Consider the following 101,370-nt stretch of genomic DNA (forward strand, 5'->3'; position numbering starts at 1 on the left):
CTTCATCGTCATCCCCGCAAAGGGGGCGACATCATCTCGGAATCAGGGGGCGAGTAATTCTCGGAACAGGGGGGCGGCATCATTTCGGAATGAGGGGGCGGCTTCCCTCGGAATCAGCAGCGTCGACTACGTCCTGCATGCGATCCTGCATCGGATTGTCGATCAGTACCTGCCGATCTTCGAGATGATCGAAGACGACGTTTTGGCTATGGAACGTCGATCACTGGACGACTTCCTGGGCCGCGAAGAGATCGCTCGCATCTTCGGCCTGAGGTGTGAACTGACCAGGTTTCAGCGCATGCTGGGAGCGATGGCCGAGCTTGTGCGCAAGCTCGTGAGGGGACACTTCCCCTGCATCAGTGCCGAGGTTCGACCGTACTTTAACGATGTCGCAGACCACGTTTCGCGTGTGCAGGCAATGGTAGACGGCCTCCTGCAGGTTCTGTCCACCGTCTTTGAATTCAGTAGCCTGCTTGAAGCGCAGCGGATCGGGGTGATCACCCGGCAACTCGCCGCGTGGGCCGCGATACTCGCCGTACCCACGGCCATCGCCGGCATATACGGGATGAACTTCAAGCACATGCCGGAACTCGAGACAGCTTATGGCTACTTCGTCGTTCTCGGGGTGATGACGTTGTTCTGCCTCTTCCTGTTCGTCCGCTTCAAGAAGTCAAAGTGGCTGTGAGGATCGCGTCTGGCGCCTTCCGTGATCGCGGCCAAAGCGCAGTTCTCGCTAGGACTGCTCCAATCAAACGTGAGCTAAAGGTGCATTGATGAAGAGTCAGGTGACAGACGTCCTACAGGAGGTGCAGTCATTCGTCGCGAAGGGCTATGATCGCGAATATCGCATCAAAGACGGGCGCCTGTTCGATCTTGAGCTTGGATCAACGCTGGATGCCTGCACGATACAAGTGGATGCAGCCTTGCGCTTGGAAAGTGGCGACAATGCGGGAGATGCATCGAACATCTATGCGATCACCGATCCCGCAACCCAGCACAGAGGGCTGCTGATCGATGCCTTCGATGTTTTCGACGAGATCTGCCACCGTGACTTGGCAGAGCGTCTGCTCGAGCGCCGCGAGACGACGCCAACAGGCGATGAAGATGTTCCGAGTAAGCATGGTCTCCGCAAGGTTTACAAAGCTGAGTTCGAGAGCGATCCCGAGCGTTACGTCCTGCGCGAAGGCTTTCCGGATTTTCCTGCCTGTCCATTCGGCGGCGCCTTCAGCATCCTCGGCTTCGACACGGCAGAGCAAACCTACGTTTGGCTGGTCACAAGTATCATTCGCGACCCGCGGCTAATCCGCATTCCGTATCAGGGTGAAGACGTGATCACAGACGAATGATGTGAACGGCGAGCAGGGCACCGTCGAGCCGGTCACTGCGCTGTCAGAATGTAAGTTAACGAACCTAACGAGGTGATGATGGACTGGAACAAGGATCACGTCCGGGAAACGATGCTCTCGCTCGAAACGGCTGCCTTACACGGTGCTCGCGAGAATTACCTGGACTACGTTTCCACTGCTCGTCTCGATCGGAGCGAGCCGATCGAGAACGATGAACAGGCGCAAGCTGAAGTCGCGAGCGATCTTGCAGAGGCGCTCGACGACACGCTCCATGATTATGCCGACAAGCTCGACAAGCTTAGGACGATCGACTTCGGACCGAAGTCTGCCGTCGCAGAAGGTGCCCTGGTCAAGCTATCGGGGCGCTACTTCGTGATCGCCGTTTCAACGAGCAAATTCGTGTGCCACGGACAGGAGCTCATGGGGATCTCCACGATGGCGCCGATCTATGAAGCCATCGAAGGGGCTCGACCCGGAGAGACGGTGAAATTCAAGGGCCGGAACCTTTTGGTCGAGGAGGTCGCGTAGGATGTTGTCCGGGCATTCCTAGCTCATACCGCGCTCATCCCTGTCGTTCGCTTGTACCATCGCGTCAAGCGAACCCGTGATCATCGGTGTGCTCGGGCAGCGCGTGGCCTTCGCTGCCGCGGTGCGGACGGGGCATCCACGGACGATTGCCAGCACTGACAGGATGGTCAGAAGCGCTGCAGCGTACAGGAAGAGACCGCCAGGACCCGCGAGGCTGATCGCGGCTCCTCCGATCAAAGGTCCCACCGCAGTCCCCACACCGTTGATGAGCAGAAGACCACGCGCGGTGCCTAGCAGCTGTCCAGCCGGAAGATTGTCGTTCGCGATCGCCACGCACAACGAGTAAATCGGAATGCCGAACCCGCCGAAGAGCGCGCCTGCGACGAGAAGCAGGGGCAGGGGGGCTTCGGTCGCCAGCGCCACGCCGGCTGCCGCCACTGCAGACGCCAAGGCGGCGCCGGCGATGATCAGATTGCGAGGCACCCGGTCAGAAAGCCAGCCGAGTGGCCATTGCAATGCAAGGGTTCCCCCAAGGACACTGGCCATGAACGCGGAGATGCCGCCGATGTCGAGTCCGATACTTTGCGCGAAACTCGGACCCAACCCCCAGAATCCGCCGATGGCCAGGCCGGCCAGGAACACTCCGAATGTAGCTAAAGGGGAGACTGACAAGAGATCCCGAAACGCGACTGGTTCCAGTGTCACCTCGGCTGGCGAGTGGCTTGGCAGAAGCGTAATAGGGACGACAGCCGCCGAGATCAGGACGGAGACGATAAGGAACAAGGCCATCCCTGCTGGGGGAGCTACGTTGAGGAGCGCTTGTCCAAGGGCCCATGAGCCCATGGATACAACGCCGAAGATCGACAGGAGCTGCCCGCGCGTCGAGGGCACCGCGTGCGCGTTAAGCCAGCTCTCGGTCGACAGGATCATGCCGGCGTAAGCGAAGCCGGTGACCATGCGCAGGGGCATCCATGCCCACGGTTCCACCAGCACGGCGTGGAGAAGGGCAGTGATCGATGCGACGGCCGCAAAGCCGGCGAACGTCCTTACGTGGCCAACGGATACGATGATGCGCGGCAGCACTAGTGCACCGATAGTGAAGCCTGAGAAGTAGGCGGACATCATCGCGCCGATGCTGCCGCTGGAAAACTCCTCCTGCCCAGCCCGGACGATCAGCAGCGTGCCCAGCAGGCCGTTGCCCAGCATGAGGAAGGCGACGCTCATAAGCAGAGCCGCCACTGGCGCAAGAACGAGACCGCGCGTGCAAGCCACCCTGAGCGATTTCATCGTGGAGGGCATGAGCTACCCTGACCCTCTTTTCTCTTCTCCGCACTGCACCGCAGGGTGCTAAAGATCACCGCAGCGAGCTTGCGACGTTGGTATCCTTCGAGCCTCATGAGCCTGTTGCGGGTCGTTGATATTCAGCGGCGCTGATGAAGCGGTCGAAAGACTCGCACCAAATCACGACGGTGGTGAATGCGGCGACGTCGATGTCGGGCGCGACGGAGATGATGAAGCCATCGAAGGTTTTTACGTCACCGACACGGCGGGACATGTGCTTGATCGCGAGAAACTCGTCTTTGGTGCGCACGAAGTGCGGGGCGAGGTAGAGCTTGTAATCGGGGCCAGGGGATAGGCGGCCGATATGCGCTATCTGGTCGCGCGACACCCTCACGGTGCCGTCGCCCCGATGAACGAAATCGCTGCCCTTCAGACTACGCTTAAATTGCCCAGTGTAGAGCGCCTGTGTCACGGCCGATGCTAAGGCAGCTGCATCTGGCGCAGGCGGTGCCGTCAGGATCGGCAGAGCGTAAATACCGGCAGCAAACCCCAGTGCCAGCATCGCGACGTGGGTAGTGGCAAGGATGAGCCAGCGACGCATCGATCAAGCTCGATCCAGATGTGCCACCAGCTTGTCCGCGTCCAAATGAAAGTCCGAGAATACTACCGTCCCGCGGGCATCGATCACGCTGAACCAGGGCGTGCCACGAGTGTGGTAATCCTCCATGAACGTCGGGAGCCGCGCGCCCTCCATCAGCGGATCATGGCCGAATGGCACCGGAAGCCCATACTGCGACTGGTTTGGTCGCAGCTTTTCGAAGGTGTTCTCCTGCTCTCCCTCAAACACTGTTTGAATCACCGCGAAACCGACGCCTCGCTTCGCCAAGCCGGCATGGAGCCGCTGTAGCGTGGGAAAGCCGTGCACATGACAGCCGCGGCACCAATGCTGAAACGCGAAGAGGATCTTCGGTCCTAGCCCAAGATCGGAGAGCGTGACGGGAGTGTCCAGCTGCTTGCCGTCCGCTCCGATCCATTCTCTAACACGAAGTTCAGGGGCAAACTGTTCGACGTCGGTCATGACGAGATTCCTATCCTCCGAATGCCCGTCAACACCTGGAGTATAACGAAGACCGGCCCTCGGCCGAACTCGTAGTGATCCATCTCCGCTTTTGATCTGGAGATCCTGGTGCACTGTGTTCTAGGGCATCAAACTCAACCCGGGCGGTGGGTACTATGAAGCTTGCGCATGCGCCTTTCCAATAGCTGGAGAGTATAGTTTCCATGTATGCGGGGCGGTGGCCGGTGATTTGGATTTCACCTCACTACATAGTGGGCATGACAATGACTGGAGTTTCGCATCGCGACCATCGCGAGCTTGGCGACGTCCCATGGCTGCGCGGCTACGACCACGGCATGGCGCTCGCCTCCGCGCAAGGCAAACCGGTGCTGCTGCTGTTTCAGGAAGTGCCGGGTTGCTCGACGTGCGTGCACTTCGGGCAGGACGTTCTTACGCATCCGCTCATGGTAGAGCTGATCACCGACCGGTTCGTGCCGGTGGCGATCTTCAACAACCATCCTGGAGCGGATGCCAAAATCCTGCGCCTCTATGGCGAGCGATCCTGGAACAATCCGGTCATGCGGTTTCTCCGACCCGATGGCGCCGAGCTGCTGCCGCGCTTGGCCGATCGCTACGATCCGCTCGGGCTGCATGAAAAGCTCAGCGCCGTTTTGCAGATGTTCGACGGTGATGTCCCGTCGTACTTCCGTTTGCTCGGCCGCGACTTGCTGATCGAGAGTGGCCTCACCGAAAACGCTGTCTACATGACGCCCTGTTTCTGGTCGGGCGAGACAAGCCTTGCACAGCATCCAGCGGTGATCACGACCGATGCGGGCTGGGTGGATGGCGAGGAAGCGGTGCAGGTTCAATTCGATCCGAAGACGGTCACGCGGGCCGACTTGAACGCTTATGCTCGTGTAGAAGGCTTTGCACCGGCGGCGCCCGGCGGCTTCAGCGTGGATCGGGAGCCGCAATTCTACCTGCGTAAGAACATCGTCCGCCATCTGCCGCTGACGGCGGCGCAGCGAACTCAAATCAACCTGGCGCTGCCCTACCGCAGATCCATCCCCGAGTTGCTCAGCCCGTCGCAGGCCGCCTGGCTTGCCAATCCGCTTTTGCAGCGAGTGAGCAACGCAGAGACTTACCGCGAAGACATTCGCCATAGCTGGCCGGCGCGGAGGGCGCAGCTTGGTTCGGCTCGCAAAGCCGATTGATGTCGAAGGGTCTCAACGAAACTTAGGTTTGCGGTGGGCTCGGTGATCACGCGGAAATCGATGCCTTCGCGGCTATCGAAACTATAGTGACAGGGTATTGGGAAAGAGCGTTGCTCTAACGGTATAGTCGGAACGTACTCGTCACGGTTCCCGGCGGGTGACGTCTGTTAATACTGACAGAGCATCAGGTAACGAGTTTTCTCAAGATCCGTTTTCGAGCGGATCCGCGTGCGAAAAGTCCCTTGTCGCAGGAGTGTGAGCGGAAAACCAGGCCCGTGCTGTCGCGACGAGAAGGAGAGTCCGGCATGGTCACAAGAGGTTTTACCGGACGCGGATCGGGCGGGGATCAGTCCGGCCGTATCCCCCCTGGCCAGCATCTCGTCGACAACTTCCCGGTTCTCACAGCGGGACCGACGCCGAACATCGATACCTCGAAGTGGAACTTTACGGTCAAGGTCGGACCAAAACCGGCGAAGGTCTGGGACTGGAGCCAGTTCAACGCTCTGCCACAGACCAAGGTGAAGAAGGACATCCACTGCGTCACTTCGTGGTCCAAGCTGGACACGGCTTGGGAGGGCGTGCTGATCGAGGACATCCTGGCCGATGCTGGACTCGAGCGCCCGACCGATTTCGTGCTGGTGCATTCCTACGATGGCTATTCGACGAACGTCCCGCTGGCGGATCTGCTCGCCGATAAGGCGATGGTCGCGCTCAAATATGCAGGGCAGCCACTTCCGCGTGATCACGGTGGCCCAGCTCGGCTGCTCGTTCCGCACCTTTATTTTTGGAAGTCGGCCAAATGGGTGAAGGCGTTACAGTTCACGACGCGCGATGAAGCCGGTTTCTGGGAGCTGCGCGGCTATCACATCTACGGCGATCCATGGCGCGAGCAGCGGTACACGCATGATTGAGAGCGCTGTGCAGGCTGCGCTGTGGCAGAAATCCGTCGTTGAAAGAATCGTTCAGCAAACGCCGGCCATCAAGAGCTTCTCCCTCCGGTTGGGCAACCCATTCACTCATGTGGCGGGTCAGCACGTCGATGTGCGATTGACCGCCCCTGACGGCTACATGGCGATGCGCAGTTATTCGATCGCCTCACCACCTGATGGGTCAGGCATTGTTGAGCTCGCCATCGAACGCCTTCCGGACGGGGAGGTCTCGCCCTTTTTTCACGACGTGGCAGCGGTCGGTGACGAGATCGAACTTCGCGGGCCGCTTGGCGGACACTTCCTCTGGCCGCAGGACGCAGCTGGGCCTGTATTCTTGATCGGCGCAGGCTCGGGCCTGGTGCCGCTGATGGCGATGATACGACAGCGCCGCGTAGAGGCGCAGAATGTGCCGACGGCGTTGCTCCTATCGGCGCGCACCGCTCGCGACGTCCTGTACGCCAAAGAGCTCCAAGCCATCGAGTTCGATGATCCCGGCTTCGTGCTGTCGCTGGCGATCACGCGTGAAGCGCCGACGCGTGAAACCGACTTTGCGCGACGGATCGATGGCGCAATGGTCCAAGAGGTCATCACTCGCCTTCCCCGCACGCCTGCGCACGTCTTCGTCTGTGGTTCGAACGGCTTCGTGAACATCGCAACGGACGGCGCGCTGTTCGCCGGCCTGGACGCCGCGACAATCAAGACCGAGCGCTACGGTGGCTAACGGCGCAGATCCAGTGTCCCGGGAGACTATCATGAGCCGTTTCGCCAAACCCGTTTTCTTGGCTGCCGGTCTTCGGACCGCATTCGGTCGCGGGGGCGGAGCGCTGGCCACATACGATGCAATCTCGCTGTCTGTCCCGGTGGTACAGGCGATGGCCCAGCATGCCGAGCCCGACTTCGTCGTCTGGGGAACCGTGATACCGAACTTGGGCTGGAGCAATATCGCCCGCGAGGTCTGGCTCGACGCCAAGCTCAACCCGAGCGTGCCGGCATTCTCGGTCGTTCTCGCCTGCTCGACCAGCATGACTGCGACCTTCGCCGCTGCAGGCATGCTCGGCGGCGGAGCAGACCTGTCGCTAGTCGGCGGGGCCGAGGTCATGAGTCGACCCTCGCTTGCCCTGACGGCCGAGGCGTCCAAGCGGCTCACGGACCTCTTCGCAAAGGATGCAGGTGCCGCGCTGGCCGCGCTGCAGTCGCTTACCGTGCGGGACTACGTCCTGCCAACCAAGGGTTGGGCCAATCGCATCACCGGCCGTACGATGGGCGATCACATGGAGGAAACCGCCAAAGCCTGGAACATCTCGCGCGCGGCGCAGGACGATTGGGCGCTCAAGAGCCACCAGCGTGCAGTCGCTGGCTGGACTAACGGCTTTTTTGACGATCTCGTGGTCCCGCTTCCTGAGCTGACGCGCGACGCCAACCCGCGGGCCGATACGTCGATCGAGCGGCTCGCCGCGCTGAAGCCAGCCTTCGACCGGGATAGCGGGCTGGGGAGCATTACGGCCGGAAACAGCTCACCGATTACCGATGGCGCGGCTGGTTGCTGGGTCGCCAACGAAGCCGGCATTGCCAGACTGCCGACTGATACCCCGCACGTCCGGCTGGTCGATTACGAGGTGTCGGCCGTCGATCTTCATACCGAGGGACTGCTGATGGCGCCGTCCTATGGCATCCCGCGCCTCCTCTCACGGCATCGGCTCGGCTTCTCCGACATCGCGCTGTGGGAAATCCACGAGGCGTTTGCAGCACAGGTGCTGGCGAATGTCGCGGCCATCACCGATCCCGACTGGGTGCGCGCAAAGGCGGGTGTCGAGGCGGACATGGGCCCGTTCGATTGGGAGCGGGTCAACCCCATGGGTGGCTCAGTGGCGATCGGGCATCCGTTCGGCGCCACCGGCGCCCGCGACCTCAGCCAGGCGGTGAAAGAGCTGTGGGCGCTACCGGTCGGAGCACGCGCGATCGTCAGCATCTGCGCCGACGGTGGCCAGGGCACTGTCGCACTTCTCGAACGCGTTTGAGGGGAGACCTGAGAAGTGAAGGCTATTCGTTTCCATGAGTTCGGCGCGCCGAGCGTGCTTCGATACGAAGATGCGCCAAAGCCGGAGGTGAAGCCGGGTGAGGTGCTGGTCCGCGTATCGGCGGCCGGGATCAACCCGCCCGATTGGTATCTTCGGGAAGGATATGCGGAGCTGCCGCCCGAATGGCGGCCGGAGGTCGCATTCCCGGCGATCCCTGGGTCCGATGTGTCTGGCGTCGTCGAAACTGTTGCCGATGACGTGCAGGGTTTCACGCCGGGTGACGAAGTTTTCGGGATGATCCGCTTCCCAAGCTACGGCGACAGCCACGGATATGCGGAGTACGTATCCGCGCCATCATCTGATCTTGCCCTCAAACCGAACACGATCGATCACGTTCACGCCGCAGCGATTCCGATGTCTGGCCTGACCGCGTGGCAGTTCCTGATCGGGCTGGGTCACGACGAGCCTAATCCTTTGCAGCCAGATAGGCACCGGCCTGTCCCGCTCGCGGGCAAACGGGTCCTTATCAACGGCGCCGCGGGCGGGGTGGGGCACTTCGCAGTTCAGCTCGCCAAGCAGGGAGGTGCGCGGGTCATCGCCGTCGCATCCTCTCGGCACGCAAAGTTCCTGGTTGATCTCGGCGCTGACGAGTTCATCGATTACACGAAGACGGCGCCGGAGGATGTCGTGCGAGACGTCGATCTGGTGATCGATGCTGTTGGGGGCCCTGCGGCAGACCGCTTCCTGCGCACGCTCCGCAGCGGTGGCGCTCTGTTTCCAATTTTCCCGTTAGGCTTCGCAGGCCACGACGAAGCAGCCCGGCTCGGCGTGACCGTGTCGGCGACACAGGTGAGATCAAACGGCGCGCAGCTCGCGGAGCTCGGGCGGTTGCTTGCAAGTGGGGCGGTCCGCGTCGCAGTGGACAGCACCTATCCACTATCGCAAGCGGCTGCCGCGCATGAGCGCGCTGCGGCCGGGCACATCCAGGGAAAAATCGTGCTCACCGTCGATGGCGCAGAGCCGCATCCTCATCGAGCAACTTCTGCGTCCCAAACGACGTGGCCGCCGCGTCTGACCGGACACTGAGGTGAAGGCGCTAGCTCCACCCTTTGATTCAGACCGCCAGCAGCTCTGCGCTGTGTCAATGGGTGCTCGCGTCAGCGGTGCGACGCGGGGGGGGCTTCGCTCTCCGGAGCGATGCTCGGTATCGTCTCGCAGTTTCGCGCCCTCACAAAGCAACTTTTTGCTGGGAGGAGAGCAGTGGGACTGAGCGCTGGCACGACTGCCATGAGCGCGATTTCGCGCCCCAAGGCACTTGCGGACCTGATGGTCCTCGACACTCCCGCCGAGCAAGCGTTCGACGACCTTGTCTTTGTTGCGGCCAAGGCTTGCGGCGTGCCGATCGCGCTGATCACCCTTCTCGATGTCGATCGACAGTGGTTCAAGGCCAGGTACGGTCTAGATGTCCAGGAAACGGAGATCGAGCACTCTGTCTGCCGGATCGAGATCGATCGTGCAGAGATGCTGGAGATCGCGGACCTGACCGCCGATGGGCGCACAGATTGCAATCCGCTTGTTACAGGCGCCCGGCACTTCCGCTCATATGCCGGCGCTCCCCTCGTCCTTCGTTCCGGGGCCGTTGTCGGCAGACTGTGCGTCATCGACACCGCGCCTCGCCCGGAGGGGCTGAGCGAATTGGAAAGGTCGATGCTGCGGGCCCTCGCCAGGCTTGCCAGCGAGAATCTCGAACTTCGTCGTATCGCTAAGGTCAGCGAGCGTCAGACAGAGTTGCAGGTCGCGTTGGTCGAGATCGGCGAGATCATTCGCAACAGTGGCGACGCAGGGCAGATGGCCTTGGCGACCGCCGCCGTTGTCGGGCGGGTGCTGACCGCCGATCGCGCCGGACTGGGTTTGGTCGATGATGCTGTAGAGGTGCTTGACGTCGAACGTGACTGGACTGCTCCCGGTGTCCTCAGCGTCGCCGGCCGGCACGCGCTTGACGAGTATCACGGCTTGCAAGCTCCCCTCTCCAGCGGAGATCCACTTGTCGTATTCGATTCCCTTGCCGACGAACGGACACTGCCGAACCTAGCGCTCGCCTTGCGCAATGGGGTGCGCGCGCTTGTCGACGTGCCGGTGCGGGACCCCGGCCGGACGACCGCCCTGTTCTTCGTCCATTCGACACGGCCCAGGTACTGGCTAGCAGAGGAGATCGCGTTTCTCCGCAGCGTCGCCGATCGTCTTGAGGCGGGCGTGGCGCGCCATCGATCTGAGGAGCAGCAGCGCATTGTAAACGGGGAGATCGCGCACCGGCTCAAGAACACGTTGACCATGGTGCAGGCAATCGCGAGCCAGACGCTGCGATCAGCGACCGACCGTGAGTCCGTCTATGCTTTCGAACGCCGCCTGATGGCGTTGAGCGGCGCGCACGACGCTCTGCTCCATAATAGCTGGGCGCGGGCTGACCTCGCATCCATTGCGACAAATGCCATCGAGGCGATCGGCTTCATGGATCGCGTCAGTATGAACGGCCCGCCGGTTGCGCTTGGAGCACAGGCAGCCTTGTCTTTCTCCTTAATCGTGCACGAGCTCCTAACAAACGCCTGCAAGTACGGGGCTCTCAAGGGCGACAGTGGAGAAGTATCGCTGACATGGGAAATCAAGAGCGACGGTGATGAAGCTGGCCTCATGATCAAGTGGCGCGAACGGGGTGGACCTCTTGTCATCCCACCGGCGCGCCGCGGCTTCGGCTCCAAGCTCATCAGCATCGGTCTAGTCGGGACTGGCGGTGTGGATACTCGTTACGATCCGGAGGGGTTTGAGGCCGACTTGCGAGCGCCGATCCGCCATCTGGCAAAGGGCTGACGTAGGAATGCGTATGATCATCAGGCCGATAATTCTCGTCGTGGAAGACGAGCCAATCGTCCGGCTGTTCGCTTCGGACATAATCGAAGAGGCTGGCTTCGAAGTGCTTCAGGCGGCGGACGCCACCGACGCGATCAGCACCTTGGAAGAGCGCTCAGATGTCCGCGTCGTATTTACGGACGTGGATATGCCTGGCGGGATGGATGGCATCATGCTGGCGATCTGCATTCGCGAGCGCTGGCCCGACATCCAGGTTATCATCACGTCAGGACGACCTTGGCCGCAGGAAACCAAACTGCCGAAAAACATGGTCTTCTTCCCGAAGCCGTATCGTCAGGACCGGGTGTTGGAGACGGTCCGGAAGATGGCGGCATGATAATTCGCGCCTGCGTATTGCGCATCGACGCCGCCGAGCGTCCGAGTACCATTAGACAGCGGGCCTCTCACGACCCGAAACCCAGGCTGTTTCCATGGTCGGGGAGGGATCGCCCGTGCTGCTGCTGATCCTCTCTTACCTCGCCGGCGCGCTGACCATCATCAGCCCATGCATCCTGCCGGTGCTCCCGTTCGTGTTCGCGCGAGCGGGTCAACCGTTCATGCGCAGTGGTCTGCCGCTCCTATTGGGGATGGCGGTGACATTCGCCGGAGTGGCCACGTTGGCAGCAGTCGGCGGCAGCTGGGCCGTACAGGCGAACAGCCTCGGAAGAGCGGTAGCGCTGCTGATACTGGGCGTGTTTGGACTGCTGCTGGCGTTCCCCGCGCTCGCCGATCGCGCCACCAGACCGATCGTCAGGCTCGGCGCCCGGCTCACGGAAGCTGCCGGACCAGAGCGGACTGGTGATAGTTTCTGGGCATCACTGCTCCTCGGGGTAGCCACCGGTCTTCTTTGGGCGCCGTGCGCCGGACCGATACTGGGGTTGGTACTGACCGGAGCCGCGTTGAACGGCGCCACTATCGGCACTTCGCTGCTGCTGCTGGCTTATGCCGCTGGTGCGGCAACATCGCTCGCGCTGGCGCTGCTCATCGGCGGACGTGTGTTCGCTGCGATGAAACGGTCGATCCGTGTGGGAGACTGGTTCCGCCGCTCTCTGGGCGCGCTAGTGCTTCTTGCAGTAATCGCCATTGCTCTGGGCCTCGACACGGGCTTATTGACCAAGCTGTCGCTCGCCGGAACGTCCACCGTCGAACAAAGACTCCTGGACAGCTTCCGGGTAGACGATCGTTTGGGGCAGACCAGCACTCTTGGGGATGGTCCGCTCGAAATCGAAGGGGAATTGCCACCGCTCACGGGCGCAACGAGTTGGCTGAATTCTGCGCCGCTCACGCGCGAGACGTTGCGCGGCAAGGTCGTCCTGGTCGATTTCTGGACCTATAGCTGCATCAACTGCCTGCGGACGCTGCCCTACGTAAAAGCCTGGGAGCAGAAATATCGGGCGGCCGGGCTGGTAGTGATCGGGGTTCACGCCCCCGAGTTCGCTTTCGAGAAGGATCCTGACAACGTCGCGAAAGCCGCGCGTGACTTAGGCGTCACCTATCCCGTAGCGCTCGATAACAATCACGCGATCTGGCGCGCCTTTGACAACCGTTACTGGCCGGCCCACTACTTCATCGATGGTCGCGGCCGCGTCCGATACCATCATTTTGGCGAGGGAAATTACGCCGAATCCGAGAAGGTCATCCAGCGGCTTCTTGCCGAAAATGGCCACGCGGTCGGCGACATGCGAACTGTATCGGTGCGCACTGCGGGATCCTCTGCCGCAGCGAGCTGGAACGATGTACGCTCACCCGAGACCTACCTGGGCTATGTGCGTGGCGAGCGTTTCACGTCACCGGGGGGCTTCGTGCGCGAGACCGCGCATGACTATGTCGCGCCGCCTCAGTTGCCCCTGAACGCCTGGGCGCTTTCCGGACGCTGGCTTGCAGGGTCGGAACATGCCTCGTCACAATCCGCCGGGGCCCGCATCGTCTACCGGTTCCATGCCCGCGACGTCCACCTTGTGCTCGGCCCTTCCGCTACGGGCCGACGGGTCCGGTTCCGCGTCACGATCGACGGCAAGCCACCCGCTAGCGATCATGGCTCGGACATCGACGACGCCGGAAACGGCACGATCGAGGGACAAAGACTCTACCAGCTCGTACGGCAGAAGGGCGCCGTTCGCGAGCGCACGTTCGCGATCGAGTTCCTCGATCCCGGCGCTCTGGGTTTTGCCTTCACCTTTGGCTGAGTCTGTTAGGTTTCAGCCGTTGCAATCCATCCCAACTACGTATGATCGGAGACGAGAGCCATGACGCCAAAGATTCTCATCTTTACGACCAACTGGTGCCCCTTTTGCCGGCGCGCGAAAGCACTGTTCACCGAAAAGGGTGTGAAATGGACTGAACACGACATCGAGGATGATCCTGCTCAGCGGCAGGCGATGGAGGAAGCGACAGGACGGAGCACCGTTCCGCAGATCTTCATCAACGGCAAGCACATCGGGGGCTCTGATGACCTTTTGGAGCTCGATGCCAAAGGCGAGCTCGACAAGCTTCTCGCCGGCGAGGTCTCCGCCACCTGATCAATGGTGCCGCTCAGCCAACCGATAGAGCGAAGGAGCGCACAATGGTTTCTGCAGTTTGGAACGACGCCACTATCGCCGCGAGCGACAAGACCGTGATTGTCGACGGCAATCACTACTTTCCGCCCGAAGCCGTCGATCATACTCGGCTCGAGGGAAGCGATCATTCGTCCGTCTGTCCGGTAAAGGGTCGGGCGCGCTATTATCACGTTCGGGTGGGCGAAGAGTGCAACCTGAATGCGGCTTGGGCCTACCCCAACCCGACACCAAGAGCCGAAGCGATCAGAGATCATGTCGCTTTCTGGAAGGGCGTTGAGGTTGCGTAGCAAGCTCCGCGCCGGGGGCGGCCGCTGATGCCGGCAGCGCTTCACGCTCGCGTCTCCGAACACGTCGGGCGGGCGCTCGACGGGCTGGAAACGTCTGGCGAGCTGCCGACCGGTCTCGCACGGAGCGGCGTGACTGTGGAAGCGCCGCATGACGCTGCGCACGGCGACCTGTCGACCAACGCTGCGATGGTGATGGGGAAGCGCGCCGGGGTCCCGCCGCGGCAGCTCGCCGAGGCGCTGGCCAGCCGGCTGGCGGCGCTCGAGGAAGTGACAAGCGTCGACGTCGCCGGGCCGGGCTTCGTCAATCTGCGGGTGACCGATGACGCATGGCGGGACGAGCTGGCGGCGATCGCACATGCGGGCGAGCGATATGGCAGTTCGGACACTGGTGCCGGCAAAACGGTGAACGTCGAATATGTCTCGGCTAATCCGACCGGCCCGATGCATGTGGGGCATTGCCGCGGAGCGGTCGTCGGGGACGCGCTGGCGAACCTGCTGGTGTTCACCGGGCACCGCGTAATCCGCGAGTACTACGTCAACGATGCCGGCGGACAGGTGGACGTCCTCGGGAGATCCGCCCACCTTCGCTACCTCGAGGCGCTGGGCGAAAGTATCGGCGACATCCCGGAGGGCCTGTATCCGGGCGACTATCTTAAGCCCGTGGGCCAGACCTTGGCTTCGGACTTCGGCGACCGCTACCGACATGCCCCGCAGGCCGCGTGGCTTCCGATCTTCCGCTCGCACGCCGTGGCAGCGATGATGGAGACGATCCGCGCGGACCTTACGTTGCTGGGCGTTCGCCATGACCGCTTCGCATCGGAGGCCGAACTTCTCGAAGCGGGACGGCCCGCCGCCGCCGAGGCTTGGCTGCGCGAGCGCGGCCTGATCTATGATGGCGTGCTTGACCCGCCCAAGGGAGAAACCCCGGAGGACTGGCAACCGATCGAGCTGCCGCTGTTCCGCTCGACGCTCTTTGGCGATGATCAGGACCGGCCGATCCGCAAGGCAGATGGAAGCTGGACCTACTTCGGCGTCGACCTCGCCTACCACTTCGAGAAGGCACGCGACGCCGATGAGATGATCGACGTCTGGGGTGCGGATCATGCCGGCACGGTGAAGCGCATCGTCGCAGCTACCGATGCCCTCACCGAAGGGCGCAAGCGCTTCGACGTCAAGCTGGTGCAGATTGTTCGGCTGCTTCGCGAAGGCGAGCCGGTAAAGATGTCGAAGCGTGCAGGCAACTTCGTGACCCTCGCGGATGTGGTGAAAGAGGTCGGCAAGGATGTCGTTCGTTTCACCATGCTCACCCGCAAGGCGGAGGCGCCAATGGACTTCGACTTCGCGAAGGCGGTCGAGGCGTCGCGTGATAATCCGGTCTTCTATGTTCACTACGCGTACGCGCGCATACATTCGCTTTCTCGACGAGCAATCGAGGCCAAGATCGACTTGAGCGCTGAGCCCGACCTTTCCCTCTTAGACGGTCGGGATTTGATCCTAGTCAAGCTGATGGCCCAGTTTCCGCGAGTAGTGGAGGCGGCCGCGTCAGCGCGCGAACCGCATCGGATCGCCTTCTTCCTCGCCGATCTGGCGGCGGCTTTCCACGCGCTGTGGAATGCCGGATCCGATGATCCGGCACGCCGCTTCATCCGCGACGATAACGCGCCGCTCAGCCGCGTACGGCTCTTCTTGGCAGCTGCCGTCGGACAGAGCATCCGCAATGGCTTGGCGCTGATGGGCGTCGAGCCGATGCAGCAGATGCCTCGGAACGACGTTGATTTCGGTTAAGCGGATGGGTTCGCTGCGCAGCGGTTGGGTAAGCCGGGTGGCTGGCTGGTCGGCGGTCATGCTGCGGATCGGCACCGTTCTTGCTCGCCGAACGAGGGCCATCTTCGGTTATGCACTCGCCGCCTGAAATGGAGAAAGCCGCCTTTGAGGCAGCGTTGGAACGGCTGCCAAGCGGCTACAGTGAAGGCGTCTTTGACGGCTACCGCTACGGCGTGACCGTCAAGCGATCTGACGACGGTCGGCGAAACAGTCTGTTTGCGAGAGATCTCGCCGCCACCGATATCGTAAGCTTCAACCTGTACCGCCTGGAAAGCGGCGAGACATTTCTCAGACCCTGCGAAATGTCCTCAGACAAGGTAGTGAAGTTCGTGCTCGGCTTCACGCCCTCAGAATAGCCTCGTGTCGAGTTCTGTTTAGCCACTGCCATGAGTGTTTTGCTCGCAGCCTCCGTAACGTCAGGCTATCGAAACTATAGCCGCGAGTCATTGGACTTAGACCTTGGGCAGCCTCATTCTGATGGCCTCTACGGCCTTAGGGGAATCGATGCCGGCTCCTGCGAAAGCCACCGATCAGGGAGCCTTCTGATGACCGACGCTACAGCTGCGCAACTTGCGACGCCGACCGACCTTGATGAGGCCGCAACGATGACCGTAGCGGACGCACTTAAGATTATCCTCGCAAACAGCTATGCAGTCTACCTGAAGACCAAGAACTTCCACTGGCATGTCTCTGGACCCTACTTCAGGGACTACCATCTTCTTCTCGACGAGCAGGCTGCGGAGATCCTGGCCGTTACCGACGCCATCGCCGAGCGCGCCAGAAAGACGGGCAATCGCACACTTACATCGATTGGTGACATCGCGCGGCATCAGACTATCCGAGACAACGATGCCGAGTTCGTGACGCCGCAGGAAATGCTGGCCGAGCTAAGGGCCGACAACCTCCATATGGTGGAAGGGTTTCGGAAGGCGAAGGCAGTCGCGGATGAGGCAAAGGACAACGCCACCTCTGGCTTGGTCGACGCTTGGACCGATGAGGCCGAACGCCGTGCTTGGTTCCTGTTCGAGGCCAGCCGGCCGAGCCAATGAGCGCTAGCCCGAGGTAGAAGATGTTGAAGGTAGGCCTTGGCGGCGGTTGCCATTGGTGCACCGAGGGGGTGTTTCAAGCATTACGAGGGGTCACGCAGGTCGATCAGGGCTATTTGCAATCCGAGCCACCGGCGGACACTTGGGCCGAGGGCGTGGTCGTGACGTTCGACCCGTCCACCATCAGCCTGGGAATGCTCGCCGAGGTACATCTTAGAACGCATTCATCGAGCAGAGCTCGTTCCCCGCGTGGGAAGTACCGCAGCGCAATCTATATCTTTGAGCCCGGACAACGGGCGGAAGCTGAGCGAACGGTGCGCCGGTTCGCGGAAGAAGCCGCAAAGACGATTCACACGCAGGTGGTGCCGTTCGTCGACTTCTTGCCATCGCAGGAGCGCTACCAAAACTACTATCGCAACGATCCCAATCGGCCATTCTGCCGCCGATACATCGATCCGAAACTCGATCTCATCCGCCGCGAGTATGCGGAACATGCGCTACCAGGTGGGTGAGCGCGTGTGTGCCTCGTCGAGCCGGAAGGTGAGGTCGATGAAAGACCGCTTTGTTGTGCGCTGCCGATTTTCTGCATGCGGCGCCCATCTGCTCGCGAGTAGATCCCACGCGGACTCGCAGGATTACCCGGTTAGTGAGGGCGATCTTTCTCGGCAGACGGTTTGAAGGTGCGCTCCCTCAGGAAGATCAGGTCTGAAACGGCAATGCAACTTCGGAGCGCGCGTTAGGGGAGGTAGATCGATGATGGTCCCGATGATCTCAGTTCTGTCCCCGTCCCGGCTGTGATCGAGGGAGTTAATGGAACATGCAGGCGACGATCCTCGCGATCATTACGGATGGCACACACTGCCTGAGCCTCCATCATTCCCATCTTGCAGCCTGGAGCCAACTCATGAGCTTCATCGACGCGAGATGGTCCGAGCGTATGGGATCTACAGCTCCGCCGGCTGATGACGAGGCGAAAGCGCAGATGTTCTTTCGACACAATGATGACGACCTGTACGCGATCATCGATGCTGACGTCTCGGAACTCCAAGAGGCGTTGGGTTCGGCCAGCGACCCCGTCATTGGTTAGCGCGGCGGCCCGCCAAGCTGCTTCGACCACATCGAACCAAGGGGCGCTCTATGTTCGAATGCCTTATTCTTGGCGACAGCATCGGGCTTGGCACAGCGAAGGCGATTAACAGCCAGTACGCTCCACGTTGCGACGTTCAGGCGGTCGAAGGGGCGACGGCCGCGCAGATCCTGAGTTGGAGAAGGCCGATCAAGATCTATGGCAGTTGCGTCTTTGCGATCGGCTCGAATGATCCGCCCGGTGCGCCCCTCGCCAGAACCCTCTCGCGCATCCGCGGCAGCATCTGCTTTCGTCGAGTGATTTGGTTGCTTCCTCCTCTACTTCTACCTGCACATGGCGGGGTTCCTGGCGACCACGCTCCTGATCACCTGGGGGCTGTTCGTCCTGTTCTTCCTCGCGATCGGCGGTCTCTCGGTCGACGGCATGATGCACCAGCTCAACAATATGGCGAGCCGGTACGTCGCGGCCGACGCGGCGCGCATCGCCTCCTTCAAGCACATCCTCATCGTCGCGCACTTGGCTCTGTCGGCCGCGGTCATCTTTTTCCGCCGGCACAGCATCCTTCCCTCGCGCGACCCCAAGCGGAGCAAGGCCAATGGCTGACCAGCCCGAACTCGACCTCCCGTCCCCCGCGACCTCCGCCGCCCCGGCGCCGGTCGTCCGCGCCAAGCGCGGGTTCGGCGGGTTCACCCGCGCGCAGCTCGTCTTGGGCGCAGCGCTCGTGGTCGCGCTGATCTGGTCGATGTGGGTGACGAAGGCGCTCGTCGCGCCGCGCGAGGAGCATATCGTCAAGGCGAGCCTCTCCAGCATCGTCGGCGAATACGTGACGGCCCAGGCCCACGCCGCGTCGCCACCCGCGCAGGTCGAGGCCGAGATGCGAACCTTCATGTCGTCGCTCAAGCACGAGATCCAGCGGCGCAGCGCCAAGGGTCAGGTGGTCCTCGTCGGCGAGGCGGTGCTCACCGAGAACGTGCCGGACATCACCGACAGCCTGAAGAAGGCGGTCTATGCCAGCGGCATTCGTCAGCCGCGTCCGGCGAGCGCGGAGGAAATGCAGCAGCTTCAGCAGCAGCTCGCCCCGGCCGTGGCGGCGGTTCCCCAGGCCTACGCCGTCCCGCCCGCGATGGCCGGTGCCGGCGCGACGATCAATCCGATGTCGGCGGCGCCACCTGTCGCCGGCAGGCAGCAGCCGCTGCAGGTGCCGTCGGCGATGCAGGGCGTGCCCTCGGGCGTGCCTGCGGCGATGACTTCGACCTTCGGAGGCCCCAATGGCAACGGCGGTCAGTGACCTCGCGCCCCGGGCCAGCGGCCGCAAGCTGCGCTGGGGTCTGTTCGGCGCGTTCATCGCCGGCAGCGTCATCCTCGGTGCGATCAGCGACTGGCGCGACAAGCACGCCCTCCTGATCAACACAACGGACTCGCTGCCGAACTGGGCGTTCGTCATCCACAAGAACCAGATGCCGTCGCGCGGCGAGTACGTCTTCTTCCTGCCTCCCAAGAGCGACCTCGTCCGCCGGCATTTCGGCTCCAAGCCGGAGATGTTCGGCAAGATCGTCTACGGGATGCCCGGGGATACGGTCCGGCACTGGGGCAGGCTGGTCACGGTCAACCACCGTGTCGTCGCGTACACCAAGCCCTTCACCAAGGCGGGTGAGCCGCTGGCGATCGGTCCGAGCGGAGTGATCCCGTCGGGCTGCTACTATGTCGGGACACCGCACAAGGACGGTTTCGACTCCCGGTACGCGGCCATCGGGTTCGCGTGCCAGCGCCAGATCGTCGGCACCGGCGAGGCGATCCTATGAAGCGGTCAACGCTCTTGTATCTCGGCGGCACCGGCCTGGGCGGCGTGCTGCTCTTTGGGGACCGGCGAGAGAAGGCCCGAAATCGTACGCTAAGGCGTAACGGTTGCGTGTTGAGCGTTCTGGCGTAGCTTGAAGCGATGTTGCTCGTTCGCCTTCGGCCTTTCTGCATGGCTTTAGCCTTGGTCATCTCGCCGAGTGGCTGCGCGGATGCAGCACCTGCTGGAAACCTCGCTGAGCGTGCGGTTGTCGAAGCCAAGTCGATGCCGGCAGGACGGGAGCGCGATGTCGCTCTTCGCGAGATATCGCGCAACCTTCGATACGCCGACCGCGACCATGCCATCGAGGCAGCTGCCGCCATGTCGGAGGATTACGAACTACGGACGTTCAGCCCCCGCCCGGACAAGCTCACCAGTCAAATTGTGGCACAGCAGCGCGAGCAGAACAGTGAGGATCGCGCCTGCGAGCGTTTCGTCGAGGGTCTGAAGCCCGCAAGCGCTACACCCGCGGACGACCGGCGCATTCGCGACTGCTTTTCCATGGATGCGCCTCCAGGCATCGTGCCGCCTCCAATTCCGCCCTTTCGTCTGATCTTGGCGGCGGCAGATGCGCTGCCACCCGGGCCGACCAAGGCACAGCTCCTCTATATGGCGACATGGGATAGCGTACCCGAACGTCCCGCCGGCGGGGCGGTCGATGCTGTTCGCCGGCTGCGCGCTTTGGTCCCCCATCTCGATGGCGATACGCGACGGCAGGCAAGCGAACGGCTCGATACGATCGAGGTCGATCTGATCGAGGGCAGACCGGACGATGCCATCGCGCGGATACGAAGCGGCTTCACCAAGAAGCGAGCCACGGGTGAGAGGCTTTTGCCGGAGCCGGGAACTCAGGCGCAGGGCCTCATTGCCGAGTTCTTCAAAGCGCGTGACTTCGATCGCGCCATGCTGGTGACGAACCTGCTGCCTCCATCCGCCGACTGCACGATGGTGGACGATGGGCTGACCGGTATCGCCGGATGGGTTCTCCCGACGCAGAACAGCACGGTGGTGGCGACCTATATGGCGCGGCTTGAAGCGTCGGGATCGTTGGCGCGCCTGTGCCCGAACGGATTGGGCGAAGAAATCGCCGCAGACGTCTGGCTCCAGGCAGGTGACGACGCCAGGGCGCTGGATGCTGCGACCCGAACGGGTAAACCACAGGTTCTTGGAAAGACGCGTCTCGCGATAATCGAACGCCGCCTCGGATCGGGCGACGTCGCCGGCGCGAGATCACTCCTACAGACGGCAGCAGCCGCAGTTCCCGCGCTGGACGTCGGCGACCAGTTCGCCCGTGCCGCCGCTGCCCGGCAGCGGATTCAGCTAATCCACCTTCTCACCAAGGTCGGCGAAGTCGAAATGGCCGAGCGGCTTGCTGCTGCTTACCCTGGTCCGGGGTGGCGTGGTTTCGCTCACTCCGTCATCGTTGCGACGATGAACCGCGAGCGTGCCGGCCCTACTTGGGCTGGTCCCTTCCTGGATCTTCAGGAAGTGCCGGCTAACCACTGAGCATGGATCGGCCGACTCACGGGTGAAATCCTTGGCGCTGTGCGGCTGCCATCAGCTCCTGTCCCCGCGTGACATCCTGTCCGATGCCGCGTCCCTCGACGAGCATCTGCCCGAGCCGGTATTTTGCCTCCGCATCACCCGGTCCGCCGTCTGTGTTCGGGATCATCGTGACCTGCCCCGATCCGCCGAGCCGCACGGGCGGCGAGTAGATGCTGGTGAAGGCGGGCCGGTCCTGCGCCGCTTTCTCGTATAGCGCAGCGGCGCGAACGTCGTCACGTGCGACGCCTTCGCCCGTCTCCAGCGCGCGGGCGAGCTCGACCATGGCCGACCGGTCGCCCTGGTCGGCGCGGCATTGCAGATGCGGGAGGCGCACCGTCTCGTCGGCATAGGTGTAGCGGATCCGCGTGACGCCGCTTGCGTCGGTGATCGGAACGGCGCCGACCCCCCGTAGGCCGGCACAGCTTGCCAGCACCCTGGGCGTTGCGCAGCCGGCAAGAAGCAACAGGGCCAAGAGCACCGGCCCGGTTCTCACTGCACTTCCCCGTTCGGCACGAGATCCCAATCGACATCGCCGCGCGCTTCCTGTCGCTTGCTCGACTTGCCCGGTGGCAGTTGCGCCGATGTCACGCCGCCTAGCTTGCGCAACGCCTCGGCCATCAGCGGCTTTCGCCGCCGGAGCGCGACGTCGACCATGGTGTCGCCGTCTCCTTCCGGTCCCGAAAGCGTGTTCACGTCCGCCCCTGTCCTGACCAGCACCGCGGCGCTCGCCGGGTTCTTGCATCCCGCGGTGACGAGCCAGATCGGCGGTTGGCCGTTCAGGCGCGCATCGAGCGGGTAGTCGATCCTAACCCCGGCACTGGTCAGAAGCTCTCCCGTCGACGGCTTGCACGCGTTCGACAGGCCGGACCACCATTGCCACAGCTGATCGGGTCGTTGCGCCCGATCGCCGCGGAACCCTGCCGCCAGTATCAGCCGTATGACGTCATTCCACCCTGCACGAATTGCGGAGCCCAGCGCATCCTCCATCGCTTGCGGGCCGTCGCTAGTCGCGACCAACTGAACGAGCGAACGGATCATCGCCATCTTGTCGGCATCGGGTGCGTTCGGCAGTGCCTCCGTCGTAGAGTCCTCAAGCGGCTCCATCGGAATGCGCGGCTCGATGCGTCCCATGTAGTTCGTCAGTGCTGGAGCCACGCCGGTCGGCTTCAGGGCGGCGAGGGATGCGACAAGCGCCGGATCGTTTCTCTCCACCGCCGCATTGGCAGCCCTGGGAAAGCTGTCGAGCCGCTGCTTGAGCGCGAGCAGACCGTCCCACGACGCGATCTGCGGAAAGCGAGAGTCGGGAAAGGCCGTCTGACTTTGGTCATGAAATCTGTCCAATCGGACAGGCGCGACGAGCGGAGCCAGCGCCCTCATCATGGCTGCGGTACCATGTTGCGCGACCACATCAACAATGGTGGCGCGGCGATACTCGTGAAGGTCGGTCGCCTCGCGGGCGAGTGCGAGGAGCCCGGGAGTGTCGCCCGCCTTAATCCTGGCCTCGATCCGGAGCCGGCGATCGGCGGCTTCGCGCACGCACGTGGCAAGCGCGTCGATGTCGCCGCGTGAAGCCGCCGTCCCGCAGGAAGCCAGGCGCGGCTGAGGCAGGAGGTTCAGTTCGCCGCCATAGTTCGCGAGGAAGACCAGGGCGTCTTCCTGCCCGGCCTGGGCTGCGACAGCCCATAGCGTAGATTCCGCTTTCGATCGGCCCAGTTCCTCTGCGTGCAGGGCGACGTACCGTCGCGCCAGATCGAAGCGGCCTGCTTTCATCAACCGATGCACCCAAAAGGACGGATCGCCGCCTTCCAGTAGAGGCAGCAGCCGGGTGACGGCATCCTCCTGCCGCGTATCGAGTGCGCGAGTAAAGCCGGACCCGATCTCGCCCTGAACAGCGGCCTGCTCTCCGGCGATAGCGGTCGCTCTCCGGTCGCGCGCGGCGCGCTCAAGCAGGCCGGCTCTGCCAGACATCACGAGAAGGCCGATCCAATCGCACTCGGGTGCGGTCATCTGTTCCGGTTCACGACGATCGACGCACAGACCCGTAGCACCGCTGAACCTGGCGCCGCGATCCAGCATCGTGGCAATGAGCGCGGCGTTCTTCATCCGCACGGCCTGAGCGAGCGGGGCTGGCCCGTCATAGTCACCCCCGCTGGAGGGTGGCCGTATGCTGGGATTGGCGCCGCGCTCGACGAGCAGGCGCGCCATCTCGCCGTCGCTGCGGTACAGGGCCCAGTTCAAGGCGGTATGGCCCAGCAAATCGCGCGCGCTGATGTCTGCACCGGCCGGCACGCTCGCCAGCACGGCCGGATCGGCGCTGCGCGCAGCCTCGGCAAAGGTGCGTACCGTACCGGTATAGCGGGCCTTCGGCCGCTTCCCCTCACGCGCGCAAAGCTCGGGGTAAAGGAACGCTGGGTTATCGACGAGCGCCTGATTGTAGCGGGTGACGAAGCGGACGGCCGCCTCTCCGTGAGTCACCTCCTCCTTGCTGGTGATGACGTCGTCCGCGACATACCATTTGCCGATCGCGGGCCGCGTCCAGACGGCGCAGGAAACACCTGGCAGGCTCCAGCCAGACGGCATCGGGCCGATGTAGTTGGTCCCGGCAAGGCGGGAGTCGCCTCGGGTGGCGGCACTCGCGGCCTCCTTGGCCGGATCGCGCGCCTTCAGCCGAGCGGTCTTCTGCCGCAGAACCTGTTCCACGGTCTGTGCTGAAGACTGCCCCGTACAGGCAGTCGGTGTAAGCAGGGAGAACAGAACGACCGGCACCGAACGCAACATTGCTCTCTCCCCTTGTCGAGCTCGTGAGCGACTTATCTAGGCGAACACCGGTAGAGCCAAGCACCGGGCCGAACGCGGCAACTCAGATCAGCCGGCAGCGCGTCGTCCCAAGCTTGCCCTTGTCGCTTTGGTTGAAAATCGCGAGGTTGGTGCCAGCGCCACGACGAAAAGCCGCTAGCCGGTACGATCACGTGCGATCCGGATGTGCCGCGCACCTTCGAGCATGGGCGCGCCTCAAAGTGTCGCACCCACAGGCCTCCCAGCCACCCGCGTTCAATGACACCAGTCAGGCAATCGCCTTCTCTGACGTATCGTCCTTTGATGTTTTCGGCCGCGATATGATCCGGCCCGGTCGGATCAAACGGTGAGAGGGTCGCGATCTGAATGCCCGACGTCTGTCGTCGAGCTGGTAGCTTCTCCAGTTTGACGATGGGCAACTCCACTTCTTGCCGGTGCACGACGCGTAGCTGATCCAGCCAAGCGGCGCTCCCTGCACCTCCAAGGGCGCCCAGAGAAATACAACCGGCCGTTACCTTGCCCCGCGACCACCATGTGCGCGCTCGGAAAAGCGGAGAGCACAGGATTCGGACAAGCGCGCCGACCGCGGCACCGAACAGCCCGCCCCAACCGAACACTCGAAGAAGACCTCCACCGACAGGAGCTGGTGCCTGGAGAAGATAGGTGAGCGGCAGCGACAGCCCGACGACGAGGAAGATCAGCCACAAGCCGATCCGAGCAGTTGATCCTGCCCGCTCAGGTCTCCGCGCAATGTCCATCAGGGTTCCTCGTTCGAGAAGCTACGCAGATCGCGCTTTTCGTTGCAGCAGTTTCTCGCCATCGGGCCTGATCTCGCCCTTGGGTGTGACATGGCGGTACAAGGTCTGCCGGGTAACGCCGAGTTCGGCGCACAGTTCGGCAACCTTGGTTTCGGGCTTGCCCATCGCGGCCTGGGCGAGACGAAGCTTGGCCGGTGTCATCTTGAAAGGACGTCCGCCATGCCGCCCCCGCGCGCGTGCTGAAACAAGGCCGGCGCGGGTACGCTCGACGATCAGTTCGCGTTCGAACTCGGCGAGGCCGGCGAAGATAGCGAAGATCAGGCGGCCATTGGCGGTGGTGGTGTCTATCGACGCGCCTTCGCCCGCCAGCACCTTGAGGCCGATCTGCCGCTTCGTCAGCTCGTCGACCAGATTGACGAGGTGGCGCAGATCGCGCCCGAGGCGGTCGAGCTTCCACACGACCAGCGTGTCGCCGCGCCGCAGCGCCTTTAGACAGGCGTCGAGTCCCGGGCGCGTGTCGCGCCGTCCCGAGGCAGCGTCCTCATAGATATGGTCGGGATCGACGCCGGCCGCAACCAGCGCGTCGTGCTGGAGGTCGTGGGCCTGACTGCCGTCCGCCTTGGACACCCGTGCGTAGCCGATCTGCGTCGTCACATATACGTCCGTTCGCGTGACGGAGCAGGATCGCTCCTCCAATGATCCTCATCCTGTCACTTAACCCGTGTTCCTGTCTATGCTCCACGAACAGCCTGGGCAGCTGATTTCGTGACGCTACGCCGAAGGGAGCACAATGCCGGCGAAGACGATCCTCTCACCCGGCCAGCGCGCCGCGTTGTTCGACCCACCACACGACCGTGACACCGTGGAGCGGTTCTACACGCTCGGCCCCGACGATCTCGTCCAGGTCTGCCGGCGACGGCGCGGAGCCAACCGCATCGGTTATGCTGTCCAGCTCTGCTATCTTCGGCATCCCGGCCGAGCGCTGTTTCCCGACGAACTGCCTCCGCGCGAGATGCTTGATCTGCTTGCGGCACAGATCGGCGGGTCGGCTGCGGACTTTGTTCGCTATGCGGAGCGCGCACCCACGCTGCGCGAGCACCGCGCCGAGATTGGGTCATATCTCGGCCTGCGCCCGTTTGAACGATCCGACCTGCACGCCATGCTAATGCTCGGGCAGGAGGTGGCGACATCGACCAATCGCGGCGAGCCTATCGTCGCCGCCATGGTCGAGCGGTTGCGGCACGTCCGCGTGGTCGTGCCCGCCGCGTCGACGCTGGAGCGCGTGGCGCTGATCGCCCGCGCCCAGGCCCGTCGCGTCGCACATGCCGGACTGATCCGCGACCTGACAGCCGAACAGGAATTGGCGCTCGCTGACCTGATCGATCCCGGCGAACAGGGTCGGACCGATCTTGGCTGGCTCCGGGAGTGGTCGGAAGCCCCGACCGCAGCGAACCTCAAGGCGATCGCCGAGCGGCTGTTCCGCGTCCGCTCGCTCGGGATCGAGCCAGAGCGGGCGCGGCGCATTCACGCCGCCCGCTACGCCGTGATCGCCCGTGTCGCCGGCATCGTCACCGCGCAGGCGCTGCGGCGCATGGAGAGGCGCCGGCGTGTGGCGACGCTGGTCGCGGCCGTGATCGAGCTGGAGGCGGCGCTGACCGACGCGGCGCTCGCCATGGCCGAGAAGATGGTTGGCTCACTGTTCCGGCGCGCCGACCGGACCCGATCCGAGCGGCTGCTGGGCGAGGCGCGGCTGCTCAAGGATACCGCCCGCGTCCATGCCCGGCTCGGCCGCCTTCTGCTCGACACGCGCGCGAACGGTCGCGACCCGTTGCGCGCGATCAGCGACCGGATCGGATGGGACCAGCTGGAGCGCAGTGTGGGGTTCGCCGAAGAGCTGACCCGTGGGAACGAGGACGGGCTGGACGAGGTGGTGCAGCGCCATGCCGAAGTGCGACGCTTCGCCCCGACACTCTATAATGCGTTCACCTTCCGCGCCGCCCGCTCCGGCGATCCGTTGCTGGGTGCTATCGACGTGCTGCGGCGCATGTATCGCGATGGCCGATCGGTGCTGCCCAAGCGGGTGCCGACGACCTTCCTGCGCCCGCGATGGCGCAAAGTGGTGTTCCCAGATGGAGACGGGATCGACCGCCGCGCCTATGAGGTTGCCGTCATCGTCCACCTGCGCGAGCGCCTCGCATCGGGGAGCGTCTGGGTCGACGGGAGCCGTGCCTATCGCACGCTCGACGACTATCTCCTGCCCCAATCCGCGTTTGCGGCTATGCGGGACGAGGGTGGCTTGGGATTGACGGTGCCGTCGGGCTTCGCGGACTGGTCTGCCGAACGCCGCGCCACCCTGGTCCACCGCATGGGTGAGGTCGAACGCGCGGCTTCGGCCGGCGAGCTGGTCGACGTTGTGATCGCAGGCGGCGATCTCATCGTCTCACCGCTTAGGCGTGCGGTGCCGGACGCGGCGGACGAGCTGAAGGCAAAGCTCTACGCGCTGCTGCCGCGCGTGCGTGTCACCGACCTGCTGGTGGAGGTCGCCGCCTGGTCGGGGTTCGCGGACGGCTTCGTCCACGCGCGCAGCGGCGAGCCCGCGGCCGACCAGGCCGCACTGATGGGCACGATCTTGGCTGACGCGACCAACCTCGGCCTTGGCCGCATGGCGGAGAGTTCACGCGGGCTGACCCTCGCGCGCCTGCGCTGGACGGCCGAGTGGCACGTTCGCGACGAGACCTATCTGTCGGCACTCGCCTCCATCGTCGACGCACACAACGCGCATCCGCTCGGCCAAGTGTGGGGCTCGGGCGAGCTGTCGTCCTCGGACGGGCAGTTCTTCCGAGCGGGCGGTCGCGGCGAGGCACGCGCCGACGTGAACGCCCGCTACGGGTCGGAGCCTGGCGTGCTGTTCTACACCCATGTCACCGACCGGTTCACGCCATTTCATACCAAGGTCATTGCCGCAAACGCCGGTGAGGCAGCTCATGTCATCGACGGCCTGCTCGACCACGAAAGCGAACTCGCCATCCGGGAGCACGCGACCGACACCGCGGGAGCGGTCGACCATGTCTTCGGGCTCTGCCACCTGCTCGGCTTCCGGTTCGCACCGCGTATCCGCGACCTGAACGAGCGTCGGCTCTACGGGTTTGCACCGCTCGATCCATGGCCGACGCTTCGGCCACTGGTCGCAGGGCCGATCAACATAAAGGCGATCGAGGAGAACTGGGCTGAGACGCTCAGGCTTGCCGCATCGATCAGGGCGGGAACAGTTAGCGCGTCCGCCATGCTGAAAAAGCTGGCGGGCTACCCGCGCCAGAACCCGGTCGCCCGTGCCCTTCGCGAGATCGGGCGCGTCGAGCGCACGCTGTTCATGCTCGCTTGGCTCGACGATCCCGAGCAGCGACGCCGCACGGGCAGCATCCTCAACAAGGGCGAGGCCCGCAATGCGCTCGCCCGCGCCATTTTCTTCAACCGCCTTGGCGAGCTGCGCGACCGCACCTTCGAGAACCAGCGACACCGCGCCTCCGGACTGACCCTAGTCACCGCCGCCGTCGCGCTCTGGAACACCGTCTATCTCGACCGGGCCGTCCGTCACCTGCGGTCGACGGGCGCTGATGTACCCGACGAGCTGCTCGCCCACGTTGCACCGCTGGGCTGGGAGCATATCGGCCTCACCGGCGACTATCTGTGGAGCGAGATCGAGAAGCCGCGTGGGCGGTTCAGGCCGCTGCGCACCACTACGGCCGAGCGCCGAGCTTAGCGTACGTTTTCGGGCCTTCTCTCACCGGTCCCCATGAGTGCCGGGCAGGTCGCGCCGAGCCGCATCCTGCGCAAGCTCGCCGCCTATCCGCGCCAGAATGACCTGGCCACAGCCCTGCGCGAGGTGGGTCGGATCGAGCGCACGCTGTTCATCATCGAATGGATTCTCGACACCGGGATGCAGCGCCGCGCGCAGGTCGGACTCAACAAGGGCGAGGCGCATCATGCGCTGAAAAACGCCCTGCGCATCGGCCGCCAGGGCGAAATCCGTGACCGCACCACCGAGGGCCAGCACTACCGGATCGCCGGCCTCAACCTGCTCACCGCCATCATCGTCTACTGGAACACCCTGCATCTTGGTCATGCTGTCGAGGCACGGCGACGCGAAGGGCTGGAGACGCCGGACCATCTTCTCGCCCACGTCTCTCCGCTCGGATGGGCGCACATCCTCCTCACCGGCGAATACCTCTGGCCGAAAGACGCCGACGCTTAGGGTGTCATTTCGCCCTCAGCCGGAACCGACCCCTGATCGCATCGTCCTCGTTGGCGACCGTGCCGACGAAACGCACCTCGCCTCCGCGTTCCCCATCGGCAACCGCGACCGCAATGGTTTCCTTATGAACGTCCAGACCAACGTATTTCACCGTCTCCGTCATGACTCGTCTCCGCTGCTGACAAATCCATCATCAGCATCTCAGATTCGAGCCTCCGAGGCTCTGGCAGTCATGGGGTCTAAGCACCAACAGGCCCGCTCGGATGTCGGGATACACCTGTTTTTCGTATAGCGATGAGATGGCAAGCTCTGGCCAATTCCAGGATGACCAGTTTCGGACCGAATATTCAGTAAGCCGGCGTTCCCCGACGCGCCGCTCAAGGAATGCTATCCGCCAGCACGCGGCTGGCTGAATGAACTTGTCACGTCAGCCGGGCCGACCATCCACTGCAAACCGGGATAGCCCCACCACAATGATAATTTCCTGTCACAATTTGGCTGCATAGGCGCTCGGCACCATTTATCGACCGATCGGCACAAGATTGATCTCGCGCACCCGAACGCCGAACGCTTCGGCCAACCCGGTCCAGATTCACGTCCGATACGGAATTGCGCATTTCGGTAAGAGCATGCTGTGGCAGTCCAGCGCCCTGCTGTTCCTATATTATCTGACTGAAATATGTGGCCTTTCTCCTAAGCTCGCTGGCATGGCGATAGGCGCGACGCTGCTTCTGAGCGCGGTCGCCGATGGGCTGGTCGGTGCGTGGCTGGGGAGGACCGCCTCATCGAGCGCAAGCGCCAAGCGGCAGCAATTGATCGGCATCGCCTGCACAAGCGCCGCCTTTGCGGCTTTCTGCCTGTCGGGACTGGTGGAAGCGTCCCTGCGCGCGAGTTTCGTGATCGCAACGCTGATCGCCTTTCGCCTGCTATATGCCATGGCGGACGTTCCGCAGAATGCGTTGCTGTCCCTTTTCGACGTGTCGAATGAAGTCCGGGCCAAACTCGTCGGCGTGCGGCTTGCGCTTGGCGGGGTGGCGACGATTGTCGTCACTGGGCTTGCCGGCCCGCTGTTGATCAACCAGCAGGCCAAGGGTTCCACCCTATTCGCCCTGTTGGGGCTGAGCATCGCGATCATTGCCACGGCGAGCGCCTATTGGCTCGCCCGCTGCCCGCAAGAAAGCGGGGACGCAAGCTGCCTGGGGCATGGCGCGACCGGGCGGACTCATGGCGCGCCCCATCCCGTGCCGATGCTGTTCCCCGTCGCAGCGCTGATGGTCATGGCATTCGGGATCAGCCTGTCGACCGCCATTTTCGAACGGCTGGAAGCCTATCTTGCGGCATATGGGATGCGCGGCGCAACGAGTTGGTCCTTGATGACCCTGATCTCCATCGGCAATCTGATGGCCCAGTTTTTGTGGATCGGCATCCATCGCCGCCTTGGCTCGATGAACGGCATGCTGCTCGCAGCTTTCGCCCAAATTCTCGCCGCGCTCGGTTTCGGCCTGTTCGCGCGAGGTCAGCCGGCTATGGCCGCTGCCGTGAGCATCGGTTGCGGCATCGCCTTCGGCGCTATCAACGCAATGCTGTGGACGCTGTTGGCCCAGGTCGCATCGTCCGGGATCGTGACGCTTCGCTTCGCGACGTTCACGGCCGTATCCAAAACAGCCCAGGCGCTTGCCGCCTTTTTGCTGGGCTACATGCTCGATGCCAACAGCATGGCGACACTGGCGGCGCCCTTGTCGCCCTTATCGCTGGCCATGGTCGGTGCGCCGATAGTGGGGGCGCTGGTCTGCATGGTCATCGTGGCGTGCGTCAGGGCCGGCAGCGCCACCATATCCGCCTCGACATCCGTCCGCTCGCCCGGTACCAGCGCTGGCCAATGGCGATGAAGACAGGCGTGCAGGCAATCAGGGGCGGTGCCGGTTCCGGCGAAGAGGCAGGCCCGATGCAGCCCGTTACGGATGACCCTGGCGAAGGCGGCAGGCCCAGCCCCGAAACACCCGGCGATCGCTTGATCCTGAGCCTGATCCAGCGTCATGCCGATGCCACGCGTTCGGATCTGACAAAAGCGTCATGCCTGACGCAGCAGTCGGTGTCGCGGATCGTCGATCGCCTGGTCCGGCGCGATCTGGTGGGAATCGGCAGCAGCGTTCGCAATGGACGCGGGCAGCCCAGCCCGATCATTCGCATCAATCCCGATGCCGCCTTTTCGCTGGGTCTGTCCGTCACCGCCGACGGGGTTGCGCTGACGGCCCTGGATCTGGCCGGAGGCGTGATTGCGGAGGATATCTCAACGATCGATTCGCCCACGCCTGCCGATGTGATCGTCTTGATCCGGCGCTTCATCGCAGCGCGGGCCGCGCAGGGCCTCGACACGGCGAGGCTGGCCGGATTGGGGATCGGGATAACCGGCTATTTCGTTGGCGATGGCAGCCAAGTCAATCCGCCGGCCCTTGATGACTGGGCCTTTGTCGAGCTCGACCGGATTTTTCGCGACGCGCTCCATATGCCTGTATGGGTGGAAAATGATGGCACGGCCGCTGCTGTAGGGGAATCCTTGCTCGGATACGGCCGTGAGGTGGATGATTTCGCCTATCTGCATTTTGCGACAGGCTTTGGCGGCGGAATGATCCGCAACGGTCAGCCGATGCGCGGCGTGAATGGCAATGCCGGCGAGTTCGGTGGCATGTTGCCGCCGGAATATCTATCGCCCTCGCTTGGCAATCTGATGCGCATGGTCAACGACGCGGAAGGGTTGTCCTATCGGACGCTGCGCCAGTTCCTCGCCGATTTCGAGTTGGATTGGGCAGGGGTTTCGGCTTGGCTGGAACAGGCCGGACGGTCGCTCACGATGATCGTTAATGGCATTCATGCGGCGGTCGATCCCGGCATGATCGTTCTGGGCGGACGCCTGCCTGAAGCACTGGCCGCGCCCCTTATCGATCGGATACGCCTATATAGTCCCGAACGGCGCGGGTTCCAGCGCAAGGCTCCGGAGCTTCGGTTCGCCGCTTCGCCACGCGATCCGGTAGCGATCGGCGCGGCCACCCTTCCGCTGCGGGCTTTGTACTTCTGACGCTGCGGCTTGAAGTGCAATTCGGGCATTGTGCAGGTATGGTATATTAAATCATCAATGAAAACAGTGATATATTCGAGATAATATTATCACGCTGCAAGTGTGGAATGTCATAAATTCTACGCACGGAGAGTGGTATTGCGCCGCAACATCGGATCGGTTGCAGGGGCAAGCCATGAACCATAATATACGCATGAATTTTTATCGCAGCGTCGGGCTGCTCGCGCTTGGCGCGGCTTCGATGGCGCATGCGCAATCATCGCCGTCGCCGGAGCCGTCGGAAACCGCGAAGGCCGACGAAATCGTCGTGACCGGTGAGCGTTACGCGAACCGCGCGGCGATCCGCGCCAAGCGCGACAATCCGCGCATTGCCGACGTCGTGTCGGCATCCGAAGTGGGGTCATTACCCGATTTCGGCTTTGGCGAAGCCATGCGGCGCATTCCCGGCATTTCGCTGGTCCAGAACAACCAGCGCGGCGAGGACCAGTTTGTCGGCATTCGCGGCCTGAATTCGGCCTATACGTCGATCGTCCGTGATGGCATCGTCCTGCCTTCCACCGAAGTCGGGCGGCGCAGCGTCTCGCTCGACGTGTTGCCTTCGACCGCCGCCACCCAGATCACGGTCACGAAATCGCTGACGCCCGATATGGACGGCAATGCGATTGGCGGGCAGATCAATTATCAGACGCCCAGCGCCTTCGATCACAAGGATCTGTTCGGCTCGATCAGGGTGGATTATGGCGACTATCAAAATGGGCGCAACTACAGCAGCCACACGCCTTCGGGCAGGATCGACGCCTTAATCACCACCCGCTTTGGTAGCGACAAGCAGTTCGGACTGGCTCTGGGGGGCAGCTATTTCCGGCGCGATTCCTCGTCAACGGACCCGACGGCGGCCAGCTATGGCTATTATGATCCCACAACGGGCGCACGCCTAGCCCTCAGCGCGCCGAATCTGTCCACCGCCAACCGCGCCCCGCTGCGGCGTGACTACTATGTCTATGACAATCTTCGCGATCGGTTGGGCGCGTTCGCCAAGCTGGAGTTCAACAATCACAATGGTGTCGCGGCGAGCATCTCGGCGGCTCAGTTCACGCACAAGAACAAGGAGGACCGCAACGACAATGTTCTCGCCATTTCGGGCAATCACAGCAATGTTACCGCCACCAGCGGGACCGCGCAGTCCGGCACCGGCACCGTTCAATATGACAGATATTTCCAGCGCCGCCAGATCCGCTATGTCACCGGCACGCTCGATCTGTCGCCGACCGACCGGGATGCAATCAACCTGCGCGCGAGCTACGGCATCGGCACATTCAGCAGCGCCAATGTGGAAAGCATCTATACCAGCGGCAGCGCATCGAGCCTGTTCGGCTATGACTATGCCTATAATGACCAGAACTTCCCGATCCTGACGGCGCGCAACGCCGCCGCCGCCGAACCGGCCCGCTACCGGCAGACGCTTTACGGTTACGGCCTGAACCGCAACAAGGAAAAGGCCACGACCGTTGGGCTGGACTATGGCCACAACATGTCCGGCCGAGGATTGGGGATCAAGGCCGGCGTACAGGCCCGGCTGCTCGACCGGGCCTATGATCACAGCGAAAGCTATTATCAGCCCGTCTCCAGCGCGGTGGCGCCGCTGCTGAGCACGCAAGTCCGCGCCAACAGCTTCTCCCCGTTCCTGGACCCGGCCTATACAATGCTGCTGGTCGATCAGAACGCGGCGGAAGCCTATTTCCAAGCGAACAAGGCCAATTATGCCCTGACCGCCGCGACGGCGGACAATAATATCGCCGGCAATTACGGCGTGAAGGAGAATATCTATGCCGGCTATGCGATGGCGGCCTGGCACGGCGACCGGTTGCGGGTGATTGCGGGCGTCCGCTATGAACTGACCGATTTCGAAAGCTCGTCCTTGACGCGCTCCTCTTTCGTCTCGCCCGCAACCTACACGCCGGCCCGGCACAGCAGCAGCTACGGCAATGTCCTGCCCTCGTTCAATGCGAGCTACGACCTGACCGACACCGTCAAGGTGCGGGCGGCCTATGCCCGGGCCATCGGCCGTCCCAATTATGACGATCTGGCAACGCCCGCCACAATCACGCGGACACCCGCCGGATATTCGGTCGCGCAGGGCAATCCCGACCTCAAGGCCCGGCAGGCGGACAATTACGACCTGTCGCTTGAATGGTATTTCGCCCAGGACAGCATCTTTTCGGTCGCGCTGTTCCGCAAGGACATCCGCAATGAAATCTTCGATTCCGTGTCAGAGGACACCCTCGATCTAGCCGGCGTGCCGACGCTGGTGTCGGTCAGGCAGGCCCGCAACCTCGACAAGTCGCGGGTCGAGGGCCTCGAACTCGGGCTGACGGTCTCCACTCTTGGCGCGGTGTCCCCGCTGTTCAAGGGACTTGGCTTTTCGACCAACGTCACCCTGCTCAAGACCAATCCCACCAGCATCCGCATGAACGACGGCAGCTATCGTCAACTTGGTTCGCTGCTGGAACAGGCCAAGACCGTTTTCAACGCCAGCCTGTTCTACAGCACCGGGCGTTTCAGCGCGAAAGCCGCCTATAATTACACCGGCCGCCAGTTGTCGGTGGTCGGTACCGATTTCGCGGCCAATGATCGCTTTCTCGGCGCGGCGAACATCGTCGATCTTCAGGCATCCTATCGCCTGACGCGCAATCTCAACTTCATCGTCACCGCAAAGAATGTCGGGAACGATCGCCCGACGCGCTATTTCGGCCCGGGCGGCGCCGTCATCAGAGACATTATCGACAATGGCCGCTCGTTCTTCGCCGGCGCATCCTACAAATTTTGACGGAGACAGCGAAATGCATAAATCCTTCTTCACCGCGTCGGTGATCGGCGCGGCCCTGGTTGCCAGCCAGCCGGTCCAGGCGCATCGCTCCGACGCCATCTGGACCGCGCTCAATGCGGCGCCCGGAGCACGCTCCTTTGTCGCCGCGCATCGCGGCGTCCATGGCGAAGTCCCGGAAAACTCGATCCCGGCCCTTCGTCACGCGATCCGGCTGGGCGTCGATGTCGTGGAAATCGATGTCCGCTTCACCAGTGACAATATTGCCGTGTTGATGCACGATTCCGATGTGGCTCGAACGACGAACGGCCAAGGTCACGTCGAAAGTATGACATTTGCCCAGATCGAACAGCTGCGCCTGCTCGATCCCGACGGCAAGCCCAGCCGGTATCGCGTGCCGACACTGGAATCGGCCCTGCGCACCGCCCGGGACCGCATCGTGGTCGATCTGCACCTCAAGGTCGACCGCGCATCGGAGGTTGCCGCGATCCTGCGCCAAACCGGCATGCGGCATGCGCTCTTCTACGCCGACGACCCCCGCTGGCTGGAAAACATGCAAGCCGCATGGCAGGGCGGGGCGACGCTGCGACTGGCCCGCACGGCTGTCGAACTCGACGACTATGTCAGCATTTCGAAGCCTCGTTTCGTGCATCTGGAGCCAGCCTATCTCACATCCGCGCTGGTCGCCGGGCTCGACCAACGGGGTGTCAGAGGCATGGTCAATGTCCTCGGCGCGACCGACAAGGCCGCCGCGGGCGATGACGGCGCGAGCTACGATAGCGTGATCGAGACCGGCGTCACCATTATCCAGACGGATCGTCCGCAAAGCCTGATTGCCCGCATGGCGAGGCTCGGGCGACATCAGACGATCCGCTGAGAAGTACGCGGCATTCCGGAGCAATTGTCATGACAAAGACCAAGACCCTTCGCCTTTGCGGAATCATTCTTTCCGCGTCGCTCTTTGCAGGCGGCGGCGGGGCATCCGTCAATTCCGCGCAGCCGCTCCGGCAACGTCTGGCGGACGCCGGCGCCGGCGTGATGGTCGTCGCCCATCGCGGCTGTCATGCCGCCGCGCCGCGCCACGGCCTTCCCTCCGCGCCGGAGAATTCGTTGCAGGCGCTGGACCATTGCATCGCCATGGGCGTGGACATGATGGAAACCGACGTCCGTCGAACTCGCGACGGTCATCTGGTCATGATGCATGATGCGAAGGTCGATCGGACCACCGATGGCAGCGGCAATGTTAGCGACATGACCTTGGCCGAGATCAAGGGGCTGCATTTGCGCGCGGACTTGGGCGGCGCGACCGCCGCCCTGACCGATCAGCGCGTGCCCACCCTGACCGAAATGCTGCGGTACGGCGGAGGACGCATCCTGTTCAATCTCGACATACAGGAAGCGATCTATGGCGAAGTCATAGACGAGGCGGTGCGTGGCGGCTTCGCGCAGGATGTGCTTCTCAAGACCCGGGTCGGACCTGCCAGTCAGGCTCTGGCATCCATTCCCCCTTATGATCGCGTCCCCTTCATGCCGATCCTGACCAAGGTGACGGGCACGCCGGATGAAATCGTCGCCCAGGCCCGCCGGCAGCTTTCCGCACGCCGTCGCCCGGTCAGTTTCGGCACGCCGCAACTGGGTTGCCCGGCCCTGACGGCCCTGGCGCATCTGGCGCGCAAGGGCGGTGTGCGCCTTTGGACCAATAGCCTTCAGGAGGGCTATTACCGCGACGGTCCGGGCGGAGGCGATGCGCAGGCCCTAGTGGATCCTGACCGGGTCTGGGGACGCCTGATCCGCGCCGGCTTCTCCATGATCCAAACCGATCAACCCGAAGCCCTCAAGGATTTCGCAGCCCGTTATCCAAATGGACGCGCGACACGCATTGAATGTCGGTAGTTTGGGCGTGAATGGGTTTGGTCAATATCTGGTGAGGCGGGCCATGTAGGAGCGTTCGGGTATAACTCTACCGCTTTCGTCGAGCTGACGATTGCGCGTCGTGCAACGTCTCGTGCCAAAGCGTTCCGCACCGCTCGCACTTGTTGAGAAAGGTGGGACCGTTCTCGGATACGGCAACTTGGTGAAAACGGTCGAACGGCGCGTGGTAGCCAGTTCGGCAAGCGTCACAGAGGCGGTCGATCACCTGCTCAATCTGCCATCTTCCCTCTCCATTTCACACCGCTTTTCGCCGCTCGCGCCCGGCACGCCGGCTCCCCAAATCCCAATCCTTTGCGAGCCAACCTAGCCGGGCAGCCTCGAGCCTTTTTCAACAGCCCCGATCTGATTTGCGACGCCCTCATGGGAATACCGCCGCTCGTGACCGCGATCGGCCGATCCCGTTGGAAGTTGTCAACAAAGCGCACTTCTCAAAACCCATTTCCGTTAGTAACTCAGTGGCAGGGCCGTTGTCGATGAGTTTCGGGAAAATTGCATGTTGATCGGTTATGCGCGGGTGTCGACGGCCGACCAGGATCTGACGCCCCAGATCGAGGCATTGAAGCAAGCCGGCTGCGAGCGGCTCTATTCCGACAAGGCCAGCGGCGCGAAAGTGAATCGTCCTGGCCTCGCCGAAGCGATTGCCTATGCGCGATCGGGTGACGTGCTGGTCGTGTGGAAGCTGGACCGCCTCGGCCGCACCATGAAGGGGCTGGTCGATTTGTCGGCCGACCTCGACGAGAAGGGGATCGGGCTGCGTTCGATCACCGATGGAATCGACACTTCGGGAACGGCGGGGCGGCTCGTCTTCAACATCCTGGCGGCGATGGCCCAGATGGAACGCGAGCTGGTCCGCGAGCGGACCACTGCTGCGCTGGCCGTCGCACGGCGCAAGGGCCGGTTCGGCGGGCGAAAGACGATGATGACCGAAGAGCGCCGGAACGCGGCCACCAAGCTGCTCAAGACGGAGATGTCGTCGCGCGAGATCGCGCGCGCGATCGGCGTCTCGATCTCGACCTTTTACAGGCATTTTCCCGCGCGATAGCTGCGGTGCCGACGCGTGCGGCGTATCACGGGAATGGGCGCGCAGCTGGCTGCTCAAGAATAACCCGGTTGCCCAAGCCATTCGAAGCCCGTGCCAGCGCATCGGCTGCGTCTGCAATCAGATCCTCGGAGACAGCGTTGGGGGCGAGTACGAGACCCGCCGAGCATGTCACCTCGCCGATCGGCGTCTCATTCTCGACGCGCTGCAGCTTTCGCCTCGAGAATGCCTTGCGGGCTGCGTTCAGCATATCGCGGGCGGCTTCGGGGTCGCAGTTGTCGAACACGATGGCGATCCGCTTTGCCTCCCAGCGGCCGACCCGGTGCGGCATGCAATGATCCCGCAATGTCTGGCCCAGCGCGCGCAGGACCCGCTCGACGACGCCGATCCCATGAGCCGCCCCGATCGAGGTGACCTGATCGAGCGCAACCAGCGCAAGAAGGGTAGGGCCTTCCCGCTCGAGTGCGGCGGTGAGCACCGAGTCGATCGCGATGCGGTTGAGGAGCGAGGTAGCAGGATCGATGTCGGTATCGACGCCCAGCGAGCGTAGGCGCTCGCGGACTAGCGCCGTCTGAAGGCTCAGCTGCTTCAACCGCTCTTCGGCGCGCTCGGCCTGGGCAGTCATCCGAGCGACCGCGCTGTGAATGTTGCCGTCTGTCGAGACCAGTTCGGCCGCGGTGAGCGTGAGCGATTTGACGAAGGCATTGGCTTCCTGGGCGGTTGCCCCGATGATGTGCATGACCTCCGTGGAAAGCTCACCGATCGTCGTCGCGGTGCCATGGAGATCCGCTGGTGCCGAAATTGCTCGCACGTCTTCCTGTCGGAGGCGATAACCGCCGTCGATCAGATTGGCGACGGCCATGAAATGGGCCTCGTCAGCACCTTCGAAATAGGTGTGAGCGAAGCCGTAATTCTCGGGGCTGTGCGGCAGTCGATGCTCGTCGAGAAAATCGACAATGGCATGACCCGATTCGTCGGCTGGCGGACTGGTGCGCAGATCCATCAGAAGCCTCTATCGCCGTTCCGACACAAGGATGTCGTGCCACAGGAACAGATCGCGGTCGATGAGTTCGAGAAGTGCGTTGATAGCGGCCTCGCGGGAGCCAAGTTGATAGCGACGCTGGATCTCGTCCGCGACTCGCAGCGATGCAGGGGAGAGCGCGTAGGTGGACCGCTTGTAACCCGCAGCATCCTCGCGTTCTTTTTTGCGGCGCATCGATAGGGTCGACCGCGCGGGTTTCGGCTGAGAGTCCATATCGCCCTCTAAGCGAAACAGGTGTCACTCTCCAAAGCTCGTTTGATGGGAACGGAGTTCACCACCGGAATTGGTTCAGTTTGCTCCGGTCCGGGGCGGGGGAACCGAATTGAGCATGTTCATCAGGATGGATTGCAAAACCCGCTCGATCGCTTCGGGAGCAAGCCCATCGCCTTTCACCTGCTCGGCGAGCGACAGTAACTGGGGGCAGGAAGCTTCGACGAAGCGGCACGTGACGAGGTAGATCTTGTCGAAGCTGTCATCGAAATAGGCGAGGGGCGTCTTCATCCAGACTGCGGCAAGAAACGCACGTTGCCGGTCGATCTCCAGGATCTCCATGACCCTTATCTGCATCGCGGCCGTAAAGCTGGCGCGACCGGATTTGACCTTTCCGATGAGACTGACGCTTTTCCCGAGTCTCCGGGCCATTTCGACATTGGTTACGCCACGGCGATTCCACTGCTCGATGATAAGCGGATAGTAGAAGTCTGTCTCGGTCTGTCGGCTTGCTGCATCCCTCTGGTCAGTCATGACGACCCCCCTTCTGGGCGCTATATACGGTTATAGCCCGAGAGGCTGTCAATATTTTTTTAAGCGTTAGTCGGAACTTTTCGACGAATTGCACAATCGAAGACGCACAGCATCGACACGGTGAGCAGGAAACGCGCTGTGGCAGGGGTGGTGGGGTCGGTAGTGGCCCTGTCCCGCGCGGCCTGGAAAAGCGCCTTCTGATCGATCTGAATGCGGAAACCGACCCGGTTTTCACCATTGTCCTCGATCGTCGAGGCGCGTTCGAGCATCAGTTCGAAATCCGGCATATCCAGGAATTTCTCCAGTCCATACAGGGCGGTAGAGGAAACGGTCTCAAACCGTCGCGTTGCCAGCGACCGGGTTCTGATCGCTTCTGTTGTGAGACGGAACAGCTCATCGCTGACCCGGAAGGCGTAGATCACATTCGACATGGGGAACGGATAACCCGAGTGCGGACGAGCGCATACCATCTGGATTGATAGTTTCTCGAATCAATCATTGCCGCACGACCGGGGATGGTCATTCCAGTTTCGCAACGAAGGCGGTAAAAAAATTCCGCAGGTAGTAAAAGAATTACCTGCTCTATGTTTGTCTGCAGACCCATCGCGTCAGTTTTTTGGCGGAAATGCGTAGTCGGGCTTTCCCGCAGTCAAAGTCGATACGGTAATTTTTTTCCGTCTTGTCGAGGGTCAATACTTGCGAAATCCTTAGGGAGACGACGCGCTTGTGCTTCGTCTTCCAAGGGGAAAGAGCATGTCTGCACTTTCAATGCCGAAGGGTGGCCAGATCAATGGTGTCCTTCTCGGCCTGGCGATCATCGCGATGTTGATGGTCCTGGGCGCGTCGGCGGCGTTCGCCGGCACCGACACGACGTTCAATACCGCGCTGACGAAGTTCACGGACTTCCTCGAGGGCTCGGGCGGCAAGATCATCACCGTCATGAGCCTCGCGGGCGGCATCGTCGCGCTGGCGTCGGGCCGCTTCAGCCTGGGCCAGGTGGCCGTTCCCGTCGCCGTCGGCGTCGGCGCGGGCACGGGTATCCCGATCGTCACCTCGACCGTCACCGCGACGATCTGAGGCGTCGGCTGGATCAACCGCTGGGAGGGCGGCTTAGCTTATGGACCGGTACACCATCCCTTCGCATCTCGACGACCCGGAGCTGATCGGCTTCTGGACGCTGGACGAGTTCCTCGCGATGGCGATCCCCTTCATCTGGGGGATCCTGTCGCAGCACGTCGTGATCGGACTGATGGTCTCGTTGCTCGGCTGGTGGGGTTTTCGGAAACTCAAAGCCGGCAAGGCCACGTCGTGGATTCTCCACATGGCCTACTGGCACCTGCCGTCGAGTTTTACCGGGCTGAAGGCGACACCGCCCTCCCACCTTCGCGTGATGGTGGGCTAAATGGATTATTCTGTCGGTCTCGCGCAGTCGCAGCGCGTCCTCAAGCAGCGCAACATGCTCGGCATCGTCGCGCTGGTCCTCGCGGGCCTCGTGGTGCTGCTGTTCCTGGTCGGCGCGACCCGTGACCGGGAGATCGTCCTGCAGCCGATCGTCCGCTCCCCGCTGACGCTGTCGTCGAGCGGGGTCAGCGAGCAGTATCTGGAGATGGTCACGCGCGACACCGCGCTGATGACGCTCAACCGCTCGCCCGAAAATCTCGAATACTGGATGGACTCGATCCTGGCGATCGCCACGCCGGAAGCACATGGTTCGCTCAAGCGCGACCTGATGAAGATCCTCAACGAGCAGCGCGGATCGAGCATCAGCCAGTATTTCACGCTCGCCGGCATGAAGGTCGACACCGAGAAACTGACCTCGGAAGTGACCGGCACGCTGCACACCGTCGTCGGCTCGAAGTCGGTCACCGCCGAGCCGAAGACGTTCCGCTTCTATTGGGCGTATCGCGGCCTGACCCTCCAGCTCAAGGGCTTCGGGATGGTCACCAAGGCCGACAAGGACGCCGCGGCAACCATCGGAGACGACGCATGACCGCCTGGGTCGCAGTCGGGCTGATCGGGGGCGGGACCGCCTTCGCATCGCGCCTGTGTTCGCTATCGCGCCTGATCGGGGCGGGGATGATCGTGGCGGGCGGCGTGGTCCTCGCCGCGCCGGCCTTCGCCGACGAGCATGTGCTGGCAAAGGACAACAGCGAGGTCGCCTGCACGATGTCGAAGTCGGGGCTGACCCGCGTCAGCCTCAAGGACGATCGCTTCGCCAGCGTCTCGAAGCTGACCACCGGGGTCGATACCGACGATTTCACCGTGGTCAATGAACCGACCCGGGGCGACATCTATGTGTCGGTCCCGGAAGCCTATTCGCGGCCGAACGTGTCGTTCTTCGGCACGACGTCGAAGGGTTATGTGTACAAATTCTCGTGCCGGCTCGCCGGCGACGACGCGCAGCAGGTGTTCGTCGAGAACAAGGATATCGGTGGCGCCGCGGAAACGCAGGTCGCGGCCGTCGCGGCATCGCCGCAGGAGGCGTCCGCCACGCTGGTCCAGGCGATGTTCCAGTCCGCGCCGCTCGAAGGGTTCGAGGTCAGGCCCGCGGTCACCGACCCGGTGATGATTGGCTCGCTCAAGGTCCAGATGGTCGCCGAGTATCGCGGCGCCAGCCTCGCAGGCCGCACGCTCAGGATCGAGAACCGGGGCAAGGTTCCGGTCGCGCTGGGCGAGGGAACGATCGCACCGTCGAACGCGATCGCGGTCTCGGTCGCCAACCCCAACCTCAAGCCCGGTGAAGCCACCACCGCCTATATCGTCACGCCTTCGGGCCTCGCCAACGGAGTGCGGCCATGAGCCTCAAGGACATCTTCCAGCGTAACCGTGCCAAGCAGCTCGATACCGAGCCGGAGGAGGACGGGGACAGCGAGCTGATGGCCGGCAACGATGCCGTCCGCAAGAAGCAGCTGCTCTACCTCGGCTGTGGTGGCGCCGTCGCGCTGGTGCTGGGCTCCTGGTACGTCATGGGCGACGATGCCAAGCTGAAGCCGGTCGGCACCGACGGGAAGGAGGTGAAGATCACCACCGACGACATGGTCAACCGGAACATGTCGCAGCGTGAATGGCAGGCCGCATCCGAAGCGCAGATGCAGTCGATCAACAATCAGCTGAAGGGCGTCGACGGCCAGCGCGCGCAGATGGAGCAGTTGCAGGCGCAGATCGCCGCGCTCCAGGGCGAGAAGCAGTCGATGGCGAGCGATGGCCAGCGGGTCATGAGCGCCTATCAGCAGGAGAACGACCAGCTTCGCCAGCAGATCGCGCAGCGTAACGCCGCGCCGGCCGCGCCGGCTCCGACGCAGATGTATGGCCCCGGCCAGCCCAATTACCGCACTCCCGGCGCGCCGATGACGGCGGGCGAGGCGGCAGCGGCTGCGGTGTCGCAGTCGCGCTCGATCAAGCTGGTGTCGTTCGAGGGCGGCCCCTCGGGCACCGCGACTCGGATCTCGGGTGGCACGACCAGCTACACCGACAGCCCCAATTACCTGCCGCCCAACTCGATCGCGAAGGCGAAGGTCATCGTCGGCGTCGACGCCTCGGCGGGGGTGCAGTCGCAGACCGATCCGCTGCCGGTGATCCTGCGCATCACCGGCCCGGCGCGCTCGGTCTACCAGAACGGCAAGCTGCTCACGACGCGGATCGAAGGCTGCGTCATCAACGGCGCGGCGCGCGGCGATCTCTCTTCCGAGAAGGTCTATGTGAAGCTGCAGCGGATGACCTGTCCGCAGGCCAATGGCCGGTTCGCGGTGTCGGACGTGAAGGGCTTCATCAGCTTCGCCGGCAAGACCGGCGTGCGCGGCCGTGTCGTCAGTCGCGAGGGCTCCTTGGCGATGCAAGCTTTCTTTGCCGGGCTTGTAGGTGGTGCAGGCAATGCGCTGAACACTGCCTTCAACCAGCCACTCGCAACCTTCGAGACAGACGGCAAAGGAGGGATCAATCGCACCCCGAGCATCGGCAACGTCGGTTTGCGCGCTTTGGGCGGCGGCGCCGACCAGAGCGGTCGAACAGTTTCCAAATACCTGATCGAGCGCGCCGAACAGTACCAGCCCATCATCGAGATGCCGACCGGCATCGATGTCGAGATCGTCTTCCTCGAAGGCGTCTTCATCCAGAACTGAGCCCGGAAGGAGGCGGTCACATGGCAAATACTATCATGATCGGCGCGATGGCGGGGGCGGCGATGCTGCTGACCGGCTCGGCCGAAGCGCCGATCGGCGCGCAGGTCCAGGTCGCGCTGCAGAAGCGGCTTCCCAAGACCAAGGTCGATGCGATCGACTGCTCCAAGGTCGACGGGCTGTGCGAGGTCGTGGCGGGTGCGAACTTGTTCTACGTCGACAAGTCGGCGCGCTATCTCGTCATCGGCCGCGTCTATGACATGGAGACGCGGCAGGATCTGACCGCCGCCAAGCTGCTCGCGCTCAATCCCGATATGCTGGTGGGCGGCGCGGCAAAGGCCAATGCCACGGCCGATGCGCCCGAGGCCGGCGCGGCGAGGGCGGGTGCGCGCGTCACGACCCAGCCCGCTGTCGCCCGCACGCTCGATGTGACGCGGCTGTCGAGCAAGGGTGCGATCGTGTGGGGTTCGGGCACGCAGACGGTCACCGTCTTCTCCGATTTCCACTGCGGCTACTGCCGCGCGCTCAGTCAGGCGCTCGAGACGATGAACGTGCGCGTCATCGAGCGCCCGATCTCGGTGCTGGGAAGCCGCGAGATCGCCGAGCAGGTGCTGTGCGCCCGCGATCGTCATGCGGCGGTCCGCGCGGCCTATGCGCAGAACCCGGTCCCGGCAGGCGCGAAGTGCGACACCAGCGGTCTCGATGAGAACGAGGCGTTCGCCAGGGCGCACGGCATCAACGGAACGCCCGTCATCGTCCGCTCCGACGGGGCGGTGATCGAGGGCTTCAAGCCCAAGGCCCAGCTCGTCGAATGGTTGAAGGGAGCCAAGTCGTGACCCGATCCGTGATCCGCCTGCCGGCCTGCCCGGTTTCCGACTATCGCCCGCACGCCCGCGCCAAGCGTATCGCCGCGCTGGCGATGACCGCGAGCCTGGGACTGCTCGCCAGCTGTACGACGCTGGGCACCAACATCTCGGGCAAGTTCGCGTGCGGCGCGCCCGAGGGTGGCAGCTGCTCGCCGGCGACCGTCATCGATGACAAGGCGCTGGCCGAGATCACCGGCGACAGCGGCTATCATCCGGCAGGCCCGTACCAGGCACCCGCGCGCAACAGCGGGGGAACGCAGCGGATCGCCTATGCCTCGACGCCGGTGCCGGCGCAGGCGGCGGGGGTCGGGCCGCAGAAGGTGTTGCGGATCGTGTTCCCCTCGCATGTCGACGCGGCTGGGCGCTTCCACGAGACCGCGGTCGTGCAGGCGGTGGTCGACAACGGCCAGTGGCTGGCGGCGACCGACGGCCACGGTTCGGCGCTTGCCGCGACGCAGACGCTCAACGTCAGCCCCGAGATCCTCTCGCAGCTCGGCGCGCCGATCGCCGCGCTTCCCCCGGTGCCCGCCGAGGTCGCGCAGGTCGCCGCCCCGGCAGCGGCCGCAGGTGCGGCGAGCGCGGTCGGCGCACCAAGTGCGGCAGCGGTCGCGGCCGCGCGGGCCAGGGCGCGCGACGCGGCTGCTGGCAAGGGTGTGCCGATCGCCGCGACGCAGAAGCCGGCTTCGCCCGAACTCGCGTCGAGCACGCCGGGTAACCGCCCAGCGACCTTCTCGCCGCGCGTGGAGGACTGATCGTCATGGCGAAGACCGGCTTCATAGCCCGCCTGCTCGGCGATACGCGCGCACCCGACCAGGGAACACCCTCGCATGGCGCGCCGATGCTGTCGCAGTGGCTGCCGTATCGCAGCTACGACGCGCGGCACGACCTGTTCTACCAGACCGACAGCATCGCGTTCGCGCTGGAACTCGCGCCGCTCATGGGTGCGGACGAGCGCACCGGGGAGATCATCGCGCAGATGCTGTCCGAGAGCGTCCCGCCCAGCGCGCGGGTCCAGCTGCTCGCATTCCAGAGCCCGCGTGTGGGCGCGCTGATCGCGCAATATGCGCTGCCGCGCTACAAGGCGGGCGGCATCCATCGCAAGATCGCCGAGCGGCGGTCGGCGTTCCTGCGTCACGGCGCATGGGTATCGATGTCGAAGGACGGACCGTTCCACGTCCGCAACCATCGCATCTTCCTGTCGGTCTCGATCCGTAGCGGGAAGGCGACACCGGAGGAGCTGACCGGCGTCCGCGACAGCATCGTCTCGACGCTGCAGTCGATCGACATGCCGGCAACCCGGCTGAAGCCGGTCGATCTGATCGCGCTGATCGACGACATCACCGCGCCGGCGTTCGACGTCTCCGACCACGTCTCGGAATATTCAGAACTCGATCCGATCGCCGACCAATGCGTGCGGCGCGACGTCCAGACCGTCGTCCAGGCCGACCGCCTGCTGGTATCGGTCGAGCCGCTGCGCGCGGTGACGAACCTGTCGGGCGAGACGCAGTATCAGGAGATCCGGCCCGACACGTTCGACTATCGCTTCTTCTCGGTCAGGAACCTGCCGAACCGCTGGGCGCCGTGGGACGTGCAGAAGCTGATCGGCGACATGTTCTCCGACAAGCTGCGCCCGGGGTGCCCGACTCTCACGTCGCTATGCCTGTGCTACCAGGACGAACAGGCCGCCTCGTCTAAGGCCGGTTACAAGTTCATGCGTACGTCGAGCCTGGCGGACTCGAAGTCGGCGCGGCTGCTCCCGCAGCTGAAGGACCAGAGCCGCGAATGGGAGCATGTCACCCAGGAGCTGCGTCTCGGCAAGAAGCTGGTGCAGGCCTATTATGCGGTAGGCATCATCAGCCCGAAGGGGCAGGGGGACGCTAACGAGCGCACCGTCAAGTCGATGTACAAGGCGGCCGGGTGGGACCTGCTCGACGAGCGGTTCCTCCAGATCATGGCGTTCATGTCGTGTCTGCCGATGACGCTCGGCAACGGGCTCGACAGCGACCTGAAGCGCATGAAGCGGCTGCGCACGATGCTGACCTCGACCGCGGCGAATATGCTGCCGATCCAGGGCGAGTATCTCGGCGGGCATCTGCCGCACCTGATGTTCATCGGGCGGCGCGGCCAGCCCTTCTTCTGGTCGCCGTTCGAGAACAAGGCCGGCAACCACAATGTCGCGGTGTTCGGCAAGTCCGGCTCGGGCAAGTCGGTCGCGCTGCAGGAGCTGTGCGCGGCGTTCGCCGGCGTGGGCGCCAAGATCATCGTGATCGATGACGGCCGCTCGTTCGAGCATATGGCCAAGAGCCTGGGCGGCAACTTCGTCGAGTTTCGCCTGCGCGACGGGTTCAGCCTCAATCCGTTCTCGATGATCGACGAGACGCTGGTGGCGCAGGACGAGGATTATCTCGTCGACGCGCTGGCGATGCTCAAGTCGATCATCGGGCAGATGGGCCGTCACATCGACAAGCTCAACGACACCGAGCGCGGTCTGATCGATCGTGCGGTCAACCAGGTGTGGGAGGCCAAGGGCAGGGGAGGGTGCGTCGACGACGTGATCGAGGCGCTCGGCTCCGACGGCTCTGTGCAGGGGACGGATCTCGCGATCGCGATGTTCCCGTTCTCGGGAAAGGGCACCTACGGCAGCTTCTTCACCGGTGAGGCGTCGGTGGACATGTCGAACGCGCTGACGGTGTTCGAACTCTCGGACCTGTCGAGCCGCGAGGAACTGCGCTCGGTCGTGCTGACCGCGATCATGTTCATGTCGTCGCAGACGATGCGCCGGATGGACCGCCAGATCCCCAAGGCGCTGCTGATCGACGAGGCGTGGCAGATGCTGCGCGGCGGGTCGATGGCCGATTTCGTCGAGACCTACAGCCGAACCTGCCGCAAATATGGCGCCTCGCTCATCACCGCGACGCAGAGCCTCAACGACTATTACAAGTCGGAAGGGAGCCTCGCGGCGCTGGAGAACTCCGACTGGTCGGTCATCCTGATGCAGAAGCCCGACACGATCTCGGACTTCCAGAAGCACGGCCGCTTCGACATGGACCCCTACACCGAAAGCCTGCTGCGTTCGCTGAAGCGCAACGGCGCGGAATATTCCGACATCCTCATCAAGGGGCCGGAATCGATGGCGGTCGGGCGGCTCGTCCTCGATAAATATTCGGCGACGCTCTATTCCTCCAGCCCGCAGACCTTCGCCGATATCGAGCATCTGATCGACCTCGGCTGTTCGATGGACGAGGCGATCGAACGCGTCGCCTTCCCCGAGGAATATCGCGACAATCCTCCGGGCGAGCCCTGGGTGGAGGCGGCGGAATGAACGCCTTCACGCACGAGCGCGACTGGCGTACGCCGACCGCGACCGACTGGAAACGCACGGGCACGCGCGCGATCGGCGACGCCTGCTACATCCTGTTGCGGGTGTCGGGCTGGATGGCGATGACGCTGCTCGCGACCTTCGGCGTCGCGATCCTGTTCTTCCTGATGCTAGGCGACTTCACCGCGCTCGGCTTCTTCTCGCAGGTCGCCAACCTCGGCACGCGCTTCGTCGCGGCCGACCAGGCACGCCGCGCGGCGTTCGGCGACCAGCTGTTCGTCGTGTGGCTGGTCGCGTTCGGCATCGTCGCCGTGACCCGCGTGCGCCTGCTCGGCGCGATCATCACTTCCACGAAAGGCCCCCGTCATGGTTGATGTTCTCGATCGTCCCGAGGTCGCGTCCGCGGCGGTGCAACCGTCCGCTCCGGCCCCGGCACCCCGTGATGACGCTGCCGGTGCGGCACCGCGCCGTCCGGTCGCGGACAAGGTGGATCGCCGCAAGCCGCAGGGCCTGCCCGTCATCGCCTATGTCGCGGTCGCGCTGGCGGTCGCGGTACTGCTCTGGGGGGCGTGGGTGACCAAGCATCTCCTTGCCCCGCCCGCGACCGTGCCGATGGCGAGCGTCCGGCTCGAAGGCATCGTCTCGGAATATGTCCAGGCGCAGAGCCACAGTAACGGCCAGCCCCAACAGGTGGCCGCGCAGACCCAGGCCTTCATGTCCGCGCTCGACGACGAGATGAAGAAGGTCGGCGCGAGCGGCACCACCGTCCTCGTCGGCGAGGCGGTCCTCTCGAAGAACGTCCCCGATATCACCGACCAGATCCGCCGCGCGGTCTTCGCGCGCGTGCCGCTCCCCGCGGCCGCGCCGAACACCCCGGCCGGTCCCGCGGTCGGTGCGATGCTTCCCCAAGTCTCCGGGAACGTCGCGCCGGCCGCGCCAGGGGCGGCGGTCCCGACCGCTTCGCCGTTCGGGCCTGCGCCGGTCTCGCCGGTCGAGGCGACGGTCACCCAGTCCGCGCCGGGAGGGGTCGATGGCAGCGGCAACTGAGGCGCTGGCGCGGGTCGGTCATGCGGCTCCCACGGCGGTTGACGTCGCCGGGGACCGCGCGGCCCGCAAGGCGCTGATCGTCAAGCGGGTCCGCCAGTGGAGCGCGGTCGCGCTGCTCGGGATCGTGTGGGGCGGCTACAACTCGATCGCCGCGTGGCGCGAGACGCACGCCTTCATGATAAACGCGAGCGAGAGTCTCCCCAACTGGGCGTTCTTCATCCAGCGCGGCCGCGTGCCCGCCAAGGGCGACTATGTGTTCTTCGCGCCGCCCGAGGGCGAGCTGGTGCGCCGCCACTTCGGACCGGATTCGGGACCGTTCGGCAAGCGCGTGATCGGCGAGGCCGGGGCGCTGGTCGAGCATCGCGGGAAATGGGTCTATGTCGACGGCGTCCGCGTCGCGCACATGAAGCCGCGCTCGCGCTTCGGCGAGGTGCTGACGCCGGGACCGGTCGGGCGCGTTCCCGAGGGCTGCTATTATGTCGGCACCGCACACCCCGACGGGTTCGACAGCCGCTACGGCGAGATCGGCTTTGCCTGCGCGAAGCAGATCATCGGCACCGGGACGCCGATCCTGTGATCCGGCGCGCGGGCCTTTTCGGCGGAACCCTGGGCGTGGCGCTGGTCGCCTCGTCGTCCTGGCCGATCGTGCAGGGCGCGCTCGCAAAGGATCACGGCGTGATGGGCCAGACCTGGGCGATCGCCGAGCCGGATCTGCTGGCGACGATCGATACCCGGCTGAAGACGCTGCAGGCCAATGGCGGCATCGAGCGCATGCAGACGGCGCTGCGTGAAAAAACCGAGGAACGTGTCCGCAACCCGATCCCCGTCGCCGGCATCGGCGCGGTGCGCGAGAGCCGCAGCTGGACGTTCGACCCGACGATCGTGCTCGATCAGGACATCCAGGACCAGAAGGGCCGGCTCGTCGCGCGCGCCGGGCAGCGGGTCAATCCGCTGTCGTTCGTCGCGATGAAGACCGACCTCGTGTTTATCGACGGCCGCGACGATGCGCAGGTCGACTGGGCGCTGAAGCGGTGGACCGCGCAGAATGCCAAGATCATCTTCGTCGCCGGCTCGCCGTTCAACCGCATGGGCGAGAAGAAGCGCCGCTTCTTCTTCGACCAGCAGGGCAAGCTCACCAGCCATTTCGGGATCGCGCGCGTCCCCGCCGTGGTCGAACCGGCGGGCCAGGTGCTCAAGATCAGCGAGATCGAGATGTCGGGAGCGGGCGCATGATGTGGCTCGATATTCTCAGGACGCCGATGGCCGCGCCCGAGACGCCGGCCCTCAAGGCGATGCGGCTCGCGATCCTGTGGTCGGCGATCGGGCTGGCGATCGCCATCTGCGCGTTGCAGCCGCTGCGCGCGGTGCTCGGCGCCGGGGCAGGGGGCGCGCTTGCCGGACTGGTGCTGGCGCTGGTCGTGCTGGTGCCGGTGTATGTGATCGCCAAGAACCGGGCCGATAACGCTTTCCTTGACGCAAGCCTCGCGGCGCAGCCGGACGGGGAGGGCAGGGCATGACGACTGAGCGCATCAGCCTGATCGCGCGCTACGCGCTTCTGTGTGTCGCGGCAGTCGGCTTCGGGTGGACATATGTTCTCGCCATATTCGCGCTGTTCCCGGCCTGGATGTTCTTTCCCGTCGTCGCCTTGTCGATGGTCGTATCGATCGCGACCGTGGCGTTGCTCTCGAGCGTCCCTGCGCTGCTGTTCCTGTCCCGCGTGCATTGCGAGATCGAGTCCCTCGTACGAAGGCTTCTCGGGGGCCGTGCCGATCCGGTGACCGCCGCGTCGATCGGAAACGAAATCGATGTCGTCCTTGCCGAAAGCGGGCGGACGATATCGGTTGGCAAACGCCGTGCGCTGGTGCGCGCGCTGGCCGATCAGTCGATAAGCTTCGATGGACGCGACCGCGCCCGGATGGTGCCCCTGGTCATCGCTTTCTCCGAGGAGCCCGGCGCATGATCCGCCGCCTGCTCACCCTGCTCGGCATGATCGCCGCGTTCGCGCTGCTGCCGGCGCCGGCGAGCGCGCTCCCGGCCAACTGCACCGGCAAGTTCGTCAACCCGATCACCGACGTCTGCTGGTCGTGCCTGTTCCCGCTGTCGGTGGGCGGCGCGCACATCTGGCCGGGGAGCCGACCCGATACCAAGAACCCAAGCCTGCCGGTCTGTGCGTGCGGTTCGCCGATCCCGCGCATCGGCATCTCGATCGGCTTCTGGGAACCGGCGCGGCTCGTCGATGTGACCACCAAGCCGTGGTGCTTCCCGAATCTCGGCGGACTTCGCCTCAATCCGGGGCTCGATATCGGGCAGGGCCAGTATACCGGGCCGAAGATCGCGGGCGGTACGACCCAGAACAGCGCCAACTGGCAGGCGCATTATTACGTCTACCCGCTGCTCTACTGGATGGAGATCCTGACCGACTTCCTGTGTTTCGAGCAAGCCTCGTTCGACGTCGCCTATATGACCGAGATCGATCCGCTCTGGAACGACGACGTGCTGACCACGCTCATCAATCCCGAGGTCGCGCTGTTCAACAATCCGATCGCGGTCGCCGCCTGCGCGGCCGACTGCGTCGCGGCGAGCGCGAAGCTGCCGATCGACCCGATGTTCTGGTGCTCGGGCTGCAACGGCTCGATGTTCCCGATGAACGGCAATATCGCGGCGCATAATTCGCCGGTCCAGTCCTCGCGCCTCGCGGCCGAGCGGCTCCTGTTCAAGATGCACCGGCAGGGGCTGGCCTGGGGCACCGCTGGATCGAAGGCGCTCTGCAACAAGTACGTCATGCCGATCCTGAAGAAGTCGCAATACCGCATCCAGATGACCAACCCGACGCCCACGGTGAGCGGCAAATATGCCTGCTCGCCGATCGGCGCGACGACGCTCCCGCCCGACGCGGGCCGGGCCTTCCCCGTCAAGGGCGAGGACTTCGGCTACCTGCTCTGGCGCAAGCGCAACTGCTGCATGCTGTGAGGACCTGACATGAAGAAGCTCCTCCTTTCCGCGCTGGCCATCGCCTCGATCGGCACCGGCTGCGCCGTTCTCGCCCAGACCGTCGAGGGGCTCGATCTCGACGCGATCCGCGCGCGATCGGCCAAGTCCGAACAGGACGCGACCGCGCTAGTGAACGAGGTGGAGCGGCGCGGCGACGCGTTCCGCAAGGATGCGCAGACCGTGCAGGCGGTCGCGCTGGAGCAGATGCGCACGATCGACAAGGCGAGCCTGCCCAGGGGGCCGGCGGGTGCGGTCGACTTCGACGAGATGATCCACGCCGCGTCCGCCAACCTCAAGGAGAACCAGGGCACTGCGCCGCAGTTCATGGTGTTCGTGTCCACCTCGATGCCCGAACAGGCGCTGAAGCGGATCATCGCCGATACCTCGGCCGCTGGCGGTGTCGTGGTGTTCCGGGGCTTCCCCGGTAATTCGGGGAAGGCGTTCATCGCCGCGCTCTCCAGGGTGGTCGAGAAGGACCAGCAGTTCGCCTCGATCGGGATCGACCCGCGCCTGTTCCGCGCGTTCGACGTGACCGCGGTCCCGACGATGGTGGTCTCGTCGAGCGATTTCACGCCGTGCGACGGCCTCACATGCAAGACGACGCCGCCTCCGTTCGATCGCATCGAGGGCAATGTCACGGTGCGCTACGCGCTGGAGACGTTCGCGGGCGAGAACGGTCCCGGCGCGCTGGTCGCGCGGACCGCGCTCGCCAACCTCGGCCGGAATCCCTGAACCATGCGGGGGGGCCGCATCCTGATCGGTCTTCTGGCGCCGGTTCTGGCAGCGCAGGCGCTCGCCCAGGTCCAGTCCACCCAGCAGGCCCAGCAGGGCGTCGGCGACTTCTACGGCCTGGGCGATTACACCTACTTCAGCGACACGACCCCCAAGCCCACCCCGACCCCCACACCCACATCCGCGCCGGTCGCCAAGACGACGGTGACCAGCGTCCCCGAGCCGAGCGCGGCTGTCGCGCGGACAACCGCCAGCTCGGCCCGCACGGCGCAGCCCGCGGCATCGAGCAATGCGGCAGCGGCCGAGCCGAGCGCGCAGTCGAGCAGTTCAACCTACACTTACCCCAAGGGGGATATGGCGGGTGCACGCGCCGAGGCGAAGGCCCTCGCGACGCCGGCGCGTCAGGCTTCGGGCGGCATCATCTCCTCGACCGATTTGCCCTCCACCATCCCGGGCTTCAGCAGCGGCCCGCAGCCCGGCGAAGCCTATGCCGACGATCCCGATGCGCTGATCGCCGCGGGCGGGTCGGCTGCAGGCGCGAACGAGGCGTGGCAGCTCGTCACCGATCCGGGCCGCAAAGTCGTGACTGTGCCTGCCGGCGATCTCACGCGCGCGCAGGACGTCGAGAAGGACCCGAACAGCTATCTCGCCGGTCAGTCGGTGGGCGGCACGGAAAGCAGCTGCAAGCCGCTGCCACCCAATGGCACCACCGATTATTACGAGGCGACCTGCAACAAAGGCGCGAAGCTCGAGGAAACCCCGGCGACCTGCACGGGCAGGATGGACCCGGTAATCGTCGATACATTGCGGTACTTCTACTACGGCGTGCGCGACCAGAACGAGGGCAACGGGTTCGCCCGCAACAGCGTGATGCAGGCCAAGGTCAGTGCCGGCATTTGCCGGGTCGAGGCGGGGACGCCGCATATCTGCGATGCGCAGATCGAATTGGGGGCGGGCGGCGGCAACGTCGAAGACTATCGTCGCTGGTGCAAGAGCCTGTCCTCAATGCGCACCACCGCGCAGCTTTATTCGTGCTCGGCCGAAATCCCCCAGGCGGAGATCCCGGCGCACCAGAATTACGCGACCGGCACAGTGTATCTCAGGAAGGAAGGTACGCGCGAGATCACGCTAAAGCGCAACGAGGGAAGCTGTCCGGCGCTGGTGGCCGACACCGCCTGCACCGCGACGGGACCGGAGGTCTGCACCGAGGGGCCTGAGACGCGGATCATTGACGGTGTGTCGGTCACGGCATCGTGCTGGGCGTGGTCGCGCCCGTTCACCTGCCAGCGCATCACCCAGGCGTCCGATTGCAGCGATCTGGAGAACGGCGGGAAATGCACCTTCCTGCGTGACGAGTGCCTCGACGATCCGCAGTCCGGTCCGTGCCAGGTCACGACGAAGGTCTACAAATGCCCGGTCCCGACGCCGCCTTCGACCGGTCCCAAGCAATATATCTGCGGTGATGACGTCTATTGCATCGACGGCGAATGCGAACCGGTCGAGCGCGAGGCGTCGACTGAGTTCAAGGACGCCGTGGTCGGGCTGCACGCGCTGGGCCAGGCCAATGCCGAGTTCGATCCCGATACGCTGACGCTGTTCTCGGGCAAGCGGCAGACCTGCCACAAGCCGGTGTTCGGACTGGTCAACTGCTGCGCGGGCAAGGCCTCGGGCCTCATCACGACCGCTGCCGGCGCGGCCGCGATCGCGGGCGGGCCGGTGGCGATCGCCGCGCTCGCGACGCCGTTCCTGACGATGTTCATGTGCTCGAACGACGAGAAGCTGCTCGACGTGCAGGACCGGATGGGGATGTGCCACAAGCTGGGCGAATATTGCTCGGACAAGGTGCTGGGCATCTGCACCTCCAAGAAGACGGCCTATTGCTGCTTCGAGAGCAAGCTGTCGCGCATCCTGCAGGAACAGGGTCGCCCGCAGATCAACAAGCCGTGGGGCAGCGCCAAGAAGGAAACCTGCAAGGGGTTCACGCTCGACGAATTCTCGCGCCTCGATCTGTCGGTGATGGATTTCACCGAGGTCTATGCCGAGTTCGTCGACGCCGCGAAGCTGCCCGACGAGATCGAAACCTCACGCCAGATCCAGGAGCGGATCAAGGCCTATTACGAGGCGAAGAAGAACCAATGACCGGCGTGACGCATCTGTCGGACCATCGTCCGTTTCCCGACCTTTCGGTCGCGGAATTCGCGGTGCTGATCGCACTCCTGCGCGCCGGACCGCACCCGGCCGGGTTCCTCATCCCGACGCTCGACAGCTGGTTCGATACGAAGCTCTGCGTCGCCGATCTCGAACCGACGATCGCGCGGCTGATCCGCGCCAACCTCATCCTGCGCCGGGGCGAGACGCTCTACCCGCGCCGGCACGCCCGCAACCTCATCATCGGGGTGTACGGCAACCTGTTCCGCATCCTCGCCGACGACATGGCGCAGCTCGTGTCGCTCAAGGAGCCGTCGCTCCTCGGAACGCTCAAATCCTACCTCACCCGCCGCGAACAGGAAGATCGCGAAAAGCAGAAGAAGAAGGACGACTGACATGCGCAAGGCCCTGACCCTCGCTCTCATCCTCTCGGTCGCATCGCCCGTGCTGACGCCGGCGACGGCGCAGGAGCTGACGCCGCTGCCGGATTCGGTGTCGTCCACCCGCGATGCCGGTGACGACGGCCGCGATGGCGGTCAGGATAGCTATGGCAGCGCGGACGATCTCGGATCGGCCGACCGCGTCGCGGCGCAGACCGGCGACGACTTCTACTGCCGCGAACGGCGGCTCGGCACCTGGTTCTACTGCGACAAGCCCAAAGCCAAGCCCGCCGAGCAGCGGTCGGCGCAGCCCGCGCGGTCGTCGGCCGAGCAGCTTGCGGCGATCTCGAAACAGCTGGAGGAGTTGAAGGCGCGGGCGATCCTCGAGCCGACGCCCGAGAACATCAGCCACTATATCGCCTTCCAGCGCGAGCAGCTCGATCGCGCCTCGTCGTTCGCCGACATGTGGCAGCGCACGGTGTGGCAGAACCCCGACCTCGACTACACGCTCCAGCGCCCCGTCAGCCAGCTGGGCAAGCGAACCTGGCTCGACACGCGCAACGCCGATCGCGAGCGCGTGTTGTCGCAGATCTCCCAGCGGTACGGCGTGTTCTATTTCTACTCGTCGGCCTGCGCCGCGTGCGAGACCTTCGGGCCGATCATGCGCAGCGTCTCGGATCGCTTCGGCCTGACCGTCATGGCGATCTCGCTCGATGGCGGGCCGACCCGTGCCTTCCCGAACTACACGGTCGACACCGGGCAATACAAGGCGATGGGCATGCGCGGCCAGCAGGTGCCCGCGCTCGTCCTGTTCGACACCGTCACCAAGCAGCCGATGCCGATCGGCTACGGCGTGATGGCGGCCGACGAGGTGATGAACCGCATCTTCACACTGACCAGCGTCAAGCCCGGGAGTGACTTCTGATGGTCCGCTCGATCGTCCGCTTCTGCGCCGCGGTTCTCGCGCAGGCCAGCATGATCCTCGCGCTTGGCGGTCTCGTCGCGACGCCGGCGATGGCCGACGTCCAGGGCGAGATGAACAGCTATTTCAACAAGTCGGGCGCGGCCGCGAACGTGACCGGCCCGACCGCCTTCCAGGGGCAGTCGGCGGGCTATTACTCGGGTGGTTCGCTGTGGAGCCGCTTTCCGCAGAAGTCGATCAACCCGGTCAGCGTCGCGCTCCCCAGCGCGCGCGGCGGCTGCGGTGGCATCGACCTGTTCGCGGGGTCATTCTCGTTCATCAACGCCGACGAGATCGTGGCGATGCTCAAGGCGACCGCCAACAACGCGATCGGCTTCGCCTTCCAGCTCGCGATCGACAGCATCTCCGCGCAGATCGGCGGGGTGATGAAGGACATGAGCCAGCGCGTGCAGCAGCTGAACGCGTTCAACATGTCCTCCTGCGAGGCGGCGCAGCAGGCGGTCGGCTCGCTGTGGCCGGCGATGGACGGGGCGTCCTCGACGATCTGCCAGCAGGTCGGCGGGGCGAAGGGCTTCTTCTCCGACGCGGCCGCGGCGCGCCACGGCTGCACCAACAAGGGCGAGCGTGAGGATACGATCGCGCGTGCCGGCGACGACGCCGAGCTGGTCCAGTCGAAGAATTACACCTGGTATGCACTGAACGCCAAGAGCGCAACCAAACCGTCCCGGGAATATGCCGAGTTCCTCATGACGATGGTCGGCACGATCATTTATGACGCGACGAAGGCGAAAGACAGCATGGGCGCGTTCCAGTTCATCGCGCCGGCCAGCTGGGACACCTATCAGGCGCTGCTCGACGGCACCGCCTCGGCGCCGACCGACGTGTGGCAGTGCGACACGACCGACGACAAGGGGTGTCTGAAGCCCACGCCCACCAAGCTAAGCATCTCGACCAACGAGGCGCTGCGTACGCGCGTCCTCAAGGCGATGGACAGCATGTCGGGCAAGATCCGCTCCAACGCCGCGCTGTCGGGTGACGAGATCGCGCTGCTCGGGATGACCTCGATCCCGCTCTACAAGATCCTCGTCGTCAACGAGGCGGCGCACATGGGCCTGTCGGGCGGCGATCGCGCGACCCTCGCCGAGATGGTCGCGATCGACATGCTGATGTCGATGTTGGACCGGATGCTGGACACGATCTCGCAAGCACAGGCGGGCGCGAAGTTCGTCTCGACCGACGAGTTCAAGGCGTGGCGCGCCCAGGTCGACAGCGTGAAGACCGAGCTGTCGCGGCGCAGCGAGAAGATGGCCGGGCAGATCTCCAATACTTACCGGGTGATCCAGTACACCCAGTTCATGGAATCCACCCTCAAGAACACCATGAGCCCGCAGCTGTCGGCTTCGCTCCGGTTCGGACGCGGTCTCAGCGCGCAGGGCTTGCGGTAAACGGCGGCAAGGGAGCGACGACGATGGGCGGGCTCGAAGTCTTCACGATCGGCGGGGGCGAATATATCGTCAACGTCTTCAACGCGGTCGCGGCATGGACCGGGGGCGGGGGCTACCGCTCGATGCTCCAGGTCGTGATGGTGATGGGCTTCATCTACTCGCTGTTTGTCGTCGCCTTCTCGCTCGACTGGCGCGCGTGGTTCAACTGGTTCCTCCAGTCGACGCTGATCTACATGATGCTGATGGTCCCGACCGTTACGGTGAAGGTGACCGACCGCATCAACCCCGCGCTCGCTCCGGCTGTGGTCGATAATGTGCCGCTGGGGTTAGGCGTGATGGCCTCGTTCACGAGCCAGGTTGGCGACTGGATGACGCGCTCGGCCGAAACCGTGTTCGTCATGCCTAACGCGCTCGCGCTGACCAACAACGGCATGATCTACGGCGCGCGGCTGATGGACAAGGCACGCACCTTCCAGATCACCGACAGCGTGTTCCGCGCCAACCTCGATGAGCATCTGAAGCAATGCACCTTCTATGACGTGCTGCTCGGCTTCAAGGCGATGGACGATCTGACCAAGACCAGCAATCTTTGGGAATCGATCGGGCCGGGGTCGCCGGCACGCAGCCAGCGGTGGATTACATCGACCGGCCCAGGCACCACCGAAAACTCGATCATCCCGTGCAACGAAGCCTATTCGCGCATGGATGGTCAGTGGCAGGCTGCCTATGACAAGGATCTGCTGCCGTTCGCCAAGAGTGCATATCCCGGGATCGCCGACGCGGTTGCGGCACAGCGCATCCGCGATGACCTGCCGGTAGTCGCCGCGCAGATGCACGGCACCTCGACCGATGCCTATTCTTACCTGAAACAGATCTCGATGATCGACGCGTTCCTGGCCGCGCGCGAGAGCTTCTCCGACGCCGGGTGGGACGCCTACGCGTCGCAGCGCGCGGATGCCCAGGCCAAGAACACCTACACCTCGATCGCGACGCAGGCGATGACCTGGGTGCCGCTGCTCGGTATCGTCCTGACTGTCGTATTCTACGCGATGTTCCCGGTGCTTTTCCCGCTGTTCCTGTTCCCCAGGACCGGCCTGCAGACGCTCAAGGGCTATGCGACCGGGTTCTTCTATCTCGCCTCCTGGGGGCCGCTCTACGTCATCCTGCACATGTTCGTGATGAGCAGGGCCGCCAGCCTCTATCATGCGGCATCGCCGACCGGGCCGACGTTGCTGGTCTCCGACGGCATGGCGAGCGTCAATGAATCGATCTCGACGCTCGCCGGCTTCCTGATGATGAGCGTGCCGTTCATCGCCGGCGGCATGGCGCGCGGCGCGATGGCGATCGCGGGACATGCGACCTCGATGCTGCAACCGGCGCACAGCGCGGCCGAGCAGGCGGCGACCGAGCGCACGACCGGCAACTATTCGTATGGCAACACCTCGTTCCAGAACCTCACGTCGGGCATGACCCAGGCGAACAAGTTCGACGATCAGCCCAAGTTCAATTCGGGCTATTCGGTCGGCACGTTCACGAATGCCGATGGCGGGGTGACCTACGGCTTCGCGGACGGGACCAACGCGTTCGACACACGTCAGGGCATCTCGAACCTCGCGTTCACGCCGACGCGGACCGCAGGGTTCGACAGCAGCATGAGCCGCGCGCTCTCGGACGGGCAGACGCACACCCAGTCGCTCCGCAGCGCCGCCTCGCAGTCGTGGAACGCGACCGCGACGACGGCGACGGATCTGCTGTCGGCCGCTGAGCATCGTCGGGGAAGTTCGACCGAGACGGGGTCTGGGTTCAATAACAGTGTCGCTCGAATGACTGATATATCGAGGAGTCTTTCGCACGGCCTTACGAGCCGCTTTGGTTTTAGTGAGGCCGATAGCCAGCAAGTGGCGCGGATTTCGCAAACCACAGGCGATGGTCATGCAGGAATCGATTATCTGATCAAAAAGTGGGGACTGTCTGGCAAGGCTGGTCTGGGACTGAAGCTTTCGTCCATGTCCGCTGAAAATACTGGCAGAACAGTTTCTAGCGACCAAGCGTTGGGCGAATTGCAAGAGTATCTTACCAAAGAAACGAATACGACGCAGGCTCGTTCAGCTCGCGATGAATTCATGCGCGAAACCAGCACGAGCGGAGATAGCGAGGTTCGGTCGCTGTCGCAGAAGCTGGGCGTCAGCGTCGGGGAATCGCGATCGGCGTCGTTGGAAGCAACGCGTGCTGAAGAGACGTTCCAGCGCGTCAGCAACGATGTCAGGGAGGCCTCGGCACGGGGTTGGTCGCTCAACCGGAACGAGAGCCAGGAGTTTGTCGTGTACGCTCAGGAGCGGTTGCTAGGCGACGATACGCTGTCGCAGTTCGGGTGGACGCCGGGGATGGTGATGCCCCGCACCCCGCAACAGGAACAGGTGCGCGATATCCTGCTTGGTGAGTTCATGGAGCGCCGCGTCGCATCGGTCCGCGACGAATTGGGTGTAAGCGTGCCTGAGCGCCTGTCCGGGCAGCTGCATGGCCCTGCATCGGCGACACCGGGTGCAGTACAACAATGGGGTAATGAGCGCGCCGCCGGCGTCAGGGCGCAAGGGCCGGATGTATCGATCCGCGAGAGTTCGCGCGATCTCGATCTGGCCGGCAATGTCGCTGACGCGATTCCGAACGCATCAGCGCGCATCACGCGCGGCGCGTTCGAGGTCGGCAACGGCGTCGACGACGCGAGAGGGACGGCGGGTCAGCTCGGTGACCATGTCCGGGAGCGCAACGACGCGTGGATCACGACGACACTTCCCGGTGTCGAGGGCGCGCGCAACTGGGTCCGTGACAACCTCGGTATAGGCGCTGGCACCAGCCATGTATACGAAGTCCCCCGCGGTGAGCGGGCAATGTTGCCGATCTCTGGGCGGCTGAGTTCAGGAATGGGTGGTCGGATTGACCCGGTCACCGGCGAGCCGGGACGGCATCACCGTGGCGTGGATATTGCAGCACCAGCAGGGACAGAAATCCGTGCGCCAGCCTCGGGTCAGGTCATACGAAACGACTTCCAGGCCAACGGCGCCGGCAATTATGTAGTCCTGCAGCATGGCGACGGCTCACAGAGCAAATACTTCCACATGCAGGATCGGTCGGCTTTTCAGGTTGGAAGTACCGTCCAGGCTGGGGCGGTGATCGGGCGTGTTGGCAGCACCGGAAAATCGACCGGGTCGCATCTTCACTACGAACTGTGGAAAGATGGCGCTCCGGTCGACCCGCGTAGATTTCAGCTTAGGAACTGAAAGGTGAGAGAAAAAATCCGCAGATAATAAGCGCCGCGATCAAGAACAAAGGCCACGCAGGACCGTCAGCATTGGGGAAAGATATATCGTCGCTGTCAGTGCTGGTAGAACCCTCGGTGATTAGCTCCCGCCCACGCTGCGTCATTGGATCGAGTAAATTATCAGGGTTGAAGTATAGCGAATGGTTGGCAGTGCTGCCCCAGTCCATCTGGCCAGTTTCGTGGTTCAACATGGCCGCTCCTTCCTCAATCCGTGGCTGACCGTGATGGTCAGAATTAGGCTTGCAAAGTCTAGCATATCGGATTGAGTTTGGCGAGGATTTTCACCCGTACTGACGGAGTGGGCACGGTGGAGCAGGACGGCGAAAACCCGCGCACGATCGAACGCTACGAGGCGCTGCTGCGCGAGCATCTGCTGTTCTACGATGCGCTGCGTTTGCGCGAGCGTCGGCCGAGGAGCGCGGCGCAGCGCCAGTTCCAGGACGTGGCGTGGGGGAAGGCCGCGCCGGTCACCGATCACGAGCTCGCCTATGTCTGGCACTTGAAGGCGCGTAGGATCGCGCCGTTCAACATTCCGGTGCCGGCACCGCATATCGACGACGTGATGGCCGGATTCGACGTCGGCGCGCGGCCGGTGAGTGGCGACGTTGGCACGAAATGGGATAATGCCTGGCGCGAGTATCGCGGTGGCCGGGAGTTCTTCTAGCCTGGGCACGATGAAGGAGCCGGACCGATCTGCAACCGATATCGGCTGAGCGCCAAACAGGCCGCGGTGATGCGGGCGGTCGGTTTCGAGCCGCCTTATCCCGAGGACGAGACCTACCCGGTGCCGCGCGAGATCTTCCCGACGGGCAAGAAGACAGCGCGCTACGGACTGGTCGTCAGGCGGGCAGGGGAGGGTAACCGCCCGCTTGAGCCGATCGCGATGGAATGGGGCTTCCCGACCAAGGTAGCGAGCAAGCGCGACCCGGCGGTCAAGCTGGACAAGTTCGTCACCAATGCGCGGTATCTCTCATCGTCGATGTGGAAGCCGTCGATCGCCAATCCCGATCGGCGCTGCCTGGTCCCGTTCACGCACTTTGCCGAGCCGCATCCCGAGGGCGGGAAGGGCGACGATGGCAAACCCCGCCAGATGTGGTTTTCGCTGCCCGACCAGCCCATCGCCTTCTTCGCCGGTCTGTGGCGGCCGACCGAGCGCGGCGATGCCTATGCCTTCTGCACCACCTCTCCCAACGCCACCGTCGATCCCTGGCATCCCAAGGCCATGCCGGCGATCCTTCACCCTCGCGATTTCACGGCATGGCTCGACGGCAGCTATGAAGACGCCCTGAAGCTCGTCCGCCCCTACGAGGGCGAGATGAGCGCGCAGGAGGCAACTCCCGATGGCGGCGCGACGTGAACCGGGCTAAGGCCGGTCCAATCATTCACGACCGGGACGTGTTCATGACGACGACATCCGATCTGGCCGAACAGCTCTCTAATACCCATGGCCTCGCAAAGGCGGACGCCAGGAAGGTCATCGATGCGATCCTTGCGAACATCACCGCGGCTGTCGCGACGGGCGAGGAAGTCAGCCTCAACGGGTTCGGCAAGTTCAAGCTGAAGGACACCCCAGAGCGCCAGGGGCGCAACCCGTCGACAGGCGAGGCGATCACGATCGCGGCGTCGCGCAAGCTGACGTTCGCGCCGGCGAAGGCGGTCCGCGACCGGATGAACGGCAAGTGATAAACGGGCCAGAGTTTTAGAACGCTGGCCTAAACTGAGGGGACTTCATGGCCGATACCGCAGCCGACTACCGCGCGAGGGCAGCGGCCGATCTTGCCGAGGCGCAGCAGCTCGTTCTCCCCCATGCTCGGGACCGTATGCTGCATTCGGCCGATCGCTGGTCGAAGATGGCTGATGCGGCCGATCGCCGTGTCCGGTAAGGAAAGCACGACGGTCGCGCTCGACGTGGCTAACTGGTCAGCGGTCCAGGCAATGGTCGAGCGTCTCGACGACAGGGCTGTGATAGCGATCTACGAGCTGGCCGAAGGCGCTGGTCCGGTCGCGGACCTCGCGGCCGCACAGATGGAAAAACGCAACCTCGACTATTGAGCCAAGTTAAGAGTTCGGCCGCTGGTTAAGCCGCTGTTGCCGACCCGGCACAAGCCACGTTCCTGTTGTTCCCGCGATTTAGAGAAGACATAATCGTCACCAGATAGAAATGACACCGTCTGGTAGCAGCGGGGGCAGCGTGGAGCCATCCAAACAGCGCAGCGCTGCCCCCGCTGATGCCATTACCTCACGGCTCCTGACCCCGGACCCGCTGCGCCAGCAGCGGGCTTGGTTACCCTGGTTTTCACGCGGCTGACCTTTCCCGAAACTCCATGTCCGATGCCGCATTTCGGGAAAATACAATCGGGAACATATTTCGGGAAAATCAGCCCCGGAGCCGCGAGGCGTAGCCGGTTTGCGGCCCAGGATCTCGATCGACCTTCCCAATCGGGAAAGCAGAGTGCCGCGTCACCAGTATTTCGAAATCGCTCGAAACTGCTCGACGGCGACCTTCGTCCCTTCGCCCTCCTCGGCATGAACGAGGCAGTGATCGATGTGGTCGTTGATGAGCGCGCGCTTGGCGCTGGCAATCGCACTTTCGACGGCCTGGAGCTGCTGGGCGATGTCGACGCAAGGCCGCTCTTCCTCGATCATCCCGACGATGCTGCGCAGATGACCCGCTGCGCGGTTCAGGCGCTTGATGATCGCCGGGTGGCTGGAGTGCGCGTTATGAGACATGCCCTCAATGTACGACGCCGGCGCTGATGTTGTCGAGTATCCCCCCAGGGGGATAGACGACATCCCCCTGGGGGGATAAGAGACGTCATGCTCAGCGTCCTGGCAAATCGGACTTACCGTCATCTGTTTCTCGCCCAGATCATCGCGTTGATCGGGACGGGGCTGGCGACTGTTGCGCTGGGGCTGCTGGCTTATGACATCGCCGGTGGTAGCGCCGGGGCCGTGCTGGGCACAGCGCTCGCGATCAAGATGGTTGCCTATATCAGCGTCGCGCCGATCGCAGGCGCATTCGCCAACCGCGTACCCCGGCGGGCGTTGCTGGTCAGCATGGATGCGACCCGCGCGGTCGTGGCGATCTGCCTGCCGTTCGTGAACCAGGTCTGGCAGGTCTATGTCCTGATCTTCGTCCTGCAATCGGCATCGGCCGCTTTCACGCCGACGTTTCAGGCAACTATCCCGGATGTCCTGCCGGACGAGCGCGACTATACCCGTGCCCTGTCGCTGTCGCGTCTCGCCTATGACATGGAGAGCCTGACCAGCCCCATTCTCGCGGCCGGCCTGCTGACGGTGATGAGTTATCACTGGCTGTTCTCGGGCACCGCGATCGGCTTCGTCGCTTCGGCGCTGCTCGTCGTCTCGACCGTGTTGCCCCGGCCGACGCCGGTCGATGATCAGGGCGGCATCTATGACAAGACGACGCGGGGAACGCGCATCTACCTCCGGACGCCGCGCCTGCGCGGGCTGCTCGCCCTGACGCTCAGCGCCGCTGCCGCTAGCGCAATGGTCATCGTCAATACCGTCGTCATCGTGAAGGGCCTGGGCCTGAGCCAGCGCGATGTCGCACTGACGCTCGCCGCTTTTGGAGGCGGCTCGATCACCGCGGCGCTGACCCTGCCGCGGGTATTGGACAGGATCGCCGATCGCACGGTGATGATCGTCGCCGCTGCCGTGCTGACGATCACGCTCGCGGCGCTCGCCGCGATCAGCGCGACGATGACGCCGGGCGCTGCCTATTGGCACGTCTTGCTGGCGGGCTGGCTGGTCATGGGCGTCGCCTACTCCGCAAGCGTCACGCCGTCCGGACGACTTCTTCGCCGATCGGCCAATGCCGAGGACCGGCCCGCCCTGTTCGCGGCGCAGTTCGCGCTCAGCCATGTGTGCTGGCTGATCTGCTATCCGCTCGTCGGACAGTTGGGCGCTCGCGTCAGCATGAGCGCGGCCTTCGTCGGCATGGCGGCGCTGTCTGCCATCGGCGTCGTCGCGGCGCTTCGCCTATGGCCGGCGAATGATCCGGACGTCATTCCGCATGACCATGCCGATCTACCCGCCGACGATCCCCACCACGCAGAGCACGCCAAGGGCGATCATGCTTTCGTGATCGATCGCCGTCATCCGAAGTGGCCGAACCGGTGATGCGCTTGTCCGTTACAGGCGGTCAGCGTAGTTTCGGCAGAATGCCTATGCGTCATCCTCGATCCGCGCTGCTGGGCGCCGTGCTGGCGCTGGTCGCCATGCTCGGCCTGATCGGCCTGTCGGGGTGGCACAATGCGATCGTCCATGACGACGATGCGATCCATGCGTCAGTGATCGAGCATAGCCACGATACGCCCGAGAAATCCGATCCCGATGCACCGATCCATGTGTTGGCGCACGCGACAGGGCATTGGGTAGCGTTTGACGGGGCGCTCCCGTCCGAGCGGATGATCCTCGTTGCCGACCGGCAATGGATGATCGGCACCGCTCGTCTGCCCGGAGGGATCGACCCCGCAGAGTTTCTTCGACCTCCACGAGCCTGAGCCGGTACCGGCGCCAACCGCGCCACCAAGCTCACCTTTGCAGGAAGAAGATCATGAACGGCCCCAGTCGCCGGCAGCGCAGGCTTGCGCTGGCCGGTATGCTCGTAATGCTGTGCCCCATCGGCACGGCCGGTGCGCAGACGGCACCACCCTTCGCTCAGCTCCTGCGTCAGGCGCAGACGGCTCCGCGCGTGACCGCCCTCGATGCGGACGTGGCCCGCGCACAAGGCCTTGCAGAACAGGCGCGCGCGCGGCCCAATCCCTTCATCAACGTCTACGCCGAGAACTTCGCCGGCGACTTGCAGAACAACGCGCGCAATCAGCAGCAGACCACCTTCCAGATCGATCAGCCGATCGAGCTGGGCGGCAAGCGTTCCGCACGGATCGCGGCCGGCGAGGCGGGCATCGCCGCGGCGCAGGCACGGAACCGCGACGGCCGCCTGCTCTTCGCCACCGAACTGGCACGCGCCTATGCGGGTGCCGAGGTCGCGGATCGCCGGATCGCGCTCGCCGAGGACGAGGTGGAGGAGGCGACCGCCGACCTGAAGGTCGCTCGCGCCCTTGTCGGTGCCGGCAAGGAAGCACGGTTGCGCCAGCTTCAGGCGGAAACCGAACTCGCGACCCTCGAAGCCGATCTTGAAGTCGCGCGTGCCCAGAAGACAGCGGCGCTCGCGCGGCTTTCAGGCTTGGCAGGTTCCCCGACGACGTTCACCGGGGTTGGGGAATCCCTGCTCGATCGGATGAACGCGCGACCGTCGAGCGGACCGGTCGATCCGATGCAGGCAACGACGGTCAAGGTCGCGGAAGCGGAACGGGAGGCAGCTGCAAGAGCCGTTACGGTACAGCAACGGCTTGCCGTTCCCAACATCACGGCGCAGCTTGGCGTTCGCCAGCTTCGCGTCGCCAGCGGCCCCGCCGTCGTCGCCGGGGTATCGGTGCCGCTGCCGTTCTTCGATCGCAACCGGGGCAATATCGATGCAGCCCGTGCCGATCTTCAGGGAGCCGAAGCCCGCGCCGCAGCGGCGCGGCTCGAAGCGGAGACCGGCGCGCGGGCCGCTCTCGTCCTCGTGCAGGCAGCCGATACGCGCGCGGTAGCCGCACAGCGGACGATGCGGACCGCCGAGGAGGCGTATCGCCTTGCACGTATCGCCTATGAGGCGGGCAAGGCACCCCTGATCGAATTGCTTGCCGCCCGTCACAATCTCGGCGCCACCCGGGGTGTCATCCTCGAAGCCGACATCGCGCGTCTCGACGCCCGCGCCAACCTTGCCCGCCTGTCGGGCCTCAGCATCACTGGAGAAACGGTCCAATGACCGGGAAAAATCGTCTCTATGCCGGGGCCGCCATCGGGCTGGTCGCGGCTGCCGCGCTCGGTTTCGGTGTCGCGCGCCTCACCCAGGCACCTGTTCCGACACCGGCTCCGACAGAAGCGACCGCACCGGCAGCGTCAAACGACAGGCTGGTCATCACGCCGCAAGCCATCGCGACGTCACAGATCACCGTCGCTCCTACCGCCTCGGGCGAGCTGGATGCCGCAGTCATCGCGTCCGCCACGGTCGAGGCTACTCCAGACGCCGAAGCGGTGCTGACTGCCCGCGCCCCGGGGACGATCACGCGCATCTTTTCGCGGATCGGCGATCCCGTCCGGGCAGGTCAGACACTCGCCCTGGTCGAGAGCCGCGACGCCTCGCAGATCGCGGCCGACCGCGCATCGGCATCGGCGCGCGTAACGCTCGCCCAGCGCCAGCTCGCGCGCGAACGGACTTTGCTCGCGCAGGGCGTCAGCCCGCGCGCCGACTATGAATCCGCACAGGCCAGTCTAGCGGTGGCTCAAGCCGACGCGCGCCGCGCCAGCGCAGCGGCCGGGGCCGTGCGCGTCACTGGCGACGGACGCTCCGTGGCGATCGTCAGCCCGATCGCCGGTCGCGTAACCACCGCCGCTGCCAACCTTGGCCAGTATATCGCGGCGGAAACCGAGCTGTTCCGGGTTGCCGATCCACGTCGCCTACAGATTACTGCCAACGTGCCCCCGGCCGATGCCATGCGGGTCCGCACCGGCGATCGGGTTGAGTTGAGCACGACAGACGGGCGTACCATCGAAGGCCGTGTGCGTGCCGCAACGGGCGTCGTCGATCCGCAGTCGCGCACGGCGACAATCGTAGTGACGCCGACTGCCGGCACCAGCACGCTCGCGCCCGGACAGCTCGTGCAGGCACGTATCCTTGCCAGCGGCGGTACGACCAAGGGTGGCGTCATGGTCCCGCAGGATGCCGTGCAGACGCTGGGCGATCAGACGGTGGTGTTCGTGCGGACGCCGCAGGGGTTCAGGGCGCAGCCTGTCCGCATTGCAAGCCGCTCGGGCGGCATGGTCGCCATTGCCGATGGTATCAGCGCCGGCACGCAGATCGCCACGACCAACGCCTTCCTCATCAAGGCCGAACTCGAAAAGAACGTGGGAGGCGAGGAATGATCGAGCGCATCCTATCGACGTCGGTTCGCCTCCGATGGCTGGTTGCTTTCCTAACCCTCGTCGTCGTCGCGTTCGGGGCATGGCAGATCACGAAGCTGCCAATCGACGCGGTGCCGGACGTCACCAACCGTCAGGTGCAGATCAGCACCTTTGTCCCCTCGCTCGGCCCGGTCGATGTCGAAAAGCAGGTGACGTTCCCCGTCGAGACGGCATTGGCGGGCATCCCCGGGTTGGAGATGACGCGCTCGTTTTCGCGCAACGGCTTCAGCCAAGTGACGGCGGTCTTCACCGACGCGACCAGCGTCTATTTTGCGCGTCAGCAGGTCACGGAACGGCTCGCTCAGGCGAAAGATAGCCTGCCGGCGGGGGTGCAGCCCATCCTCGCACCGCTCAGTACTGGGCTGGGCGAGATCTTCTTCTACTCGATCGCCTTCCGTCACCCTGACGGCAAGGGCGTGAAGACGGTCGATGGTCAGCCGGGTTGGCAGTCGGACGGCAGCTATCTGACACCGGAGGGCGAGCGGCTGACCACCGAACTCGCCAAGGCTGCCTATCTGCGCACGGTGCAGGACTGGATCATCCGGCCGCAGATGCGCAACGTGAAGGGCGTCGCGGGGGTCGATTCCAACGGCGGTTACGTCAAACAGTATCTGATCGAACCTAACCTCAATGCGCTCGCTTCCTACGGCATCTCGATCACCGAGCTGGCCGACGCGATGGAGCGGGCGAACGTCTCGGCAGGCTCGAACTATGTGCGCCGCGCCGGCGAAAGCTTCCTGGTCCGCGCTGATGCCCGCCTGAAGTCGATCGAGGACATCCAGGAGGCAGTCGTCGCCACCCGTAACGGTGTACCCGTGCGGGTCAAAGACGTGGGGCAAGTGACGATCGGCGGTGCGGTACGCACCGGGTCGGGCAGCCGCATGGGGTCGGAGGCGGTCATCTCGACCGTGCTGATGCTGGTGGGCGAGAACAGCCGCATCGTCGCGACCACGGTTGGAGAGAAGCTGGAGCAGATCAACCGGACACTGCCGCCCGACGTGTTCGCCGAGCCGGTCTATAATCGCTCGAAGCTCGTCAACGCGACGATCGCGACCGTCGAGAAGAACCTGATCGAGGGCGCGTTGCTCGTCATCGTCGTCCTGTTCCTGTTGCTCGGCAACGTCCGCGCCGCGCTCATCACCGCCGCGGTCATTCCGATCACGATGCTGATGACGGCATCGGGCATGAATGCGCTGGGTGTGTCGGGCAATCTGATGAGCCTTGGCGCGCTCGACTTCGGCCTGATCGTCGACGGGGCGGTCATCATCGTCGAGAATGCGCTGCGCCATCTTGCCGAGCGTCAGCACGCCGAGGGCCGCCTGCTGACTCTGGAGGAGCGTCTTGAGACGACCGCCGCATCGGCGAAGGAGATGATCCGGCCGACCGTCTTCGGGCAGCTCATCATCTTCCTCGTTTTCGTGCCGCTGCTCACCTTCCAAGGCGTCGAGGGCAAGACATTCTCGCCGATGGCGACGACGCTGATGATCGCGCTGGCCTGTGCCTTCGTCCTGTCGCTAACCTTCGTGCCGGCGATGATCGCGATCCTTATCAAGGGCCGGGTCAGCGAGACGGAGGTGAAGCCGATCCGCTGGTTCAAGGAGCGGTATGCACCGCTGCTGGGCAAGGCGATCGCCCGACCGCTGCCGTTCATCGCGGCCGGTGCTGGCGTGTTCCTCGCGGCGGTGTTCTGCTTCGGCTTCCTCGGCGAGGAGTTCATGCCGCAGCTCGACGAGAAGGACATCACCGTCACCAACTTCCGCGTGCCCTCGGCCTCGATCGACCAGTCGACGCAGATGCAGATGCGGATCGAGGATGCGTTGAAGACGCTGCCGGAAGTGGCGCTGGTCTTCTCCAAGAACGGCAACGCCGACCTCGGCACCGACCCGATGCCGCCCAACTCGTCTGACACCTACGTCATACCCAAGCCGGAAAGCGAATGGCCGGCGGAGGTAAAGAGCAAGGAGGATATCATCGCCCGCATCGAGGAGCGGATGAAGGGGGTCATCGGCAACCGGACCGAAATCCAGCAGCCGATCCAGATGCGCTTCAACGAGCTGATCGCCGGCGTCCGCGCCGATGTCGCGATCAAGCTCTATGGTGACGACCTCGATGCGATGAGCGCACAGGCCCAGAAGATCGCCAATGCGGTGCGCACCATCCCTGGCGCGGGCGATGTCAGCGTCGAGCAGACGGACGGCGCTCCCACCTTCGATGTGCAGATCGACCGTCAGGCGGCCGGACGGCTCGGCTTGTCGGTCGAGGAGGTGGCGAACACCGTCTCGGCTGCCCTGGGCGGCCGGGAGGCCGGGCTGTTGTTCGAGGGCGATCGACGCTTCTCGGTGGTGGTGCGTCTGCCTGACGCGCAGCGCGACGACATCGATACGCTGGGCGCGATCCCGGTCATGCTGCCGACGCCCGAGGGACAGACCGCGCGCTCGATCCCGCTGCGCGAGGTGGCGCGGTTCAATTACACGCAAGGGTTGAACCAGATCAGCCGCGAGAACGGCAAACGCATGATGACCGTGCAGGTCAATGTGCGCGGCCGCGACCTTGGCGGCTTCGTCAAGGAAGCCGAGGCGCGCATCGACGCGATGCAGCTTGCTGCCGGCATGTATACCGGTTGGGGCGGCACCTTCGAGAGCCTGCAATCGGCGCGGCTTCGCCTGATGCTGGTGGTACCGATCTGCTTCCTCGCGATCTATGCGCTGCTCTACATGGCGCTTGGCGGCTTCATCCCGGCGCTGATCGTCTTCTCGGCGGTGCCTATGGCGCTGGCGGGCGGCGTCTTCGCCCTTCTGCTGCGCGGCATTCCCTTCTCGATCACCGCTGCGGTCGGGTTCATTGCCCTGTCGGGCGTCGCCGTCCTCAACGGCCTCGTCATGATGGGCGCGATCCGAAAGCATCGCGAGGAAGGCGAGGACGACGACCGCGCCATTGCCGATGGTGCAATGGAGCGGGTTCGTCCTGTTCTGATGACGGCGCTGGTGGCGTCGCTCGGCTTCGTACCGATGGCGCTTGCCACCGGCACGGGTGCGGAGGTGCAGCGCCCGCTTGCCACGGTCGTCATTGGTGGCCTCATCACGTCGACCGCGCTGACGCTGCTGGTACTGCCGGCGATCACCGCATGGGCGTCGCGTTTTCAGCGACGCCGCAAGGTGGCCGAACCAGCCCTTGCCTAGATCGGTGCCGCCAGTCGCTCGAACCGGCGACTGGCGGCATCCCAGCTCAGCACCTTCATGTATGTGTCGACGTAATCACCGGCCTTCGCGCCATAGTCGATCGCATAGGCGTGTTCGTACATGTCGAGCGCTAGGAGCGGTGTTCCCCCTGCCAGCGTCATCGTATGATCGGCCGCCCATTGGTTGGTCAGGCGCCCGTCGCGTTCGCTCCAGGCGAGCAATACCCAACCCGATCCGCCCGCCAGAGCCTTGCCCATGCCGGTAAATTCGGCCGCCCAGCGTGCATGACTGCCGAAGTCGCGTTCGATCGCCTGCGCGAGACGGGCACCGGGCCGCGAAGCGCCTCCCAGCCCGGCGAAATAGATTTCGTGGAGGATCATCGAGTTCCACGCGATCAGCTCCTCGCGCTTCAGCCCATTCAGCGTAAAGCCCGGTGCCGACAGCGGATCGAGCTTAGCAAACTCGGCCTTGATCGCTCCCAGGCGTTTGACCGCACCGACATAGTTGTTGTCGTGGTGGCTGGTCAGCAGTTTGGCGGACAGGCCAGGTAGCGTGCCTGCATCGAACGGCAGCGGCCGGGGTGTGAAGGCTGGCGACGGAGTGGCGGGGCCTTGCGCGACAGCAGGCCCGCTCAACGAGACGGCACCCGCTGCGATACCCAAACCCAGCGCCGAGCGACGATCGATCGTATCCATCGATTTCTCTCCGTTCATCATTGGATTGCCCCAAGCGCATAAAGTGCCAGGCCCGCGGCTGACGTTGCTAAAAGGGTCGTGATGACCCCCGCCCGCGTCATAAAGATCGCGTAGGCGGCCCCCAGCGACAGGACAAAGGCGGCGGGATCGATGCTGGTCAGCACCGGCGCATCGAAGCGGAACGGCCCCGCTGCGACCATCGTCGTCTCGCGGAACAGTGTGTGCAGCGCGAACCACACCGCAAGATTAAGGACGACGCCCACGACCGCCGCGGTGATGGCGGAGAGCGCGCCGGCGACTGCGGCATTGCCGCGAAGCCGCTCGATGAAGGGTGCCCCGAGGAAGATCCACAGGAAGCATGGCACGAACGTTACCCATGTCGCGAGCAGACCGCCAAGCGTGCCGGCCACCAGCGGCGACAGCCCGCCGGGATCGCGATAGGCGCCGAGGAAGCCGACGAATTGCAGGACCATGATGAGCGGGCCGGGCGTCGTCTCCGCCATACCGAGGCCATCCAGCATCTCCTTCGGCCCCAGCCAGCCATAATTCTCGACGGCCTGCTGCGCGACATAGGCGAGGACGGCATAGGCGCCCCCGAACGTCACCATCGCCATCGTCGAGAAGAAGGTCGCGATGCGGCTGAATACGTCATCGGCCCCGAGCGCGATCAGCAGCGCCGCGACCGGGACGAGCCAGAGAGCCAGCCACACCAGCGCCGTGCGGATCGTCTCAGCCCAGGTCGGCCGCGCATGGGCTGGCAGCTCCTCCCCGAGCAGAGTGTCCGCGTCGGCTACGACCGCGCCCTTGGATGCGCCGTGCCCGCCGCCCCTGAAGGCCGTGCTGCCCTGCCGGGTGGACCACCATCCGATAATGCCGGCGCCCAGCACGATTAGCGGGAATGGTGCACCGACGAAGAAGATCAGGACGAACGCCAGCGCCGCAAGCGCCCTTGCCGGTGTCGACTTGAGCGCTCGGCCGCCGATCCGCACCACCGCCTGAAGCACGACGGCCAACACGGCGCACTTGAGGCCGAAGAACAACGCTGAGACGATACCGACGCGACCATAGAGGACATAGACCCAACTCAGCGCCATGATTGCAACCGCGCCGGGTATGACGAACAGCACGCCCGCGACGATGCCGCCCTTCGTGCGGTGCATCAGCCAACCGATGTAGGTGGCGAGCTGCTGCGCCTCCGGCCCGGGCAGCAACATGCAGTAGTTGAGGGCGTGGAGGAACCGTTGCTCGCCGATCCAACGTTTTTCGTCGACGAGGATGCGGTGCATCACCGCGATCTGCCCGGCCGGACCACCGAACGAAAGCATCGCAATCCGCAGCCAGACCCAGAAGGCTTGACCGAGCGTGACCGGCTCGGGGCGCACCGGGGTAGCGGCTTCCGCCGTCACGGCAGTCATGCCGACACCTTAGCGCGCGCCGGCTGATGCGAGGACCAGTTGTGCTTTTCGCCCTGCGCGTCGCGGCACCAGCGATAGAGCGCGTCATACACTGCCATGCCGGCTTCGAGCTGGACGTGATCGTCGCTGTGAATGCGCGATAGCCCGAGTGAGATGGCAAGGAGTCCTGCCGCCTCTGGCACCAGGTCCAGGCGATCGGTATCGGCACCGCGCACGATCGTAGCGAGACGGACCAGCGGTTCATGCGTGTCCAGCCCAAAGGCTTCGACCATCACGTCGAAGGTGCAACGCTCGCCACGATGGCTCCAGAAAACGCCTTCGTCCGCGACGTCGAACGGCTCGGCCTGCTGCTGCGTGGCGACGGTCAGCACTTCGCCGGGCGCCACGAACAGGAAGCGTGCCTCCGGATCAACGAAGCGTCGGATCAGCCAGGGGCAGGCGATGCGGTCGACCTTGGGTCGCGCCCGCGTGACCCACCATGTGCGGCCGTCGTCATGCCGCGGTGGGAGATGGGTCAGGGAAATCGTAGGCAGCGCGCTTGCCGCCCATGCGGTAAATCCGCCTTCCAGCACTTCGGCCGCGACACCCTCACTTCGAAGAATAGCCGCCGCGGCAACCGCCGGCCCGCTGCCATCGGCGTCCACTAGTGCGGCGGTTGACCCGGCGGCATATCCCCATCGGATCGGATCGGGGTGAGCTGGGAACAGTGATCCCGGAATCGCTTCTGTCGGTCCGTCGCGCAGATCGACGATACGAGGCGAGCTGGCAGATGCGACCAAGCGGGCGAGTTTATCCGGTGTGATGGCGTTTGGAGCAGGCATGACGCGTCCCTTGCGTGTTCGTGCTGGACGCGATTCTCTAGCTGACGCCTCGTGGGGAGATCGCAGTCCCCATGCGCTTAATCAGCCATGCTCAACATGCGATGTCAATTGCCATCGCATCTGTCCCGATTTCCCCTGCAGACGAGTTTCGAGACGCCTTTTCCGTTCCCGTTATTCGATCCCAATAGGACGGCCTTGGCCGTCCCGCCCGTCGTTCCTTTGCGGGAAGCCTCAGGACGCTGGTCCTAATAGGCTGGGAGGATGGATGGTCAGCCCCTCTTAGGCGGTCGCAGCACAAGCGGCGTGGTTCGGATCGGCAATACGATGCGGCGTCCGATCATGCGTGACGCGGGGTTTGGCCATGCTTGCCTGCTTCACCTTGAAAAAATCGGCTTCCGCCATGCTCCCCGCTTTCGAGGCATAGATGATGCCGGGCGCGAGGTTCTATCGTTCATTCCCGGCGTCGTGCCCTCTGATCTGGGGGCATACTCAGACGATCAACTGGCAGCAGCCGCGAACCTGCTTCGTGGCTTCCACGACGCGACGGCCGACATGCCGGCGATCCAGGCGGCCGGGTTCGAGGTAGCCTGCCATAACGATTGGACTCCGACGAACACCGTCTTCGTGGACGACATGCCAGCGGCGATGATCGACTTCGATACCGTACAGCCGGGAGAGAGGCTGTAGGATTTGGGCTACTCTGCCTTCACTTGGCTCGATCTAGGTAACGACGATCATGCTCCTGCCGAGCAGGTGCGTCGCCTAGGTGTGTTTGCAGCAGCCTACGGACATGCGGAATGTACCGTGTCGCGGATCGCTGCATATGCCCTAACGCGGCAGGCGGCGCTTGCCGCGTCCACCCGTGCGCGGGGAAAGATCGAGATAGCGGAATGGGCGGCGTCCTGTGCCGATTGGACGGCCTTGAACATCGTGGAGCGGCTGATGCCTACCGGCTACTCGCGATCATCGGTCTAGCTGCTTTTCCCGAAATCCGATCGATTCCAGGAACAGATGACGGCCTTAAGCCGCTTGTGTCAGCTCAGCATCGAAAACGCTGCCAGCAGTCCGAGGCTTGCAACCCAATGGAGCCGGCGTATCGAACGGCAAGGTACGATCACCGACCAGTTCAAACCTGTCCCCATCGACCATCACCTGTGGGCTGATCGGGCGAGAATTGTAGCTTGAGGCCATCGCCGCTCCGTACGCGCCGGTTGCGTGGAAGACGGCCAGATCCCCTCGCGCCACGTGATCGATCGTCCGATCGGTGCCGAACATGTCACCAGTTTCGCAGACGGGCCCGGCGATGTTGGCAACCATCGTAGTCCCATCCGGGCGGACGGCCGCGAAGCGGTGATATGCGTCGTAAAGCGCGGGACGTGCCAGATCGTTCATCGCGGCATCGACGATGACGAACGGGTGGCTCAGGCCGGGCTTCACCCAAATCACCCGTGTCAGCAGCACGCCGGCAAGACCGGTGATGATGCGACCGGGTTCGAACGTGAGGCTGACGTTCCAGTCGCGCGTCACACGCGCAACCATCGCCGCATAGGCGGCGAGCGACGGCATCACATCTTCAGGCCGATATGCAATGCCGAGCCCACCACCCAGATCGACCCGGGTGATCGTGTGCCCGCGTGCGCGAAGGTCAAGAACAAGCGCGCCGATCCGGCGGTACGCGGCCTCCAGCGGTTCCAGATCGCTGATCTGACTACCGATATGAAGCGCGACCCCTTGCAGATCGAGGCCGTCGAGTTGCGCCAGCCGATCGTACATGTCCGACGCGCCCGCGATATCGACACCGAATTTGCTTGTTCGCCTGCCGGTCGTGATCTTGGCATGCGTTCCGCCATCGACATCGGGGTTCACGCGCAGCACCGCTGGCGCACGCATGCCGCGTCGCCGCGCCAACTGCGCCAGAACACGACCCTCTTCCTCCAGCTCAAGGTTGAACTGGCCGATGCCGGCCTCCAGCGCGTCGATCAGTTCTTGATCGGTCTTACCGACGCCTGAGAAGACCACATCCGCAGGCGCGATCCCTGCGTCTAAGGCGCGGCGTAGCTCGCCCCCCGACACGATGTCGGCCCCATAGCCACACTCAGCGAGCAGCCGGAGGACTGCGCCGTTGGGGTTGGCCTTGACCGCAAAGGCGAAGCGGGCGGACGGCAGCCCCCGCAGGGCAGACATAAATGCGTTGGCGGCATGGCGGAGCGCCCCCGCCGAATAGACGTGAACGGGCGTGCCGACCGCATCGGCGATAACGGGCAGCGCGACGCCCTCTGCGCACAGCACGCCGTCACGATAGTCGAAGAAGCTCATGTAAGGAGACCTTGCGTGTCAGTGTCCAAAGCCGTCGTCGGCCTGCCCGCGGCGACGCACGCGGGCAGCATGGACGACGTCGGCGGTGTGGCTGTGCCCGCGCCGCTCGGCGCGGAGCAGCTGACCGACCCGCTTGCCATGGATCATCAGCGGCAAGCCGAGCAGGGCGAGCGGGAAGAAGACGATCATCGCCGGGGAGCCGTCGAGTGCCAGGCACATCGCACAGGAGGATGCCAGCAGCGCGAAGCCGCCGGCTTTCCATTGCAAGTCGCGACGGGTCATGCTGCCCGTGCCCGATCACGCGGGCGATCGCGGTCGACGATGAGCAGGTCGCCGGCATTGACGAGGCTTGCCCGCACGCCCGGCCGGTCGTCGCCTGCGCGACCACCGTGCCACAGAACGATGTCTGCCGGGAAATCAGCCTCGCCCGCCAGCGCCTCGACCATATCCGCCACCTCAAAGGTGAGCCCGATCGCCGGTTCGTGCAGACGTGCAGCTGCTGCACGCGCCCGCCCGATCATCGCCGGTGAGCCATCGATGCCGCGGCCCTCGATCGCTGTGAAGCCGAGCGCCCTGGCGTGACGCACGGCCTCGATAAGCAAGGTGCCGCAGGCGCAGTCGGCGTCGACGATGCGGACGGAATGGCGCCCTCGCTCGCGCAGAGCAGCAAGCGCGCCGCAGATGTCAGTCCAGCGCGCATCATTGTGCGCGGCACGGCTGCCTAGAATCGTGGACGGGGTAACCATCGAGGTGGACGACAGACGATCAGCCGTGACGAACGGCTTCAGTTTCGGTGTCATGGGATGATCCTCAGGCGGCGCAGCGTAGCGCGTGCTCGGCCGGGCTCACCGGCTCGAAGGAGATGAGCGGAACCAGCGGTGCCGAGACGATCTCGAGGCTCGCGTGGTAGATTTGACGCTCCGCTTCGGCGAAGCTGAGCGCTGCGCCACGTGAGACGAACCGGCCCTCCATCTTTCGACCGCTATCCTGCACGAGCCAGTGGCCCGCCTTGTCCTGACCGACGTAGATGATCGTCCCGCGTTCGTCGGGCTCCGGATTGGGTTCGGACGACATATCGCCTTTCAAACCTTCGATAATCGAGCGTCCAGCGCCCGCTTGTCCGAGGTACTAGGCCCCGCATAGTGTTTCGAGATCGATTCCGGGAAAGTGCATAGTGCGCGCGTAGGCCTGATAACGGCTCGTCGCATTCGGGTCGGCGGGCAAGTGATCTACAACCAACGCGCCTTGCGGAAGCGCCAGTACAGCGCCGAACAGATCGTCAGGATCACGCCGATAGTTATGGGATAACCGTAGGGGCTCCGCAGCTCGGGCATATGTTCGAAGTTCATCCCGTAGATGCCGGCGATGGCAGTCGGCACGGCCAGGATCGCTGCCCAGGCCGCAAGCTGGCGCGTGATCGCGCCGGTGCGCTGCTGCTCAATGAGATTGCTGAACTCGAACACCGATGACAGCAGATCGCGCAAACCGCTCGCCATTGTCTCCACCCTGCGAACGTGATCCAGCACGTCGCGGAAGTACAGTCGAGCTTCGGCATCGACGCACGGAAGTTCGTTCTTGGACAGCTTGCGGGCAACCTCCTCCATCGGAACCAGAATGCGATCGAAGCGCATCAGCTCACGTCGCAGCGAAAAAATGCGGGCGATCTCGGCGCGATCAAGGAAGGTGTCGAGCATTCGCTGCTCCATGCTCGCGACTTCCTCCTCAAGGGCAGTCATCAGCGGCAGATAGCCGTCGACGATGAAGTCGAGGATGGCGTGGAGGACATAGTCGCCGCCCTTACCCAGCAGGTCCGGTGCGGCCTCCAGATGCTCGCGCAGCGGCTTGTAGGACCTTGTCGAGCCCTGCCGTACGGTGATGATATGGCTGTGCCCGAGGAAGGCGGCCGTCTGCCCGTAGACGATGTGCCCGTCGCACAGATGGGCGGTCCGGCCGATGACGAACAGCTGATCGCCGTAGACGTCGACCTTCGGCAGCTGCCCGTCCTTCAGCGCGTCCTCAACCGCCAGCGGGTGGAGGTTGTAGAGGCGCTGCAGCGTGTCGATCTCGTCCGCACACGGATCGGTCAGTCCGATCCAGACGAACTCCGAGCGATCGGAGGGGCAATCCACCCGTTCGTCGATCGCGATCTCACGAACACGACGACCATGGCGGTACAGATAGGCGGCAATGACAGGCATGAGTGTCCTGATCAGCGCCGAGGAGCCGATGTCCAATCGATCAGGGTTCGTTCGGAATTTTGGGCATCGGATTCGGCGATCAATCGTGCACCCCGCGACAGACCCATGCGGTGACGCGCCTGCATCATCGAAGCGCCATGGCGCGTATCGAACGCCCGGCCCTGTGGCGTGATGGGCGCCTCCAGGCGCGAGCGAAACGCGGTTCGGACACGCTGCTCGGCACTGCGGAGGCGAGAAGGCGCCGGCTTGAACAGCTTGGCCCCGTGGACAAGAAGCAGCATGCCAGTGCTGGCGAGGATGAACGTCAACAGGGCAAGGCCGAACTCGGCGGCCTGTGCGGGACCATGACGCGCCGCCTCGTACACGCTGCGATGGACCAACGTCGATCCGCCGGAACATCCAAGCAGCACGACACCAAGCAACCGCGGTGGGAGCTTACCCACGAGACACGCTGCTTTTCAGCGTCCGATCGCTGACGAGGCTCAGCCGTCCCTCGATCCGTTGCGGTACCCCCGCCGACGTCGCAACTGCAATCGATGTTCGTCCACGCCGCTCCGCTTCGGCAAAACGCTGTGCTGCCTGTGCCGATGAGAAGCGCCCGAGGAGCATTCCGGCGCTCTCACGAACGGTCCAGTCACCATCAATGTCACGGCCTACGACCAGCATGGCCGGTTCCGGGATGTCCATCGCGATGCTACCTTTTGACGGAGAAAAGACGTTCAGGTCTGGGCGCCCCCGCCAGCGGGCGCTCACCTCGATTTCATCGAAAAGATGATGACCCAGGATGGTCAGTGCGCTGCCGGCACTCGCGGCCATGAAGCCGACCGCCGCGATCCCGTAGGCAAGGACGCCAGCTTTCTGTGGCGGCACGTGCATGGCGACGAGCCGCGAAATTGCGGTGTAGCTTACCCAGCAAAGAAGAAGTCCCGTGGCGCGCAGAACGATGTCGGCGCGCCGCGACCGATGCCACGCTACCATGCCACAACCCTCGATGTGGCAATCCAATTATCGCCCTCGACATAGCATTTCGAGATCGATTCCAGCTAATTACATAGCGCCCGCATAGTGCTGCCTTTCTGACAGCCCCGCCGCAGCACAATCCGTCAGGCGCGGTGCGGCCCGAAGAAGATCACGGCTGTGCCCAGGAGGCAAAGCATCATGCCGGCAATGTCCCAACGGTCCGGGCGAACACCCTCGGCGCACCATAGCCAGAGCACAGCCGCCGCGATGTAAATTCCGCCATAGGCGGCATAGGCCCGGCCTGCCGCCGCGCTGTCCACGCGCGTGAGGAGGTAGGCGAACAGCATCAGCGAGAGAACGCCGGGGACGAGCCACAGAGGTGACCGGTTCATACGGAACCACGCCCAAAACGCGAAGCACCCGGCGATCTCGGCCAGGGCAGCTACCGCATAGGTTGCGATCGACAGCATGCCGGCCGTCTAGAATAACGCGACCTCTGCGCCAACCGTCCGGCGATCAGTGGTCGGATCGGAGCCGGTAGCCAACGCCCAGCTCGTTGGCGATGACGCTGCCGACCGGGCCCGGTGCCTCCAGCTTCTGGCGCAGATTGCGGATGACGATCCGCAGGTATTCGACACGCGGCTCTTCCTCCGCTCCCCAGCACGCGGCGAGCACGCGTTCGTGGGTCACCACGCGTCCGATATGGCGCGCCAGTACACCCAGTACCTCGTGCTCCTTTCGCGTAAGGTGGAGCTCTTCCCCATTGCGGCAGACAATCCGTCGGTCGAGATCAATGCTCAGGTCTCCCCGACGCACGATCTTCTGCGTCGTCTCCGACAGTCCCTGATGACGTAAGGCGACACGCAGGCGGGCAAGCAGCTCTTCCGTGTCGAATGGCTTGGTCACGAAATCGTCGGCGCCGAGATCAAGCGCTGTGACCTTCTCGTCGACCGCGTCCCTGGCCGACACCACAAGGATGACGATGTCGCCATGGGCGCGAAGCTGCGGGATGATGGTCAGGCCGTCACGGTCGGGGAGGCCTAGGTCCAGAAGGACCGCGCTGGGATGTTCGACGGCAGCCTGGCGAAGCGCGCCCTTGGCATCTTCCGCCTCGACGACGGCATAGTCCGCCCGGATCAGCGTGCTGCGCAGCAGGCGACGGATCGCCGCATCGTCATCGACAACGAGAATTTTGGCTGGCATGTCAGGAGGCACTTTCGGTCGTAATTTCGCGGACGATGAGGGCAGGTGGAAAGACCAGCGCGAAGGCGGCGCCGCTACCGTCCGGCCGGTTGGTTGCCTCGACGATCATGCCCATCGCCTCGGCAAATGCCTTGACGATGGCCAGACCCAGCCCGGTACCGCCGATCGCGCGGTCGGACCCCTCAAGGCGCTTGAAGGTCTCGAACACCTCGCTCTCACGACCGGGCGGGAGGCCGGGACCGTGGTCGAGCACGGCGAGCCGTAGCTCGCCGAAGCGGTTGCGGCCTTCGATGACCACCTCTGTTCCCGGCTCGCCATAGCGGCCCGCATTGTCGAGCAGGTTCAGGAGGCAATGGTGCAGCAGTTGCGGATCGGCGCGCACCAGCGGCAGGTCGGGTGGAACATCGAGGCGCACACCATGTCCCTCCAGCGCGCGTCGGGCATCGTGCGCGGCACTCGTCACCGCGTCGCTCAGGTCGATCGCCTCGACGTTCAGCTTCAGCGCGCCTGCTTCGACACGCGCCATGTCGAGCAGATTGGCAACGAACCGATTGAGCCGCTGCGCTTCGCTCTCGATCGTACCGATCAACTCGGGCGTGGCGCCGTGATGCAGCTGCGCCGCGGCCGCGATCACGGCTGTCAGGGGGGTGCGCAGGTCATGGCTGACCGACGAGAGCAAGGCGGCGCGCAGACGATCGCGGGTGCGAACCACATCGACGTCGCGCATTTCGGTCTGCAGGCGGAGGCGTTCGAGCACCAAAGCCGACTGGTCGATCAGGCTGCTAAGGAGCGGCAACTGATCGGCCCGAACCGGACTGCCAGCCTTTTCGCTCGCGACACCCAGCACGCCGAGCACGCGCTCACCTGCCTTCATGGGCTGGAACAGCCACTCCGACGCGGCAAGCGTGCCGGAACCCTTGCCGGCCGGGCTGCCGGTATCGAACGCCCAGCTGGCGGCGGCATTGTCCATCGTGTCGAGACGATAGGCGGGGTCGCTGGCGGCGAGGATTTCGAGTTCGGAGCCGTCCGTCCGTCCGAGCAATACGACCTGGACGTCGAGCAGGCGACGGACATCGTCGCAGATCATTTGTGCGGCAATGTCGAGATCGTTGACGCCGGCAATCTGGCGCAGGAACCCTGCCAGGGTGGCGTTGGTACGCGCGCTGGTGGTGGCTAGATCTGCCTGCGCTCTTACCCGTGCCGTCAACTGACTGGTCGCGATCGCGATGCCGAGCAGAACGAAGACCGAAACGAGGTTCTCGGGATTGCTGATCGTCAGCGTCCCGGTCGGCGGCAGGAAGAAGAAATTGTAGGCAAGGGTTGAGGCGATACCGGCGTAGAGCCCGGTGCGCAGCCCGAAGAAGCTCGCCGCGGCCATGACCGGCAGCAGGTAGAGCAACGCCACGTTGCCGAGGTTCAATATCTGAAACAGAGCGGTCGCGAGCCCGGTCACGGCTGCTACCATCGCGGTCGTTATCGCATACCCTGCCGGGGTGCCCCAGCCTCCTGATCGTCGTCGAACGCGCTGCCTTGCGGGTGTGGAAGCCGGCATCGGCAGGACGTGTACCGTGACGTCGGGAGTGTCACGGACCAGCTTGTCGACCACGGACCCATGCCAGAGTTCAAACCAGCGAGATCGGTTCGATTTGCCGAGCACCAGCTGCGTGGCGCGCAGATCGACCAGCACCGACTGAATGCCGGTCACGACATTTTCGGCCGGGACGGTTGCTACGGCGCCTCCCAGTTGCGTGGCCAGCGTCATCGTCGCGGCAACCCGGGCATGCTGCTCGTCGGTGAAATGGGCTGCACGCGGCGTTTCGATGAAGACGGCAGTCCATGGGCCACGAAGGCCATCGGCAACCCGCTTGGCGGCGCGCACCAGGGCGTCGCATCCCGGCAACTCGCTGATCGCCACGACGATACGGTCGCTTCCCGCCCAGGTGCCGCCGAGACCCAGCGCGCGCACGTCGTCCAGCATCCGCGCATCCACCGCCTGCGCGGCGCGGCGCAGCGCCAGTTCACGCAAGGCCGACAAGTTCGATTTGGAGAAGAAATGGCCGAGCGCGCGGGTCGCCTCGGCAGGAAGATAGACCTTGCCAGCCTTCAGCCGATCGATGAGCTCGTCGGGCGGAATGTCGACGACCTCGATCTCCGCCATCTCGAGAATACTGTCGGGCACTGTTTCGCGAACGCGCACGCGCGTGAAGCTGGCGACGATGTCGTTCAGGCTCTCGACGTGCTGGATGTTGACGGTCGAGTAAACATCGATCCCCGCCGCCAGCAGTTCCTCGACGTCCTGATACCGCTTCGGGTGGCGGCTGCCGGGTGCATTGGTGTGGGCCAGCTCGTCGACGAGCGCGAGCCGTGGCCGGCGGGCGAGGATGGCGTCGATATCCATCTCGCGTAGCGTACGCCCCTCATAGGGCACATCACGACGCTGGATGATCTCATGTCCGCGGATAAGAGCTTCGGTCTCGGCACGGCCGTGGGTTTCGACCACGCCGATGACGACATCGACACCGTCACGCTTCCGCGCCGCGCCCTCCGACAGCATCTCGTAGGTCTTGCCGACGCCGGGTGCGGCACCGAGGAAGATCTTGAGGCGGCCTCTGCCCTCCTGCGCGGCTGCGCGCAGGAGGGCGTCGGGATCGGGGCGGCCCGCTTCTGCTCCTGATCCCGCCGGCATCAGCGCGTGGGCGCCGCGGCGTCGAGGGCGCGGTTGAGCGCCAGTACGTTGACGTGCGGGTCACCGAGCAGCGAAGTCTCGGTATTCGCGGCTACGAGGCCACGAACGCGCTCAACGGGCAGCCCGCGAACCCGTGCGATGCGCGCGGACTGTGCCAGCGCTGCTGCCGGCGACAGATCGGGGTCGAGGCCCGAGCCGCTCGCGGTGACGAGATCCGCCGGCAACGGTCCGGTCATGCCTTCGCCCTGACGCTTGGCGACATCGGGCTTCACCCGGTCGACCAGCGCCTGCGCGGTCGGGCCGAGGTTCGAGCCCGACGAGGCAAGCCCGTCATAGCCCTTGCCGGCGGCAGACGGGCGGGTCTGGAAGTAACGATCTGCAACGAAAGCCTGACCGACTATCGTCGATCCGATGACCTTGCCGCTGGCGTCCCGAACCAGGCTGCCGTTCGCCTGGGTCGGGAAGAGTGCCTGACCGATACCGGTCATGGCCAGCGGGTATGCGAGGCCTAGAAGGACTGCGAACAGGATCGTCATGACGATCGCGGGGCGCAGCGCGGAGGAAAAGTCCTTGCCCATTGTCTTGATCCTTACGCGAGGCCCAGACCGCCGACCACGAGGTCGATGATCTTGATGCCGATGAACGGGGCGAGCAGGCCGCCGAGGCCGTAGATGGCGAGGTTGCGCGCCAGCAGCGGCCCGGCCGCCATCGGCTTGTACGCCACGCCCTTGAGCGCCAGCGGCACCAGCAGCGGGATGATGATTGCGTTGAAGATAATCGCGCTGAGGATGGCCGATTGCGGCGTCGCCAGCCCCATGACGTTCAGCACCCCCAAGCCCGGGTACAACGCAACGAACATCGCCGGAATAATCGCGAAGTATTTCGCGACGTCGTTGGCGACCGAGAAGGTCGTTAGCGCTCCGCGGGTCATCAGCAGCTGCTTGCCGAGCCCGACGACCTCGATCAGCTTGGTCGGATCGCTGTCGAGGTCGACCATGTTGCCCGCCTCGCGCGCCGCCTGCGTGCCGGTGTTCATCGCCACGCCGACATCGGCCTGCGCGAGCGCGGGCGCGTCGTTGGTACCATCACCGCACATCGCCACCAGCTTGCCGCCGGTCTGCTCCTTGCGGATCAGCTCCAGCTTGTCCTCTGGCGTCGCCTGCGCGAGGAAGTCGTCGACGCCCGCTTCGGCTGCGATCGCCGCGGCGGTCAGCGGGTTGTCGCCGGTGATCATCACCGTGCGGATACCCATCGTCCGCAACTCACCGAAGCGCTCGCGGATGCCGGCCTTGACGACGTCCTTCAGGAAGATCGCGCCGAGCAGCCGCCCGTCCTTCGCGACCGCCAGCGGCGTGCCGCCGGCGCGCGCGATCTCGTCGGTGATGCGGCGCAGTTCGGTCGCCGCCGCGGTTGTGCCTGATCCTTCGTTCGCTTTCAGGATCGAGTCCACCGCACCCTTCTGGATCAGCGTGTCACCGAAGCGGACACCCGACACACGTGTCTGCGCGGTGAACGGGATAATTTCCGCCCCCTCCGGCATCGGCCGCTGCAGGTTGAACTTATCGCGTGCGAGCACGACGATCGAGCGGCCCTCGGGTGTTTCGTCGGCCAGGCTGGCGAGCAGCGCGGCCTCCGCGAGCTCTGCATCGCTGGTGCCACCCACGCTGCGGAACTCGCTCGCCTGCCGGTCGCCGATAGTGATCGTGCCGGTCTTGTCGAGCAGCAGCACGTCGACGTCACCCGCCGCCTCGACCGCACGGCCCGACTTGGCCAGCACGTTGAAGCGGACGAGACGATCCATGCCCGCGATGCCGATCGCCGACAGCAGTGCTGCGATCGTCGTCGGGATCAGCGTGATGAGCAACGCCGCGAGGATCGCGACCGGGATCGACCCGCCCGCATAGCTGGCGAAGCCCGGAATGGTGCCGACAGCGATCAGGAAGATGATCGTCAATCCGACGAGCAGGATCGTCAGCGCGACCTCGTTCGGCGTCTTCTGCCGCTCGGCGCCCTCGACCAGCGCGATCATGCGGTCGAGGAAGCCCTTGCCCGGCTCCACGGTCACCTTGACGCGGATTTCGTCCGAAATCACTCGCGTGCCCGCGGTCACTGCCGACCGGTCGCCGCCCGCCTCGCGGATCACCGGGGCGCTCTCGCCGGTGATCGCCGCCTCGTTGACGCTCGCGACACCCGAGACGACTTCACCGTCCGACGGGATCAGGTCGTTCGTCTCGACCAGCACGATGTCGCCGACCTTGAGCTGGCTGGCGGGCACGTTGTCAAACTGACGTCCGTCGCCCTTCAGCCGCTTGGCGACCAGCTCGGCCTTTGTCGCGCGCAAGCTGGCCGCCTGCGCCTTGCCGCGGCCCTCGGCCAGCGCTTCGGCGAAGGTGCCGAACAGCACAGTCAGCCACAGCCAGACGGCCAGCTGTGCCTTGAAGGCGAACGTCAGGTCGTCATGACCGATGACGAGCAGGATCGTCATCAGCGCGGCCACTGCCGCGGTCACGAACATAACCGGGTTGCGGACCAACTCGCGTGGGTTGAGCTTCAGGAACGATGCCTTGATCGCCGGCACGACCAGGTCGGCGGTGAACAGGCTTTTGGATTGGGCTTTTGCCATGATGGCCCCCGATCAGAACAGCTGGCCGCGGATCATCGCGAGATGATCGGCGATGGGACCGAGCGCGAGGCTCGGAAGGAAGGTGAGACCGCCCAGGATCAGCACGATGCCGACGAGCAGGCCGACCCACAGGCCGCCGGTGGTCGGGAACGATCCCGCGCTCTCAGGCGTGTACTTCTTTGCCGCCAAGCTGCCGGCGATCGCCAGCATCGGCACGATGACGAAGAAACGCCCGAACCACATAGCGACGCCCAGCAGGCCGTTATAGTACGGCGTGTTGGCGGTCAGACCCGCGAAGGCCGAACCGTTGTTCCCGACTGCACTGGTGAAGGCGTAGAGGATCTCCGAGAAGCCATGCGGCCCTTTGTTGAGCGGCCCAGCCAGCCCCTGTTGCAGCACCGACGACAGCGACGTGAAGCCGAGGATGACGAGCGGCAGCACCGCGATCGCCAGCACCGCGAGCTTGACCTCACGGCTCTCGATCTTCTTGCCGACGTACTCGGGCGTGCGACCGACCATCAGCCCGGCGACGAACACCGCGAGGATGGCGAAAAGCAGGAAGCCGTAGATGCCCGCGCCCACGCCGCCGATGACGACCTCACCCAGCTGGATGTTGAACAACGGGATCATGCCACCGAGTGCCGTGAAGCTGTCGTGCATGCTGTTGACCGCACCGCACGAGGCGGCGGTGGTGACGACCGAGAACAGCGCGCTGGCGGCGATGCCGAAGCGAACTTCCTTGCCCTCCATATTGCCGCCTGCGACGCCGAGCTGATGCAGGATCGGGTTGCCCGCGGCTTCCTGCCAGTAGGTGACGGTGACGCCGGCGAGGAACAGGATTACCATCGCCGACAGGATCGCCCAGCCCTGGCGGGTGTTGCCGACCGCCTTGCCGAAGGTCCACGTCAGGCCGAAGCCGATGACGAAGATCGACAGCATCTGGATCAGGTTGGTGAGCGCGGTTGGGTTCTCAAACGGGTGCGCGCTGTTGGCGTTGAAGAAGCCGCCACCATTGGTGCCGAGCATCTTGATCGCTTCCTGGCTCGCGACCGGTCCCAGCAGGATCGACTGGCGGACACCCTCCAGCGTGTTCACATTGATGGCGCCGGCCATCGTCTGCGGCACGCCCGACGCGATCAGGAACACCGTGTAGACGATGCAGATCGGCAGCAGCAGGTAGAGCGTGATCCGGGTCACGTCCGCCCAGAAATTGCCGATCGCCTTCGCCTCGCGCCGCGCAAACCCGCGAAACAGTGCAAACGCCAGCGCGATGCCGGTCGCGGCCGACAGGAAGTTGTGGATGGTCAGCCCCAGCATCTGGCTGAGGTTCGACATGGTGCTCTCACCACCGTAGCTCTGCCAGTTGGTGTTGGTCGTGAAGCTGACCGCGGTGTTGAACGCGAGGTCAGGCGACAGGCCGGCCAGGCCCTGCGGGTTGCCGGGTAGCACGCCTTGAAGGCGGAGAACGGCGTAGGTCAGGATCAGCAATGCCACGTTGAACAGCAGCATGTGGATCGCATAGCGGCGCCAGCTCTGCTCGGCGTTCGGATCGATGCCCGACAGCTTGTAGAAGCCGCGCTCGACCGGACCGAGCACAACGTGCAACGGCGTCCGCCTGCCCTCGTAGAGCGCGTGGAGCCACAGCCCGACGGGCTTGGTGAGCGCCAGCAGGATGCCGACGAAAAGAAGAATCAGGAACCAGCCCTGGATTGTCATGGATCGCCTCCCCTCAGAAGCGTTCGGGGCGGATCAGCACCGCCACGAGATAGACGAGAAGGCCGATCGCGGTCAGCGCCGCCAGCCAGAGATCGAGCGTCATTGCCGGGCCTCCTTCACGCGTTGTCGCACAGGCGGGCGTAGGCAAGGGTGAGCGCGAACAGCCCGATGATGATCGCGATCCAGAGCAGGTCCTGCATGGGTGTCCTCCGATGATCAGAAGGCGGCCGTCAGCGAGACCACGACGGTGCTGCCGGCGATGTTGCCGGTGCCGTCCTGGCCCTTGCTGAAGCTGGGGCGGAGGTACGTCGCCTCCCGGTTCGAGATGTCGGTGTCGACGTAGCTGACGTTGAAGGTCAGGTTCTTGTAGGTGGCATCGGCGCCGAGCGACCAATCCCAGTATTTGCCTGTCGGCGACACCGCGGTTGCGTTCGGACCCAGGCCATCCTGCCCCCAGCTATGACCGATGTGCGCCTTCGCCGTGAACGGCGTGCCCGGGATCGCTGCGGCACCATCACCCCACAGGTACAGGTTGTCATCCTTCGCGCCGGGATTGTTGTAGACGCCGTTCGCAGCATCGGTGCCGGTGTTGTACCACTTGCCGATTGCCTGCTGCTTGGGCGCATAGGCGACGCCCGCGGTCAGTGTCGCCGGACCGGCGGTACCAGTCAGCTTCGCATAGGGTTCGGCGAAGTCGGTCTTGTCCGCGCCGCCGGGATACATGTACCAGGTCAGTCCGACGTCCAGCGTGCCACCGCCGACCGGCAGCTTGTAGCCGCCGATCAGATCGAGCTCCATATTCGCGCCGCCGAACGTGCCCCAGCCTGCGAGGTTCGACGCCCACGTGCCGACATAGAGGCCGCTCTCATGCGCGATCGTGATCCCGCCTTGAACAGCCATTTCCTGGTCGGACTGCGACACGCCGCGAAAACGATAGTCGGAGGCGATTGTGGCAGAGCCGCTGACGGTGAGCGCGGGAGGCGGCGCCGTCTCGGCCGCTGCTTCGGCTTTGTCGTTAGCCGTCGACTGCGCCTGCGCCGCAGCTGGTAGCGCGAGGAACGCCACGACAGCGGCTGCCTTATACAAGTTCATTTTTGCACCCCTTCGAGCAGCAAACGTCATGTGACGAATGCCCTTAGGGACGCACGATTAGGCCCATATCGCGTAGCATTTCGAGAGCGATTCCGGCTAATCGCATATAGCTGGCATATAGATGTCGCTTTTTTAGCGGTAGCGGCAGGCTAAGCCATCGTTCGCGATCCGACAGGCAATCGGCATCGCACTATACGGGCCCTACGCAATTACGCGAAATCGCTCTCGAAATACTATGCGGCCGTAGATAGGTGATCGGTCATCCTCCATGACCGTGCAGGTTCAGGTGTCGATTTCCGGACTTCCAATGTTACTGCCAATCGTGCTTGGACTCTGGGGTCTGAATACCTGGCTTTGGCTCAAGCTTCGCATGCTCAACAAAGCACAACAAGCTGCAGAAGGCGAGGTTGACGATCGTAGCTGTCCAACTTGCGAAGATCGGTGCGACGGGTGGAACCCTATTGTGTGACGAGCCTTTGTCCTCTGGATGCTGGATCGTCCATCAGGATGATCAGTCCCGAGATACCATCCCAAATGGGAGCGCCTCGGCCGACTCGCTGCCCATTCCCAAGCGGGAATGTGTCAGCTGCTTCCCATCGCGTTCCGACCGAATCCTTTCAGTCACGAAAGGTCTGCTGCAACGATAGCCAGAAGCCCTGGAAACCGAGACTCCAGGTCTTCAAAGCGCAGCTTTGCCGTCCTGCTGTTTCCCCGGTCTACCTGTCGGACGAGGCCAGCATGGCGCAGAACCCGAAAGTGATGGGTCAGTGAGGCTTTGCCGACAGGGAGATTGAAGGACGCGCAGGTTCGCTCGGTATCGGCAGGCAGAAGCGCGAGGGTGGCGACAACATATCGCCGATGCGGATCGGCAAGCGCCGCCAGCACCTCTCCGAGCAGGATGTCGTCACGATCGGGGTGGCCATGCTCGTCTCTCGCAGCCATCAGATAAGCCTTCCGTCATACCTTATCAGGTGGTAGGTATGCCTTGCGACATACCTTCTGGAGACAACGCATGTCCACGGACGCACCTGACCTCCCGTGGTCGTGTCCGTCAACGTGGTGTAATTTCAGGTGTGCCACCGGGCCACATCGTTCAGGCGGCCTTGGGTGTAATCTGTAGGGGCGGTACCTCCTCGATCTGTGGTGTGGCGAGAGCGGTCATGCCTTCGATCTGCATGTAGCGGTTCTGGAGCTGGTATTCGTCGTTCTGCTCGAGGAGCACGGCGCCGATGAGGCGGGTGATGCTATCCTCGTTGGGGAAGATGCCGACCACGTCGGCGCGGCGCTTCACCTCCTTGTTCAGCCGTTCCAATGGGTTGGTGGAGTGCAACTTCGTGCGATGCTGTTCGGGGAAGGTCATGTAGGCGAGCACGTCGTGCTCGGCGTTGTCCATGCAGGCGCCGAGTTTCGGCCAGCGGGCGCGCAGCTGGTCGGCGACGTGACGCCAGGTCTGGGTGGCTGCGGCATGATCGGGCTGGAGGAAGACCTGCCGGATGGCGGCAGCCACCATGGTGTTCTGGCCCTTGGGCACATGAGCCAGCGCGTTGCGCATGAAGTGGACGCGGCAACGCTGCCAGGTGGCGCCGACGACGCGGGTGATGGCGGCCTTCAAGCCCTCATGCGCATCGGAGATGACCAGCTTCACACCCTTCAGGCCGCGCCGGACGAGGTCGCGCAGGAAGGTCGACCAGAACGGCTCGGCCTCGCTGGGGCCGATGTGCAGGCCGACGATCTCGCGCTTGCCTTCGGTGGTGACGGCGACGGCGATTATGGCTGCCACGCTGACGATGCGGCCGCCCTCGCGCACCTTGAGGTAGGTCGCGTCCAGCCAGAGATACGGCCACTCGCCGGCGAGCGGGCGCTTCAGGAAGGCGTTCACCCGCTCGTCGATGTCCTTGCACAGTTTCGACACGCTCGACTTCGAGATGCCACTCATCCCCATCGCCTGCACCAGATCATCGACGCGCCGCGTGCTGACGCCGGCGATCCAGGCCTCCTGGATGACGCTGACCAGCGCCTTCTCCACCGTCTTGCGGGGTTCGAGGAAGCCGGGGAAATAGGCGCCGGTGCGCAGCTTGGGGATCTTCAGGTTGAGCGTGCCCAGTCGCGTATCCAGGGTGCGGTCGCGGTAGCCATTGCGCCAGGTGCTGCGCTCGCCGGAGCGCTCGTGGCGACCGGCGCCGATGAGGCCGTCGACGTCGGCCTCCATGATGATCTGCAACACGCTCTCGGCGACGCTGCGCAGAAAATCGCCGTCTCCGGTCTTCGCCATCAGTTCGGCAAGCGGTAGTCTGTCGTCGGTCATCGGGAAAAACTCCTCGGGTGTTGGTGAAGCTCGACACTTCCACCTTAACCGATGAGCCCGGTGGCCACCGAGACGCCGACGCCGGGGTGGGGCCTCGGCCCCACCCCGGCATACACCGTCATCTACACCGGGAAATTACACCACGACCGCGGACGCTACCCCTCCCGTTGCCTGAAGAGGGTGAGGATACCCCCTATGCTCTTGTTGGTTCGGCTCAAGCCAAGGAAGGAATGGCCGATGCGCTCGAATCGCGGCTTGTTGCGATGGTCGCGCCGACGCGGGAAGAGCCGGGAGTTCTAGCCTACCATGTTCATCGCGATCGCGCCGATCGATCAAGGTTCGTATTCTACGAGGCGTGGCGCTCGATTGATGACCTGCGGCGGCACTTCGACAAACCTCACGTCGCGTCGTTCCTGAACGATCGCCACAGCTACCTTGAAGGCGATCTGGACATAACATGGCTGCGTATGGCGAGCCCTTATGCCTCCATATAGCTCTGGCCGATCCGGTTATCCTTTCCCGGTACTCGATCGCAATGGGAATGCGGCGGCCGCATGAAACGCCGTTCCCGATCAGGAGCTGCTGAGCGGCAGATGCGGCGTTGCTCACGTTGCAGCTACGAATGTAAGCTGCCTCATGGTGAAACGAACCGTCCCCACACCGGCGGAGGCGCTGACGATCGCCGAAGCCGTGTTCCATACCCGCTACGATGGCGCGGCCTTCGCCTATGCGGCAGGGTCAATCATGCGCGGGGAAGGCACGTACCTGTCCGACATAGACTTGGTTGTCGTATTCGATCGCCTCGACGCTGCGCGGCGGGAGTCCTTCACCGTCGATGGCGTGCCGATCGAGGCGTTTGTTCACGACCCGGAAACGCTGGCATGGTTCGTCAACGAGGACGTCGCACGGGGCCGCCCCAGCATCCTCAATATGATTGTGGAAGGTAAGATAGTCGGTCCTGGTCAGGAGCGGGCTGAAGCTCTGCGCGCTGAAGTAGCGGCTCGGTTAAGAAGCGGACCGCTGCCGTTTTCAGCCGCAACGTTGAACGGGCTACGATATGAGATCACGGACGCGGTGGACGATCTTCGCGGCGATCGAACGGCGCAGGAACTGTTGGCGATAGGAGCCATGCTCCATCCCAAGCTCGTGGAACTCGCCCTGCGTGGCCGGCGCCGTTGGAACGGGACGGGCAAATGGGCTCCACGCCTTCTAACGAACATCGATGCCGATCTTGCGAGCCGGTTCGACGGTGCCTTTCGAACTCGGTTCACAAAGGGCGATGCTGGTCCCGTGATTGCTCTTGCGGAAGCCGAACTAGCTCCACATGGCGGCACGCTCTTTGACGGGGATCGTCGGGATGCGCCCGCATCATGGCGTGTCGCTTAGAAGAAGCGCTTTCCCGAAACTCGATCCTTTGTGAGACGCTGGCAGGGGCGCCATGCAGTTATCCCGTCTGTTGGCGGACATACTCGCCCAAGCCGCGCGCGACGAGTTCGTCGTTGGAGAGGCGGGGGCCTCGCTTCAGGCGCTGATTGCCAAGTTTGCGGCGGTCCAGCTTCGGCCCGGGTGGTACGGGCGAGGGGGCCTTGAACACCCCGCCGGGCTGAGCGGTACGCGCCGGTTCGTTGTTGTTGCGCTTCGCGTGGTGCGGCTGCACCTGCTGGATGGCATGGGCGAGCGCCAGCGCCGCGTCGAGGTGCTTGTTGTCGACCACCGGTGCCTGGTTCACGCGGCGCATCTTGTCGAAGACGCGATAAGGCAGGACCTCGCCCTCGTGCTGGATCTCGAGGCGGCCGTCCGGGTATTCGCACACATCCACCTTCTTGCGCGCTAGCCCCTGAGCGACCGGGGTCGGCTCCAGGATGAACATGGCCTTATGAGATGGACGCCTCCCGCGTCTTCGGTCGTTTTGGCCGAGCAACGCGGAAGGAGAGAGGACCATGTCACTGTTCATGCTAGCGATCGACATCGGCAAGCTGTCGTTTCACGTCCACGGCGTCGATGCGGACGGCGTCATCGTGTCGCGTAAGGTGAGCCGAGCCAAGCTCCTGTGCCTGGTTGAGGAGCTCAACCCAGAGATTGTGGCCATGGAGGCGTGTGCCAGTTCGCATTACTGGGGCCGGCTGTTTCAGTCGGCTGGTCGGGAGGTTCGACTCATCAACGCCTACTTCGTGCGTCCCTTCGTCCGTGGATCTAAGAACGACGCCGTAGACGCTGAGGCGATCTGGGACGCGGCCAGCCGCCCGACAATGCGCTTCGTGCCGGTCAAAACGGCCGATCAGCAAAGCTTACAGTCGGTACACCGCGTGCGAGACCGGCTGGTGCACGCGCGCACCTCGCTCATCAACCACATGCGCGGCCTTATGGCGGAGTACGGCATTGTCCTGCCGAAGGGGGCCAAGCGCTTCACCTCTGGAGCGGAAGAGACGATAGCGGCCGCAGACCTGCCGCCTCTCGCGCGCGATTTGTTCGGCGAGTTGGGCGATGAGCTGCTGGATGTCGATCGTCGCATCGCCCGCGTCGACGCCAAGCTGGCTGCCATATGTAAGGAGAACGCATCCTGCCGTAGGCTCATGGCGATGCCAGGTATAGGACCGGTAATCGCGACAGCCCTCGTAGCGGCGGTCGACGACGCTCGCCATTTCCGTTCGGGCAGAGACCTCGCAGCGTGGATCGGGCTGGTGCCACGGCAATATACGACAGGCGGGAAGCCTAAGTTGGGGGGCATCGGCCGAAGGGCAAACCACTATCTGCGTCGGCAGATGGTGCACGGCGCTCGAGCTGTGGCCAGTCACCAGCGACACCGGGCTGGTGGGCGAGGCGACTGGATCCGCGCCCTTGAGGCGAGGCGAGGGTTCAACAAGACCGTCGTTGCCGTCGCCAACAAGATGGCACGTGCGGCTTGGGCGATGCTGGTACGCGAGGAGGAATATCGCGCCGCCTAACGGCAGCGCTCGGGATCGGCGCTTAGCGCCGATATGATGCGAGGAGGATGATGAAGGCTCGGCACGGACCGCCGCTCTTCAGCCTGAACTACAACATGGCTCCTGAAGCCGTTCGCTTTATAAGGCGGAGAGAAGCGGATCCTCATCATGGCCAGGGCAAACGCCCGCGAACAGGCCGCATAGATTTACGCATCCACAGCCGATGCCTGAAGATCAGCCTTGCAGCGGGAGGCGTCCATAGATTGTTGTAGTGCAGGGTGAGGGCGCCGGTGACGGTGCGCTGCTCGCGCCAGACCATCTCGGCTTCAAGGTTCTCGTGGATGGCCAGCGGTCGGTGCAGATCGCGCGGGTCGAACGGCGCCTTGGCGAACCGCTGGTTGTGTTGCGCCATATAGGAGGGGAGGAAGGCGTTGGCTTCGTCGATGGTGTTGATGCGGTGGAGCCGCATCGCCTTGACGAGCCGGTCCTGCAGCGTCGCGTTGGCCCGCTCGACGCGCCCCTTCGCTTGCGGCGAGTTCGCGCAGATCAGATCGATGTTCAGCCGGTCCAGTGCCCGCCCGAGATGGGTCATCCCGTCGCCGTTCGCCGAGGCTGTGTTGTTGCGGAACGCGCTGTGCTTGTCCGTGTAGAAGGCGACCGGCTTGCCGTGCCGCTCGAGGTACGTCCGCGTCGCGCGCATGTAGGAAAAGGTGCTTTCGCTCTCGACCATCTCGAGGTGCATCAGCTCGCTCGTCGCGTCGTCGATGAACACCAGCAGCGTGCATTGCGGGCCGCGGTCCTCGAACCACCAGTGTTTCGAGCCGTCGACCTGGACCAGTTCGCCGCGACAGTCGCGCCGGTAGCGGGGTTGGTAGGGGCGCGGGCGCCTGGCCGCGCGGTCTTTCCAAAGGCCCGCCTCCATCATGATCTGACGCAACGTCTCACACGAGAGGCCCAAGCCGTGCCGCTCCGCAAGGTATTCGCGCGCGAGCGTCGGCCCGAAGTCGGCATAGTTTTCCCGCACGAGAGCGACGACCTCGGCGCGAAAGGCGTCGCTGTAGCGGCGGTTGCTCGGGCGTCCGCGCTTGCGCGACACGAGTCCAGCAGCGCCTTCCTGTCGAAGGCGATCGAGCAGCCGGTAGATTTGCCGCCGCTGGAGGCCAAGAAGCTCCATCGCGTCCGGGATCCGGATCTCGCCGCGGTCGAGCCGCATCAGCGTGTCGAACCGGGTGATCTCAGCAGCACTCATCGTCAGCACCGTCATACCATGCGCGTCCTCGTTGCCGAGGAAGGCTATGACACCGGCGACCCACTGAAAGCACCGGCAGTGCCGTTTCTATCTAGCAGGACGGTGTCATTTGTATCTGGCGCTTACACCTGTTGTTGCCGCCAGTTAGAAAAGACACATTCTCCGCCATTTAGAAATGACACCGTCTCGTGGCAGCGGGGGCAGCGTGGAGCCCCCCAAGCAGCGCAGCGCTGCCCCCGCTGAGGCGGTGACTTTTCGGTTCTTGTGCCCTCGGACCCGCTGCGTCAGCAGCGGGCTCGGTCACGCCGGTGAACGCCGGACGCGCTCAGTTGCGGACCTTTGCGCCCGCTGTCAGACCAGGATCATGAAGAACGTCCAGATCATCGACGGTGCGAGCAACGCCACCTATAGCCTGTTCCAAGCCACCGACGACGAGTTCGCTGCCATCTTCCCTGAAGGGCGCGACATGGAAACAATCGAGGACCTGCACAGCAGGCTCGGTGGCGATGAAGCGGGTCGCGTGCTCGAAGGGCTTTGGAACCGGCCAATCTTGAAGCGGGATGCTTTAGGGCTTCACGGCACGCTGTTTTACGACAACGACTGTCGAGGGCTTCCGGCGTCGAAACGTGAAGTCGATTGGGACGAACGATCGATCAACCCAGCGCAACGGAACCTGTTTGCTCGACACCGAGGATGAGCTCCTGCCAGACGTTCGAGGCGCGTTCCGCCGCGACCTTGGTGAATGGCCGACACTGGCAGGTTTGCAGACGGTCCGTTCTTAAGCCAGTTTGTGGCGTTCAGGACGTGTTCCGACGGCGGGTTCACCCCTCAACCCTAAGTCGAGGTGGGAAAGATCAGAACCTTGTCGACGGGCACTGATACACCATCGTCCACGATTTCGATCTCAACCGAGACCACCCGGATGTCGCGGTCCCGTCCGGTCGGTTCCAGCGGTCTTGTGAAATCTGCAGATCGCCCTCTCGATATGTACACTTTCATGCAATCGGGCTGAGCAATTGACGGAAAGACCCCTGAGCGGATGTAGCTTCCGCACTTAACAAGTGCCCTCGCGCCCACAAGCCTTGTCAATCGACGTATTCGGGCAATCCGACCTCGATCTTTCAACGTATAAGGGAAAGACATATCAGCCAGGCCAGGCGCATTACGATTGGGGAAGCCCTGTGGAAGCACCGCTGGCATGAACAGAGCCCTCCCTTTGGAGAGCGCTACCTCAACCGGCAACCCCTCTATGTGAACATCATACGCGTTGCCCGGTAACCTTTCCATGTCTCTATATGAGGTTTTCCAAACCGCACTTGATGATCTAACTGTTCTCCCATCCAGAACCTTGAGGGTCACCTTGTTGGTGATCGATACTTTCTCAAAACATCCCGAAAGTAACCAAGGCAGAACCAAAGCAGCTAGCCTCTGCCTGCGTCTCAAGCGTGAAGCACCTGGAGCTCTAGATTGCATGCGGTCGAACCAGAACCTTCTGACACTGCCAGGTACGCGGAAAAAGCGCGTTCTCGATGACCCGACACACATTCTAGTCGTAGCGGATGAACGCACGTCCGCAATGGGGAGCTCGCAGGAACCTCTAATTTGTCCGCCATTGGGCGCTTTCGAACGCTAGCGGGCGTACTCGCCCAAGCCGCGCGCGACCAGCCCCTCGTTGGAGAGGCGAGGGGCGCGCTTCAGCTTCGGCGTGCCTAGCCTGCGCCGATCAATCTTCTCCGGGGCGGGGCCGGGGGCGGGGCGTGCGAAGACGCCGATGGAGCCCGAGCTGCGTGCCGGCTCGTTGTTGTTGCGCTTGGCATGATGCGGCGACGCTGCCTGGATAGCCTGAGCCATGGCAAGGGCGGCACCCAGGTGCTTGTTATCGACAATGGCGGCCTGATTCACGCGCCGCATTTTGTCGAACACACGGTAGGGCAGCACGCGCTCGCCGTGGCGGATCTCGATGCGGCCATCAGGGTACTCGCAAACATGCACGCGCTTGCGTGCCAGCGAGCGGGTGAGGGGCGTCGGCTCGAGAATGAACATCACCTTGTTAAAGTGCAGCGCCAAGGAGGCGGTGACGGTCCGCTCCTCGCGCCACACCATCTCCGCCTCGACGTTCTCATGCGCGGCGAGGGGACGGTGGACGTCGCGCGGGTCCGCTGGCGCACACGCGAAACGCGCATTGTGCCGGGCGACGTAGGAGGGGAGAAAGGCGTTGGCCTCGTCGATGGACGAGATGCCGGCCAGCCGCATCGCCTTCACCAGACGGTCCTGCAGCGTGCCGTTGGCGCGCTCGACACGGCCCTTGGCTTGCGGCGAGTTGGCGCAGATGATCTCGATGCCGAGCTTGTCCAGCGCCCGGCCGAGGTGCGTCATGCCGTCGCTGTCGGCGGTCGCGTTGTTGTTCCGGAAGACGCTGTGCTTGTCCGAATAGAAGGCCACCGGCTTGCCGTGTCGCTCGAGGTAGCTGCGGGTTGCGCGCATGTAGGAGAAGGCGCTCTCGCTCTCCGCCATCTCCAGATGCATGAGCTCGCTGGTGGCATCGTCAATGTAGACCAGCAGCGTGCAGCGCGGACCGCGGCCCTCAAACCAGTCGTGGTCCGACCCGTCGACCTGGATCAGCTCGCCACGACACTCGCGCCGGTAGCGTGATTGATGAAGCCGGGCTCGCTTCGCGACCTTGGCCTTCCACACGCCGGCCGCCATGAGCATCTGCCGCAGCGTCTCGCGGGACAGCGTGATGCCATGGTGCTCCGCCAGGTACTCGCACGCCAGCGTCGGGCCGAAGTCAGCATAGCGCTCGCGCACGATACCAACGACCTGGTCGCGGAAAGCGTCGCTGAACCGCCTGTTGCTCGGTCGCCCGCGCTTGCGCGACACGAGGCCGGCCGCGCCGTCTCGTCGAAAGCGCTTGAGCAGGCGGTACAGCTGACTGCGCTCCAGGCCCAGCAGCGCCATGGCATCGACCGGCCGGATCTCACCGCGGTCGAGCCGCATCAGCGTATCGAACCGGCTCACTTCGGCAGCACTCATTGTCAGCACCGTCATCGCTCACACATCCTCGATGTCCGAGGATGGTTATGGCACCGGAGGCCCGCTTCAGAACGGCTGTGCCTTCTCTAAATTGCGGGAGTGTGCCATTTGTACGTTGCGTCTACAGGCGCTTACACCTGTTTTGTTCGATAATATATCTTATGTTAAATCAATGGCTTAGCAGATTTCCGGCATCGTTCTTGCAGAGACTGACGTGGCTTTTTCGCAGCTAAGGCTTGCCAGTCAGTCGCGAGTTAGCCGCGCCGTCGTTCTCGCGCGCGAGCGTGTCGCGGATCTTCGTAAAGATCCTGCAGCGCGCGCAGCCGAAACGCATTCCACCAGCGTTGCCAGCGATGCTCCTCGGCATCGTGGAGCATGTGACATCGCTGGCATAGCGCGGCGAGATTGCGCGGCGCGCTATTGCCAGGATCATGATCCAGATGCGCGCAGGCCAGCACGACATAGGTGATCCGCACGACGTCGAGCGCGAAGAGGTCGCCGACCTTCACCCGTCGCCCCTCTCCCGATCGCCAGCATCGCGCTTCGCTATCCCACCAGCGCCCATCGCCCAGATGCGCGACGTGCCGAAGATGCGGTCGCCGGCAGCGTTCGCAGCGCCCTCCTGCCCGCACGAACCGGATCTGGTCCGACAGCAGCGGCCAGTCGATCGGGTACAGCCAGCGGTTTTCGGGGCGGATCGGCATCCATGACTCTATGAGTCATGCGAAATGAGAACAAAAGGAAAATCTCGTTCCCTTCATGTTCTTATCCAGCATATCATGCGCGCATGTCCGCGTGTGTGATTCCCCTGTCCCAACCGATGCCGATCGCCGATCTGCCGCCAGCGTTTCGCCTGAGGGTGGTGAGCGCGGCCGGCGCTGGCTTCCCCTCGCCTGCCCAGGACTGGGAGGAAACCGCGATCGATCTCGTGGCGCTGCTGCGCCTCGACCGCGCCGCCAGCTTCGTGTTCCGGGTCAGCGGACAGTCCATGATCGACGCTGGAATCTATGATGACGACGTGGTGGTGGTCGATCGCGACGCCACGCCGGTTAGCGGCCGCATCGTCATCGCCGTGGTCGACGGGGGCTTCGTGATCCGCCAGTTGGTCTGGCGCGACGGCAAGCCGGTCCTCGAGGCCCGCAACGCGCGGATGCGCTACGACGCGGTGATCGCGGATGAGAGTGTCGAAGTGTGGGGCGTCGTCCGCGCCTCCGTGCGCAACCTGCAGGGCTGACCGCCATGTGGGCGATCGCTGACGTCTCCAACTTCTATTGCTCGTCGGAGAGGGTATTCGACCCGTCGCTGCGCGATAAACCGCTCATCGTGCTGAGTAACGGGGACGGCTGCGCCATCGCGCGCTCCGAGGAGGCCAAGGCGCTGCACATCAAGATGGGTGCGCCGATGTTCAAGATTCGTGATATCGTCCGCGAGCATGGCATCCAATACCGCAGCAGTTCCTACGAATTGTATGCCGACATGAATCGTCGCTTCAATCAGGTCCTCGCCGAGCACAGTTGCACGGTCGAGGTGTACTCGATCGACGAATCGTTCTTTCGCCTGCCGGTGCTCCCGAACGGCCTGGGCGACGTGGCGGCCGCGCACCGCGTGATCGCGGCCGTCAAGCGTGCGACGGGCCTGCCGATCCGCATCGGGCTTGGCCCGACCCGGACGCTGAGCAAGGTTGCCAACGCCCTCGCTAAGGCGTCGGAGAAGGTCTGGAAGGGCGTGGTCGACCTGCACGACATCGAGCTGCGGCGGCGCCTGTTCGCGCAATGGCCGGTCGAGGAGGTCTGGGGCATCGCGCGAGCGATGACCGAGCGGCTGCGACCGCTCGGCGTCAGGACGACGGCCGATCTTGCCGCCCTCCCCCCGGAGGTCGCGCGCGACGTGGGGACGGTGGTGCTGGAGCGGCTCGTGCGCGAGCTGAACGGCGTCGAATGCACCGATTTCGAGCCGGAGCCGCCCCCGTCCAAGGCGACCGCGGTGACCCGCTGCTTCGGTGAGCCGGTGCGCGAGGTCGCGGCGCTGCGCGAGGCGATGGTGCGCCGCGCGGTCCGCGCGGCCGAGAAGATCCGCGCGCAGGATCTCGCTGCCACCCGCCTGATCGCCTTTGCCCACGGAAGCCGGTTCAAGCCCAACGCGCCGTCCGCCTCGCGCATAGCGCGGCTGTCGCCGGCGACCAATGATCCGCGCGTGATCGGCGGTATGGCGGGCCGCATGGCGGATGTCATGTACGAAACTGGCGGCGTCTACACCAAGTGCGGCGTCATGCTCGAGGGGCTGGAGCCGATGACCGCGCACCAGGCCGACCTGTTCGCGGTGCCCGATCCGCGATCCCCTGCCCTGCTCGCCGCGATCGACGGGCTCAACGGGCGGTTCGGCCGCAACACGATGCGGCTTGCCTCCGAGGGCTTTGGCCAGAAGAGCTACGACACCAAGCGTGCTTTCAAGAGCCCGTCCTGGACCACGCGGATCGATCAGGTGCCGATCGCGCGGTGAGATCAATAGCGATAGCCTGCCTGCCGGCAGGCCGCTGCCAGCTTCATCACTCGCCCATCCTTCGCGCCGTACTGGCGCAACCGTGCGGAATAGCGTAAGCGTGGCGTGAGGACCGCAGTTTATGCGGCTTGGGCTGTTGGCTGATCTGTCTGGGGCACCCAGTTCCACGGCATCAGCTCGTCCCAGCGGGTGGCGGGCCAGTCGCCGGCGACC

Annotated in this window: 103 protein-coding genes and 3 pseudogenes; 68 read left to right on the forward strand and 38 right to left on the reverse strand. The window is 64.1% G+C overall.

The features are described 5' to 3' along the window. The 3 genes from ACP7A3_RS16695 to ACP7A3_RS16705 form a co-directional block, all read left to right on the forward strand. The coding region (locus tag ACP7A3_RS16695) for a CorA family divalent cation transporter (protein WP_426256724.1) at positions 1-685 on the forward strand (685 nt) is incomplete at its 5' end. Positions 686-773: 88 nt separating this feature from the next. Beyond that, a complete protein-coding gene (locus ACP7A3_RS16700; protein WP_197939355.1) occupies positions 774-1,346 on the forward strand; it encodes a hypothetical protein in 573 nt (190 codons plus the stop codon). Positions 1,347-1,424: 78 nt separating this feature from the next. Then, the gene (locus ACP7A3_RS16705; RefSeq protein ID WP_197939354.1) at positions 1,425-1,874 is read left to right on the forward strand and encodes a hypothetical protein; all 450 of its coding nucleotides are present in this window, start codon (positions 1,425-1,427) and stop codon (positions 1,872-1,874) included. A gap of 18 nt (positions 1,875-1,892) precedes the next feature. On the opposite strand, the gene ACP7A3_RS16710 is transcribed toward ACP7A3_RS16705, so the two are convergent. The 3 genes from ACP7A3_RS16710 to ACP7A3_RS16720 form a co-directional block, all read right to left on the reverse strand. Further along, the gene (locus ACP7A3_RS16710) at positions 1,893-3,098 is read right to left on the reverse strand and encodes an MFS transporter (protein ID WP_232252463.1); all 1,206 of its coding nucleotides are present in this window, start codon (positions 3,096-3,098) and stop codon (positions 1,893-1,895) included. 169 nt (positions 3,099-3,267) lie between these two features. After that, positions 3,268-3,756, reverse strand: coding sequence for a DM13 domain-containing protein (locus ACP7A3_RS16715; protein ID WP_197939353.1), 489 nt, complete (start codon positions 3,754-3,756; stop codon positions 3,268-3,270). Between the two features lie 3 nt (positions 3,757-3,759). Beyond that, positions 3,760-4,233, reverse strand: a complete 474-nt coding sequence (locus ACP7A3_RS16720; RefSeq protein WP_197939352.1) for a peroxiredoxin family protein — start codon at positions 4,231-4,233, stop codon at positions 3,760-3,762. A gap of 263 nt (positions 4,234-4,496) precedes the next feature. Between ACP7A3_RS16720 and ACP7A3_RS16725 the strand changes: the two genes are divergently transcribed. The 19 genes and pseudogenes from ACP7A3_RS16725 to ACP7A3_RS16815 all read left to right on the forward strand — a co-directional run bounded on the left by ACP7A3_RS16725 (position 4,497) and on the right by ACP7A3_RS16815 (position 21,422). Continuing rightward, complete coding sequence (locus ACP7A3_RS16725) at positions 4,497-5,426, forward strand: VPGUxxT family thioredoxin-like (seleno)protein, type 2 (protein ID WP_232252462.1); 930 nt, start codon at positions 4,497-4,499, stop codon at positions 5,424-5,426. A 275-nt stretch (positions 5,427-5,701) separates the two neighbouring features. Then, entirely contained in the window at positions 5,702-6,337 is a 636-nt protein-coding gene (locus ACP7A3_RS16730) for a sulfite oxidase-like oxidoreductase (RefSeq protein ID WP_426256722.1), read from the forward strand. Then, positions 6,330-7,076, forward strand: a complete 747-nt coding sequence (locus tag ACP7A3_RS16735; protein WP_084280940.1) for a ferredoxin reductase — start codon at positions 6,330-6,332, stop codon at positions 7,074-7,076. The genes ACP7A3_RS16730 and ACP7A3_RS16735 overlap by 8 nt, the downstream gene beginning before the upstream one ends. Positions 7,077-7,107: 31 nt before the next feature. Next, positions 7,108-8,373, forward strand: coding sequence for a thiolase family protein (locus ACP7A3_RS16740; RefSeq protein WP_066778597.1), 1,266 nt, complete (start codon positions 7,108-7,110; stop codon positions 8,371-8,373). Positions 8,374-8,388: 15 nt separating this feature from the next. Beyond that, positions 8,389-9,459, forward strand: coding sequence for an NADP-dependent oxidoreductase (locus ACP7A3_RS16745; protein WP_084280937.1), 1,071 nt, complete (start codon positions 8,389-8,391; stop codon positions 9,457-9,459). 111 nt (positions 9,460-9,570) lie between these two features. Further along, positions 9,571-11,238 (forward strand): sensor histidine kinase, encoded by a 1,668-nt coding sequence (locus ACP7A3_RS16750; protein ID WP_084280932.1) that lies wholly within the window; start codon positions 9,571-9,573, stop codon positions 11,236-11,238. 13 nt (positions 11,239-11,251) lie between these two features. Beyond that, positions 11,252-11,614, forward strand: coding sequence for a response regulator (locus ACP7A3_RS16755; protein WP_426256721.1), 363 nt, complete (start codon positions 11,252-11,254; stop codon positions 11,612-11,614). Between the two features lie 115 nt (positions 11,615-11,729). After that, a complete protein-coding gene (locus tag ACP7A3_RS16760; protein WP_084280971.1) occupies positions 11,730-13,463 on the forward strand; it encodes a cytochrome c biogenesis protein DipZ in 1,734 nt (577 codons plus the stop codon). Between the two features lie 60 nt (positions 13,464-13,523). Beyond that, entirely contained in the window at positions 13,524-13,796 is a 273-nt protein-coding gene (gene grxC / locus ACP7A3_RS16765; RefSeq protein WP_084280927.1) for a glutaredoxin 3, read from the forward strand. A 44-nt stretch (positions 13,797-13,840) separates the two neighbouring features. Then, positions 13,841-14,122 (forward strand): DUF427 domain-containing protein, encoded by a 282-nt coding sequence (locus ACP7A3_RS16770; RefSeq protein WP_084280925.1) that lies wholly within the window; start codon positions 13,841-13,843, stop codon positions 14,120-14,122. Positions 14,123-14,149: 27 nt separating this feature from the next. Beyond that, entirely contained in the window at positions 14,150-15,907 is a 1,758-nt protein-coding gene (argS, locus tag ACP7A3_RS16775; RefSeq protein ID WP_197939350.1) for an arginine--tRNA ligase, read from the forward strand. A 128-nt stretch (positions 15,908-16,035) separates the two neighbouring features. Further along, positions 16,036-16,302, forward strand: a complete 267-nt coding sequence (locus ACP7A3_RS16780; protein ID WP_084280919.1) for a hypothetical protein — start codon at positions 16,036-16,038, stop codon at positions 16,300-16,302. A 189-nt stretch (positions 16,303-16,491) separates the two neighbouring features. Then, positions 16,492-16,995: a Dps family protein gene (locus ACP7A3_RS16785; RefSeq protein WP_084280918.1), complete on the forward strand. Its 504-nt coding sequence runs from the start codon at positions 16,492-16,494 to the stop codon at positions 16,993-16,995. A 20-nt stretch (positions 16,996-17,015) separates the two neighbouring features. Continuing rightward, a complete protein-coding gene (locus ACP7A3_RS16790) occupies positions 17,016-17,504 on the forward strand; it encodes a peptide-methionine (S)-S-oxide reductase (RefSeq protein WP_197939349.1) in 489 nt (162 codons plus the stop codon). Between the two features lie 305 nt (positions 17,505-17,809). Then, positions 17,810-18,079 (forward strand): hypothetical protein, encoded by a 270-nt coding sequence (locus ACP7A3_RS16795; protein WP_426256720.1) that lies wholly within the window; start codon positions 17,810-17,812, stop codon positions 18,077-18,079. Positions 18,080-18,388: 309 nt separating this feature from the next. After that, a pseudogene (locus ACP7A3_RS16800) lies at positions 18,389-18,682 on the forward strand (hypothetical protein); the annotation flags it as partial. After that, the gene (locus ACP7A3_RS16805; protein ID WP_426256719.1) at positions 18,675-19,367 is read left to right on the forward strand and encodes a TrbI F-type domain-containing protein; all 693 of its coding nucleotides are present in this window, start codon (positions 18,675-18,677) and stop codon (positions 19,365-19,367) included. The pseudogene ACP7A3_RS16800 and the gene ACP7A3_RS16805, both read left to right, overlap by 8 nt. Further along, positions 19,348-19,881, forward strand: a complete 534-nt coding sequence (locus ACP7A3_RS16810) for a S26 family signal peptidase (protein ID WP_426256718.1) — start codon at positions 19,348-19,350, stop codon at positions 19,879-19,881. Before ACP7A3_RS16805 ends, ACP7A3_RS16810 begins: the two co-directional genes overlap by 20 nt. 137 nt (positions 19,882-20,018) lie before the next feature. Further along, positions 20,019-21,422, forward strand: a complete 1,404-nt coding sequence (locus ACP7A3_RS16815) for a hypothetical protein (RefSeq protein ID WP_426256717.1) — start codon at positions 20,019-20,021, stop codon at positions 21,420-21,422. Positions 21,423-21,438: 16 nt separating this feature from the next. Here ACP7A3_RS16815 and ACP7A3_RS16820 read toward each other — a convergent pair whose 3' ends face one another. The 4 genes from ACP7A3_RS16820 to ACP7A3_RS16835 are packed head-to-tail and all read right to left on the reverse strand — an operon-like array spanning position 21,439 to position 25,669. Then, on the reverse strand, positions 21,439-21,933 hold the full coding sequence (locus ACP7A3_RS16820) for a tetratricopeptide repeat protein (protein ID WP_426256716.1): 495 nt from the start codon (positions 21,931-21,933) through the stop codon (positions 21,439-21,441). Between the two features lie 17 nt (positions 21,934-21,950). Then, positions 21,951-24,239 carry an ankyrin repeat domain-containing protein gene (locus ACP7A3_RS16825; RefSeq protein WP_426256715.1) on the reverse strand — a complete coding sequence of 763 codons (2,289 nt, stop codon included), beginning with the start codon at positions 24,237-24,239 and terminating at the stop codon, positions 21,951-21,953. 32 nt (positions 24,240-24,271) lie between these two features. Further along, the gene (locus ACP7A3_RS16830) at positions 24,272-25,015 is read right to left on the reverse strand and encodes a hypothetical protein (RefSeq protein WP_426256714.1); all 744 of its coding nucleotides are present in this window, start codon (positions 25,013-25,015) and stop codon (positions 24,272-24,274) included. A gap of 21 nt (positions 25,016-25,036) precedes the next feature. Then, the gene (locus ACP7A3_RS16835; protein WP_426256713.1) at positions 25,037-25,669 is read right to left on the reverse strand and encodes a recombinase family protein; all 633 of its coding nucleotides are present in this window, start codon (positions 25,667-25,669) and stop codon (positions 25,037-25,039) included. A gap of 136 nt (positions 25,670-25,805) precedes the next feature. Between ACP7A3_RS16835 and ACP7A3_RS16840 the strand changes: the two genes are divergently transcribed. Further along, positions 25,806-28,775, forward strand: coding sequence for a Tn3 family transposase (locus tag ACP7A3_RS16840; protein ID WP_426256712.1), 2,970 nt, complete (start codon positions 25,806-25,808; stop codon positions 28,773-28,775). Positions 28,776-28,808: 33 nt separating this feature from the next. Next, positions 28,809-29,267 (forward strand): annotated as a pseudogene (locus ACP7A3_RS16845) (Tn3 family transposase); the annotation flags it as partial. A gap of 19 nt (positions 29,268-29,286) precedes the next feature. Here ACP7A3_RS16845 and ACP7A3_RS16850 read toward each other — a convergent pair. Next, positions 29,287-29,430 (reverse strand): annotated as a pseudogene (locus ACP7A3_RS16850) (IS110 family transposase); the annotation flags it as partial. Positions 29,431-29,809: 379 nt separating this feature from the next. Here ACP7A3_RS16850 and ACP7A3_RS16855 point away from each other — a divergent pair. The 6 genes from ACP7A3_RS16855 (at position 29,810) to ACP7A3_RS16880 (ending at position 38,141) form a co-directional block, all read left to right on the forward strand. Then, positions 29,810-31,156: an MFS transporter gene (locus tag ACP7A3_RS16855; RefSeq protein WP_426256711.1), complete on the forward strand. Its 1,347-nt coding sequence runs from the start codon at positions 29,810-29,812 to the stop codon at positions 31,154-31,156. Beyond that, complete coding sequence (locus ACP7A3_RS16860) at positions 31,153-32,343, forward strand: ROK family transcriptional regulator (protein ID WP_426256710.1); 1,191 nt, start codon at positions 31,153-31,155, stop codon at positions 32,341-32,343. Before ACP7A3_RS16855 ends, ACP7A3_RS16860 begins: the two co-directional genes overlap by 4 nt. Before the next feature lie 175 nt (positions 32,344-32,518). Then, positions 32,519-35,170, forward strand: coding sequence for a TonB-dependent receptor (locus ACP7A3_RS16865; RefSeq protein WP_426256709.1), 2,652 nt, complete (start codon positions 32,519-32,521; stop codon positions 35,168-35,170). After that, a complete protein-coding gene (locus ACP7A3_RS16870) occupies positions 35,130-36,044 on the forward strand; it encodes a glycerophosphodiester phosphodiesterase family protein (RefSeq protein WP_426256708.1) in 915 nt (304 codons plus the stop codon). The genes ACP7A3_RS16865 and ACP7A3_RS16870 overlap by 41 nt, the downstream gene beginning before the upstream one ends. A gap of 29 nt (positions 36,045-36,073) precedes the next feature. After that, positions 36,074-37,060, forward strand: coding sequence for a glycerophosphodiester phosphodiesterase family protein (locus tag ACP7A3_RS16875; protein WP_426256707.1), 987 nt, complete (start codon positions 36,074-36,076; stop codon positions 37,058-37,060). 532 nt (positions 37,061-37,592) lie between these two features. Beyond that, positions 37,593-38,141, forward strand: coding sequence for a recombinase family protein (locus tag ACP7A3_RS16880; RefSeq protein WP_024310630.1), 549 nt, complete (start codon positions 37,593-37,595; stop codon positions 38,139-38,141). 25 nt (positions 38,142-38,166) lie between these two features. Here ACP7A3_RS16880 and ACP7A3_RS16885 read toward each other — a convergent pair whose 3' ends face one another. From ACP7A3_RS16885 to ACP7A3_RS16900, 4 genes are all read right to left on the reverse strand, one after another. After that, entirely contained in the window at positions 38,167-39,141 is a 975-nt protein-coding gene (locus ACP7A3_RS16885; RefSeq protein WP_426256706.1) for a GGDEF domain-containing protein, read from the reverse strand. Positions 39,142-39,150: 9 nt separating this feature from the next. Continuing rightward, positions 39,151-39,393 (reverse strand): hypothetical protein, encoded by a 243-nt coding sequence (locus ACP7A3_RS16890; RefSeq protein WP_024310628.1) that lies wholly within the window; start codon positions 39,391-39,393, stop codon positions 39,151-39,153. Between the two features lie 75 nt (positions 39,394-39,468). Further along, positions 39,469-39,924 (reverse strand): helix-turn-helix domain-containing protein, encoded by a 456-nt coding sequence (locus tag ACP7A3_RS16895; RefSeq protein WP_426256705.1) that lies wholly within the window; start codon positions 39,922-39,924, stop codon positions 39,469-39,471. A 59-nt stretch (positions 39,925-39,983) separates the two neighbouring features. Next, entirely contained in the window at positions 39,984-40,355 is a 372-nt protein-coding gene (locus ACP7A3_RS16900) for a hypothetical protein (protein WP_064312052.1), read from the reverse strand. Between the two features lie 391 nt (positions 40,356-40,746). Here ACP7A3_RS16900 and ACP7A3_RS16905 point away from each other — a divergent pair, with 391 nt between their 5' ends. The 21 genes from ACP7A3_RS16905 to ACP7A3_RS17005 are packed head-to-tail and all read left to right on the forward strand — an operon-like array spanning position 40,747 to position 61,167. Then, positions 40,747-41,001, forward strand: coding sequence for a hypothetical protein (locus ACP7A3_RS16905; RefSeq protein WP_425336694.1), 255 nt, complete (start codon positions 40,747-40,749; stop codon positions 40,999-41,001). A gap of 40 nt (positions 41,002-41,041) precedes the next feature. Then, positions 41,042-41,326 (forward strand): type IV conjugative transfer system protein TraL, encoded by a 285-nt coding sequence (traL, locus tag ACP7A3_RS16910; RefSeq protein WP_007406330.1) that lies wholly within the window; start codon positions 41,042-41,044, stop codon positions 41,324-41,326. After that, on the forward strand, positions 41,327-41,914 hold the full coding sequence (locus ACP7A3_RS16915) for a type IV conjugative transfer system protein TraE (protein ID WP_064312054.1): 588 nt from the start codon (positions 41,327-41,329) through the stop codon (positions 41,912-41,914). Further along, positions 41,911-42,723, forward strand: coding sequence for a type-F conjugative transfer system secretin TraK (locus tag ACP7A3_RS16920; RefSeq protein ID WP_007406304.1), 813 nt, complete (start codon positions 41,911-41,913; stop codon positions 42,721-42,723). Before ACP7A3_RS16915 ends, ACP7A3_RS16920 begins: the two co-directional genes overlap by 4 nt. Then, positions 42,720-44,042 (forward strand): TraB/VirB10 family protein, encoded by a 1,323-nt coding sequence (locus ACP7A3_RS16925; RefSeq protein WP_277286806.1) that lies wholly within the window; start codon positions 42,720-42,722, stop codon positions 44,040-44,042. The genes ACP7A3_RS16920 and ACP7A3_RS16925 overlap by 4 nt, the downstream gene beginning before the upstream one ends. A gap of 20 nt (positions 44,043-44,062) precedes the next feature. Next, positions 44,063-44,875, forward strand: coding sequence for a DsbC family protein (locus ACP7A3_RS16930; RefSeq protein ID WP_277286805.1), 813 nt, complete (start codon positions 44,063-44,065; stop codon positions 44,873-44,875). Beyond that, positions 44,872-45,657 carry a conjugal transfer protein gene (locus ACP7A3_RS16935; RefSeq protein ID WP_024310623.1) on the forward strand — a complete coding sequence of 262 codons (786 nt, stop codon included), beginning with the start codon at positions 44,872-44,874 and terminating at the stop codon, positions 45,655-45,657. Before ACP7A3_RS16930 ends, ACP7A3_RS16935 begins: the two co-directional genes overlap by 4 nt. 5 nt (positions 45,658-45,662) lie before the next feature. Then, positions 45,663-48,227, forward strand: coding sequence for a type IV secretion system protein TraC (traC, locus tag ACP7A3_RS16940; RefSeq protein WP_007406319.1), 2,565 nt, complete (start codon positions 45,663-45,665; stop codon positions 48,225-48,227). Next, positions 48,224-48,598: a hypothetical protein gene (locus ACP7A3_RS16945; RefSeq protein WP_024310622.1), complete on the forward strand. Its 375-nt coding sequence runs from the start codon at positions 48,224-48,226 to the stop codon at positions 48,596-48,598. Before traC ends, ACP7A3_RS16945 begins: the two co-directional genes overlap by 4 nt. After that, entirely contained in the window at positions 48,591-49,271 is a 681-nt protein-coding gene (locus tag ACP7A3_RS16950; protein ID WP_063686908.1) for a TrbI F-type domain-containing protein, read from the forward strand. Before ACP7A3_RS16945 ends, ACP7A3_RS16950 begins: the two co-directional genes overlap by 8 nt. Further along, on the forward strand, positions 49,255-49,848 hold the full coding sequence (locus tag ACP7A3_RS16955) for a S26 family signal peptidase (protein WP_024310620.1): 594 nt from the start codon (positions 49,255-49,257) through the stop codon (positions 49,846-49,848). Before ACP7A3_RS16950 ends, ACP7A3_RS16955 begins: the two co-directional genes overlap by 17 nt. Further along, positions 49,845-50,504, forward strand: coding sequence for a type-F conjugative transfer system protein TraW (gene traW, locus ACP7A3_RS16960; RefSeq protein ID WP_024310619.1), 660 nt, complete (start codon positions 49,845-49,847; stop codon positions 50,502-50,504). The genes ACP7A3_RS16955 and traW overlap by 4 nt, the downstream gene beginning before the upstream one ends. After that, a complete protein-coding gene (locus ACP7A3_RS16965) occupies positions 50,501-50,788 on the forward strand; it encodes a hypothetical protein (RefSeq protein ID WP_007406328.1) in 288 nt (95 codons plus the stop codon). Before traW ends, ACP7A3_RS16965 begins: the two co-directional genes overlap by 4 nt. Further along, positions 50,785-51,231, forward strand: coding sequence for a hypothetical protein (locus ACP7A3_RS16970; protein WP_007406338.1), 447 nt, complete (start codon positions 50,785-50,787; stop codon positions 51,229-51,231). The genes ACP7A3_RS16965 and ACP7A3_RS16970 overlap by 4 nt, the downstream gene beginning before the upstream one ends. Next, on the forward strand, positions 51,228-52,241 hold the full coding sequence (gene traU / locus ACP7A3_RS16975) for a conjugal transfer pilus assembly protein TraU (protein ID WP_066282719.1): 1,014 nt from the start codon (positions 51,228-51,230) through the stop codon (positions 52,239-52,241). The genes ACP7A3_RS16970 and traU overlap by 4 nt, the downstream gene beginning before the upstream one ends. A gap of 9 nt (positions 52,242-52,250) precedes the next feature. Next, positions 52,251-52,994 carry a type-F conjugative transfer system pilin assembly protein TrbC gene (gene trbC / locus ACP7A3_RS16980; protein WP_066674860.1) on the forward strand — a complete coding sequence of 248 codons (744 nt, stop codon included), beginning with the start codon at positions 52,251-52,253 and terminating at the stop codon, positions 52,992-52,994. A gap of 3 nt (positions 52,995-52,997) precedes the next feature. Continuing rightward, positions 52,998-55,133: a conjugal transfer protein TraN gene (locus ACP7A3_RS16985; RefSeq protein ID WP_426256704.1), complete on the forward strand. Its 2,136-nt coding sequence runs from the start codon at positions 52,998-53,000 to the stop codon at positions 55,131-55,133. After that, complete coding sequence (locus ACP7A3_RS16990) at positions 55,130-55,537, forward strand: hypothetical protein (protein ID WP_024310615.1); 408 nt, start codon at positions 55,130-55,132, stop codon at positions 55,535-55,537. The genes ACP7A3_RS16985 and ACP7A3_RS16990 overlap by 4 nt, the downstream gene beginning before the upstream one ends. 1 nt (position 55,538) lies before the next feature. Then, positions 55,539-56,447, forward strand: a complete 909-nt coding sequence (gene traF, locus ACP7A3_RS16995) for a conjugal transfer protein TraF (RefSeq protein ID WP_024310614.1) — start codon at positions 55,539-55,541, stop codon at positions 56,445-56,447. Continuing rightward, the gene (locus ACP7A3_RS17000; protein WP_037494469.1) at positions 56,447-57,889 is read left to right on the forward strand and encodes a conjugal transfer protein TraH; all 1,443 of its coding nucleotides are present in this window, start codon (positions 56,447-56,449) and stop codon (positions 57,887-57,889) included. The genes traF and ACP7A3_RS17000 overlap by 1 nt, the downstream gene beginning before the upstream one ends. A gap of 23 nt (positions 57,890-57,912) precedes the next feature. Continuing rightward, positions 57,913-61,167, forward strand: a complete 3,255-nt coding sequence (locus ACP7A3_RS17005) for a conjugal transfer protein TraG N-terminal domain-containing protein (RefSeq protein ID WP_426256703.1) — start codon at positions 57,913-57,915, stop codon at positions 61,165-61,167. Here the strand turns inward: ACP7A3_RS17005 and ACP7A3_RS17010 are convergent. Continuing rightward, the gene (locus ACP7A3_RS17010; protein WP_037569536.1) at positions 61,157-61,399 is read right to left on the reverse strand and encodes a hypothetical protein; all 243 of its coding nucleotides are present in this window, start codon (positions 61,397-61,399) and stop codon (positions 61,157-61,159) included. The two genes, ACP7A3_RS17005 and ACP7A3_RS17010, sit on opposite strands and share 11 nt — an antisense overlap. 116 nt (positions 61,400-61,515) lie before the next feature. On the opposite strand from ACP7A3_RS17010, the gene ACP7A3_RS17015 reads away from it, so the two are divergent. The 5 genes from ACP7A3_RS17015 to ACP7A3_RS17035 are packed head-to-tail and all read left to right on the forward strand — an operon-like array spanning position 61,516 to position 63,260. Further along, complete coding sequence (locus ACP7A3_RS17015; RefSeq protein WP_007406320.1) at positions 61,516-61,872, forward strand: hypothetical protein; 357 nt, start codon at positions 61,516-61,518, stop codon at positions 61,870-61,872. 27 nt (positions 61,873-61,899) lie between these two features. Then, positions 61,900-62,565, forward strand: a complete 666-nt coding sequence (locus ACP7A3_RS17020) for an SOS response-associated peptidase (protein ID WP_269450459.1) — start codon at positions 61,900-61,902, stop codon at positions 62,563-62,565. Positions 62,566-62,609: 44 nt separating this feature from the next. Next, on the forward strand, positions 62,610-62,891 hold the full coding sequence (locus ACP7A3_RS17025) for an HU family DNA-binding protein (RefSeq protein WP_010409234.1): 282 nt from the start codon (positions 62,610-62,612) through the stop codon (positions 62,889-62,891). Positions 62,892-62,938: 47 nt separating this feature from the next. Next, positions 62,939-63,091, forward strand: a complete 153-nt coding sequence (locus ACP7A3_RS17030) for a hypothetical protein (protein WP_007406311.1) — start codon at positions 62,939-62,941, stop codon at positions 63,089-63,091. After that, positions 63,066-63,260 carry a hypothetical protein gene (locus ACP7A3_RS17035; RefSeq protein ID WP_007406362.1) on the forward strand — a complete coding sequence of 65 codons (195 nt, stop codon included), beginning with the start codon at positions 63,066-63,068 and terminating at the stop codon, positions 63,258-63,260. Before ACP7A3_RS17030 ends, ACP7A3_RS17035 begins: the two co-directional genes overlap by 26 nt. A gap of 408 nt (positions 63,261-63,668) precedes the next feature. On the opposite strand, the gene ACP7A3_RS17040 is transcribed toward ACP7A3_RS17035, so the two are convergent. After that, positions 63,669-63,938 (reverse strand): metal-sensing transcriptional repressor, encoded by a 270-nt coding sequence (locus tag ACP7A3_RS17040; RefSeq protein ID WP_116463005.1) that lies wholly within the window; start codon positions 63,936-63,938, stop codon positions 63,669-63,671. Positions 63,939-64,025: 87 nt separating this feature from the next. Between ACP7A3_RS17040 and ACP7A3_RS17045 the strand changes: the two genes are divergently transcribed. Genes ACP7A3_RS17045 through ACP7A3_RS17065 form a run of 5 tightly spaced genes read left to right on the forward strand, consistent with a single transcriptional unit; the run spans position 64,026 to position 71,422 of the window. After that, positions 64,026-65,351 carry an MFS transporter gene (locus ACP7A3_RS17045; protein WP_426256702.1) on the forward strand — a complete coding sequence of 442 codons (1,326 nt, stop codon included), beginning with the start codon at positions 64,026-64,028 and terminating at the stop codon, positions 65,349-65,351. Positions 65,352-65,398: 47 nt separating this feature from the next. Then, a complete protein-coding gene (locus tag ACP7A3_RS17050; RefSeq protein ID WP_126013726.1) occupies positions 65,399-65,734 on the forward strand; it encodes a hypothetical protein in 336 nt (111 codons plus the stop codon). A 53-nt stretch (positions 65,735-65,787) separates the two neighbouring features. Further along, positions 65,788-67,047, forward strand: a complete 1,260-nt coding sequence (locus tag ACP7A3_RS17055) for a TolC family protein (protein ID WP_426256701.1) — start codon at positions 65,788-65,790, stop codon at positions 67,045-67,047. Beyond that, positions 67,044-68,204, forward strand: a complete 1,161-nt coding sequence (locus ACP7A3_RS17060; protein ID WP_426256700.1) for an efflux RND transporter periplasmic adaptor subunit — start codon at positions 67,044-67,046, stop codon at positions 68,202-68,204. The genes ACP7A3_RS17055 and ACP7A3_RS17060 overlap by 4 nt, the downstream gene beginning before the upstream one ends. Beyond that, the gene (locus ACP7A3_RS17065) at positions 68,201-71,422 is read left to right on the forward strand and encodes an efflux RND transporter permease subunit (protein WP_426256699.1); all 3,222 of its coding nucleotides are present in this window, start codon (positions 68,201-68,203) and stop codon (positions 71,420-71,422) included. The genes ACP7A3_RS17060 and ACP7A3_RS17065 overlap by 4 nt, the downstream gene beginning before the upstream one ends. Here the strand turns inward: ACP7A3_RS17065 and ACP7A3_RS17070 are convergent. The 3 genes from ACP7A3_RS17070 to ACP7A3_RS17080 are packed head-to-tail and all read right to left on the reverse strand — an operon-like array spanning position 71,419 to position 74,353. Further along, the gene (locus ACP7A3_RS17070) at positions 71,419-72,117 is read right to left on the reverse strand and encodes a superoxide dismutase (RefSeq protein WP_426256698.1); all 699 of its coding nucleotides are present in this window, start codon (positions 72,115-72,117) and stop codon (positions 71,419-71,421) included. The two genes, ACP7A3_RS17065 and ACP7A3_RS17070, sit on opposite strands and share 4 nt — an antisense overlap. A 17-nt stretch (positions 72,118-72,134) precedes the next feature. After that, positions 72,135-73,532, reverse strand: a complete 1,398-nt coding sequence (chrA, locus tag ACP7A3_RS17075; protein WP_426256697.1) for a chromate efflux transporter — start codon at positions 73,530-73,532, stop codon at positions 72,135-72,137. Next, complete coding sequence (locus tag ACP7A3_RS17080) at positions 73,529-74,353, reverse strand: chromate resistance protein ChrB domain-containing protein (protein WP_426256696.1); 825 nt, start codon at positions 74,351-74,353, stop codon at positions 73,529-73,531. Before ACP7A3_RS17080 ends, chrA begins: the two co-directional genes overlap by 4 nt. Before the next feature lie 261 nt (positions 74,354-74,614). Between ACP7A3_RS17080 and ACP7A3_RS17085 the strand changes: the two genes are divergently transcribed. Then, the gene (locus ACP7A3_RS17085; protein WP_426256695.1) at positions 74,615-75,040 is read left to right on the forward strand and encodes a hypothetical protein; all 426 of its coding nucleotides are present in this window, start codon (positions 74,615-74,617) and stop codon (positions 75,038-75,040) included. Positions 75,041-75,373: 333 nt separating this feature from the next. Here ACP7A3_RS17085 and lysA read toward each other — a convergent pair whose 3' ends face one another. The 17 genes from lysA to ACP7A3_RS17170 all read right to left on the reverse strand — a co-directional run bounded on the left by lysA (position 75,374) and on the right by ACP7A3_RS17170 (position 91,452). Next, entirely contained in the window at positions 75,374-76,669 is a 1,296-nt protein-coding gene (gene lysA / locus ACP7A3_RS17090; protein ID WP_426256694.1) for a diaminopimelate decarboxylase, read from the reverse strand. 18 nt (positions 76,670-76,687) lie between these two features. After that, a complete protein-coding gene (locus ACP7A3_RS17095; RefSeq protein ID WP_296625781.1) occupies positions 76,688-76,951 on the reverse strand; it encodes a hypothetical protein in 264 nt (87 codons plus the stop codon). Then, positions 76,948-77,469, reverse strand: a complete 522-nt coding sequence (locus ACP7A3_RS17100; RefSeq protein ID WP_296625782.1) for an SAM-dependent methyltransferase — start codon at positions 77,467-77,469, stop codon at positions 76,948-76,950. Before ACP7A3_RS17100 ends, ACP7A3_RS17095 begins: the two co-directional genes overlap by 4 nt. A gap of 10 nt (positions 77,470-77,479) precedes the next feature. Continuing rightward, the gene (locus tag ACP7A3_RS17105) at positions 77,480-77,743 is read right to left on the reverse strand and encodes a hypothetical protein (protein WP_426256693.1); all 264 of its coding nucleotides are present in this window, start codon (positions 77,741-77,743) and stop codon (positions 77,480-77,482) included. Between the two features lie 155 nt (positions 77,744-77,898). After that, on the reverse strand, positions 77,899-78,867 hold the full coding sequence (locus tag ACP7A3_RS17110) for a magnesium and cobalt transport protein CorA (RefSeq protein ID WP_298089560.1): 969 nt from the start codon (positions 78,865-78,867) through the stop codon (positions 77,899-77,901). Positions 78,868-78,878: 11 nt separating this feature from the next. After that, the gene (locus ACP7A3_RS17115; protein ID WP_426256692.1) at positions 78,879-79,310 is read right to left on the reverse strand and encodes a hypothetical protein; all 432 of its coding nucleotides are present in this window, start codon (positions 79,308-79,310) and stop codon (positions 78,879-78,881) included. After that, positions 79,303-79,845: a hypothetical protein gene (locus ACP7A3_RS17120; RefSeq protein ID WP_426256691.1), complete on the reverse strand. Its 543-nt coding sequence runs from the start codon at positions 79,843-79,845 to the stop codon at positions 79,303-79,305. Before ACP7A3_RS17120 ends, ACP7A3_RS17115 begins: the two co-directional genes overlap by 8 nt. A gap of 125 nt (positions 79,846-79,970) precedes the next feature. After that, the gene (locus ACP7A3_RS17125) at positions 79,971-80,297 is read right to left on the reverse strand and encodes a YnfA family protein (RefSeq protein ID WP_296625082.1); all 327 of its coding nucleotides are present in this window, start codon (positions 80,295-80,297) and stop codon (positions 79,971-79,973) included. 46 nt (positions 80,298-80,343) lie between these two features. Then, positions 80,344-81,030 (reverse strand): response regulator transcription factor, encoded by a 687-nt coding sequence (locus tag ACP7A3_RS17130; RefSeq protein WP_296625081.1) that lies wholly within the window; start codon positions 81,028-81,030, stop codon positions 80,344-80,346. 1 nt (position 81,031) lies between these two features. Then, positions 81,032-83,716 (reverse strand): DUF4118 domain-containing protein, encoded by a 2,685-nt coding sequence (locus tag ACP7A3_RS17135; protein WP_426256690.1) that lies wholly within the window; start codon positions 83,714-83,716, stop codon positions 81,032-81,034. Continuing rightward, complete coding sequence (gene kdpC, locus ACP7A3_RS17140; protein WP_296625079.1) at positions 83,716-84,294, reverse strand: potassium-transporting ATPase subunit KdpC; 579 nt, start codon at positions 84,292-84,294, stop codon at positions 83,716-83,718. The genes ACP7A3_RS17135 and kdpC overlap by 1 nt, the downstream gene beginning before the upstream one ends. A gap of 11 nt (positions 84,295-84,305) precedes the next feature. Beyond that, positions 84,306-86,339, reverse strand: a complete 2,034-nt coding sequence (gene kdpB / locus ACP7A3_RS17145) for a potassium-transporting ATPase subunit KdpB (protein ID WP_296625078.1) — start codon at positions 86,337-86,339, stop codon at positions 84,306-84,308. A gap of 12 nt (positions 86,340-86,351) precedes the next feature. After that, positions 86,352-88,055, reverse strand: a complete 1,704-nt coding sequence (gene kdpA, locus ACP7A3_RS17150; RefSeq protein WP_426256689.1) for a potassium-transporting ATPase subunit KdpA — start codon at positions 88,053-88,055, stop codon at positions 86,352-86,354. A 13-nt stretch (positions 88,056-88,068) separates the two neighbouring features. Then, entirely contained in the window at positions 88,069-88,158 is a 90-nt protein-coding gene (gene kdpF / locus ACP7A3_RS17155) for a K(+)-transporting ATPase subunit F (protein WP_019517694.1), read from the reverse strand. 113 nt (positions 88,159-88,271) lie between these two features. Further along, positions 88,272-89,147 carry a TorF family putative porin gene (locus ACP7A3_RS17160; protein WP_426256688.1) on the reverse strand — a complete coding sequence of 292 codons (876 nt, stop codon included), beginning with the start codon at positions 89,145-89,147 and terminating at the stop codon, positions 88,272-88,274. 621 nt (positions 89,148-89,768) lie between these two features. Then, complete coding sequence (locus tag ACP7A3_RS17165; protein ID WP_426256687.1) at positions 89,769-90,089, reverse strand: ArsR/SmtB family transcription factor; 321 nt, start codon at positions 90,087-90,089, stop codon at positions 89,769-89,771. A 151-nt stretch (positions 90,090-90,240) separates the two neighbouring features. Beyond that, positions 90,241-91,452: an IS256 family transposase gene (locus ACP7A3_RS17170; protein ID WP_062127151.1), complete on the reverse strand. Its 1,212-nt coding sequence runs from the start codon at positions 91,450-91,452 to the stop codon at positions 90,241-90,243. A gap of 86 nt (positions 91,453-91,538) precedes the next feature. Between ACP7A3_RS17170 and ACP7A3_RS17175 the strand changes: the two genes are divergently transcribed. Both ACP7A3_RS17175 and ACP7A3_RS17180 read left to right on the forward strand, forming a co-directional pair. Further along, on the forward strand, positions 91,539-91,946 hold the full coding sequence (locus tag ACP7A3_RS17175) for a putative quinol monooxygenase (protein WP_426257162.1): 408 nt from the start codon (positions 91,539-91,541) through the stop codon (positions 91,944-91,946). Positions 91,947-92,088: 142 nt separating this feature from the next. Then, positions 92,089-92,838 (forward strand): nucleotidyltransferase domain-containing protein, encoded by a 750-nt coding sequence (locus tag ACP7A3_RS17180; RefSeq protein ID WP_426256685.1) that lies wholly within the window; start codon positions 92,089-92,091, stop codon positions 92,836-92,838. Positions 92,839-92,896: 58 nt separating this feature from the next. On the opposite strand, the gene ACP7A3_RS17185 is transcribed toward ACP7A3_RS17180, so the two are convergent. Continuing rightward, complete coding sequence (locus tag ACP7A3_RS17185; protein WP_343545647.1) at positions 92,897-93,322, reverse strand: hypothetical protein; 426 nt, start codon at positions 93,320-93,322, stop codon at positions 92,897-92,899. Positions 93,323-93,398: 76 nt separating this feature from the next. On the opposite strand from ACP7A3_RS17185, the gene ACP7A3_RS17190 reads away from it, so the two are divergent. After that, on the forward strand, positions 93,399-94,397 hold the full coding sequence (locus ACP7A3_RS17190; protein ID WP_426256725.1) for an IS110 family transposase: 999 nt from the start codon (positions 93,399-93,401) through the stop codon (positions 94,395-94,397). Positions 94,398-94,542: 145 nt separating this feature from the next. Here ACP7A3_RS17190 and ACP7A3_RS17195 read toward each other — a convergent pair whose 3' ends face one another. Then, positions 94,543-95,640, reverse strand: coding sequence for an ISNCY family transposase (locus ACP7A3_RS17195; protein ID WP_426256684.1), 1,098 nt, complete (start codon positions 95,638-95,640; stop codon positions 94,543-94,545). 349 nt (positions 95,641-95,989) lie between these two features. Here ACP7A3_RS17195 and ACP7A3_RS17200 point away from each other — a divergent pair, with 349 nt between their 5' ends. Further along, positions 95,990-96,322: a hypothetical protein gene (locus ACP7A3_RS17200; RefSeq protein ID WP_426256683.1), complete on the forward strand. Its 333-nt coding sequence runs from the start codon at positions 95,990-95,992 to the stop codon at positions 96,320-96,322. 932 nt (positions 96,323-97,254) lie between these two features. Here ACP7A3_RS17200 and ACP7A3_RS17205 read toward each other — a convergent pair. Together ACP7A3_RS17205 and ACP7A3_RS17210 are read right to left on the reverse strand one after the other, a co-directional pair. Further along, positions 97,255-98,673 (reverse strand): ISNCY family transposase, encoded by a 1,419-nt coding sequence (locus ACP7A3_RS17205; RefSeq protein WP_426256682.1) that lies wholly within the window; start codon positions 98,671-98,673, stop codon positions 97,255-97,257. Positions 98,674-98,912: 239 nt separating this feature from the next. Then, the gene (locus tag ACP7A3_RS17210; RefSeq protein WP_007406364.1) at positions 98,913-99,362 is read right to left on the reverse strand and encodes a hypothetical protein; all 450 of its coding nucleotides are present in this window, start codon (positions 99,360-99,362) and stop codon (positions 98,913-98,915) included. 116 nt (positions 99,363-99,478) lie between these two features. On the opposite strand from ACP7A3_RS17210, the gene ACP7A3_RS17215 reads away from it, so the two are divergent. Together ACP7A3_RS17215 and ACP7A3_RS17220 are read left to right on the forward strand one after the other, a co-directional pair. Next, positions 99,479-99,892, forward strand: a complete 414-nt coding sequence (locus ACP7A3_RS17215) for a LexA family protein (protein WP_007406310.1) — start codon at positions 99,479-99,481, stop codon at positions 99,890-99,892. A 5-nt stretch (positions 99,893-99,897) separates the two neighbouring features. After that, the gene (locus tag ACP7A3_RS17220) at positions 99,898-101,157 is read left to right on the forward strand and encodes a Y-family DNA polymerase (protein WP_007406368.1); all 1,260 of its coding nucleotides are present in this window, start codon (positions 99,898-99,900) and stop codon (positions 101,155-101,157) included. The last annotated feature ends 213 nt before the right edge of the window (positions 101,158-101,370 follow it).

It is taken from the genome of Sphingomonas sp. DC5200-1 (genome assembly GCF_049897245.1).
Taxonomy (GTDB): Bacteria; Pseudomonadota; Alphaproteobacteria; order Sphingomonadales; family Sphingomonadaceae; genus Sphingomonas; species Sphingomonas aquatilis.

Coding starts and splice junctions, on each gene's coding strand:
- ACP7A3_RS16930 (WP_277286805.1), top strand. CDS start 44,063: ATGGCAAATACTATCATGATCGGCGCGATGGCGGGGGCGGCGATGCTG.
- ACP7A3_RS17025 (WP_010409234.1), top strand. CDS start 62,610: ATGACGACGACATCCGATCTGGCCGAACAGCTCTCTAATACCCATGGC.
- ACP7A3_RS16870 (WP_426256708.1), top strand. CDS start 35,130: ATGGCCGCTCGTTCTTCGCCGGCGCATCCTACAAATTTTGACGGAGAC.
- ACP7A3_RS17105 (WP_426256693.1), bottom strand. CDS start 77,743: ATGTCGTCCGAACCCAATCCGGAGCCCGACGAACGCGGGACGATCATC.
- ACP7A3_RS16755 (WP_426256721.1), top strand. CDS start 11,252: ATGATCATCAGGCCGATAATTCTCGTCGTGGAAGACGAGCCAATCGTC.
- ACP7A3_RS17120 (WP_426256691.1), bottom strand. CDS start 79,845: ATGGTAGCGTGGCATCGGTCGCGGCGCGCCGACATCGTTCTGCGCGCC.
- ACP7A3_RS16780 (WP_084280919.1), top strand. CDS start 16,036: ATGGAGAAAGCCGCCTTTGAGGCAGCGTTGGAACGGCTGCCAAGCGGC.
- ACP7A3_RS17100 (WP_296625782.1), bottom strand. CDS start 77,469: ATGACACCGAAACTGAAGCCGTTCGTCACGGCTGATCGTCTGTCGTCC.
- ACP7A3_RS16720 (WP_197939352.1), bottom strand. CDS start 4,233: ATGACCGACGTCGAACAGTTTGCCCCTGAACTTCGTGTTAGAGAATGG.
- ACP7A3_RS17205 (WP_426256682.1), bottom strand. CDS start 98,673: ATGACGGTGCTGACAATGAGTGCTGCCGAAGTGAGCCGGTTCGATACG.
- ACP7A3_RS17220 (WP_007406368.1), top strand. CDS start 99,898: ATGTGGGCGATCGCTGACGTCTCCAACTTCTATTGCTCGTCGGAGAGG.
- ACP7A3_RS16860 (WP_426256710.1), top strand. CDS start 31,153: ATGAAGACAGGCGTGCAGGCAATCAGGGGCGGTGCCGGTTCCGGCGAA.
- ACP7A3_RS17030 (WP_007406311.1), top strand. CDS start 62,939: ATGGCCGATACCGCAGCCGACTACCGCGCGAGGGCAGCGGCCGATCTT.
- ACP7A3_RS16725 (WP_232252462.1), top strand. CDS start 4,497: ATGACTGGAGTTTCGCATCGCGACCATCGCGAGCTTGGCGACGTCCCA.
- ACP7A3_RS17165 (WP_426256687.1), bottom strand. CDS start 90,089: ATGGCTGCGAGAGACGAGCATGGCCACCCCGATCGTGACGACATCCTG.
- ACP7A3_RS17210 (WP_007406364.1), bottom strand. CDS start 99,362: ATGCCGATCCGCCCCGAAAACCGCTGGCTGTACCCGATCGACTGGCCG.
- ACP7A3_RS17065 (WP_426256699.1), top strand. CDS start 68,201: ATGATCGAGCGCATCCTATCGACGTCGGTTCGCCTCCGATGGCTGGTT.
- grxC (WP_084280927.1), top strand. CDS start 13,524: ATGACGCCAAAGATTCTCATCTTTACGACCAACTGGTGCCCCTTTTGC.
- ACP7A3_RS16925 (WP_277286806.1), top strand. CDS start 42,720: ATGAGCCTCAAGGACATCTTCCAGCGTAACCGTGCCAAGCAGCTCGAT.
- kdpB (WP_296625078.1), bottom strand. CDS start 86,339: ATGGCAAAAGCCCAATCCAAAAGCCTGTTCACCGCCGACCTGGTCGTG.
- ACP7A3_RS16830 (WP_426256714.1), bottom strand. CDS start 25,015: ATGGACATTGCGCGGAGACCTGAGCGGGCAGGATCAACTGCTCGGATC.
- ACP7A3_RS17055 (WP_426256701.1), top strand. CDS start 65,788: ATGAACGGCCCCAGTCGCCGGCAGCGCAGGCTTGCGCTGGCCGGTATG.
- ACP7A3_RS16970 (WP_007406338.1), top strand. CDS start 50,785: ATGACGACTGAGCGCATCAGCCTGATCGCGCGCTACGCGCTTCTGTGT.
- ACP7A3_RS16905 (WP_425336694.1), top strand. CDS start 40,747: ATGTTGATGGTCCTGGGCGCGTCGGCGGCGTTCGCCGGCACCGACACG.
- traU (WP_066282719.1), top strand. CDS start 51,228: ATGATCCGCCGCCTGCTCACCCTGCTCGGCATGATCGCCGCGTTCGCG.
- ACP7A3_RS16890 (WP_024310628.1), bottom strand. CDS start 39,393: ATGGACTCTCAGCCGAAACCCGCGCGGTCGACCCTATCGATGCGCCGC.
- argS (WP_197939350.1), top strand. CDS start 14,150: ATGCCGGCAGCGCTTCACGCTCGCGTCTCCGAACACGTCGGGCGGGCG.
- ACP7A3_RS17125 (WP_296625082.1), bottom strand. CDS start 80,297: ATGCTGTCGATCGCAACCTATGCGGTAGCTGCCCTGGCCGAGATCGCC.
- ACP7A3_RS16805 (WP_426256719.1), top strand. CDS start 18,675: ATGGCTGACCAGCCCGAACTCGACCTCCCGTCCCCCGCGACCTCCGCC.
- ACP7A3_RS16880 (WP_024310630.1), top strand. CDS start 37,593: ATGTTGATCGGTTATGCGCGGGTGTCGACGGCCGACCAGGATCTGACG.
- ACP7A3_RS16790 (WP_197939349.1), top strand. CDS start 17,016: ATGTTGAAGGTAGGCCTTGGCGGCGGTTGCCATTGGTGCACCGAGGGG.
- ACP7A3_RS16955 (WP_024310620.1), top strand. CDS start 49,255: ATGGCAGCGGCAACTGAGGCGCTGGCGCGGGTCGGTCATGCGGCTCCC.
- ACP7A3_RS16750 (WP_084280932.1), top strand. CDS start 9,571: ATGCTCGGTATCGTCTCGCAGTTTCGCGCCCTCACAAAGCAACTTTTT.
- ACP7A3_RS16810 (WP_426256718.1), top strand. CDS start 19,348: ATGGCAACGGCGGTCAGTGACCTCGCGCCCCGGGCCAGCGGCCGCAAG.
- ACP7A3_RS17050 (WP_126013726.1), top strand. CDS start 65,399: ATGCGTCATCCTCGATCCGCGCTGCTGGGCGCCGTGCTGGCGCTGGTC.
- ACP7A3_RS17085 (WP_426256695.1), top strand. CDS start 74,615: ATGGATGGTCAGCCCCTCTTAGGCGGTCGCAGCACAAGCGGCGTGGTT.
- ACP7A3_RS17045 (WP_426256702.1), top strand. CDS start 64,026: ATGCTCAGCGTCCTGGCAAATCGGACTTACCGTCATCTGTTTCTCGCC.
- ACP7A3_RS16795 (WP_426256720.1), top strand. CDS start 17,810: ATGCAGGCGACGATCCTCGCGATCATTACGGATGGCACACACTGCCTG.
- ACP7A3_RS16965 (WP_007406328.1), top strand. CDS start 50,501: ATGATGTGGCTCGATATTCTCAGGACGCCGATGGCCGCGCCCGAGACG.
- ACP7A3_RS17110 (WP_298089560.1), bottom strand. CDS start 78,867: ATGCCTGTCATTGCCGCCTATCTGTACCGCCATGGTCGTCGTGTTCGT.
- ACP7A3_RS16785 (WP_084280918.1), top strand. CDS start 16,492: ATGACCGACGCTACAGCTGCGCAACTTGCGACGCCGACCGACCTTGAT.
- ACP7A3_RS17135 (WP_426256690.1), bottom strand. CDS start 83,716: ATGCCGGCGGGATCAGGAGCAGAAGCGGGCCGCCCCGATCCCGACGCC.
- ACP7A3_RS16895 (WP_426256705.1), bottom strand. CDS start 39,924: ATGACTGACCAGAGGGATGCAGCAAGCCGACAGACCGAGACAGACTTC.
- ACP7A3_RS17215 (WP_007406310.1), top strand. CDS start 99,479: ATGCCGATCGCCGATCTGCCGCCAGCGTTTCGCCTGAGGGTGGTGAGC.
- ACP7A3_RS16875 (WP_426256707.1), top strand. CDS start 36,074: ATGACAAAGACCAAGACCCTTCGCCTTTGCGGAATCATTCTTTCCGCG.
- ACP7A3_RS17040 (WP_116463005.1), bottom strand. CDS start 63,938: ATGTCTCATAACGCGCACTCCAGCCACCCGGCGATCATCAAGCGCCTG.
- ACP7A3_RS17005 (WP_426256703.1), top strand. CDS start 57,913: ATGGGCGGGCTCGAAGTCTTCACGATCGGCGGGGGCGAATATATCGTC.
- trbC (WP_066674860.1), top strand. CDS start 52,251: ATGAAGAAGCTCCTCCTTTCCGCGCTGGCCATCGCCTCGATCGGCACC.
- kdpF (WP_019517694.1), bottom strand. CDS start 88,158: ATGACGCTCGATCTCTGGCTGGCGGCGCTGACCGCGATCGGCCTTCTC.
- ACP7A3_RS17080 (WP_426256696.1), bottom strand. CDS start 74,353: ATGCCTGCTCCAAACGCCATCACACCGGATAAACTCGCCCGCTTGGTC.
- kdpC (WP_296625079.1), bottom strand. CDS start 84,294: ATGGGCAAGGACTTTTCCTCCGCGCTGCGCCCCGCGATCGTCATGACG.
- chrA (WP_426256697.1), bottom strand. CDS start 73,532: ATGACTGCCGTGACGGCGGAAGCCGCTACCCCGGTGCGCCCCGAGCCG.
- ACP7A3_RS17180 (WP_426256685.1), top strand. CDS start 92,089: ATGGTGAAACGAACCGTCCCCACACCGGCGGAGGCGCTGACGATCGCC.
- traC (WP_007406319.1), top strand. CDS start 45,663: ATGGCGAAGACCGGCTTCATAGCCCGCCTGCTCGGCGATACGCGCGCA.
- ACP7A3_RS16985 (WP_426256704.1), top strand. CDS start 52,998: ATGCGGGGGGGCCGCATCCTGATCGGTCTTCTGGCGCCGGTTCTGGCA.
- ACP7A3_RS16705 (WP_197939354.1), top strand. CDS start 1,425: ATGGACTGGAACAAGGATCACGTCCGGGAAACGATGCTCTCGCTCGAA.
- ACP7A3_RS17160 (WP_426256688.1), bottom strand. CDS start 89,147: ATGAACTTGTATAAGGCAGCCGCTGTCGTGGCGTTCCTCGCGCTACCA.
- ACP7A3_RS16710 (WP_232252463.1), bottom strand. CDS start 3,098: ATGAGCGTCGCCTTCCTCATGCTGGGCAACGGCCTGCTGGGCACGCTG.
- kdpA (WP_426256689.1), bottom strand. CDS start 88,055: ATGACAATCCAGGGCTGGTTCCTGATTCTTCTTTTCGTCGGCATCCTG.
- ACP7A3_RS17170 (WP_062127151.1), bottom strand. CDS start 91,452: ATGACCGACGACAGACTACCGCTTGCCGAACTGATGGCGAAGACCGGA.
- ACP7A3_RS16945 (WP_024310622.1), top strand. CDS start 48,224: ATGAACGCCTTCACGCACGAGCGCGACTGGCGTACGCCGACCGCGACC.
- ACP7A3_RS17195 (WP_426256684.1), bottom strand. CDS start 95,640: ATGACGGTGCTGACGATGAGTGCTGCTGAGATCACCCGGTTCGACACG.
- ACP7A3_RS17130 (WP_296625081.1), bottom strand. CDS start 81,030: ATGCCAGCCAAAATTCTCGTTGTCGATGACGATGCGGCGATCCGTCGC.
- traL (WP_007406330.1), top strand. CDS start 41,042: ATGGACCGGTACACCATCCCTTCGCATCTCGACGACCCGGAGCTGATC.
- ACP7A3_RS17095 (WP_296625781.1), bottom strand. CDS start 76,951: ATGACCCGTCGCGACTTGCAATGGAAAGCCGGCGGCTTCGCGCTGCTG.
- ACP7A3_RS17060 (WP_426256700.1), top strand. CDS start 67,044: ATGACCGGGAAAAATCGTCTCTATGCCGGGGCCGCCATCGGGCTGGTC.
- ACP7A3_RS16740 (WP_066778597.1), top strand. CDS start 7,108: ATGAGCCGTTTCGCCAAACCCGTTTTCTTGGCTGCCGGTCTTCGGACC.
- ACP7A3_RS16770 (WP_084280925.1), top strand. CDS start 13,841: ATGGTTTCTGCAGTTTGGAACGACGCCACTATCGCCGCGAGCGACAAG.
- ACP7A3_RS16900 (WP_064312052.1), bottom strand. CDS start 40,355: ATGTCGAATGTGATCTACGCCTTCCGGGTCAGCGATGAGCTGTTCCGT.
- ACP7A3_RS16715 (WP_197939353.1), bottom strand. CDS start 3,756: ATGCGTCGCTGGCTCATCCTTGCCACTACCCACGTCGCGATGCTGGCA.
- ACP7A3_RS16700 (WP_197939355.1), top strand. CDS start 774: ATGAAGAGTCAGGTGACAGACGTCCTACAGGAGGTGCAGTCATTCGTC.
- ACP7A3_RS16920 (WP_007406304.1), top strand. CDS start 41,911: ATGACCGCCTGGGTCGCAGTCGGGCTGATCGGGGGCGGGACCGCCTTC.
- ACP7A3_RS16950 (WP_063686908.1), top strand. CDS start 48,591: ATGGTTGATGTTCTCGATCGTCCCGAGGTCGCGTCCGCGGCGGTGCAA.
- ACP7A3_RS16885 (WP_426256706.1), bottom strand. CDS start 39,141: ATGGATCTGCGCACCAGTCCGCCAGCCGACGAATCGGGTCATGCCATT.
- ACP7A3_RS16825 (WP_426256715.1), bottom strand. CDS start 24,239: ATGTTGCGTTCGGTGCCGGTCGTTCTGTTCTCCCTGCTTACACCGACT.
- ACP7A3_RS17185 (WP_343545647.1), bottom strand. CDS start 93,322: ATGTTCATCCTGGAGCCGACCCCGGTCGCTCAGGGGCTAGCGCGCAAG.
- ACP7A3_RS16840 (WP_426256712.1), top strand. CDS start 25,806: ATGCCGGCGAAGACGATCCTCTCACCCGGCCAGCGCGCCGCGTTGTTC.
- ACP7A3_RS17000 (WP_037494469.1), top strand. CDS start 56,447: ATGGTCCGCTCGATCGTCCGCTTCTGCGCCGCGGTTCTCGCGCAGGCC.
- ACP7A3_RS16735 (WP_084280940.1), top strand. CDS start 6,330: ATGATTGAGAGCGCTGTGCAGGCTGCGCTGTGGCAGAAATCCGTCGTT.
- ACP7A3_RS17035 (WP_007406362.1), top strand. CDS start 63,066: ATGCGGCCGATCGCCGTGTCCGGTAAGGAAAGCACGACGGTCGCGCTC.
- ACP7A3_RS16915 (WP_064312054.1), top strand. CDS start 41,327: ATGGATTATTCTGTCGGTCTCGCGCAGTCGCAGCGCGTCCTCAAGCAG.
- traF (WP_024310614.1), top strand. CDS start 55,539: ATGCGCAAGGCCCTGACCCTCGCTCTCATCCTCTCGGTCGCATCGCCC.
- ACP7A3_RS17200 (WP_426256683.1), top strand. CDS start 95,990: ATGAAGAACGTCCAGATCATCGACGGTGCGAGCAACGCCACCTATAGC.
- lysA (WP_426256694.1), bottom strand. CDS start 76,669: ATGAGCTTCTTCGACTATCGTGACGGCGTGCTGTGCGCAGAGGGCGTC.
- ACP7A3_RS16865 (WP_426256709.1), top strand. CDS start 32,519: ATGAACCATAATATACGCATGAATTTTTATCGCAGCGTCGGGCTGCTC.
- ACP7A3_RS16990 (WP_024310615.1), top strand. CDS start 55,130: ATGACCGGCGTGACGCATCTGTCGGACCATCGTCCGTTTCCCGACCTT.
- ACP7A3_RS16815 (WP_426256717.1), top strand. CDS start 20,019: ATGTTGCTCGTTCGCCTTCGGCCTTTCTGCATGGCTTTAGCCTTGGTC.
- ACP7A3_RS17070 (WP_426256698.1), bottom strand. CDS start 72,117: ATGGATACGATCGATCGTCGCTCGGCGCTGGGTTTGGGTATCGCAGCG.
- ACP7A3_RS17010 (WP_037569536.1), bottom strand. CDS start 61,399: ATGTTGAACCACGAAACTGGCCAGATGGACTGGGGCAGCACTGCCAAC.